The organism is Tenacibaculum soleae, assembly GCF_030549005.1.
Lineage (GTDB): Bacteria > Bacteroidota > Bacteroidia > Flavobacteriales > Flavobacteriaceae > Polaribacter > Polaribacter soleae.
Genome location: NZ_JAUOSW010000004.1, coordinates 173,015 through 288,357, shown reverse-complemented (window position 1 = coordinate 288,357; position 115,343 = coordinate 173,015). Strand labels below are relative to the sequence as shown.

At 30.1% G+C, this 115,343-nt stretch carries 114 protein-coding genes and 1 tRNA gene (2 of these 115 running past the window's edge); 45 read left to right on the top strand and 70 right to left on the bottom strand.

Going from position 1 to position 115,343, the window contains the following annotated elements; genetic code table 11:
- The 6 genes from Q4586_RS07825 to Q4586_RS07800 all read right to left on the bottom strand — a co-directional run.
- On the bottom strand, positions 1-1,223 hold the 5' portion of the coding sequence (locus Q4586_RS07825) for a B12-binding domain-containing radical SAM protein (RefSeq protein WP_303528104.1). The gene continues 169 nt to the left of window position 1, outside the view; the window shows 1,223 of its 1,392 coding nt (coding positions 1-1,223); the start codon lies at positions 1,221-1,223; the stop codon falls past the left edge of the window.
- On the bottom strand, positions 1,220-2,002 hold the full coding sequence (locus tag Q4586_RS07820; protein ID WP_303528103.1) for a class I SAM-dependent methyltransferase: 783 nt from the start codon (positions 2,000-2,002) through the stop codon (positions 1,220-1,222). Before Q4586_RS07820 ends, Q4586_RS07825 begins: the two co-directional genes overlap by 4 nt.
- Positions 1,995-3,461 (bottom strand): B12-binding domain-containing radical SAM protein, encoded by a 1,467-nt coding sequence (locus tag Q4586_RS07815; protein WP_303528101.1) that lies wholly within the window; start codon positions 3,459-3,461, stop codon positions 1,995-1,997. The genes Q4586_RS07820 and Q4586_RS07815 overlap by 8 nt, the downstream gene beginning before the upstream one ends.
- A complete protein-coding gene (locus Q4586_RS07810; RefSeq protein ID WP_303528099.1) occupies positions 3,454-4,356 on the bottom strand; it encodes a nucleotidyltransferase domain-containing protein in 903 nt (300 codons plus the stop codon). Before Q4586_RS07810 ends, Q4586_RS07815 begins: the two co-directional genes overlap by 8 nt.
- Complete coding sequence (locus Q4586_RS07805) at positions 4,353-5,174, bottom strand: glycosyltransferase (RefSeq protein WP_068702888.1); 822 nt, start codon at positions 5,172-5,174, stop codon at positions 4,353-4,355. The genes Q4586_RS07810 and Q4586_RS07805 overlap by 4 nt, the downstream gene beginning before the upstream one ends.
- Before the next feature lie 114 nt (positions 5,175-5,288).
- Positions 5,289-5,361 (bottom strand) — tRNA-Met (locus tag Q4586_RS07800).
- Positions 5,362-5,499: 138 nt separating this feature from the next.
- On the opposite strand from Q4586_RS07800, the gene era reads away from it, so the two are divergent.
- On the top strand, positions 5,500-6,381 hold the full coding sequence (era, locus tag Q4586_RS07795) for a GTPase Era (protein ID WP_068702886.1): 882 nt from the start codon (positions 5,500-5,502) through the stop codon (positions 6,379-6,381).
- Here the strand turns inward: era and Q4586_RS07790 are convergent.
- Complete coding sequence (locus tag Q4586_RS07790; RefSeq protein WP_068702884.1) at positions 6,378-6,884, bottom strand: hypothetical protein; 507 nt, start codon at positions 6,882-6,884, stop codon at positions 6,378-6,380. The two genes, era and Q4586_RS07790, sit on opposite strands and share 4 nt — an antisense overlap.
- Before the next feature lie 102 nt (positions 6,885-6,986).
- Between Q4586_RS07790 and der the strand changes: the two genes are divergently transcribed.
- The 3 genes from der to Q4586_RS07775 all read left to right on the top strand — a co-directional run bounded on the left by der (position 6,987) and on the right by Q4586_RS07775 (position 13,679).
- Positions 6,987-8,291 carry a ribosome biogenesis GTPase Der gene (gene der / locus Q4586_RS07785; RefSeq protein ID WP_068702882.1) on the top strand — a complete coding sequence of 435 codons (1,305 nt, stop codon included), beginning with the start codon at positions 6,987-6,989 and terminating at the stop codon, positions 8,289-8,291.
- Positions 8,292-8,374: 83 nt separating this feature from the next.
- Positions 8,375-11,146 carry an outer membrane beta-barrel protein gene (locus Q4586_RS07780; protein ID WP_068702880.1) on the top strand — a complete coding sequence of 924 codons (2,772 nt, stop codon included), beginning with the start codon at positions 8,375-8,377 and terminating at the stop codon, positions 11,144-11,146.
- A gap of 139 nt (positions 11,147-11,285) precedes the next feature.
- Positions 11,286-13,679 (top strand): GAF domain-containing protein, encoded by a 2,394-nt coding sequence (locus Q4586_RS07775; protein ID WP_303528089.1) that lies wholly within the window; start codon positions 11,286-11,288, stop codon positions 13,677-13,679.
- A 42-nt stretch (positions 13,680-13,721) separates the two neighbouring features.
- Here Q4586_RS07775 and Q4586_RS07770 read toward each other — a convergent pair whose 3' ends face one another.
- Positions 13,722-14,927 carry a Pycsar system effector family protein gene (locus tag Q4586_RS07770; protein ID WP_303528086.1) on the bottom strand — a complete coding sequence of 402 codons (1,206 nt, stop codon included), beginning with the start codon at positions 14,925-14,927 and terminating at the stop codon, positions 13,722-13,724.
- A 156-nt stretch (positions 14,928-15,083) separates the two neighbouring features.
- Between Q4586_RS07770 and msrB the strand changes: the two genes are divergently transcribed.
- From msrB to Q4586_RS07735, 7 genes are all read left to right on the top strand, one after another.
- Positions 15,084-15,530 carry a peptide-methionine (R)-S-oxide reductase MsrB gene (msrB, locus tag Q4586_RS07765; protein ID WP_303528084.1) on the top strand — a complete coding sequence of 149 codons (447 nt, stop codon included), beginning with the start codon at positions 15,084-15,086 and terminating at the stop codon, positions 15,528-15,530.
- Positions 15,531-15,532: 2 nt separating this feature from the next.
- Positions 15,533-16,069, top strand: a complete 537-nt coding sequence (msrA, locus tag Q4586_RS07760) for a peptide-methionine (S)-S-oxide reductase MsrA (RefSeq protein WP_303528081.1) — start codon at positions 15,533-15,535, stop codon at positions 16,067-16,069.
- A 19-nt stretch (positions 16,070-16,088) separates the two neighbouring features.
- Complete coding sequence (locus tag Q4586_RS07755; protein ID WP_303528080.1) at positions 16,089-17,654, top strand: protein adenylyltransferase SelO; 1,566 nt, start codon at positions 16,089-16,091, stop codon at positions 17,652-17,654.
- Between the two features lie 38 nt (positions 17,655-17,692).
- Positions 17,693-18,712, top strand: coding sequence for an XdhC family protein (locus Q4586_RS07750; protein ID WP_068702872.1), 1,020 nt, complete (start codon positions 17,693-17,695; stop codon positions 18,710-18,712).
- Positions 18,713-18,716: 4 nt separating this feature from the next.
- A complete protein-coding gene (locus Q4586_RS07745; protein ID WP_303528076.1) occupies positions 18,717-19,295 on the top strand; it encodes a nucleotidyltransferase family protein in 579 nt (192 codons plus the stop codon).
- 72 nt (positions 19,296-19,367) lie between these two features.
- Positions 19,368-23,024 (top strand): metallophosphoesterase, encoded by a 3,657-nt coding sequence (locus Q4586_RS07740; protein ID WP_303528074.1) that lies wholly within the window; start codon positions 19,368-19,370, stop codon positions 23,022-23,024.
- Between the two features lie 87 nt (positions 23,025-23,111).
- Positions 23,112-23,495, top strand: coding sequence for a DUF423 domain-containing protein (locus Q4586_RS07735; protein ID WP_303528072.1), 384 nt, complete (start codon positions 23,112-23,114; stop codon positions 23,493-23,495).
- A gap of 49 nt (positions 23,496-23,544) precedes the next feature.
- Here the strand turns inward: Q4586_RS07735 and Q4586_RS07730 are convergent, their stop codons facing one another.
- The 7 genes from Q4586_RS07730 to Q4586_RS07700 all read right to left on the bottom strand — a co-directional run bounded on the left by Q4586_RS07730 (position 23,545) and on the right by Q4586_RS07700 (position 31,310).
- Complete coding sequence (locus Q4586_RS07730; RefSeq protein ID WP_064966625.1) at positions 23,545-25,041, bottom strand: M48 family metallopeptidase; 1,497 nt, start codon at positions 25,039-25,041, stop codon at positions 23,545-23,547.
- 46 nt (positions 25,042-25,087) lie between these two features.
- Positions 25,088-26,926 (bottom strand): leucine-rich repeat domain-containing protein, encoded by a 1,839-nt coding sequence (locus Q4586_RS07725; protein WP_303528067.1) that lies wholly within the window; start codon positions 26,924-26,926, stop codon positions 25,088-25,090.
- 117 nt (positions 26,927-27,043) lie between these two features.
- Positions 27,044-27,688 carry a hypothetical protein gene (locus Q4586_RS07720; protein ID WP_068702861.1) on the bottom strand — a complete coding sequence of 215 codons (645 nt, stop codon included), beginning with the start codon at positions 27,686-27,688 and terminating at the stop codon, positions 27,044-27,046.
- Positions 27,689-27,822: 134 nt separating this feature from the next.
- Positions 27,823-28,155, bottom strand: coding sequence for a hypothetical protein (locus Q4586_RS07715; protein ID WP_068702860.1), 333 nt, complete (start codon positions 28,153-28,155; stop codon positions 27,823-27,825).
- 55 nt (positions 28,156-28,210) lie between these two features.
- Positions 28,211-28,621, bottom strand: a complete 411-nt coding sequence (locus Q4586_RS07710; protein ID WP_028890295.1) for a hypothetical protein — start codon at positions 28,619-28,621, stop codon at positions 28,211-28,213.
- A gap of 82 nt (positions 28,622-28,703) precedes the next feature.
- Positions 28,704-29,459, bottom strand: a complete 756-nt coding sequence (locus Q4586_RS07705; RefSeq protein WP_068702859.1) for a LytR/AlgR family response regulator transcription factor — start codon at positions 29,457-29,459, stop codon at positions 28,704-28,706.
- Positions 29,460-31,310, bottom strand: a complete 1,851-nt coding sequence (locus Q4586_RS07700; protein ID WP_303528057.1) for a tetratricopeptide repeat-containing sensor histidine kinase — start codon at positions 31,308-31,310, stop codon at positions 29,460-29,462. It lies immediately after the preceding gene.
- 216 nt (positions 31,311-31,526) lie between these two features.
- On the opposite strand from Q4586_RS07700, the gene Q4586_RS07695 reads away from it, so the two are divergent.
- On the top strand, positions 31,527-32,339 hold the full coding sequence (locus Q4586_RS07695) for a hypothetical protein (RefSeq protein ID WP_303528055.1): 813 nt from the start codon (positions 31,527-31,529) through the stop codon (positions 32,337-32,339).
- Here Q4586_RS07695 and Q4586_RS07690 read toward each other — a convergent pair.
- The 6 genes from Q4586_RS07690 to Q4586_RS07665 form a co-directional block, all read right to left on the bottom strand.
- Positions 32,336-33,103: a hypothetical protein gene (locus Q4586_RS07690; protein WP_303528052.1), complete on the bottom strand. Its 768-nt coding sequence runs from the start codon at positions 33,101-33,103 to the stop codon at positions 32,336-32,338. The two genes, Q4586_RS07695 and Q4586_RS07690, sit on opposite strands and share 4 nt — an antisense overlap.
- A 96-nt stretch (positions 33,104-33,199) precedes the next feature.
- Positions 33,200-34,003: a TPM domain-containing protein gene (locus Q4586_RS07685; RefSeq protein ID WP_068702849.1), complete on the bottom strand. Its 804-nt coding sequence runs from the start codon at positions 34,001-34,003 to the stop codon at positions 33,200-33,202.
- 6 nt (positions 34,004-34,009) lie between these two features.
- A complete protein-coding gene (locus tag Q4586_RS07680) occupies positions 34,010-34,450 on the bottom strand; it encodes a TPM domain-containing protein (RefSeq protein ID WP_068702847.1) in 441 nt (146 codons plus the stop codon).
- 2 nt (positions 34,451-34,452) lie between these two features.
- Positions 34,453-35,061 (bottom strand): LemA family protein, encoded by a 609-nt coding sequence (locus Q4586_RS07675; protein WP_068702845.1) that lies wholly within the window; start codon positions 35,059-35,061, stop codon positions 34,453-34,455.
- Between the two features lie 13 nt (positions 35,062-35,074).
- A complete protein-coding gene (locus Q4586_RS07670) occupies positions 35,075-35,404 on the bottom strand; it encodes a MerR family transcriptional regulator (protein WP_068702843.1) in 330 nt (109 codons plus the stop codon).
- 15 nt (positions 35,405-35,419) lie between these two features.
- Complete coding sequence (locus Q4586_RS07665) at positions 35,420-36,388, bottom strand: M23 family metallopeptidase (RefSeq protein ID WP_068702841.1); 969 nt, start codon at positions 36,386-36,388, stop codon at positions 35,420-35,422.
- A 152-nt stretch (positions 36,389-36,540) separates the two neighbouring features.
- Between Q4586_RS07665 and alaS the strand changes: the two genes are divergently transcribed.
- The gene (alaS, locus tag Q4586_RS07660; protein ID WP_068702839.1) at positions 36,541-39,168 is read left to right on the top strand and encodes an alanine--tRNA ligase; all 2,628 of its coding nucleotides are present in this window, start codon (positions 36,541-36,543) and stop codon (positions 39,166-39,168) included.
- Positions 39,169-39,533: 365 nt separating this feature from the next.
- Here alaS and Q4586_RS07655 read toward each other — a convergent pair whose 3' ends face one another.
- The 26 genes from Q4586_RS07655 to Q4586_RS07530 form a co-directional block, all read right to left on the bottom strand.
- Positions 39,534-40,820, bottom strand: a complete 1,287-nt coding sequence (locus Q4586_RS07655) for a cryptochrome/photolyase family protein (RefSeq protein ID WP_303528046.1) — start codon at positions 40,818-40,820, stop codon at positions 39,534-39,536.
- Positions 40,810-41,295, bottom strand: coding sequence for an SRPBCC family protein (locus Q4586_RS07650; protein ID WP_303528043.1), 486 nt, complete (start codon positions 41,293-41,295; stop codon positions 40,810-40,812). The genes Q4586_RS07655 and Q4586_RS07650 overlap by 11 nt, the downstream gene beginning before the upstream one ends.
- Position 41,296: 1 nt before the next feature.
- Positions 41,297-41,695: a DUF2452 domain-containing protein gene (locus Q4586_RS07645; RefSeq protein WP_068702832.1), complete on the bottom strand. Its 399-nt coding sequence runs from the start codon at positions 41,693-41,695 to the stop codon at positions 41,297-41,299.
- The gene (locus Q4586_RS07640) at positions 41,696-42,211 is read right to left on the bottom strand and encodes a glutathione peroxidase (protein WP_438273385.1); all 516 of its coding nucleotides are present in this window, start codon (positions 42,209-42,211) and stop codon (positions 41,696-41,698) included.
- 27 nt (positions 42,212-42,238) lie between these two features.
- Positions 42,239-42,763, bottom strand: a complete 525-nt coding sequence (locus tag Q4586_RS07635; RefSeq protein ID WP_303528035.1) for a CIA30 family protein — start codon at positions 42,761-42,763, stop codon at positions 42,239-42,241.
- A gap of 11 nt (positions 42,764-42,774) precedes the next feature.
- Positions 42,775-43,452, bottom strand: coding sequence for an SDR family NAD(P)-dependent oxidoreductase (locus Q4586_RS07630; RefSeq protein ID WP_303528032.1), 678 nt, complete (start codon positions 43,450-43,452; stop codon positions 42,775-42,777).
- Positions 43,449-43,673, bottom strand: a complete 225-nt coding sequence (locus Q4586_RS07625) for a hypothetical protein (protein ID WP_068702828.1) — start codon at positions 43,671-43,673, stop codon at positions 43,449-43,451. The genes Q4586_RS07630 and Q4586_RS07625 overlap by 4 nt, the downstream gene beginning before the upstream one ends.
- Positions 43,670-44,365, bottom strand: coding sequence for a GTP cyclohydrolase I FolE (gene folE / locus Q4586_RS07620; RefSeq protein ID WP_303528028.1), 696 nt, complete (start codon positions 44,363-44,365; stop codon positions 43,670-43,672). Before folE ends, Q4586_RS07625 begins: the two co-directional genes overlap by 4 nt.
- A complete protein-coding gene (locus Q4586_RS07615) occupies positions 44,328-44,738 on the bottom strand; it encodes a 6-pyruvoyl trahydropterin synthase family protein (protein WP_303528026.1) in 411 nt (136 codons plus the stop codon). The genes folE and Q4586_RS07615 overlap by 38 nt, the downstream gene beginning before the upstream one ends.
- Positions 44,739-44,743: 5 nt before the next feature.
- Positions 44,744-45,010: a TIGR03643 family protein gene (locus Q4586_RS07610; protein ID WP_068702825.1), complete on the bottom strand. Its 267-nt coding sequence runs from the start codon at positions 45,008-45,010 to the stop codon at positions 44,744-44,746.
- A gap of 140 nt (positions 45,011-45,150) precedes the next feature.
- A complete protein-coding gene (locus tag Q4586_RS07605; RefSeq protein ID WP_303527991.1) occupies positions 45,151-46,617 on the bottom strand; it encodes a cryptochrome/deoxyribodipyrimidine photo-lyase family protein in 1,467 nt (488 codons plus the stop codon).
- Positions 46,618-46,687: 70 nt separating this feature from the next.
- Positions 46,688-48,223: a cryptochrome/photolyase family protein gene (locus Q4586_RS07600; protein ID WP_303527988.1), complete on the bottom strand. Its 1,536-nt coding sequence runs from the start codon at positions 48,221-48,223 to the stop codon at positions 46,688-46,690.
- On the bottom strand, positions 48,220-49,509 hold the full coding sequence (locus tag Q4586_RS07595) for a DASH family cryptochrome (RefSeq protein ID WP_068702816.1): 1,290 nt from the start codon (positions 49,507-49,509) through the stop codon (positions 48,220-48,222). Before Q4586_RS07595 ends, Q4586_RS07600 begins: the two co-directional genes overlap by 4 nt.
- Complete coding sequence (locus Q4586_RS07590; protein ID WP_084443058.1) at positions 49,482-49,619, bottom strand: DUF2256 domain-containing protein; 138 nt, start codon at positions 49,617-49,619, stop codon at positions 49,482-49,484. The genes Q4586_RS07595 and Q4586_RS07590 overlap by 28 nt, the downstream gene beginning before the upstream one ends.
- A gap of 6 nt (positions 49,620-49,625) precedes the next feature.
- Positions 49,626-51,041: an SDR family oxidoreductase gene (locus Q4586_RS07585; protein ID WP_068702814.1), complete on the bottom strand. Its 1,416-nt coding sequence runs from the start codon at positions 51,039-51,041 to the stop codon at positions 49,626-49,628.
- Entirely contained in the window at positions 51,042-51,653 is a 612-nt protein-coding gene (locus Q4586_RS07580; protein ID WP_068702812.1) for a flavin reductase family protein, read from the bottom strand. It lies immediately after the preceding gene.
- The gene (locus tag Q4586_RS07575) at positions 51,653-52,963 is read right to left on the bottom strand and encodes an ABC1 kinase family protein (protein WP_068702810.1); all 1,311 of its coding nucleotides are present in this window, start codon (positions 52,961-52,963) and stop codon (positions 51,653-51,655) included. The genes Q4586_RS07580 and Q4586_RS07575 overlap by 1 nt, the downstream gene beginning before the upstream one ends.
- A complete protein-coding gene (locus Q4586_RS07570; RefSeq protein WP_068702808.1) occupies positions 52,960-53,613 on the bottom strand; it encodes a TetR family transcriptional regulator C-terminal domain-containing protein in 654 nt (217 codons plus the stop codon). Before Q4586_RS07570 ends, Q4586_RS07575 begins: the two co-directional genes overlap by 4 nt.
- Before the next feature lie 4 nt (positions 53,614-53,617).
- Entirely contained in the window at positions 53,618-54,091 is a 474-nt protein-coding gene (locus Q4586_RS07565; RefSeq protein WP_303527977.1) for a TspO/MBR family protein, read from the bottom strand.
- The gene (locus tag Q4586_RS07560; RefSeq protein ID WP_303527975.1) at positions 54,078-54,779 is read right to left on the bottom strand and encodes a lycopene cyclase domain-containing protein; all 702 of its coding nucleotides are present in this window, start codon (positions 54,777-54,779) and stop codon (positions 54,078-54,080) included. Before Q4586_RS07560 ends, Q4586_RS07565 begins: the two co-directional genes overlap by 14 nt.
- Positions 54,776-55,231 carry a sterol desaturase family protein gene (locus tag Q4586_RS07555; protein ID WP_068702804.1) on the bottom strand — a complete coding sequence of 152 codons (456 nt, stop codon included), beginning with the start codon at positions 55,229-55,231 and terminating at the stop codon, positions 54,776-54,778. The genes Q4586_RS07560 and Q4586_RS07555 overlap by 4 nt, the downstream gene beginning before the upstream one ends.
- Complete coding sequence (locus Q4586_RS07550; protein WP_303527973.1) at positions 55,228-55,671, bottom strand: hypothetical protein; 444 nt, start codon at positions 55,669-55,671, stop codon at positions 55,228-55,230. The genes Q4586_RS07555 and Q4586_RS07550 overlap by 4 nt, the downstream gene beginning before the upstream one ends.
- Positions 55,671-56,516: a phytoene/squalene synthase family protein gene (locus Q4586_RS07545; RefSeq protein ID WP_303527971.1), complete on the bottom strand. Its 846-nt coding sequence runs from the start codon at positions 56,514-56,516 to the stop codon at positions 55,671-55,673. The genes Q4586_RS07550 and Q4586_RS07545 overlap by 1 nt, the downstream gene beginning before the upstream one ends.
- A 2-nt stretch (positions 56,517-56,518) precedes the next feature.
- A complete protein-coding gene (gene crtID, locus Q4586_RS07540; protein ID WP_303527968.1) occupies positions 56,519-57,985 on the bottom strand; it encodes a bifunctional phytoene desaturase/3,4-desaturase in 1,467 nt (488 codons plus the stop codon).
- Between the two features lie 65 nt (positions 57,986-58,050).
- On the bottom strand, positions 58,051-60,288 hold the full coding sequence (locus Q4586_RS07535; protein ID WP_303527965.1) for a fasciclin domain-containing protein: 2,238 nt from the start codon (positions 60,286-60,288) through the stop codon (positions 58,051-58,053).
- A 265-nt stretch (positions 60,289-60,553) separates the two neighbouring features.
- Positions 60,554-61,447, bottom strand: a complete 894-nt coding sequence (locus Q4586_RS07530) for a MerR family transcriptional regulator (RefSeq protein WP_303527963.1) — start codon at positions 61,445-61,447, stop codon at positions 60,554-60,556.
- 100 nt (positions 61,448-61,547) lie between these two features.
- Between Q4586_RS07530 and Q4586_RS07525 the strand changes: the two genes are divergently transcribed.
- Complete coding sequence (locus Q4586_RS07525) at positions 61,548-62,504, top strand: GSCFA domain-containing protein (protein ID WP_303527959.1); 957 nt, start codon at positions 61,548-61,550, stop codon at positions 62,502-62,504.
- 6 nt (positions 62,505-62,510) lie between these two features.
- Here the strand turns inward: Q4586_RS07525 and Q4586_RS07520 are convergent, their stop codons facing one another.
- Both Q4586_RS07520 and Q4586_RS07515 read right to left on the bottom strand, forming a co-directional pair.
- Positions 62,511-62,792, bottom strand: a complete 282-nt coding sequence (locus Q4586_RS07520) for a rhodanese-like domain-containing protein (protein ID WP_271406244.1) — start codon at positions 62,790-62,792, stop codon at positions 62,511-62,513.
- A gap of 47 nt (positions 62,793-62,839) precedes the next feature.
- Positions 62,840-64,582, bottom strand: coding sequence for an aromatic amino acid hydroxylase (locus Q4586_RS07515; RefSeq protein ID WP_303527955.1), 1,743 nt, complete (start codon positions 64,580-64,582; stop codon positions 62,840-62,842).
- 110 nt (positions 64,583-64,692) lie between these two features.
- On the opposite strand from Q4586_RS07515, the gene Q4586_RS07510 reads away from it, so the two are divergent.
- From Q4586_RS07510 to Q4586_RS07485, 6 genes are all read left to right on the top strand, one after another.
- Positions 64,693-65,466, top strand: a complete 774-nt coding sequence (locus Q4586_RS07510) for a M48 family metalloprotease (protein ID WP_303527952.1) — start codon at positions 64,693-64,695, stop codon at positions 65,464-65,466.
- A gap of 286 nt (positions 65,467-65,752) precedes the next feature.
- Positions 65,753-67,270: a 2,3-bisphosphoglycerate-independent phosphoglycerate mutase gene (gene gpmI / locus Q4586_RS07505; RefSeq protein WP_303527949.1), complete on the top strand. Its 1,518-nt coding sequence runs from the start codon at positions 65,753-65,755 to the stop codon at positions 67,268-67,270.
- 6 nt (positions 67,271-67,276) lie between these two features.
- Complete coding sequence (locus Q4586_RS07500) at positions 67,277-67,813, top strand: TlpA family protein disulfide reductase (RefSeq protein WP_245662314.1); 537 nt, start codon at positions 67,277-67,279, stop codon at positions 67,811-67,813.
- A 29-nt stretch (positions 67,814-67,842) separates the two neighbouring features.
- The gene (gene map, locus Q4586_RS07495; RefSeq protein WP_303527946.1) at positions 67,843-68,655 is read left to right on the top strand and encodes a type I methionyl aminopeptidase; all 813 of its coding nucleotides are present in this window, start codon (positions 67,843-67,845) and stop codon (positions 68,653-68,655) included.
- 17 nt (positions 68,656-68,672) lie between these two features.
- Positions 68,673-69,062, top strand: a complete 390-nt coding sequence (locus tag Q4586_RS07490) for a GxxExxY protein (RefSeq protein ID WP_068702788.1) — start codon at positions 68,673-68,675, stop codon at positions 69,060-69,062.
- A 13-nt stretch (positions 69,063-69,075) separates the two neighbouring features.
- Positions 69,076-69,846: a class I SAM-dependent methyltransferase gene (locus Q4586_RS07485; protein ID WP_303527941.1), complete on the top strand. Its 771-nt coding sequence runs from the start codon at positions 69,076-69,078 to the stop codon at positions 69,844-69,846.
- On the opposite strand, the gene Q4586_RS07480 is transcribed toward Q4586_RS07485, so the two are convergent.
- The gene (locus Q4586_RS07480) at positions 69,843-70,811 is read right to left on the bottom strand and encodes an FAD:protein FMN transferase (RefSeq protein ID WP_303527938.1); all 969 of its coding nucleotides are present in this window, start codon (positions 70,809-70,811) and stop codon (positions 69,843-69,845) included. The two genes, Q4586_RS07485 and Q4586_RS07480, sit on opposite strands and share 4 nt — an antisense overlap.
- 130 nt (positions 70,812-70,941) lie before the next feature.
- Here Q4586_RS07480 and Q4586_RS07475 point away from each other — a divergent pair, with 130 nt between their 5' ends.
- The 10 genes from Q4586_RS07475 (at position 70,942) to Q4586_RS07430 (ending at position 81,620) form a co-directional block, all read left to right on the top strand.
- Positions 70,942-71,790, top strand: coding sequence for an OmpA/MotB family protein (locus Q4586_RS07475; protein ID WP_303527936.1), 849 nt, complete (start codon positions 70,942-70,944; stop codon positions 71,788-71,790).
- A gap of 235 nt (positions 71,791-72,025) precedes the next feature.
- Positions 72,026-73,849: an LTA synthase family protein gene (locus tag Q4586_RS07470; RefSeq protein WP_303527934.1), complete on the top strand. Its 1,824-nt coding sequence runs from the start codon at positions 72,026-72,028 to the stop codon at positions 73,847-73,849.
- Positions 73,850-73,949: 100 nt separating this feature from the next.
- A complete protein-coding gene (gene rplM / locus Q4586_RS07465; protein WP_068702780.1) occupies positions 73,950-74,405 on the top strand; it encodes a 50S ribosomal protein L13 in 456 nt (151 codons plus the stop codon).
- Positions 74,405-74,791: a 30S ribosomal protein S9 gene (gene rpsI, locus Q4586_RS07460; protein WP_068702778.1), complete on the top strand. Its 387-nt coding sequence runs from the start codon at positions 74,405-74,407 to the stop codon at positions 74,789-74,791. Before rplM ends, rpsI begins: the two co-directional genes overlap by 1 nt.
- A 152-nt stretch (positions 74,792-74,943) precedes the next feature.
- On the top strand, positions 74,944-75,714 hold the full coding sequence (rpsB, locus tag Q4586_RS07455) for a 30S ribosomal protein S2 (protein WP_068702777.1): 771 nt from the start codon (positions 74,944-74,946) through the stop codon (positions 75,712-75,714).
- 82 nt (positions 75,715-75,796) lie between these two features.
- The gene (gene tsf, locus Q4586_RS07450; RefSeq protein ID WP_068702776.1) at positions 75,797-76,765 is read left to right on the top strand and encodes a translation elongation factor Ts; all 969 of its coding nucleotides are present in this window, start codon (positions 75,797-75,799) and stop codon (positions 76,763-76,765) included.
- Positions 76,766-76,876: 111 nt separating this feature from the next.
- On the top strand, positions 76,877-77,584 hold the full coding sequence (gene pyrH / locus Q4586_RS07445) for a UMP kinase (protein WP_068702775.1): 708 nt from the start codon (positions 76,877-76,879) through the stop codon (positions 77,582-77,584).
- Between the two features lie 46 nt (positions 77,585-77,630).
- Positions 77,631-78,185 carry a ribosome recycling factor gene (gene frr, locus Q4586_RS07440; protein ID WP_068702774.1) on the top strand — a complete coding sequence of 185 codons (555 nt, stop codon included), beginning with the start codon at positions 77,631-77,633 and terminating at the stop codon, positions 78,183-78,185.
- Between the two features lie 93 nt (positions 78,186-78,278).
- Positions 78,279-80,645: an efflux RND transporter permease subunit gene (locus Q4586_RS07435; protein WP_303527925.1), complete on the top strand. Its 2,367-nt coding sequence runs from the start codon at positions 78,279-78,281 to the stop codon at positions 80,643-80,645.
- A 237-nt stretch (positions 80,646-80,882) separates the two neighbouring features.
- A complete protein-coding gene (locus Q4586_RS07430) occupies positions 80,883-81,620 on the top strand; it encodes a LuxR C-terminal-related transcriptional regulator (RefSeq protein WP_068702771.1) in 738 nt (245 codons plus the stop codon).
- 4 nt (positions 81,621-81,624) lie between these two features.
- Here Q4586_RS07430 and Q4586_RS07425 read toward each other — a convergent pair whose 3' ends face one another.
- Positions 81,625-82,689, bottom strand: a complete 1,065-nt coding sequence (locus Q4586_RS07425; protein WP_068702770.1) for a hypothetical protein — start codon at positions 82,687-82,689, stop codon at positions 81,625-81,627.
- A 117-nt stretch (positions 82,690-82,806) separates the two neighbouring features.
- Between Q4586_RS07425 and asnS the strand changes: the two genes are divergently transcribed.
- The 3 genes from asnS (at position 82,807) to Q4586_RS07410 (ending at position 86,383) form a co-directional block, all read left to right on the top strand.
- Positions 82,807-84,240, top strand: coding sequence for an asparagine--tRNA ligase (gene asnS / locus Q4586_RS07420; RefSeq protein ID WP_068702769.1), 1,434 nt, complete (start codon positions 82,807-82,809; stop codon positions 84,238-84,240).
- 83 nt (positions 84,241-84,323) lie between these two features.
- Entirely contained in the window at positions 84,324-85,784 is a 1,461-nt protein-coding gene (gene rpoN, locus Q4586_RS07415; protein WP_068702766.1) for an RNA polymerase factor sigma-54, read from the top strand.
- Positions 85,784-86,383, top strand: coding sequence for a hypothetical protein (locus Q4586_RS07410; protein ID WP_068702764.1), 600 nt, complete (start codon positions 85,784-85,786; stop codon positions 86,381-86,383). The genes rpoN and Q4586_RS07410 overlap by 1 nt, the downstream gene beginning before the upstream one ends.
- Here Q4586_RS07410 and Q4586_RS07405 read toward each other — a convergent pair.
- The 6 genes from Q4586_RS07405 to Q4586_RS07380 all read right to left on the bottom strand — a co-directional run bounded on the left by Q4586_RS07405 (position 86,378) and on the right by Q4586_RS07380 (position 90,683).
- Positions 86,378-87,040: a porin family protein gene (locus Q4586_RS07405; protein WP_068702762.1), complete on the bottom strand. Its 663-nt coding sequence runs from the start codon at positions 87,038-87,040 to the stop codon at positions 86,378-86,380. The genes Q4586_RS07410 and Q4586_RS07405 overlap by 6 nt on opposite strands.
- A gap of 88 nt (positions 87,041-87,128) precedes the next feature.
- The gene (locus Q4586_RS07400) at positions 87,129-87,599 is read right to left on the bottom strand and encodes an ExbD/TolR family protein (RefSeq protein WP_068702761.1); all 471 of its coding nucleotides are present in this window, start codon (positions 87,597-87,599) and stop codon (positions 87,129-87,131) included.
- An 18-nt stretch (positions 87,600-87,617) separates the two neighbouring features.
- Complete coding sequence (locus tag Q4586_RS07395; RefSeq protein WP_068702760.1) at positions 87,618-88,244, bottom strand: ExbD/TolR family protein; 627 nt, start codon at positions 88,242-88,244, stop codon at positions 87,618-87,620.
- 6 nt (positions 88,245-88,250) lie between these two features.
- Entirely contained in the window at positions 88,251-88,688 is a 438-nt protein-coding gene (locus Q4586_RS07390; RefSeq protein WP_068702759.1) for a hypothetical protein, read from the bottom strand.
- An 8-nt stretch (positions 88,689-88,696) separates the two neighbouring features.
- On the bottom strand, positions 88,697-89,410 hold the full coding sequence (locus tag Q4586_RS07385) for a MotA/TolQ/ExbB proton channel family protein (RefSeq protein ID WP_068702757.1): 714 nt from the start codon (positions 89,408-89,410) through the stop codon (positions 88,697-88,699).
- Positions 89,411-89,651: 241 nt separating this feature from the next.
- Entirely contained in the window at positions 89,652-90,683 is a 1,032-nt protein-coding gene (locus Q4586_RS07380) for an asparaginase (protein ID WP_303527915.1), read from the bottom strand.
- A 96-nt stretch (positions 90,684-90,779) separates the two neighbouring features.
- On the opposite strand from Q4586_RS07380, the gene Q4586_RS07375 reads away from it, so the two are divergent.
- The 4 genes from Q4586_RS07375 (at position 90,780) to Q4586_RS07360 (ending at position 95,900) form a co-directional block, all read left to right on the top strand.
- Complete coding sequence (locus Q4586_RS07375) at positions 90,780-91,478, top strand: zinc metallopeptidase (RefSeq protein ID WP_068702754.1); 699 nt, start codon at positions 90,780-90,782, stop codon at positions 91,476-91,478.
- A gap of 188 nt (positions 91,479-91,666) precedes the next feature.
- Positions 91,667-94,039, top strand: a complete 2,373-nt coding sequence (locus Q4586_RS07370; protein WP_303527913.1) for a TonB-dependent receptor — start codon at positions 91,667-91,669, stop codon at positions 94,037-94,039.
- A gap of 78 nt (positions 94,040-94,117) precedes the next feature.
- On the top strand, positions 94,118-95,131 hold the full coding sequence (locus Q4586_RS07365; RefSeq protein WP_271406275.1) for a sensor histidine kinase: 1,014 nt from the start codon (positions 94,118-94,120) through the stop codon (positions 95,129-95,131).
- Between the two features lie 4 nt (positions 95,132-95,135).
- Positions 95,136-95,900: a LytR/AlgR family response regulator transcription factor gene (locus Q4586_RS07360; protein ID WP_084443054.1), complete on the top strand. Its 765-nt coding sequence runs from the start codon at positions 95,136-95,138 to the stop codon at positions 95,898-95,900.
- A gap of 222 nt (positions 95,901-96,122) precedes the next feature.
- On the opposite strand, the gene Q4586_RS07355 is transcribed toward Q4586_RS07360, so the two are convergent.
- Together Q4586_RS07355 and lepA are read right to left on the bottom strand one after the other, a co-directional pair.
- Positions 96,123-96,299, bottom strand: coding sequence for a hypothetical protein (locus tag Q4586_RS07355; protein ID WP_176714950.1), 177 nt, complete (start codon positions 96,297-96,299; stop codon positions 96,123-96,125).
- Positions 96,300-96,334: 35 nt separating this feature from the next.
- Positions 96,335-98,131: a translation elongation factor 4 gene (gene lepA / locus Q4586_RS07350; RefSeq protein ID WP_068702748.1), complete on the bottom strand. Its 1,797-nt coding sequence runs from the start codon at positions 98,129-98,131 to the stop codon at positions 96,335-96,337.
- Positions 98,132-98,233: 102 nt separating this feature from the next.
- On the opposite strand from lepA, the gene dusB reads away from it, so the two are divergent.
- Positions 98,234-99,235 (top strand): tRNA dihydrouridine synthase DusB, encoded by a 1,002-nt coding sequence (dusB, locus tag Q4586_RS07345; protein ID WP_068702746.1) that lies wholly within the window; start codon positions 98,234-98,236, stop codon positions 99,233-99,235.
- A gap of 2 nt (positions 99,236-99,237) precedes the next feature.
- Here the strand turns inward: dusB and Q4586_RS07340 are convergent, their stop codons facing one another.
- Genes Q4586_RS07340 through Q4586_RS07330 form a run of 3 tightly spaced genes read right to left on the bottom strand, consistent with a single transcriptional unit; the run spans position 99,238 to position 101,545 of the window.
- Entirely contained in the window at positions 99,238-100,440 is a 1,203-nt protein-coding gene (locus Q4586_RS07340; RefSeq protein WP_303527908.1) for an ABC transporter permease, read from the bottom strand.
- A gap of 40 nt (positions 100,441-100,480) precedes the next feature.
- Positions 100,481-100,876, bottom strand: a complete 396-nt coding sequence (rbfA, locus tag Q4586_RS07335) for a 30S ribosome-binding factor RbfA (RefSeq protein ID WP_068702742.1) — start codon at positions 100,874-100,876, stop codon at positions 100,481-100,483.
- A 21-nt stretch (positions 100,877-100,897) separates the two neighbouring features.
- Positions 100,898-101,545 carry a response regulator transcription factor gene (locus Q4586_RS07330; RefSeq protein ID WP_084443052.1) on the bottom strand — a complete coding sequence of 216 codons (648 nt, stop codon included), beginning with the start codon at positions 101,543-101,545 and terminating at the stop codon, positions 100,898-100,900.
- A gap of 351 nt (positions 101,546-101,896) precedes the next feature.
- Here Q4586_RS07330 and mce point away from each other — a divergent pair, with 351 nt between their 5' ends.
- From mce to Q4586_RS07300, 6 genes are all read left to right on the top strand, one after another.
- On the top strand, positions 101,897-102,298 hold the full coding sequence (gene mce / locus Q4586_RS07325) for a methylmalonyl-CoA epimerase (protein WP_303527905.1): 402 nt from the start codon (positions 101,897-101,899) through the stop codon (positions 102,296-102,298).
- Positions 102,299-102,359: 61 nt separating this feature from the next.
- On the top strand, positions 102,360-103,238 hold the full coding sequence (locus Q4586_RS07320) for a cell division protein FtsX (protein ID WP_303527903.1): 879 nt from the start codon (positions 102,360-102,362) through the stop codon (positions 103,236-103,238).
- 7 nt (positions 103,239-103,245) lie between these two features.
- A complete protein-coding gene (locus Q4586_RS07315) occupies positions 103,246-103,488 on the top strand; it encodes a DUF3098 domain-containing protein (protein WP_303527901.1) in 243 nt (80 codons plus the stop codon).
- Between the two features lie 2 nt (positions 103,489-103,490).
- Positions 103,491-104,285: an undecaprenyl-diphosphate phosphatase gene (locus Q4586_RS07310; protein WP_303527900.1), complete on the top strand. Its 795-nt coding sequence runs from the start codon at positions 103,491-103,493 to the stop codon at positions 104,283-104,285.
- A gap of 2 nt (positions 104,286-104,287) precedes the next feature.
- Positions 104,288-104,983, top strand: coding sequence for a tRNA pseudouridine(55) synthase TruB (gene truB / locus Q4586_RS07305; protein WP_303527899.1), 696 nt, complete (start codon positions 104,288-104,290; stop codon positions 104,981-104,983).
- Between the two features lie 35 nt (positions 104,984-105,018).
- Complete coding sequence (locus Q4586_RS07300; protein WP_303527898.1) at positions 105,019-105,555, top strand: hypothetical protein; 537 nt, start codon at positions 105,019-105,021, stop codon at positions 105,553-105,555.
- Here the strand turns inward: Q4586_RS07300 and Q4586_RS07295 are convergent.
- The 3 genes from Q4586_RS07295 to Q4586_RS07285 form a co-directional block, all read right to left on the bottom strand.
- On the bottom strand, positions 105,529-106,029 hold the full coding sequence (locus Q4586_RS07295) for an ABC transporter ATPase (RefSeq protein WP_068702725.1): 501 nt from the start codon (positions 106,027-106,029) through the stop codon (positions 105,529-105,531). The two genes, Q4586_RS07300 and Q4586_RS07295, sit on opposite strands and share 27 nt — an antisense overlap.
- 89 nt (positions 106,030-106,118) lie before the next feature.
- Positions 106,119-106,709: a thioredoxin family protein gene (locus Q4586_RS07290; protein ID WP_068702723.1), complete on the bottom strand. Its 591-nt coding sequence runs from the start codon at positions 106,707-106,709 to the stop codon at positions 106,119-106,121.
- Between the two features lie 111 nt (positions 106,710-106,820).
- Positions 106,821-107,783: an NAD-dependent epimerase/dehydratase family protein gene (locus Q4586_RS07285; protein WP_303527894.1), complete on the bottom strand. Its 963-nt coding sequence runs from the start codon at positions 107,781-107,783 to the stop codon at positions 106,821-106,823.
- Positions 107,784-107,966: 183 nt separating this feature from the next.
- Here Q4586_RS07285 and Q4586_RS07280 point away from each other — a divergent pair, with 183 nt between their 5' ends.
- A complete protein-coding gene (locus tag Q4586_RS07280) occupies positions 107,967-108,494 on the top strand; it encodes a hypothetical protein (protein WP_303527891.1) in 528 nt (175 codons plus the stop codon).
- On the opposite strand, the gene Q4586_RS07275 is transcribed toward Q4586_RS07280, so the two are convergent.
- The 5 genes from Q4586_RS07275 to Q4586_RS07255 form a co-directional block, all read right to left on the bottom strand.
- Entirely contained in the window at positions 108,487-108,951 is a 465-nt protein-coding gene (locus Q4586_RS07275) for a regulatory protein RecX (protein WP_303527888.1), read from the bottom strand. The two genes, Q4586_RS07280 and Q4586_RS07275, sit on opposite strands and share 8 nt — an antisense overlap.
- 75 nt (positions 108,952-109,026) lie before the next feature.
- The gene (locus tag Q4586_RS07270; protein ID WP_303527886.1) at positions 109,027-112,488 is read right to left on the bottom strand and encodes an efflux RND transporter permease subunit; all 3,462 of its coding nucleotides are present in this window, start codon (positions 112,486-112,488) and stop codon (positions 109,027-109,029) included.
- A 25-nt stretch (positions 112,489-112,513) separates the two neighbouring features.
- Positions 112,514-113,680, bottom strand: coding sequence for an efflux RND transporter periplasmic adaptor subunit (locus Q4586_RS07265; RefSeq protein WP_303527884.1), 1,167 nt, complete (start codon positions 113,678-113,680; stop codon positions 112,514-112,516).
- Positions 113,681-113,690: 10 nt separating this feature from the next.
- Complete coding sequence (locus Q4586_RS07260; protein WP_303527882.1) at positions 113,691-115,031, bottom strand: TolC family protein; 1,341 nt, start codon at positions 115,029-115,031, stop codon at positions 113,691-113,693.
- 2 nt (positions 115,032-115,033) lie between these two features.
- Positions 115,034-115,343, bottom strand: the 3' portion of a protein-coding gene (locus Q4586_RS07255) for a TetR/AcrR family transcriptional regulator (RefSeq protein ID WP_303527879.1). It continues 302 nt past the right edge of the window; only the last 310 of its 612 coding nucleotides appear in the window; its start codon lies beyond the right edge, outside the window — the gene reads right to left on this strand; its stop codon occupies positions 115,034-115,036.

Here is a 115,343-nt window from a genome sequence, read left to right as displayed (position 1 = left end):
CTTTTAAAATCTATATCTCTATCGGTTGTAGTTTTCCAATCAGGTTGTATCGTAATATTTTGTTCTATTTCATTATATAACGAAGTTCCTTTTATAGGATAAGCAACAGTAATTGTAAAATGTGTTGGATTTGCTGCTTTTAAATATTTAACCGTTTCGTAGATATCTTTTTCATCCTCTCCAGGATAACCAACCATAATAAAAGTACCTGTTTCTAGCCCTAAGGCGTTTGTTTTTTGAATTGCAGATTTTACTACGTTAATATCTACACGTCTATCCATAGCGTCAACAATTTTTTGCGAACCACTTTCTGCTCCAATCCAAATTCTAGAACACCCTGCTTCTTTTAAAAGTTGTAAAACCTCATCGGTTAATCTCTCTGCACGTGTAATACATTCAAAAGGAATAATAGCATCTTGTTTTATAACTTCTTCATGAAAACTTTTAATCCATTTATGGCTTACTGTAAAAACATCGTCAACAAACCAAATAGAATCCGGCTGATACTTATTTTTTAATAATTTTAATTCCTGAGCAACTAAGTTTGCAGACCTTCTACGATAACTTTGCCCATAAACGGCAGTACTACACCATTTACATGTATATGGGCAACCACGCTGTGTACTTACAGTCATAGAGCTTTGTCCATGGTGTTTTTTCCAAGTTTCTAAATACTTATAAACAGGTATTGCTTCTCTATTAGGCAATGGTAAATCAGTTAAATCTTTTATTTTTACTCTCGGGGCTGTTTTAATAACTTTTTCATCAAGTAAAAAAGCGATTCCTTGAATCGTGTTATAACTTTCATTATTAAAAATTGCTGAACATAAATCTAAAGTAGTTTGTTCTCCTTCTCCTATAACCAAAAAATCAGCGCCTGCCTTTAGGTAACTCTCACAATTATAGGTTACATCTGGCCCTCCAAGTATAATTTTAACACCTCTTAGCTTAACATTTGTTTTAAGTTTTTTCATCAACTTAATAACATTAATTTTTGTCATTAAATTAGTATAAATAGCTATCGCCTTAGGTTTTTTTTCCTCAATAAACTCTAACTGTTCTTTAAATGAATAAAAAGTACTATCATATACATCGTTTTCAATTTTATTTTTATTGAGATAACTCGATATATATAATAATCCTAAAGGAGCATAAGGCCGCATAATTTTTTGCTCCTTATCATCTTCATATAAATAATATGCATGGGTTAAAACTATATTCATTTTTTTATCAATTCAATTATAAAATGATCTGCATATTTCGATAAAAAACGATTTGACAATCTTTTTTCGATTGTTTTTAAAATATTCCAAATAGGCTTTTTAGTTAAAAACGACTTTTCTAAATAAGAAGGTGGAATTACGATTCCTACAGGAGAATAGTTAATTAATGTATAATTTACCTTAGACATTTCAATTATTTCTTTTGGGTTAAAATACCAAGTTGGCACTTGTACATCATCAACATTCACCAATAAAGCTTCATTTGTATTTCTTCTTTGAGCCTTTTTAAAACTTCCTTTAACTAAAAAATAAAGTTGTTCCCAAACACAGTTTTTAGGCATCAGTACCATTACTAATTTTCCTTTAGATACTAATAATTCTGAAGCCATTTTTAAAAACTCTCTCAACTCTTCATGACAGAGGCAATTCAATCCTCCAAAATTTGAAAAAACAACATCAAATTCTTTTTTAAAAGAATCTTTTGAAAGTTTTTTACAATCTAAAACTTCAAAAGTTAAATTATTATAGCTATTCTTTTTATTTGCTACTTTAATCATTTCTTCTGAAATATCTGTAGCTATTATATTATGTCCTTTTTTTGCAAGAGCAATTGCATCTACACCTGTCCCACAATTTAACTCTAAAACATTTACTTTTTTTTCTGATGAAAATATATGTTCAATATTTTTATAAACTTTTTTACGCTGTTCCCTACCTATTTTAGTGTTCGTAAAGGTATCATCATATGTTTTTGCTGCAATATCAAAAAAACTAGTCATTAATATTCTCTAATTTATTTAGTTGCAATTTATTTATCATTGAGGTAGTTATATAATATGGTAATAAAAAAACTAAACGCCACTCATACATTTTTAAACTAAAAGGGTTTCTAATCATTTTTTTAAAATTAAAAACTCCTTGAGCTTTCCTAAAAACCTTGTGAACATATCGCTGCAGTTTTTTATAAAATTTAGAATTAAATGATCCTTGAAACATCATTGCTAAATCATCAGAATCTGTCCAATTAGCTTTTAGCTTTAAATCATCTTTTACTTTTTCGTAAAATTCTGTCTCAGGTAATGGATAAGATACCGAAACACCTATATTATCAGGCAACAATTTTTGTATCATTTTAATTGTTAAATCGATATCTTCTTTAGTTTCGTTTAAATATCCAAACTGAATAAAAAAAGCAACTTTTATATTTTTTTCTTTTAGTAAATGAGTAGCTTTTTCTATTTGATCTATGGTAGTTCCTTTATCCATAGCGTCAAGAATTTTTTGAGACCCACTTTCAGCACCAATCCAAACTTCAGATAATCCACTTTCAGCTAATGCCTCTATATTTTCTTCTTTTAATAATAAATCTGCTCTACTTTGTATATAATAACTAATATTTAAGTTTTCTTTCTTCAATAAAGTATTAAACTCTTGTACCCATTGTGATTTTAAACCGAAAATATCATCGCACATCCAAAACTTTTTAACTCCAAAAGTTTTCTGTAAATAACTAATATGTGCAACAATATATTCTGGAGAATGTGAATTGTATCTATTTCCATAAATTGGTTTAGCACACCAATTACATTTAAACGGACATCCTCTAGTAGTAACCATATTTAAACTAAACTCTTTCCCTCCTTCTTCCCAAATCTTTTTGTAATCATTAATATTTATTAAATCCCAAGCAGGCATTGGAAAACTATCAAGGTCTTTATATACAGGTCTTTTGGGATTTTTAATAATTTCCCCTTTATCATTAACATAAACAACTCCATCAACTACTGTAGCATCTCTTTTATTCTGAAACTTATCTACCAATTCTTTTAACGTTACCTCTCCTTCCCCTTGAATTATAAAATCTGCTCCAGCATCCAAATATTTTTCATAATGATCAGTAGCGTCAGAACTACAAACTACTATTTTACAATTATTTCCTTTTGCTTTTAAAATCATTTCAAATGCTGCTTCTCTCATATTGGTTAAGCACATCTTAGTGAGGTAATTAAAACCATCATCATAAATTACAAAAACATCAGGCTTATTAATTTCTAAAAACGAATGTAAAGGATCAATATTTTTAAGTAAACATGTATCAAATAGACTAACAACATACCCTTTTTCTCTTAAAAAAGATGCAGCATACATAGTTCCAAGCGGTGGAAAAGGGGTTTTATTTTTCCACTGTTTTTCGTCAAACGGATAAAAATAAGAATGTGAAAAAGCAATGTTAAGCATGTTCTGGAGCAAGTTTTATATTATGTATTTCTTCGATTTCTTCGTATTTTTCATTTAATAAAGACAGTACCTTTTTTTGAAAATTACTCGGGTGATGTTTTGATACATTCTCTGAAGACTTAAAAGCTATTTCAAAATCTTCTTTAGGTAAATGATTAAATTTATCTCTCCATTTTTTTATAGTTATTTTCATAAAAATCTTTTCTATATAATCTCCTGCTTTATAATTCAATAGTTTTTCAACCGTTTTAGTAAAAGCACTTTTAGAGATTGTTTTAATATTTTTTTCTTTTCTAATTAAATTTGGAAAAAAACCATACACCCATTTATTTTCTTTAAGAAATTGTTTAAATGCAGTTTCTCCGTATAAAGGAATTAGCGTAGCGACTTCTGTAGCAGTAAATCTATTTTTTTCATCTACACATAAATAACCGCTGCTCATAAAGTAATTTACACAAAAATATTTTTTAGAATTTAGCAAAAATATTTTCTTATACAATATCAGTAAAGTTCTTGCAATCCAAATTCTATTTTTTCTGGTAATAATAAAAAAATCAATATCGCTTTTCTCATCAAAATATCCTTTTGATAATGATCCAGAAATACAAACACTATCTATGTATGGAAAATTGGATATAAACTTAGCTATCTTCCAAGCTTTAGGCATTATATTTTCAGCATTTTTATTTCCTTCTAGCCTTCTATCTAAAATGTTTTTATCATTAAGTATAGAATAGTACCCATTGTTATTATAGATAACCCCTCGTTGCTCTAAACTTAATATCTGTTTAACTACCTCCTCTTTTTTTTTAGAATCTGAGAAACGAAAAACCTCCTCTAGTGTTAAAGGATAATTAAAAATAGAAAAATATAATATGCTTTTTAAAATATTCATTTTTTAATATCTATTTGAAGAAGTGTTCTTTTATTTATTTCCTCTCTTTTTTCATCAAAAAACCATCCCCATTTATTAAAATATTTAATTGACGATACTAAATGATGTAAAAAAACTTTGTTTTTCTTATATGATTCTTTATTATAAACGTGATAAATAAATGCTTCGGAAAAAAAAACTGTTCTACATAGTTCATTTACTCTCCTCGTTAAATCTAGATCTTCAAAATAAAGAAAAAAACGCTCATCGAATCCATTCACTTTTTTTAATATACTTGTTCTAAAAAACATAAAACAACCCGATACATATGGTATATCTATATTACTATTGTAATTGAAGTTTCTTAATTCATACTTTTCATCCCTCTTTTTAACAATCTTTTTAACCCGTAAAAAGCGTCTAATAATTAAATCTTTTGGAGTAGGTATTAACTTACACAAAAATTGTAATTTACCTGATGGATATAATACTTTAGGAGCACTTAAACCAATTTCCTTATTCCTATCCATAAAAAGAATTAGCTGGGACACCAGGTTCTTACCTAATCTTATGTCTGGATTAACAACTGCATGATATTTAGAATTTAATTCAATTGCTTTTCTTATAGCTATATTATGTGCTTTTCCATACCCTAAATTTTCATTATTATAAATATATTCTAGGCTTTTATATTCTTTAAAAAAGTTATAATTGTTTTCATGCGAATTATCTATAATAAAAACATATAAATTAATAGTTGATGAAAAAAAATCAGAAAGTAATTTCTTAACTTCATTAATTTCATTATTAAATAAGACTATTGAAACCGTTAAAATCATTAAACCTTTTTTTGCTAAGTTATTCAATTATATTAAATAACTAAATCTTATTTTAATCATAGAACTTTTAAAACAAAAAAAGTCTTTCAAATAAATGAAAGACTTTTTTCTTAGTAGCGGGAACTGGACTCGAACCAGTGACCTTCGGGTTATGAGCCCGACGAGCTACCTACTGCTCTATCCCGCGATTTCGAGTGCAAATATACGCTCTTTTATTTCTTATAACCAAATAAAACATCTTTTAAAAACACTATTTTTTATAACTACATCAATAACAACCTAATAAAAAAAAATATTTTTAATTCAAACAGCTTATCTTTGCAGCATGACACATAAAGCAGGATTTGTAAACATCATCGGAAACCCAAATGTTGGGAAATCAACCTTAATGAATGCATTGGTTGGTGAAAAATTATCAATTATTACTTCAAAAGCTCAAACGACAAGACATCGTATTTTAGGGATTGTTAACGATGATAATTATCAAGTTGTTTTTTCTGATACACCCGGAATTATAAAACCCGCTTATGAATTACAATCTTCTATGATGGATTTTGTAAAATCGGCTTTTGATGATGCTGATGTATTAATATATATGGTTGAAGTTGGTGAAAAGGAGTTAAAAAACGAAGCTTTTTTTAATAAAATAATTCACAGTAAAATTCCAATTATTTTATTATTAAATAAGATAGATAAATCTACACAAGTAGAAGTTGAAGAAAAAGTTACTTACTGGACTAATAAAGTACCCAACGCATTTGTACATGTAATTTCAGCTTTAGAAAAATTTAACGTACAAGTAGTTTTTAATAAAATTGTAGAGTTATTGCCTGAAGGACCTGCTTTTTACCCAAAAGATCAATTAACCGATAAACCTGAACGTTTTTTTGTAAACGAAAAAATTCGTGAAAAAATTCTACAACACTACAAAAAAGAAATTCCGTATGCTGTTGAGGTAGAAACCGAAGAGTTTATTGAGGAAGAGGATATTATAAAAATTCGAGCTATTATTATGGTAGAACGTGACACCCAAAAAGGAATTATTATTGGGCATAAAGGAAGCGCTCTTAAACGTGTAGGTACCGAAGCTCGTAAGGACTTACAGCAGTTTTTTGATAAAAAGGTTTTTTTAGATTTATATGTAAAAGTAAATAAAAATTGGAGATCTAATGAACGTCAATTAAAACGTTTTGGTTACAAAGATTAATTTATTTTTTGTAAAAATGATTTTGTAAAATCTTTTAATTCATCCATTTGTTTTTGACCAGTAGATTTACCTATTGTTCCTACAAAATATAACGATACCCATACAATTGGTAAAACAACAAGCATTACAACTGGCAAAATTGACACTTTTTTTAAAGACCAATTACTATATGCTATAACTCCAAAAATTAAAAAGGCGGTGGCAACCACAAAATGCAAAAACATAAAAAAAGTCCAAACTTGTGGTTTAGGACCAAATAACCCTTTAATTTTAGATTTATTTGCTGATATTTTTTCTATCTCAATAGCTAGTTGAGGTGACCAAAAATGAGTTTCATTAACAGGCACATCAATAACAACATGATTATCAATAACTTTCATTTTATATACTGATGTATCCAATAAATGTGCTTTAACTTCATTTAATAAAACCTCAGCATCCATTTCAAAATCAATTTGAAATCTTGGTTTTAAAAAAATCTGATTATATAATTGATCCTCCATATTTTAAACTAATTATCCCACAATGTAGTAAAAATAGTATACTCTTTAAAATTCGGCTTAAAATCATAACGTAAGTTGTATCTTTGCACAAATTTTTACAAAATGAGTAGTATTGTAGCCATTGTAGGAAGACCTAATGTAGGTAAATCCACTTTATTTAACCGTTTAGTACAACGTCGTGAAGCTATTGTAGATTCTGTAAGTGGAGTTACAAGAGATAGACACTACGGAAAATCTGAGTGGAACGGGAAAGAGTTTTCTGTAATTGATACTGGTGGATATGTTGTCGGGTCGGATGATATTTTTGAAGGAGAAATACGTAAACAAGTTCAATTAGCTATTGATGAAGCTGATATTATTGTTTTTGTAGTTGATGTAGAGCAAGGAATTACCCCAATGGATAATGAGGTTGCTAAAATATTACGTCAAGTTAAAAAGCCACTTATCATGGCTGTAAATAAGGTAGATAACGCAATGCGTGATGCTGATGCGGTTGAATTTTACAACCTTGGCTTAGGTGAATACCATACTATTTCTTCAATAAATGGTAGTGGTACAGGTGAATTACTAGATGCAGTTGCAAAAGAAATACCTGAAGAAGATGAAGTTGAAGAAAATGAATTGCCTCGTTTTGCGATTGTTGGTCGCCCTAATGCCGGTAAATCATCATTTATCAATGCTTTAATTGGTGAAGACAGAAATATTGTTACCAATATTGCGGGTACTACTCGTGACTCTATCGACACAAAATACAATCGTTTTGGCTTTGAGTTTAACTTAGTAGACACTGCTGGAATTCGAAAAAAATCTAAAGTAAAAGAAGATTTAGAGTTCTATTCAGTAATGCGAGCTGTTCGTGCTATTGAACATTGTGATGTTGCTGTTTTAGTTATTGATGCAACTCGTGATTTTGAAGGTCAGGATGAAAAAATATTTTGGCTAGCTGAAAAAAACAAAAAAGGAGTCGTTATTCTTGTTAACAAATGGGATTTGATTGAAAAAGAAACCAATACTATGCGTGATTTTGAAGCGCAAATAAGAAGAAAAATAGCTCCATTTACAGATGTACCAATTATATTTACTTCTGTTTTAACAAAACAACGTATTTTTAAAGCTATTGAAACCGCTGTTGAAGTTTTTGAAAACAGAAAACGTCGTATTCAAACAAGTAAATTAAATGAAACGATGTTAGAGATTTTAGAACAAAATCCGCCTCCTGCAACCAAAGGGAAATACATCAAAATTAAATACTGTATGCAATTACCAACGCATACACCTCAATTTGCATTTTTTGCTAATTTACCTCAATATATTCGTGATCCGTACAGGCGTTATTTAGAAAATCAATTACGCCAGCATTATAATTTTAATGGAGTGCCAATTATTATTTACTTTAGACAAAAATAAATATAGCTTTAACATAAATTAACTCTTTTAAAGTAGTTTTTTCATTTTCTTTATGCGTTTATTAAACAACTCATAAAAAAGCAATGAAAAAACTACTTTTTGTTTTTACGTTATTACTTACTACAAGTACATTTGCTCAATCTTACCCATTTAAGATTACTGGTAAAATTAATAGCGGTAAAGAAAAAACACCCATTGAAGCTGCAACCATTCATTTAGAAAAAATAAAAGACAGCACAGTTGTTTCCTATACAATATCTGACAATAAAGGAAACTTCTCTTTAGAGGGTAAATCTTTTCACAAAAACTTAAAACTATTCATCTCTTACATAGGAATGGATAACTACACTAAAACAATTACTTTAGGAAAAAAAAGTAATTTTAACTTAAGTACTATTTCTTTAAAAGAAGAAAGTAATTTACTTAATGAAGTTGTTATAAAATCAAGAGCACCTATCACTATTAAAAAAGACACTTTAGAGTTCAATGTAAAATCCTTTAAAACAAAAAAAGATGCTAACGTTGAAGATCTACTAAAAAAATTACCAGGTGTAGAAGTAGACGAAGAAGGGAAAATTACCGTAAACGGTAAAGAAGTGAATAAAATACTAGTAAACGGAAAACCTTTTTTTGGTAACGACCCAAGTATTACAACCAAAAACTTAACAAAAGAAATTATTGAAAAAGTTCAAATTACCGATACCAAATCAAAATCAGAGGCGTTTTCAGGCGAAAAAGGAGACGCCAACAATAAAACAATTAACCTTACCATAAAAAAAGAAAACAATAAAGGTTGGTTTGGTAGAGTATCTGCTGGCGCAGGAACAGACAAACGTTTTGAAGGAGCTACAATGGTTAATCGTTTTGACAACGACCAACGATTTAGTATTCTGGCAAGCACCAACAACATAAACTCTCCTGGTTTTAGCTTTGGTGAAATTCAAAAAATGTTTGGCGGCGGTAACAATTGGGTTAGCAGCAATGGTAGTTTTAGCATTAATGGTAGACGTTTTGGCGGAGGAAGTGGAATTGTAAAATCTAAAACAGCTGGCGCAACTTATGCCGATCAATACGGCAAGGGTGTTGATGTAAATGCAAATTACTTTTATTCTGGCAGCAACTCTAATGATGAATCTAAAAGCAACAAAGAATACACGCTTCCAGACAGAAAATACTTCTCAAACTCTATTTCTAAATCTGATAATGAAAACCATAACCATAGCATTGGTGTTGAATTTGATATAAAAATTGACTCAACTTTTTTAATTAATATAAAACCTTCTTTTGTTTTTAATAAAAGAGACGGTAGTAACAGCAGACAAGAAGAATCTTTAGACGAAAACGGCACTTTAACAAACAATTACACCAGTAATTCTTATGTTAAATCTAAAGCTAATAATTTTCAAAACACTATTGATTTAACCAAAAAACTAGGTAATAAAGGGTCATTTATTAAAACATCTATTACAAATCAAATAGACAAAGCTGATACAGACGAATTAAATAAATCGACCATTGAAGTATTCGGCCCAAATGCTAGTACTGAAAATAGGGATCAAGAAAGCGCAATTTCAAATAATTTAAATAGCTTTAACACAAAGGTTACTTACCGTTTTCCTTTAATTGCTAAAAAATTATTTTTAGATGCAAAATACACGTATCAAAACGATGAAAGAGAAAACAAAGAAGACACGTATGATTTTAACAACACGACTCAACAATACAGTGATTTTAATCAAAGTTTAAGTTCAGATTTTACCTATAACGATATTGCTAAAACACCTGCGCTGGAGTTAATTTATAAAACGAAAAAATGGCGTTTTAATTTTGAGACTGGTTTTGTAAACAGAACATTAGAAAACAACGATAAACTACGTCCAAATTTAAGTTTAGAAAAAGAATTTAATAATTTAGCGCTAGATGCTGGTTTTAGATATAGATTCGATTCAAAAGCTTCAATTTATTTTGATTATCGTTTAACAAATCAAGTTCCTAACATTAATCAAATTCAACCATTTGCAAATGTTAGCAACCCATCTAACATTATTACAGGTAACCCAGAATTAAAACCTACACAAAACCACAGAGCTTACATTAACTTTAACAAATATAATTGGCAAGCTGGTACAGGTCTCTATTTATATATGAGTGGTAGTATTTTCAAAAATCAAATTATTTCAAATACTACGATCTCTGATGAGTTTATCAGAAATTCAACCTACGAAAACACTGATGAAGGCTACGATTTTTGGGGAGGTGGTAGTTATAGTAAAAAACTTAAGTTAGACTCTATTACCAATTTAAAACTTAGAGCAGGTTCTAATGTAAGTATCTACAAAAATTTTAACATAGTAAACACAGTAAAAGAAGGAGCTCAAACAACTTCTTTTAGACCAAACTTAGGAATAACTTTAGAGTGGAATAAGCTTATTTCAATTGAAACTCGCTACGATGTTTCATTCTCTAAAACTAAATACGACATTAACACGAATCAAAATCAAAACTTTACGAGTCAAACCTTACGTTTTAGAACAAAAACTAATTTTCCAAAAAAATTAGAATGGAGAAATGATATAAGGTACAACTACAATGCAAATGTAATTGGCTTTAACAAATCTTCTTGGTTCTGGAACGCAACTTTAGCTTATTCTGTATTAAAAGATCAAGGTACAATTAGTTTAAAAGCCTATGACTTATTAAACCAAAACACCAATGCACAACGTAGAGCAACTTCTAATTATATTGAAGACTCACAAAGTACAGTATTACAACAATACTTTATGTTAGGTTTTAGTTGGAAATTTAATAGCTTAGGAAAAAAAGGAAAAGTAAGAGATTATAAAATGTTTTTTTAACATAAAAATTATCAAAAAAAGTCATTAATTAAATTAATGTCTTTTTTTTTACGCTTTAGCCTATGAAAGCTTTATTAAGCAACAACGACTATATGCCTACAAATTTTGTAAATTTGTAATTAGGTTAAGAAAATATTTTATGAAGGTTAGAAAATTAAAAAAATTTCAAAACACAGAGTTACCACTACAACTAAATGTAAGTTTTAAGAAAATCTATAATATGCTTAAAGAGTATAAAAATAGTAACTCTAAAAACCATCCTTTCGATGCTTCAGTTAACATATTAATTAAAGAAATTGAAAACCACCCAGAACTTATCGAAGGATTTTCCGACCTTTCTCTACTAAAAAAACACGAAGAAACTATCGATGTTTTATTAGAAGCCTTATTCCCAGAAATATTAACCTTAAACGAAATAAAAGCAGCTACAATTCCTTTCTCTTTCGCTTCATTTAAATTTACTAAACGACTTGAAAACATTCTTAAAAATGCTGGAGAAGGATTTGAATTTAAAGTAAGAGATTTTGAAGAAGATAAAATGTACATCATGGCATGTACCTTTATTTTAAACATGTATTATAACCATCCTATCGACTTAAAACGTCCTTTTTTCTTTGACATTCCTGATAAGGAAAACAATATCATGAAACATTATCGTGTGGCATTTAATGGTGATTTTATGGAAGTAGCACCTTCTAGTAGTGCACCAAAAATTACTGAGGAAGATATTAAAATTCTTTTAGACAACTATGATAACATTGAAGTGTGGAAAGAAAAATTCCCTCCGAACAGCTATATTTTCAAAGGCTTCGGTTTAATGACGCTATTTGATGTTACTGCTGACGAAAACATCTCATCAATAAGAACAAGTTTACTACAAAAAGACGATGGGAATATTATTGAAAAACTGCGTAAAAACTTAAGCGAATTTTATAATATTAAAGACTTAAAAGTAGGTTTTTCTGTATTTGACACTACCGATTTGTCGTTACAATCCACTCGGATTAAAAAATCTGAAAGCATTATTTTATTAACAGAAGAAAAAGAAATAGCTTGTAATACTTTTTTTTGTGATCATGTTATCACTAAGCTTTTTAACAAACAAGAAACCGTTATTATTTCAAACACTGACAACTACGGAAAAAACACTAAAGGTAATCAGTTTTTTAACCGATTAAAAGATAAAAATATTGGAAGTATTTTATTAATTCCATTTAAAGCTAGTGAAAATAATGATTTGGCGCTGTTAGAAATAGCTTCTCCTAGACCTTATGAATTAAACTCGGTAAATCATCAAAAATTAACAGACATTGTTCCTGTTTTTAAAGCAGCTATTGACCGTTTTTCGGAGGAATATATAAACATTTTAGAAGCTACAATACAAGAACACTACACCTCTTTACACCCAACAGTAAAATGGAAATTTTACGAAGCAGCTGAGCAATATCAAACGGATGTTTTTACTAAAAAAGAAAATGTAAAAATCGAACAAATTGTTTTTAAAAATGTATACCCTTTATATGGTCAAACAGATATAAAAGGATCTTCTTTAGCAAGAAACGAAGCTATTAAAGAGGATTTAATTACACAACTTACCTTAGCTATATCTGTATTGAAACAAGCATGTAAATCTGAAAAACTACCTATTTACCAAGAGTTAACCTTTCGTGTAAACGAGTATCTAAATGCTGTTATTAACGGATTAAAAGCAGGTGATGAAGTTGGTATTTTAGATTTTTTAAGCAGAGAAATTTACCCAGTATTTAAACATATTAAATCGCTAAACAATAATTTAACTAGCGTTGTAAATACTTATATGAAGCGTTTAGACAGCAACCTACATGTAGTTTATGAAAAACGAAAAGCTTATGAACAAAGCGTTACGTTATTAAATGACAAACTCGCTAAATTTATTGACAAGAAACAAGGAAATGCACAAGTAATGTTTCCACATTACTTTGAACGTTATAAAACCGACGGTATAGAATACAACATGTATATCGGGCAATCTTTAACCAAGCAAAAAAAGTTTGATCAACTATATCTTTATAACTTACGCTTGTGGCAACTACAAACAATGTGTGAAATGGAAAACGTTGCTAATACTGCACGTAAAGCTATGGATCATGACTTACAAGTTGCTTCTTTAATATTAGTACACAGTAATCCTTTATCTATAAAATTTAGAATGGATGAAAAACAATTTGATGTTGATGGAGCTTATAATATTAGGTATGAAATTATAAAAAAACGAATAGATAAAGCCCATATTAAAAATACGCAAGAGCGCTTAACCGTTCCTGGAAAAATAGCCATTGTTTATTCGCAAGACAAAGATGCTAATGAGTATCTAAAATACATTAGTTATTTACAGTCAAAAAACTTGTTAGGTGGTATCGAAAAACTAGAGTTAGAAGACTTACAAGGGGTTTCTGGCCTAAAAGCGCTACGTATCGAAGTCATTTATCAAGAAGGTTTTGATAGTAAAAAAACTATTTCTATTGACGAATTAATAGAAGAATTTAAACACTAAAAAAGAAAATCCTTCGTGAATTACAAAGGATTTTCTTTTTTACTAAACTACGTTTGCTACTTCTTGCATTTGAAACGCTATGGCAAAAACAATTACACTTATAATTATACCTATCATAAAAACGGTATAAGTGGTTCTTAATAATTTATATTTCCTATTTAAAACCAATCCTAAAAAATATAAGTCTTTTGTAAGTGAACCATACAAATAATCACGATCTTTCATCATTTCATGCATTGCCCATTCAAAATCAGGCATACTCATTTGATGAAAATTCCCAAAAAACAATAAATTTACCTTTTTATTTGCAACATCTTCTTTGGTAAACTTACCTTCTGTTACATTAGGACGTGTTGCCATTATTGATAAGATAATAGAAGCTACCGTAAATAAAATAAAAACTATTGACGGAATAATTAAATAATGATTTGATGGGTTGTCTAACTTTGGGATTAGTGTAGACAGCGTCATCGAAATAATAATTGCGTTTACTGATAATAAAATATTTGCCTTTGTATCGGCAATATCACTTAATGTTATATGGTTTCTCAATGCAACACGAAACATTGTTTCAATTCCGCGTTCAGGTAATTCTACTTTATTCTTTTTAAAAGCCAACTCTTCCTTTTTTTGCTTTAACTTTCTGTTTTCTTGAGCTGTTTTTTTTTGGATCTTTAATAACTGCGCTAAGTTTTTACTTTTAGGTTTTTCCCAATTTTTAACAGCAAAACTAGTATAAAACCTATAATTTGTTAAAAAAATTATATTCTCTTCAATCCATTCAAAATCAGAAACAACATGATTTTTAGCCAATTCCCACTCTTTTCTTAATAAAGAATTATACTCGCTAAAATTTTTACTTCCTAAATGAGAACAATCTGCATCACAAATTATTTTTTCTAATTCAGTAACTGGTGTTGCATCCATTTTTGTTACTAAAATTAACTCCGAAACTTCTTTAATTATAGTTTCTGAAACATTTCTTTCTCTAAAAAACAACGCTGCTATTTTAACGCTTTCTTCCTCATGACCATCAATCTGTTTAATATAACCTGTATCATGAAACCAAGCCGCTAACAATAATTTATTTGCAGATGCCTCATCAATTTGCATCCCTTCAACCAACTCTTTTGCTTTTTCGACAACTCGTTGCGTATGAAATACATTGTGATAAACAAACGAAGATGTTAATTTTTCATTTAAAAGATGAATAACAAAATTTTCAGCTTCAATTAATAAATTTTTCATTAAAAAGGTTTTTGCTAAATTAAAAATAATATTTAACTATTAATTAGATGTAAGTTTGTCGGATTAAACACGACAAACTAACGTACAAAAAGTACCTAATTATTGTCATTTAAAATTAGTATATTTTTAATCCTAATTATTAAAACCAAAATTTGTATGCTAACTTGGGAAAAAATTATTCATTTTGCTGTAAAAGGAAACCCAACTCCCACAAAAAGAGTTGAAAAAACTGAAAATGAATGGAAAAAACTACTAACACCTGAACAGTTTAGAATTACACGTTTAAAAGGAACTGAGCGTCCTTTTTCAGGTGAATTATGTGCTAGTTATGATGAAGGGAAATATAATTGTGTTTGTTGCAATACTCCTTTATTTGATTCAACTATAAAATTCAATTCAAGTTCAGGATGGCCAAGTTTTACACAACCAATTACAGAAAATGCAATTCAATATCATAGAGACATAACTTTTGGTATGGTGCGCGTGGAGGTATTATGTAATACTTGCGATGCACATTTAGGACATGTTTTTCCTGATGGACCAGAACCAAGTGGGTTAAGATATTGTATCAATTCAGAAGCAATGCAATTAGATAAAGAATAATTATGACTAAAAATTTACAAATAGCCACTTTAGGTGGCGGGTGTTTTTGGTGTACCGAAGCTGTTTTTCAAAAAGTAAAAGGAGTTGAAAAAGTTGTTTCAGGTTATGCTGGAGGTACAGTTCCTGGGCACCCAACGTATCGCGAAGTATGTTCTGGATTAACTGGTCATGCAGAGGTTATTCAGATAACTTTTGACGCTGCTGTTATTTCTTATCAAGAAATTTTAATTATTTTTATGACAACTCATGACCCTACAACTTTAAATCAACAAGGTGCTGATCATGGAACAGCATATCGTTCTGTAATTTTTTATCATTCTGATATACAAAAAAAAATAGCACAGCATGTTTTAAAAGAAATTACACCTTACTATGAAGATGCAATAGTAACCGAAGTAACCAAATACGTTATTTTTTATAAAGCAACAGAAGAACACCAAAATTATTATCGAGAAAATACGCAACAAGGATATTGTAGTTTTGTAATTGAACCAAAACTAGCCAAATTGCGAAAATTACATACCGACAAATTAAAATAGCACTATTTTTAAAAAGACTATGAAACTTAACATTCAAGATACTTTTAATAAAGAATTACCTGCCGATAAAATTACAGGAAACACTCGCAGGCAAGTTTTAGATGCTTGTTTTTCGTTTGTTGAACCTACAAAAACTGCAAACCCGAAATTATTACATGTTTCTACAGAAATGTTAAACGAAATCGGACTATCAACTGAAGATGCAAATTCAGAAACGTTTTTAAAGGTTTTTACTGGAAATAAAATCATACAAAACACCCATCCTTTTGCCATGTGTTATGGTGGACATCAGTTTGGTAATTGGGCAGGACAATTGGGTGATGGTCGTGCTATAAACTTAACCGAAGTTGTTCACAACAACAAACGTTGGGCAATACAATTAAAAGGATCTGGCGAAACTCCATACTCAAGAACTGCCGATGGTTTAGCCGTTTTACGTTCATCCATCAGAGAATATTTGTGTAGCGAAGCCATGTTTCATTTAGGTGTTCCAACCACGCGCGCTTTGTCGTTAAGTTTATCAGGTGATAAAGTTTTAAGAGACATGCTTTACAACGGTAATTCGGCCTACGAAAAAGGAGCTATCGTTGCTCGTTTAGCGCCAAGTTTTATCCGTTTTGGGAATTTCGAAATTTTATCAGCAAGAAAAAATACACCTGCTCTAAAAGGATTAGCAGATTATACCATCAAATATTTTTATCCGGAAATCACATCCGAAGGAAAACAAAAATATCTCGATTTTTTATCAGAAATAAGAAATAAAACCATCGATATGATTGTGCATTGGCAACGCGTTGGCTTTGTACATGGCGTAATGAACACCGATAACATGTCTATTTTAGGATTAACGATAGATTACGGACCCTACGGTTGGCTAGAAGGCTATGATTTTGGTTGGACACCAAATACAACCGACAATCAACATAAAAGGTACCGATACGGAAACCAATCGCAGATTGGTTTATGGAATTTGTTTCAACTCGCAAACGCATTGTACCCTCTTATTGAAGAAGTAGCGCCAATACAAGCAATTTTAGACGACTATTCTGACATTTATAATGAAAAGAAACATCATATGATGAAAGCTAAAATCGGTTTATTTTCTGATGATGAAAACGACAAAGAGCTTATTGGTAGATTAGAAGAAACCTTACATTTAACAGAAACCGACATGACTATTTTCTTTAGAAATTTAGCAAATATTAGTTCGGAAGATACTTTTGAAGGTGCTTTTAAAAAAATTACAAATGCTTTTTATACTATTGATGAAGTAGAAGACGAAATAAAAACGCATTGGAAAGATTGGTTGCAACGTTATTTAAAAAGATTACAACAAGAAACTTTTTCAGATACCAAGAAAAAAGAAAAAATGGATTTAGTAAACCCTAAATATGTGCTGCGAAATTATATGGCACAATTGGCTATTGATGCTGCCAACGAAGGCGATTATTTATTAATTGAAGAATTATACCAATTGCTTAAAAAACCATATGCTGAGCAACCAAATTACCAAAAATGGTTTGCTAAACGACCTGAATGGGCTAGACATAAAGTAGGCTGCTCTGTATTGAGTTGTAGTTCATAAAAAATTGTATTTTTAAAAACAGAAACTTACATTATTAGATGACGCACGAATTTAAAGAAATTGTTCAGCAAATTATTTTAAATCAGCAAAAAGGCATACAAAATGTATTGGCAACCGTTGTTGATTTAGAAGGTTCTTCTTACAGAAAACCTGGTGTTAGAATGTTACTTTCTTCAGATAAAAAAATTACAGGAGCTGTAAGCGGTGGCTGTGTAGAAAAAGAAGTGCAACGCAGAGCGCAATCAGTTTTTAATGATGGAAAACCGAAAGTTATTACCTATGACGGTCGGTATCGCTTAGGCTGTGAAGGAGTGCTGTATATTTTATTGGAATCGGTTTATTTATCATCAGAATTTATAACTACTTTTTCTAACCATTTATCTGCTAGAAAACCTTTTATTATTACTTCTTATTACAAAAGAGAGGATGAAGTTTATGATAATTTTGGTTCGGTTATTCAATTTAATAACAATGTAACATTGCCTTTTTCTAAACCTTTTAATCCATCAGAAAAAAACAACAATTTGTTTTTTGAACAAAAACTACAACCTTTGTTTCGTTTATTAATTGTTGGTGGAGAGCATGATGCTGTTAAATTATCTAATCAAGCAACTTTATTGGGTTGGGAAGTTGATGTAATTACTTCCATTAAAGACCCAAAACAATTGGCTGACTTTCCTACTGCAAAATCAGTTATAGCTCAAACTCCAGAAGTTATTCAATTAACAAATATCAATGAAAACACCGCCGTTGTAATTATGAATCATAATTTCACCTATGATTTACGTTGGATTATTAAATTGCAAGAGCAAAACCCCGTGTATATAGGAATTTTAGGTGCAGCAAAACGACGCGAAAAACTACTAAACGAATTGTTTGACTTGGCTCCTGATGTTACTGATGATTTCTTAGAAAAAATTCACACTCCTGCTGGATTAAATATTGGTGCAGAAACTCCCGAAGAAATTGCACTTTCTATTCTTGCCGAAATACTGTCGGTAGTTCGTAAAAAAGAAGTGTTTTCTTTAAAAAAAATAACAGGTAAAATTCATACCTAAAAAGATGAAAAAAACAGCAATTTTAATTCTCGCTGCAGGAAAATCATCCCGAATGGGAAGCACAAAACAACTGCTTTCTTACAAAAAAACTACGTTATTGGGTTGGGCTATTGAACAAGCAAAACAATCAAAAGCAAATGCTGTTTTTTGTGTGCTAGGAGCTAATTCAGAAATTATTGAAAAATCAATTGAAAATTATTTAGTTGAAACTATTTATAATGTAGATTACAACAACGGACTAAGCACTAGTATTATTGCTGGAATTAATCACTTAAAAGATAAAAATTTCGATTCTGTTTTAATAATGTTAGCAGATCAACCCAATGTAACTACTGACTATTTAAACCAATTGATAATTACATCCGAAGAGAATAACAGTAAAATTGTTGTTTCTAATTATGGAAATAAAATGGGGGTTCCTGTCCTATTCCCAAGGCAATATTTTAATAAATTAATAAATTTAAAAGGAGATAATGGGGCAAAGGATTTTTTAAAAATGCATTTATCAGAAATCATAAAAATGTCCACTTTTAATTTAATTGATATTGACACGAGAGAAGATTATAAAAACCTTGTTAAGTAATTATATAAGCCCTATTAAAGAACATCCTTTTAAGGAATATAAATTACTTTTGCATTCAAATTAATTTGTTTTATGAATTTTAGAGTTTTTATTTATTTTATTGCTGTTATAATTTTAACAGGTTGTGCTTCTTACCAAGCAAAATACATTGATGAAAATTTATCAAAAAAAATTAATACTGATAAAGAACTCGTACACTCATTTTATTTAATTGGTGATGCTGGTAATGCCGAAGAAGGAAAAACGACTCCGTCGTTAGTCTATTTTGAAAAAGAATTACAACAAGCATCTAAAAATTCGACTGCCTTATTTTTAGGTGATAATGTATACCCTTATGGTATTCCTCCTGAAAAAAATGAGGCTTATACTTTAGCCAAACATCGAATACAAACACAAATTAATGCTGTTAAAGATCAAAAAGGGAGAAGTATTTTTATTCCAGGAAATCACGATTGGTACAATGGTGTTGATGGATTAAAGCGACAGGAAAAATTAGTTGAAAAAGCGTTAGGTAAAGGTTCATTTTTACCAGAAAATGGTTGCGGATTAAAAAAAGTTGATATCTCAGATGATATTACTTTAATCATTATTGATAGCCGTTGGTTTATTATGAACTGGGATAAAGAACCTAAAATTAATGATAATTGCACCATTAAAACTCGCGAACGTTTTATTGATGAAGTATCTAGTTTATTTAAAAAAAATAGGTATAAAAATGTAGTGGTAGCAATGCACCATCCTTTATACAGTAATGGCCCTCATGGAGGGAGTTTTTCTGTAAAAGATCACTTAAGCCCAGTTCCAGTATTAGGAACCCTTAAAAATGTAATTCGGTCGCATGTAGGTATTCAAACCGATAATTTCAATGAAAACTACAATAATTTTATAACCCAAATACAAAGTATTTCTGCTGATTTCAACCAAAATGTTGTTTTTGTTTCTGGGCATGAACATAATTTACAGTACATTGAAAAACATGGTTTTAAACAAGTAATCAGCGGATCTGGATCCAAACAATCTGCCGCCTTAGTTGGACACGGAGCTCAGTTTACGTATGGTAATCATGGGTACGCTAAATTAAATTATTATAAAGATGGTTCTGCTATAATTGAATATTATGCAGCCAATACAACTGATCAAAATAAGTTATTATTTAGCAAACAAATAGTACAACCAAAAAAACAAGAAAATCACATTCATTTTCCTGAATTTGACAAACACCAAAAATTTATAGAAACATCTATTTATAATCCAAAAACAACTAAAGTTAGTGGTTTTCATAAATTTATTTGGGGAGATTTACATCGTAAAAAATACGGCACTAAAATTAAAGTTCCTGTTCTTAACCTCGACAGTGTTTTTGGAGGTATAAAACCTATTAGACGAGGAGGTGGTAATCAAACAAACTCGTTACGATTACAAAATACCAATGGTAAACAATACGTTTTACGATCTATGGTAAAAGACGGTAGTCGTATTATGGGTGGTGTTTTAAAAGGTACTTTTGTGGTTGATGTTTTACATGATATTTTTACCATGTCGCACCCTTTTGGTGCATTTGTAATTCCTGATATGGCAAGTGCTGTAAATATTTATCACACAAACCCTAAATTGTATTACATGCCTAAACAACCTGCTTTAGGAACTTATAATGATATTTTTGGTGGCGAATTATATTTGCTAGAAGAACGCCCTGCTAAAGACGGAAGTGACCTCGATAATTTTGGTAACTCTAAAGATATTATTAGCACTTTTGATGTGTTAGAAAAAATTAGAAAAAACGGTAAACATAGTGTAGACCAAGAATGGGCTGTTCGTTCTAGACTGTTTGATATGGTGATTGGTGATTGGGATAGGCATGAAGATCAATGGCGTTGGGCTTCATTTAAAACCGATGAAGGTAAAACATTTTATCGCCCAATACCAAGAGATAGAGACCAACCATTTTCTAAATTTGATGGTATTATGATTCCTATTTTTAAACAATTTGCACCCTTAGTAAAAAATATGCAAACGTTTGATCATGACATCAAAAACATGAAATGGTACAACAATTATCCTCGGTTTTTTGACGCTGAATTTTTAAACGAACTGACAATAGAAGACTGGTACAAACAAGCCGATTATATTCAAAAACATCTAACAGATGCTGTAATCGAAAAAGCGATTAAACAACTACCCGAAGCTGTTTACAAATTAGATGGTGAAGAAACTATTGCTAAACTAAAATCACGTAGAAACAAGCTAAAAGAAATTGCTAAACGTTACTACAACAAATATGCTAACATAGTATACATTATCGGTACAGATAAAGACGATGTTTTTACCATAAAACGTATTAACGACAACGAAACAAATGTTACAGTTTTAAGAGGTAAAAATGAAATTTACAATCGCACTTTAAAAACCAAAGAAACCAAAGAAATTCAAATCTATGGATTAAATGGTGATGATGAATTTTTAATTTCTGGTGATGTTAATGACGGAATTTTAATTCGATTAATAGGCGGTCAAAATCATGATGTATATACCGATAAATCAACTGTTGCTGGCTGGAGTAAAAAAACAAAAATTTACGACTTTAAAGCCAAGAAAAACACCATAAATAAAAGTAGTGAAACGGCTGATTTACGCTCAAACAGTTATTTTAAAAACACCTATAACCACAGAGACATTAACAACAATACTACCGTTGTTACTCCTAGTTTAGGGAGCAATCCTGATGATGGTTTTTTCTTCGGAGCCTCTGTTAATTTTACCAACTACGGGTTTAAAAAACTTCCTTTTGCAAATCAACAAATAATTACTGCAAATTACTATTCTGCCACCAATGGTTATGATTTAGAATATAAAGGTGAATTTACCGAGTTTATTGGTAATTGGAACTTAGAATTACGTGCAAAAGTAACCAGTAACAATTATTCCTTTAATTTCTTCGGATGGGGGAATGAATCTGTTTACAATCAAACTTATGATTTAGATCATTATCGAGTAAAAAAAGAAGAAATTAGCTTTTCTCCTTCACTATTAAAACGATTGCGAGGAGGAAGTAAATTTAGACTTACAGGAATTTTTGAAGCTATTGAGATTGAAGATATTCCTACAAGAAACATTACTAATTTTAATGCACAACCAACATCAATATTCGATACCAATTATTTTTGGGGAGGAGAATTAAATTTTAACCATAATAGGGTTGACAACGCTAGTTTTCCTACCAAAGGAATGAATTTTGATCTTACTTTGGGGGCCAAAGCAAATTTTGATGATTTTAATAGACGTTTTGGGTATTTTAAAACTTCAATGGCTATCTATCAAAACTTAGTTCCTAACCGATCGATGGTTTATGCTTCAGAAGTTGGCACACATTTAAATATTGGAAATCGTTTTGAAATTTATCAAGCTGCCACTTTAGGTGGTGATCGTAATTTAAGAGGATTTAATAGAGATCGCTTTACAGGGACACAAAGTTTTTACCATAGTAACGATATTCGTTTACGCTTTGGACGTATAAAAAACAATATTATCCCTTTAAAATTTGGAATTACGGGTGGATTTGATTATGGTAAAATATGGTCACCTTATTCACCTGATTCTAAAAAATGGCATACTAGTTATGGTGGTTCTCTTTGGATTAGTGGAATTGACTTATTTACTGCAAATGTTTCTTATTTTAGAGGTGATTCATTAGAAGACAGAGTTGCTTTTAGCATCGGATTTAATTTTTAAATATTTTTTTCAATAAATAATAAATTATGATGAAAATCAAATCTAAAAACTATTATAAAACACAATTAAATTAATCATATATATTAAATGACACAACAAATTGTTTTAATTTCAGGAGCTGTTTTCGGCTTATTAGCAGTAATATTTGGTGCTTTTGGCGCGCACGCTTTAAAGAAAATTTTATCTGAAGACCAGCTAAAATCATTTGAAACTGGGGTAAAATATCAAATGTATCACGCAATTGTTTTATTATTTGTAGGAAGCTATTTTAAAGGCTCAAATCAATTAATGAACTACTCTTTTATTTTTGGCATCATTCTTTTTTCTTTTAGTATTTACGGATTGGTCTTATCTGACGCAAAAGGCAAAAAAATGAAATTCCTTGGTCCAATAACACCATTAGGAGGTTTATTATTAGTTACTGGATGGGCTACATTAGTATACCAAATAAGTCAAACTGTAAACTTTTAACAGTTTACAGTTTAACAGCAAAATAAGCCTCATGAGGATAAGGATATTTTTAATCTACATTTTGAGCATCACTAATCACTCTATCTATAAACTCTGTTTTTATATATAGTTGTTTTGCTAAATTATGTAGCACATTTACTTCTTCTGCATCTATTTGACCATCTGCATACGAGATTATAGATAAATCTCTAAGCATATTTAATTTTTGCATTACAGATAGTACAACATCTAATTCTTTTGCTAAATCAATTATCTCTGTAATAATATCATCTTCTGTTAATCCTTTAACTGTTAACATACATTCTGCAAAAATTGCAGGAGAAACAATACTACTTAAGGCTTGTATTTCAGAATCGTCTACGGTTCCATCAGCTTTAGAAATCATATACCCACCTAAAAACATAAAACGTTGTATTTTATCAGAATGCTCAGTTTCGTTTTCTAAATCTTCTGGTTCCATTAGAGATAAAATTCGTTTAATTTCTAACTCCATAGCTTCTTCTGTAATCTCTCCTTTTATAGATGGATTAAATAAACCATAGGTTTCACTTTTATTAAACAATTCTAGGGCTTTAATTCTAAGTGGACTAAACGGATGACTACTATACCAATCTGATGGGTCGTGTGTATCGTCTTTTAAAACTGCTTCTAAATCTGAAAACTGCTCTATGTATGCGTTTAGTTTAAAATCTAATGAATCTGTAGTTACTCCTGATGATAGTTTAAAAAATGTACGTCCTGCTGCTTCAAAGCTTTGACAACATAACAATCCTGCCCTATCTGCACTAATTTCGGCATTTCTATTCCATGCATATAATTTCATTGCATAGATTGGCGCTAATTCGTTTTCTCCTTCATCTAAAATGTGCTTAACTGGGTAGTTAAAATGCTCAAAAAGCACATGCCCAATTTCATGACCTACCACAAAGGCCAATTCATCCTTTTTAAAACGCTCTAAAAGACCAGAAGATAAAATAATGTATAATTTGTCTTCATCTGGCGGATAACAAGCTGCATTAAAAGTATCACTTTGATACACAAAAAATTCTATATCAGATTTCAACTTTAAAACCTCTTTACAATGCAAACCTATTTCATGTAAAACAGGTGCCAAAGTTTTTGTTAATCGTAAACTTGATTTTAATAAATGACGACGTGATTTAAAAACAGGGTTGTTATCTTTTATTTTGGTTAATATTTTTTGAATTAACTCATCTTCTTGAAAAGTTAAAACATAATCTCTATCACCATCATAAACCAACGCATTTAAATCAATATCTGCTCTAGAATTATCATAAACCTCAACGATATTTTCAGTAATATTCTTTAAGTTTAAGGCATTTATTGTTTCAATACCCTTTGTATATTGCTCTATTAATTGTTGTGCTGTATCCTGAAAAGCAGTGCTTACAGCTTGTAATTTTTCTGTATCACCATTTGCTTGTGCTTCAGCTAAATCTTCTAGCATCTTATTCTGAGCAATAGTAAGTGCTTCTTGATGCTCTTTTTCTAATTCAGTTAAACTTTTAGATTTATATTCGTTCATTTTTTTTATTTAAAATATTAGACTTACCTATTTACACGTAACCTTACTATACGTTTGTTGCTATTTTAGAATTAGATGCTTTTAATAAGCGATTTTTCAAGTCGAAAATCCCTAGAATCTGGTCGTTCCCTTTAGTAGCCAAAATATTATTACCAGACAATTCTACTTTATACCCTTTTTGATTTAAATAAGAGAACAAAGCATGTTTATGACTAAATTTCATTCTGGTGGTAACCTTTGCAAAATGTGAACAAATAAGAGCAGGTTCTGTAATTTCTTTCGCGTCTACTAACTCAGATGTTAGCAATACATAAACTTTTATTCCTTTAAAATTTAAAGGAGCATAACAACTCGATACAACGACACCATTAGCTACAAAAGAAAAATAATGCCCTGGATCATTTTCTGTTTCAATCTTTGGCATTGTTAAATCTTCAATACCATATTTTTCGCCTATTTTTTTTAAAGCTAAAGAAGCCTCTAAAAATTGCTCTGGAATTCCACTTTGCTTATTTGCCCATGCCCAAAGCCATGATTGTTCTTTTTCAGAATATGTTCCTAACACCTGCATTCTAAAAACATGCTCACCATATGTTACCGTTCCTTCTAACATATCACAAGACCAACCTAAATCTTCAACAACTTCTTGAAAATGATCTTGACGTTCAAAAGTTAATGCTACCGACTGGTTATGTAATTGTGATAAATTTACTTTGGGTTGTTCATTTTTAGCCCCCTCTTTTATTTGTTCTTCTTCCCTTTTATTAACTAAATCTGTACCTGGATATTCAAATGAAATATTATTAATTTCAGATCGAAAAAAAATGTTTTCAATCCTTTCTTTGAATATTATTGGCATTGATACTTTCTCTAATCTATTACTTTCAGAAAATGCTTGTGGTCCAATAGAATCTACACTTTCTGGAATACTCAAAAATGCTAAGTTATTCCCTGTAAAAGCAGATTCTCCTATTTTTTTAAGGTTTAATGGTAATTTTACTTCTGTAATACCACTATTAGAAAAACAGTAGTTTGGTATTTCTATCATACTTTCCGAAAGAGTCAATGTCGAAATAGTATTTCTAGAAAAGGCACCGTCTCCAATTACAACAAGACTATCAGGTAAAGTAAGCGTTTGTAGTTCGTTTCCATAAAAAGCATCTTCACCAACTTCAATTAAACCTTCTGGCAAATTAATATGAGTAAGTTTATTACTATCTAATGCTTGCTTTCCTATACTTAACAATGTTTTAGGAAGTACTACTTTCTCTAAATTCATTTCTTGAAATGAATACGGAGCTAATTTTGTTACCTTCTTATTATTAATCAGTTCAGGAATTACAATTGTTGTTTGGCCATCATTGTACTTAGTAATTGTTATTGCTCCATTAACTTCTTCGAATGAAAAAGCATTTTTATTTTTACTAAAATCAACAGAGGTGCCATTTAGGTTTTCATCTGCTTCTGAAAAACGCTCTAAATTATCCTCCAATAATGTAATAATGCGTTTAGTTCTACTTTCTATCGCATCAGCATTAATAACAGGGCTATGATCTATTTTTAAAACCCCTTCTTCGAAACTAATCGCATTCTCTGGGTTACTTTCATTTTTACTGTTTTCAATAACAATTTTTCTTAATCCTTTTCTTAATAATTCTCCCCCTAGTTCGTCTATATTAATAGCTTTTAGCCCGTCTATTAATGGCTGAAAGTAAACTTTAACAAAAGTATCGTTGTATAAATGTGAAAAACGATCTTCTTGTAAAGTATTCCATGCGATAGAAATTAGTACATCAAAATTTGCTGCTTTAAAAATCTGCTCTTCAATTTTTGGGTATAACTCATTTTGAAATGCTTTAATAATTCTTTTTTCTCTTAGTCCCATAGTAATATTATGTATGTTTTCTTATAATTTTCTTAATCCTTATTCAAATATAAAGTCTAATGATTAGCTCCCTTTTATTGCTTTTATATACGCGGTAATTCATTTTATAAGCGTATCTCACAAAACTGATTCAATTTTCTCTACTAGAATATTTTCTAATTTTTCTGGTAATGCTTTTTTAGTGTCAATAGAAATCTCTAAAACATTATCTACCTTCTTTACTTTAAAATTTGCTGCTTGAACAATAGTTATACTTGTTATAGTTTTCCATATATCTAATGCCATTGAGTCATTACACACCAATGTTACTGCTTGTAAAAGAGAGTTTACTATATCTTTACAATTCAACCGAACGTTTAACTCTTGTAATGCAACTTTATCTATACTTAGATTAATTGGTACATTTAATATTTCTTGTTGTTTATTAACCCATCTTTTTAACTCTAAACCACTTATTGTTTCATTAGAATTAATGGGTCTGCTCACACTACCGTCAGACAATGCTACAGCTATTTGTTTCGGATATTTAATACCTAATAAACAAACCTCTTGAACATTAAAAAAGAAAACTTCATTGTTTTGAGTTCTTAAACATACCGCTATTTGATATTCTTCTTTTAATACATCAACAATAAAACCCTCTAAATATGTTCCGTTTTTAAGCGTTAAAGTAATTGCTACTTCTTCTTTCTCTTTAAAAATAAGATCTATTATTGCAGCAGGTGACTTTGCCTTAAACTTATTTATATATGATGTATCCATTCTTTTTTATTTAATTATTGAGCGTAAATAAAACTTGACTAGTTTTATAATTTTAAAGAGACAGGTATTGCTCTTATTTAGAAAAAAACAAGGTGGAAGAAAGTGTTAAAATGAAATAGCCATAAAACGATTAATTAACAAACCTCTTTAATATTTTTTGAAGTTAAATAAGCTCTAGAATTTCCTTCTTTATAATAAGGCCTATGTAATTTTTTCAATTTAGGATCCCATTCAAATACTATTGAAACTGTTTTTATTTCTACCAATCTTAACGCTACTAGAAACAGGTTGAAATTTACATTCGTTGTATTAAAATTACGTTTGAACACAACAATTTCGTATTTTCCTTTATGATGTAACTCTAAATACTCCACTAAACTTTTTTTAGCAACTTTAGTTGCTATACCACATGAATAAAACGTACTGATAACTAGTAAAAATACTCCTAGGTATAGCCCTTTTAACATATCTTATTTTTTTTTTAAATCCTCCTTTTTTAAATTAAAAAAGGAGGATTTATTTTTATAAATTATTTTCTAATAAGCTAGTAAGTACCTTAGTTCTTGAACTTACATCATCCGCATTTAAAATCGGACTATGGTTTATTTGTAAAACTCCTTCTGAAAAAGTATATGCGTTTGTTGGGTTGTGATGATTGTCATTATTAACAATTACTACTTTTTTTAAGCTTTCTTTCAAAGCTTCTTTACCCATATCATCTGCCGTTATAGCTGAAAAGCTTTCAATTAATGGCTGAAAGTAAATTTTAGGATAGCTATCGCTATATAAATGTAAAAAACGATCTTCAAATAAAGTTTCCCACGCTGTTTCTAAAGTTATATCAAAACCAGCTGCTACATTAATTTGCTCTTTTAAAGCTGGGTATTGCTCTTCTTGAAACGTTTTTGTAAATCTCTTTTCTTTAAGTCCCATTTTAATTGTTTTAAGGTTATTTTTTATTTATACCTCAAAACTATATCGAAAAAATAGCTTTTAAAAAACGGTTTTATAATCGTTACTTCTTGTTTTGTATTTGCTGAAATTGACTTAGAAACTGCTTTAAATAACTCTTTTTTCTAGATGCCAATGGTATCTTCTCTCCTCCTGTTAACACAACTGTATTTGTTGTTACCGAAGCTATGTATTTTATATTTATTAAATGAGATTGATGTATTCTAACAAAAGTATGTTCGCTTAAAATATTTTCGTAATATTTTAAATTTCTTGCACTCATTATTTTTTTTCTTTTAGTGTGAAAGGTAGTATAGCTCCCATCTGATTGACAGCGTATAATTTCATCTACTTGCAAAAAATGTTGTTCATCCGTTGTTTTTATTAGCAGTGTTTTTTGCGCTTCTTTTTTATCTAATTCAACAACCTTGTCTACAATCTTTAAATAATGTTGTTCTTTTTCATAACCAACTCTAAAACGTTCTATGCATTTACTTAACTCATCTGAATCTATTGGTTTTAATAAATAATCAACAGTATCAAACTTTATAGCTTTTATAGCAAACTCATCAAAAGCAGTTGTAAATATTATTTTAAAATTAATAGTTTCTAGGGCTTCTAATATTTGAAAAGCAGAACCTCCTATTAATTCTATATCCATAAAAACCAAATCTGGTGTATTGTTTTTTAAGAATACAATAGCATCATTTACATTATCTATTGTTGCTATAACTTCAATATCTTTTTGGGTATATTGAATTAGTTTGGTTAACGTGTTTAAGGCATTAAACTCATCTTCTATTAATACTGTCTTTATCATTTATACGGTAAGTTTAAAAAACACTTTTGTTCCTATTGATTTTTTTTCATCATTATATAAATCTTCAATCTTAAAAGACTTTTCCTCTCCTTTGCCTCTTGTTTTTAATCGTTCTATAAAAACAGCTGTTGCATGCAATTTTTCTGATACTTTAACATCTTTTTGTTTTATAGTTCTTCCAACTCCATTATCCAGAATTTCAAAATATAAACCCTCTTTTTCTTTATCAATTTTTAAAGCTAAAACACCGTCTGTTTTTTTGCCTTTAAGACCATACTCAATCGCATTTTCTACAAAAGGTTGCAAAAGCATTGGAGGCATTTTAAGTTCTTTCATATTACAATTCTCTGATATATCTATTGTATACTTAAATGCATTATTAAAACGTAGTTGTTGTGTTTCAATATAATTAGAAATCATTTTTATTTCTTCTTCTAATGATATTTCTTCTTTTCTGACATAATCGAAATTCTGACGAATTAATTTAGAGAATTTAGCTATATAATTCGAAGATTTTAAAAAATCCCCTTCTAAAATGATGTTTTGAATTGCTGCCAGAGTATTAAATATAAAGTGAGGGTTCATTTGTACTCTTAACAAACGTTGCTCTAATTTCGATGCTTTATTTAAAGCTCTTAGTTTATTATTGTAATTAAAAAAAACAGCTATAATAAGTAGTAATACTAACGAAACAATAACACTTACACCTAAAAGCATGTTTTGCTTACTTGTTTCTTTTTGATGTTTTAAAGCGATCTCCTTTTCTTTTACTTTATAATTTACATTCGCAAAATGAAGTAGTTTTTCTTTCTCACTTTTATTCAATTGAATTTTAACACTATCACGTATCGTTTGATGAAATAAAGCTTCTTCAAAGTTTTTTTCTAAAAGAGCAACAGCAATTAATTTATCTCTAATATCTGTTTCTTCTTCTATGTTACCTTTATCTTTATAAATATTTAACGCCTTCTTATAATTTACTTTAGCAGAATCTAACCTATTCGTTACTAAAAACAAAGCTCCTAAACCTTTATAAGGTGCTGCATTTATAGCTTTAATATTTTTATTTAAAGTAATAGCTCCTCTTAAAAATTTTTCTGATTGTTTAAACTCCCTCGCTTCTAAATAAGTAAATCCTATATTATTTAAAACCCGTACAATAGTTTTAGGATCCTTAATTTTCTCACTTAATTTTAAAGCTTCTGAAAATTTTTGCAATGCTTTATTATATTCTTTTAACTGTAAGTGTATCGTTGCTATGTTTCCTTTTACAGCAATAATAGATGTAATGTCTTCAGAATTTAAAAATAGTTTTTCTGATTGATTTATATATGCTAATGCTTTTTTGTAGTCTTTTAGTCTAAAATGTAATTGAAATAATTGATTGTTTGCTTTTGCCTGTAGTCTATTATTATTTATAAGTTCACCAATATGCAAAGCCTCGATAGCGTATTCTTGTGCTTTTTCAAATTCTCTTAATTTAATACATGTGTTACTTAACGTTATTAAACTTCTTCCTTTATTATAGTTATCGTTAAATTTAGAAAATAGCGTGTATGTTTTTAAATGAATATTTTTCGCTTCTATAAACTCATCATTCAAATAATATATTTCTCCTTTTTCAAATAAAAGTAGCGCTTCTTCCGCAGTATTTAAGTCAGTAACATTTAATAGCAAACTATCAATTTTTTTTATTGCTTTTTCAGGTTGCTTTTGAGAGTCTTCTTGTAATGTTAACAATTGCTTTTCTAATACTGGTCTAATACTATTAGGCTTAGAACATCTTATTGCAAACACACAAAAAACAAACACAAAAACAACTTGTAAAAAACGCTTAAAAGTGGAATACATAAAAGGTTATTCTATTTTTTTATAACAGCTAAAATAACCATAATAATGGCAGATTTTAAAAAACACCACTTACTTTTATTCAAATATAAAATAGGCAATAGCACTTATAAAATCATTCTCTTAGCAAGAGAAAAACGCTATAATTTTACACTATAAAGTAAAAGAAATAACACTTTATTAGCTTTTGAAACACAAAAAAAACATATCTTATTAACAATGGATAAAGAACACTTAATAAAACAGCAAGAAAAACGTTACAACAACTTAAATTTCGCAGTAGCTATAAAGAAAGATAACAACGGCATCATTCAAAATTTTATTGATAGCGAAAAAGAAGCTCGTTTACATGATTTTCAGGGACAATTTTACCCTTCGTTTCATTATGAAATTAACAGAGTAATGAAAACGAAGATGACAAAAATATCGCAAAAAAATATTTACCTCGCCTATTATTACAGAATAAAATTAGGTGTTTGGGATGTACCTAGCAAACTAAATTTCCCTTTATTTTTGGCTGCTGTAGAAAAAAACATATTAGACAATGACATGGATAAAACCTATGTTAGCGCTTCTAAAATGTATTTACTTTGCGACTTTAAAAATAATAGTGATTTACCTAAAATAGCAACTCTTTCTTATGAGGATTATATAGCATCAATTAAATTCTTAAATTTAAGTAATAGTTATTCTTGCTACCCGAATCTACGTAAAAAAAGAATTCGTTTTACTCCTTTTTTATCAAACAAACTGCTTTTAACTCGTATTAAAAATGGTTTAGATTTTTATTTAGATAGTAATTTTGAAACTGCGGCTTCACTTGTTCTTTTGTTATTAGACGCTGATGAAACTTCTAAAAAAGCATTACTAAATTTACATAAAAAAGAACTAAAAAACACACAAGTTTGGTTATTAGGGAGTTTTTATAAAGATTTTCAATCTGAGGAGATAAATAAACCCGTTTTAATTGATTTGTATAACAAGTTTCCGAAAGAGTGGATAGATGAGTATCAAAAAACGAATTACGATTAATTTAAAGAAAACTCGTATAATTTTCCGCCTAACGATTTTGTTTTTTCATCGGCAATATAAAGTGTTGTATCGTCTATAAAACTGATACTTTCTTTCTGAGAAACATGCCCTAAAGGAAATTCTTTTACATCACCAGATAAAAAATCATCATCAACAAAATTGGAAAATATAAATACAGATTGATGATTTAACAAAGCTACTTTTTTTCCGTTAGGAGAAATTGATGCTCCTGTTATCGAACATTTTAAATCAGTGCAATTTTCGAAAGTTGAAATGCGTTTTGCTTCATAACTTCCTTTTTCTGCAGGAATTTTATACAAAATCGTTTTACCGTATTTACCTTTAACCCTACTCTTTGTAAAAATATATAAAAAACCGCTTTTATACACCAAGCTTTCGGCATCAAAAAAACGATCTTTCTTTTTCGGCGGAAATTTAATTTGATTCGGATATGAAAACTTAATTTTTTCAACCTCAACTTTATCTTTTATTAATAAATCTTGGTGCTTAATTTTAAGTATTCTTAAATTTTTTCGCTTATTATTATTGTTTCCAAAATCGGCTATATATAAGTTTCCTTCTTCATCTGATGTAATATCTTCCCAATCATTATTTTTAGCTTTTACAATAATCTCTCTAATTATTTTACCTTGGTTATCTACTCCATAAATAATTGGCTTATTACCACTATCATTCAACATCCAAAGCAAATCAGCGTTTTTTACTTTTTCAATTCCAGAAACTTCATGTAAAGAATTTGGCAAATTGGCTAGCACTTTTAATTGCCCAAAATTTTGACAACTAACAAAGCATAATAAAGAAAGATAAATGAGACTTTTTTTTACCATCTATATTTAATTTTACCAACTACCACCGGCACCACCACCGCTAAATCCGCCGCCGCCAAATCCACCACCGAATCCGCCGCCAAATCCTCCAGACGAGCCACCGAAACCACCACCGCTTCCAAATCCGCCACGACCTGAATTGCTTAAAATTATGGTTTCTAAAATATCTCTTGATGTTGAACGCTTGTAATTTCGTTTTCCTCCTCCTCTATTTCCTTTGTTTCCTCTGGAAATAACGATAAAAAAGATGATGACAATAATTATAAAAAAGATAAAACTTGGGTCAAAACCTTTCGTCTTTTTTTTACGTTCACCTTTATACTCACCATTTAAAACTTTAAAAATAGCATTCGAACCTGCGTCTAATCCAGCGTAGAAATCACCTCTTTTAAATTGCGGAATAATATAATTTCTGGTGATTTCACCTACAATTCCAGCTGTTAATTTATGTTCTACTCCGTATCCAGGAGAAATCCATATTTTTCGATCGTTCTTTGCTAAAAGTATAAAAACACCGTTATCTTCCTTTGCCTGACCAATTCCCCATTTATGTGCCCATCTGGGAGTTAAAATTCCGATACTTTCTCCGTTGGTTGTATCGATAATTCCTACCACAATTTGCGTAGAAGTAGTATCAGAATATTTAATTAATTTATTTTCTAAACTTGCTTTTTGGGTATCAGAAAGTAAACCAACGTAATCATAAACACTAGTTTGTTTTTTTGGTTTTTCAGGAATTTTATATCCTTGAGAAAATGTTGTTTGAATAAATAATAATCCAATTACAAAAAATAAAATGTGTGCTGATTTTTTCAAGATTATTTATCCTTTAGATATTTCGTTAGACAATTCATCTACATCATTAGTTTGCCAAGGAAAATGAGTTTTTAATTCTTCTCCTGCTTTTAAAATTCCTCCAACAATACCTTTTTTAAAAGCGCCTTTTTTAAAATGATTTTGCATTACATCTTTTGTAGTATCCCAAAAATTAGTTGGTACAACTTTATTAATACCTTCATCTCCGTAAATTACAAACTGATGATCTTCAACAGCAACATATATTAAAACAGCGTTCTTTTGTTTGGTTTCAAACATTTTTAGAGAATGAAATACCTCTAAAGTACGATTAAAAGCATCCTCATTATTTGAGGATGCTTCTATATGTACTCGTATTTCGCCAGAAGTATTTAACTCAGCTGTTCTAATAGCTGCAACAATTTCTTGCTCTTCTTTTTGGGTAAGAAAATCTTCTACTTTAGACATTGTTATTTTTTAGTACCAAAATCAAAGTTAACATCTGGTGCTTTTTCGGCTCCTGCTTCTGCTTCAAAATAAGGTTTTCCTTCAAAACCAAACCATCCTGCTAAGATTGAGTTCGGAAATACTTTTACGTGATTATTATAAGGTTTTATAGCCTCGTTATAACGAGTTCTAACTGTAAGAATCTGATTTTCTGTACTTGCTAATTCGTCTTGTAATTTTAAGAAATTCTGATTCGTTTTTAAATCAGGATAACGCTCTACTGTTACCAGTAAACTTTTTAAAGCACCACTTAAACCTCCTTGAACTTTATTAAATTCGGCTAATTGTTGTGGTGTTATTTTTGAAGGGTCAATATTCATTGAGGTTGCTTTGGCTCTTGCATTAATAACTTCAGTAAGTGTTGATTTTTCAAAATCAGCAGCTCCTTGTACGGTTTTTACTAAGTTACCTATTAAATCACTTCTTCGTTGGTAAGCTGTTTCTACATTACCCCAAGCTTCTGCAATATTTTCATTTAATCTTACTGCTGTATTATTAAATCCAACTACCCATTTAAAGATTGCAAATACAATGATTCCAACAATAACTAAAGGCACTAACCATTTTTTCATAATTTCTGTTTTTTTATAATTGATTTTTGATTTTTTGTAATTCGGCTTTTACTTTTTCTAATCTACTAATAACTTCATGTTTATTAATAACATCTTCAGGATTTCTTTTTAATTTTTGTTTTGCCCCTTCTAAAGTAAACCCTCTTTCTTTTACTAAGTTAAAAATTAATTTAAAATTATCAACATCTTCTTTAGTAAATAAACGATTTCCTTTGGCATTTTTTTTTGGTTTAATTACCTCAAACTCTTGTTCCCAAAAACGAATTAAAGATACATTTACGCCAAATGCTTTAGATACTTCACCTATTTTATAATATCTCTTTTCAGGTAATTCTACATACATCTTAACAAATTCAAATTAATCGTATGATTGTCCTTTTTGTTGTGACGCTTTTTGCATCGCTATAAACTCTTCTGGAGTTAAATCGCCGTAATAATAATAAATAGGATTTACAGGCCTTCCGTTTTTATGCACTTCATAATGTAAATGCGCAGCTGCTGAACGTCCAGTATTACCTACGTAACCAATAATATCACCACGTTTAACTTTTTGCCCTTTTGTTACTGCCATTTTACTCATGTGTGCGTAAATAGTTTGATACCCGTAACCATGCTCTATGTATACTACTTTTCCAAAAGTTGCGCTTCGATGTGCTTTTTTTATGACGCCATTTCCTGAAGCAAAAATCGGAGTTCCTTTTGGTGCGGTAAAATCCATTCCGTTATGCATTTTCCACGATTTTAAAATCGGATGTAATCGCATACCATAACCAGAAGCCATTCTTTTTAAATCTTCATTTTTAACAGGCTGAATTGCAGGTATTGAAGCCAACATTTTTTCCTTTTCTTTTGCTAAAGAAACAATTTCATCTAATGATTTTGATTGCACCACCATTTGTTTTGATAAAATTTCAATATCTCTGGTTACCTTAGTAATCATTGCGCTATTCTTAAATCCCTCTAAATGCTTATACCTATTTACTCCTCCAAAACCTGCTTTACGTTGCTCGTCAGGTATTGGGCTTGCCTCAAAATAAGTTCTATATATATTGTCGTCTCTTTCTTGTAATTCAGCTAACCTTTCAGATAACACGCCTAATTCTTTAGACATTAACTCTGTATGCAACTTAAAGTTTTCTAATTCTCTTTTTTGCGCTCGCTCATTCGGCGACATTAAAAATTGGCTAAACCCAATAAATCCAAAAAAGGCTATTAACAAAGTTCCAGCAATTCCTAAGAAAGACTTTTTAAATGTTTCGCTTTTTTTTGACTCTATTTTTCGATACGACAACGTCTCGGGATCGTAATAATATTTTACTTTCGCCATAATGCTAAATGTACTATTTTTGTGCTCGTTAAACAAGCAACTTTATTTAAGGGGTTATGTTTGGAAACACACAAATTTACAAAATGTTTTAAAACTACTTTTCTTTAGTTGTTTTTTAATGATTATTTAACAAAATTTCGAGCTCAAATCGTATGAAATCTCAAGAAATAAGATCAAAATTTTTAGAATTTTATAAATCTAAAAACCATAATATAGTTCCGTCTGCACCAATGGTATTAAAAAATGACCCTACTTTAATGTTTGTTAATGCAGGGATGGTACCTTTTAAAGAATATTTTTTAGGACAAAAAAAAGTTGTAAGTAGTAGGGTTGCCGATTCTCAAAAATGCTTGCGTGTTTCTGGAAAACATAATGATTTAGAAGAGGTTGGTAAAGATACGTATCATCATACATTATTTGAAATGCTTGGAAATTGGTCTTTTGGTGATTATTTTAAAAAAGAAGCCATTGCTTGGGCTTGGGAGTTACTTACTGAAGTATATAAAATAGATAAAGACATTTTATATGTTACTATTTTTGAAGGCGACGAAAAAGAAGGATTAAAAAAAGATACTGAAGCTTATGATATTTGGAAACAATACATCGCTGAAGATCGTATCTTATTAGGTAATAAAAAAGATAATTTCTGGGAGATGGGAGCGCAAGGACCTTGTGGACCTTGTTCAGAAATTCATATAGATATCCGCTCTGCGGAAGAAAAAGCAAAAGTATCGGGTGCATCACTGGTTAATTTAGATCACCCACATGTTGTTGAAGTATGGAACTTAGTTTTTATGCAGTACAACCGTAAAGCAAACGGAAGTTTAGAAAACTTACCATCAACACATATTGATACCGGTATGGGATTTGAACGTTTATGTATGGCATTGCAAGGTGTGCAATCTAATTACGATACGGATGTATTTACACCGATTATTAGAGAAATCGAAACCATTACAGGTGTAAAATATGAAGATACTACCGTTTCTGGAGACGAAACTGACATTGCAATTCGTGTTATTGCCGATCATGTTCGTGCTGTAGCATTTTCTATTGCCGATGGTCAGTTACCAAGTAATACTGGGGCTGGTTATGTTATTAGAAGAATATTAAGAAGAGCTATTCGTTATGGTTTTACTTTTTTAAACCAAAAAGAGCCTTTTATCTACAAATTAGTAGAAACGTTAAGTGCACAAATGGGAGATGCTTTCCCTGAAATAAAAGCACAGGAACAGTTAGCGCATAATGTTATTAAAGAAGAAGAGCATTCTTTCTTAAAAACATTAGAACAAGGTTTGCTTTTATTAGATACGATAACTGCTAATGCTGCTGATAAATTAATTTCTGGAAAAAAGGTATTTGAACTAAAAGATACTTATGGTTTTCCTGAAGATTTAACGGCTTTAGTTTTATCTGAAAAAGGATTTAGCTACAATGAAGAAGAATATAAAACAGCTTTAAAAGAGCAACAAGATAGAGGAAGAGCTGCAACTGCGATTGAAACTGACGATTGGAATGTTTTAATAGAAGATGATGAGGAAGAGTTTATAGGTTACGACACTTTAACTGCCGATGTTAAGTTAACACGTTACAGAAAAGTAACTACAAAAAAAGATGGCGAGCAATACCAATTGGTATTTAATATGACACCTTTTTATCCTGAAGGTGGAGGGCAAGTTGGTGATGTAGGTTACATAGAAACAGCTAACGGTGATGTTATATATGTAGTTAACACTAAAAAGGAAAACAACCTTATTATTCACTACACTAAAAACTTACCTAGTAATTTATCTGAAAAATTTAAAGCTGTTGTAAACAAAGAAGCTAGAAATTTATCTGCTAGTAATCATACTGCAACGCATTTATTACATCAAGCATTACGTACTATTTTAGGAACACATGTTGAACAAAAAGGATCATTAGTAAGTCCAAAACACTTACGTTTTGATTTTTCTCATTTTTCTAAAGTAGATGCTAATCAATTACAAGAAATAGAAAACTTTGTAAATGCTCGTATTCGTGAAAATCTTTCTTTAGTTGAAAGAAGAAACATACCAATGCAACAAGCTATTGACGAAGGTGCTATTGCTTTATTTGGAGAAAAATACGGAGATTCTGTAAGAGCTATTAAGTTTGGGCAATCTATGGAGTTATGTGGAGGTACTCACGTAGCACAAACTGGTGATATTTGGTATTTTAAAATTAAATCTGAAGGAGCTGTTGCTTCTGGAATCAGAAGAATTGAAGCGATTACAAATGTTGCTGTTGGAAATTATTTTGAGGATGTTGAACGTAACTTTTCTGCGGTAAAACAATTATTAAAAAATCCTAAAGATGTTGCCAAATCTGTAAATAGTTTACAAGATGAAAATGCAGCTTTAAAAAAGCAAGTAGAGCAATTATTAAAAGAAAAAGCTCAAAACTTATCTGGTGAATTAAGAAATCAATTACAAGAAGTAAATGGAGTACAGTTTTTAGCAACTAAAGTAGATTTAGATGCTAACGGAATTAAAAACTTAGCTTTTGCTTTAGGTAAAGAGTTTCAAAACTTATTTTTATTCTTTGCTTCATCAGAAAAAGCTGACAAAGCAATGTTAACATGTTATATTTCTAAAGAATTAGCTGCAGAACGTGGTTATGATGCTGGAAAAGTAGTTAGAGAACTAGGAAAACTGATTCACGGTGGTGGTGGTGGACAAAATTTCTTTGCTACTGCTGGTGGTAAAAACCCAGGCGGAATTCCGAAAGCTTTAGAAAAAGCGAAAGACTATATTGTTTAATCATAATACAAACAATACTTTATAGCAGCTAAAAAATTATAAATAAGTTTAGCCCCGATTGAAGCGTTTGTTTGAGCTCTTTTTTGATTTTTCTTCAAAAAAAGCGAGTGCGTAAAGCGGGAAATTGCTTCAAATAAAAATAATATTAAAAAGGTTCAAAGATTTAATTCTTTGAACCTTTTTATTTTCCACTTAAGCCTGTTTAAATTTGATTTAAAAAATGTTTTGTAGCTAAAAAAAAGAATCGTCAAACTGAATTTATTTCTGTTTCACCCCCTAATTTGCTTTAGTTATTATCTTTATGCGATGCTGAATTAAATTCAGCATGACGAGAACTTAGTCTATATTTAATATTAAATAGGCTCTTAATTTAATGCTTTTTTATAAGTTGCAATCGCTCTTTCTCTTGCTAGTTTATGTTCAACCATTGGTTGTGGGTATGTTAGTTCATCAAAATCTTCAACCCATTTTCTAATATATTGTAAATCTTTATCAAACTTTTTTAACTGTGCTTCTGGATTAAAAACTCTAAAATACGGTGCCGCATCGCAGCCTGTACCTGCTGCCCACTGCCAATTTCCATTATTTGCAGATAGCTCATAGTCTAATAACTTCTCAGCAAAATATGCTTCTCCCCAACGCCAATCAATTAACAAATGTTTACACAAAAAACCTGCTGTAATCATTCGTACACGATTGTGCATATAGCCTGTTTTATTTAGTTGTCGCATACCTGCATCAACCATTGGATATCCTGTTTCTCCTTTGCACCATTTCTTAAACTCTTCTTCATTATTTCTCCAAGGAACAACATCATATTTTTGACGAAAATTATTAGTTACCACTTTTGGAAAATGAAATAGAATTTGCATGAAGAACTCTCTCCAAATCAACTCACTTAAAAAAGTAGCATTAGTGTTTAAAGCAAAACGCACCATTTTACGTACACTTACCAAACCAAAACGAAAATACGGTGATAAGTAAGATGTTTTATCTTGCGATGGAAAATCTCTTACAGTATCATACTCATCTAAATTTGATAAATTATATGGTTTTACTTTGATAGAACTTTCTTGAAAACCTATTGTTGCTAAACTTGGAAAATCGGCATTGAATTGATGAAAATTATGAAACTCAATTTTATATTCTTCTGTGTCTTTTTGTTCTGAAAAATGCTGCAACCATTTGTTTTTATAAGGAGTAAAAACAGTGTAAGGCAAACCATCGTTTTTTACAATTTCAGTTTCTTCAAAAATTACTTGGTCTTTAAAAGTTTTAAACTGAATATTTTTAGACGCTAAAACCTCATCAACTTTCGTGTCCCTTTTAATAGCATAAGGTTCGTAATCTTTATTTGTATAAACAGCTTCAATTTGATAAACATTAGATAACTTTTCCCAAACCTCAATAGGACTTCCTTTTTCAATTAATAACGAAGATTTTTGTAATTTTAATTTTTCATCAATCGTATTTAAAGCTCTGTAAATAAATGAGATTCGTGCATCATCTTTAGGCAGTTTATCTAAAATTTCTTCATCAAAAATAAATACAGGAATTACTTTACTTCCAGCTTTTAAAGCTTCTGATAAACCTTTGTTGTCTTCTAATCGTAAATCTCTACGAAACCAAAAAAAAGATATTTTACTTTCCATTAAATAGTTTTTCTAAAGTTACAAAACGATGCTCAAAAATCCCTTTTAATTGTTTTTTTATAAATATTGCTTGCGCTATATGTCCTAAAAAACCAAACGGAATTTTATATGAAATTTTATCTTCCATTAAGGTTTTTCCGTTTGGCAATTCTTTAAACCAATGTTCATGATGCCACATTTTGTATGGCCCAAAACGTTGCTCATCTATAAAAAATTCTTTGTCTTTTACTTGAGTGATTTCTGTTACCCAACTCAATTTAACCCCTGGTAAAATTCCAACTTTATAAGTGATTATTTGGCCAGCATATGCTCTTTTATCAACTTTGGTTGTTATTTTAAACCCCATGTGAGGTGGCGTTATTTTTTCTAAATTTTCTGGCGAACTAAAAAAGCCCCATGCCTTTTCTAAAGAAACATCTATAGTTTGTTTGGCTGTTAGTGTATAAATACCAGAGTGTTTTTTAAAATGAATCATTTTATTGTTTTTTCATCCAGATTTGATCTGAGTTTAATTGAAAGCTTCCTACGAAATTAAAATTACATTCTTCAGGAGCTAATATCGAAAGAAAGAACTCTTGATTTTTCCTTTTGTACAAATGATATAGCTCTCCAACAATTGGTTGAAAATTAAACTTAGCATTATAAATAATCTCGTTGTATTGATGCTGCTTTTGTAAAGCGTTATACTGCTCTTTTATTTCATTAAAAATCGTATAAAATTGAGAATTTGCTTTTTTAATTTGTTGATTTTTCCAGTTTACAGCATTTCCTGCTTTTATTGCCGGAGCTGTAAAACTAGTTGCATACGGTTTTAAAAACGCATCATAAGTATTAGTATCACTGTTAAAAACTACATTGTCTGGTTTTTTTTCCATTTATAATAGTTTTGTAATTTTTGAACTCATAGGCTTTGTGGCTGAATAGAAAACGTCAATAAATCTTCCCTCTTCATTTACTAAATACTTTTGAAAATTCCATTTTACTGAAGAATTCATTTTACCGTTCTTACTTTTTTGTGTTAACCATTGGTATAATGAATGTTGCTTATCTCCTTTAACATCAATTTTTTCGGTCAGAGGAAAATCTACGCCGTAATTTAAACGACAAAATGATTGTATCTCTGACTCTTTCCCTGGTTCTTGACCACCAAATTGGTTACATGGCAAACCTATAACTACTAATTTATCTTTGTGCTTAGCATACAACTCTTGTAAACCATCATATTGCTTTGTAAATCCGCATTTAGAAGCTACATTAACGAATAATATTTTTTTTCCTTTGTATTGGTTAAGATCTAATTGTTTCCCATCAATTCCTTCAATCTTTATATCATACAAAGACTCTTTAGATGCTACAGTTTGTGCGTTTCCTAAAAAACTAAATAATGCCATAAGTATAGTTATTTTTAATGTTTTCATTTATTTAAGTGCTATTTTTTCTATTGATAGTTTAAAATTTTCATTCTTTTTATTCCCTATCAGAATAGCTATTTCGGTTATTGTAGTTGCCGAAAAATTGTCAACATTTAATTTATAACCTCTAAAAGAAGCATGAAATTTATTTAATGGCAACTCTATTTCTTCTGTACTTTTTGATGTTTGAAAAGATTGGATGTACCAAAAGCGCTGATTATTTTTAGCTTTAATTCTAAACTGATATTTTTTACCGTCTCCTTTTAGCTTGAGAACAACTTTAGTTTTTTTCGTATTAAAATTAATATTTAGAGGTAATCGAGTCATTGCAAATCCACCATTATTATCTAAAGAAACATTACCAGAAAAAATCATCTTTTTTTCTTCATCAAGCTTCATTGAAGAGTTAGATACTCCTCCCATAACGTCATCATTAGTTATGTACCAATTTTGGTTACTACTATTTTTATCAAAAATTATAATTTCATCATTCATACATAAAAAAACACTAAGTATTACCAACCATTTCATTTGCTATTATTTTACATTTTAACACTTACAATTCCTGCATCTAAAGGAATAATTTGACCTGTAATTGAACCCGCATCGTCTGACAATAAGTAACAGGCTAAACTTGCTACTTCTTCTGGTTTTAAATACTTTTTTAACGGATGCCTATCTTGCATACTTTCTTGCTGTTTTTCATTTCTTAATAAACGAGCTGCTAACGGTGTGTCTGTTACTGTTGGCGCAATTGCGTTAAAGCGGATTTTTGTTGCATATTCTGCAGCTAATGATTTTGTTAACCCTTCTACCGCTGATTTACTTGTAGCGACACTTGCATGAAATGGCATTCCTAAAGATGTTGCTACAGTACTAAACAACACCACACTACCATTATTTTTCGATAAATTACTTTCGTATGCTTTTAGCGTTTTAATAGCTCCAATAACATTAATTTCAAAATCTTGTTTAAAATCAGCTTCTTTAAGTCGAGTAAATGATTTTAAATTAATACTCCCAGGACAATACACAAGGCCATGAACCTCGTCTACAGCAGGTAATTCATCTTCCAAAACATCACATGAGTAATGTTTTACATTTACGTGTTCTTCAGGTACGGTCCTACTAATATTTATAATTTTATGAGTCTCTTTTAATTTGCTCACAACTGCTTTTCCTATACCAGAACTACCTCCTACTAAAACTATAGTCTTCATAATCTCCCTTTTAATCTTTTCTCAACTTTCTGTTTAATTAATGTAATACGTTTCATTATATCCATTAATTTTTTGTCGCTACTATTCTTGTAAATTTCATTTATCGCTAAAACTATTTCTTTGGCTTTTCTTGAGGCTAATATTTTTTCATTTCTTGTTCTAAAAGATTTGTAATTTTTTTCAAAATCTAATGCTTGTTCTACTAAATTTACTGTACTCATTTTAAATAATTTTGAAGTTCTACAATTTTCTCTGAAGTATTAAAAACACCTCCATAATAACAGGTTAGCGTAGATGATGCATTATCTTCTACCCCTCTGGATGAGACACATAAATGTTTCGCATCTATTATTACTGCAACATTTTCAGTATTTAATATTTCTTTTAATTCTTTTGCAATTTGATTTGTTAAACGCTCTTGTACTTGTGGGCGTTTTGCAAAATACTGTACTATTCTATTCAGTTTAGAAAGTCCTATTACTTTACCCGATGAAATATAAGCTATATGCGCTTTTCCTATTATTGGAACGAAATGATGTTCGCAATTAGAGTAAAAAGTAATGTCTTTTTCTACCAACATTTGATTATATTGATACTTGTTGTCAAACAATGCTATTTTAGGCTTATTTTTAGGATTTAATCCTGAAAAAATCTCATCTATATACATTTTTGCAAATCGATTTGGTGTGCCTTTTAAAGAATCATCATCTAGGTCTAAACCCATTGTTTTCATAATTTCTTTAAAATGCATTGCTATTTTTTGCTTCTTTTCTTCATCTGAAACTAAAAATGCATCTGGTGTCATTGGAGTATCTATACCAACAGATAAGTGATTGTCTCCTATCTCATCTGCAGACAAACCTTTATAACCATTTTTAGTAGGGATATTCAACAAAGTTTCTAGGTGTTTCATAAAGTTTAATTTTTATTTCTAAATGGTTACTAATTACTTTTCTTAACTTATTATAAATCACTACTGCTATATTTTCTACAGTTGGATTTAAATATTCAAACTCCTTGGTATCAAGATTTAAATTTCTATGATCAAAAGGCTCTAGTACCTCTCTTTTAATATGATTTGAAAGTATTTTGGTATCAATTACATAACCTGTTTCTGGATTAATTGCACCTATAATACTTACTTCTAAATCATAATTATGGCCATGGTAATTTTCGTTATTACATTTACCAAATACTTCTTTATTTTTCTCTATTGACCAGTTAGAATTATGAAGTCTATGGGCTGAGTTAAAATGCTCTCTTCTTGTAATAGCTATTTTTTTCATTTATTTTATCGCTTGGAAATCTTGTTATTACTTATATTTGTTTGTCTACTACACTTAAATCTACCTTTATTAAATATTCTTTTAGCTTGATGTTTTGTAGCCCTACCTTGTACTCTTTTTCTCCAAAGCTTAAAGCTTGAAAGCTTCAGTTCTTTTCTCATTAAAGCAATTACTTCTTGCTCTTTTAATCCGAATTGAAACTTAATAGCATCAAAAGTAGTTCTGTCTTCCCAAGCCATTTCAATAATTCTATCTATCTCTATTACTGTCATAAAAATGATTTTGAGTTGTTTTTCATTTTAAATTCACACATACACTATCAATAACTATTATTTCAGAATCTTCTACTCCTAATTTTAAAAATCTAGAAAGTACTAATAAAACTTATCTAAGCATACTTAATTAAATTACGCTATTGCCTTACAATATGTTTTTTTAAGATTCTATAACTTTCATTTATAACCTCTGGATCAGTTCTCATACCATAAATTAAATCAGATGCTTTTTTTCTCGAAATTTTCATATCAACAATAGGATTTGGATACTTATCACCTAATTCGAAATCATATAATTTTTGTTCTAAGAAAGTCATTTTAAAAGGCTCATGTTTAAAAGCTAATGGTAAATTTTTTAACTCAGGTACCCATTTTGTTATAAACAAAGCGTCTGAATCATGAGTTAAGCCATTTTTTATAGGACTATATATTCTTATTGCATTAATACCTGTTTCACCCGCTTGCATTTGTAATTGAGGAAAATGAATACCTGGTTCAAAATCTAAAAACAATCTAGATAAATGTTTAGATGCTTCTTGCCAAGGTTGCCATAAATTATGCGTAAGAAAAGAAACTAACATTGCGCGCATTCTAAAATTTAAATATCCAGTAGCTACTAAACACCTCATGCATGCATCTATAAAAGGAATACCTGTATTACCTTCTTCCCAGGCTTTTATATAACTATCTGAAATATTTTTTTTGAGTTTCTTATAACCTTTATTTAAACTTTCGGTTTCCATAACACATTCCATTTCAAATTTTTGAATAAAATGAGCTTGCCAGCATAACCTTGATATAAACCCGTCTATAGCACGTTTGTTTGTAGCCGTAGCTTTTACTTGTTTTGCTTTCTGATAAATTTCTCTAATTGAAACATTACCCCAAGCAATATAAGGAGACAACCTACTACAACTTTCTCTTGCTTCGGTTGGTTTAGAAATATATTTAGCATAGTTTTTATATCTAGTATTAAAAAAACTATTTGCATATTTTAGCGCAAAATTTCTACCTCCTTTTTGAAAAAGAGTCTTATTATCGGTTAATAAACTTACCGTTGTTAACTCTTTAAAGAGCTCATCTATTTCTTGTGAACTTATAAAAACTGATGGTTCTGGATTAAAATCAAATTGCTTAGAATTCATATAAGTCTCCCAATCTTCTTGCCAATTATCTCGATTTTCTCTTCCTCTAAAAACACCATTATGTACATTCTCTACCCAATTGATAGTGTTATTTCGGCAAAACCTTTTTACTACTTTATCTCTCTCGTAAGTTTTTAAAATACCTGTTTCTATGTGTGAAAAAATTTCTGTGATATTTAATTTTAACAACGCATACCTAAAGAAAGATAAAACCTCAGATTGAACGGTTAAAACTTTTGTCTTGTACTGCTTTAAGTTAGTATTAAGATCTACTAAAGACTGTTTTATAAAGTTCCAATGTCGCTCAGAATAATGTAAATCTTCTTGTAAACTATCTTCAAAAATATAAACAAACAAAACTCTATTTTTTGAGCTTATAGCATTAAAAATAGCTTCATTATCGTTTAAACGAAGATCTCTTTTTAACCATACTACAGATATTTGCTCTTTATTTTTCAATTCAATATTTTAAGTTGAATCAAATATACGAAATTTTGTTTAATGTTTTACTTAAAAAAATAAACAAAATTTAATAATCACTGATATTCAACTTAATAGCAGCTGATTTTTCTAAAATCTTAGTAAAATCTTGAGTTTTTAATTGCATCTTGTTAAGCAAGCTATACATCATGCGCATTCTATGATTTTTTTCTAATAACGGTTTATTAGCATCTAAAAAGTTCCAATATAAAGTATTAAACGGGCAAGAATCGTTATCTGTTTTTGTTTTATAATTGTAACTGCATGATTTACAGTAATTACTCATTTTATTAATATAACTAGCACTAGAAACGTAAGGTTTTGTTGCTATAGAGCCACCATCTGCAAACTGACTCATTCCCCTAGTATTTGGTAGCTGCACCCACTCTACAGCATCTACATACACACCCAAATACCATGCATCTACTTCATCAGGATTAACACCTAACAATAACGCAAAATTACCTAGAATCATTAAACGCTGGATATGGTGTGCATATGAATTTTCTAACGAGTTTTTTAAAGATTGCTTTAAACAATTCATTTTGGTATTACCTGTCCAATAAAACTTAGGTAATTTTGCTGTATTATTAAAGAAATTTTTTGTTTTAAAACCCTCTCCTAATTGCCAATACATACCGCGCATATATTCTCTCCATCCTAAAATTTGTCTAACAAATCCTTCAACTTGTGAAACATGAATTGCTTCATTCTCATAAAATGCTGTTTCTACAGCTTCAACAACTTCTTTAGGACTAATTAATTTTATATTTAAAGCAAATGATAATTTTGAGTGAAATAAAAAATCTTGAGAAGTGTGCATTGCGTCTTGATAATCACCAAAAAAAGGCAACAAATAAGTACAGAAATAATCTAATTGAATTAAAGCTTGCTCCCTTGAAATTGGGTAATTAAATACTTTATTAACTTTTCCAAAGGTTTCAATTTCAGCATTGGTTATCTCCTTTATAATATCAGCACAATTATTATTAGGCTCATAAGGCAACGGAATTAATTCATCTTCGTTCCATTTTTTTCTATTTAAAGCATCATAATTCCACTTACCTCCAATTGGCTTTTGATTTTCTATTAAGACATTGTGTTTTTTACGCATGTATCGATAAAAATCTTCCATTACCGTTTTTTTTCTACCTTCTGAAAAACTAACTAATTCTTCTCTTGATGTGTAAAAATGCTCTGTATCAAAAACCTCAATTGATATAGACAATTTTGCGAACTCTTTTTTTAAATAACTATCCAAACGATGCTCATCGGGCAACTGATACTGCACCTTAGTAATTTGATGTTTATTAATTAAAAAGATAATATTATCAATGAAATTTTGTGAATTATGAGTATCCGATATTTTAAAATACTCAACATTAAACCCTTTAGAGGTTAGCTGATTTGCAAAATTTCTCATTGCTAACAAAAAGCCAACCAACTTTTGGATATGATGTTTAACATAGTTCGCTTCTTGTTTTAATTCAAACATTGCATATACAACATGCTCTTCACGCTCTTTAAACCAACTATGATTTTCATTTAATTGATCTCCTAAAATAATTCGTAATACTTTATTCATCTAAAATTTATCCATTTATTCGTAAACTCTCTGTTAACATCATATGTATTTGCTTGCCAAACCACATCAAACTTTTTTTGTTGAGCACTATTTCCTACACCAGCGATATACATCCAATTTCCATAATTACTATGAGGGTCATAATCAAGTAATATAGATTCAAAATAAGCTGCTCCAACTCGCCAGTCTTGATTTAATTCATGTATAAAATAAGACGCTGTATTTTGCCTTCCTCTATTACTCATAAAACCTGTATATTTTAGCTCAATCATATTGGCATTTACAAAATCACTAGCTGTTTTTCCATCAATCCAACTCTGAATTAATAAAGCATCTTTTGTAGAATTTAAAATTTCTTTATCCTGAATTCCGCCGAGAGTAAATATTTTAATCCCTTGATAACGTGCCGTGTGCTTAAAAAAATCTCTCCAAAGCAGTTCTAAATAAACCCAATAAGTTGAATCATTTTTACCTACACTTTCTTCAAACCCCTTCAACTCCCAATAAATAGTCTTAGCACTTACAGAGCCATTAGCTAACCAGCTTGATAATTTGGTACTATAATTTGCACCTAATAATTGATTTCTGGTTTGCTTATAATTTAAAACCGCTTCTGTTTTAAAAAAATAAGATTTTACACGTTTTATGGCTTCATTTTCTCCGCCTTTAAAAGGAAATGCAGAAAAAGATGGCGTTTTAAAATGTGTGGTTTTTGGGAATTTTAAATTCGACACACATAGTCTTTTTTGCTCTGGAATCTGGTATACCACATTTTTTTCAACCTTTAATTTCTTTTCAACTATTTTTCTAAAAGAGGAAAATGATTTTGGAATTCCGTTTTTAAAAACAGCATCAATTTGTGATGGATTATACAAATACTGGTTTGAAACTTTTAATACTTGTGTTTCTTCAGAAAATTCTTTTAAAACTTTTTTTTCAGTTTTTCGCTCATCAAAAGTAGAATCTTCTTGAAGTACTATATTCTTAACCAAAAACCTACTTTTTAGTTTTTTTAACTCACAAATTATTGATTTAAAAAAAACTAATAACGGAATATTATAAATTGCTAAGTTTTCTTCAAGCTCAATTAATGTTTCTATTAAAAAAGAAGTTCTAAACTTTCCAGTTCTAACAAAGGAATATTGCTTTTCAAAAAGCACATCATCAAAAATATAAATAGCTATAATATTTTTTTGAGTAGCAATTGCTTTTTTAAGTAGTTCATTATTATTTATCCGTAAATCATTACGAAACCAAACTAAAGTACATTCTTGCTTTTCCTGCATCTCTTACTACAATACTTAACATATTCCCAATTTTTTTCCCATTTTTTTCTCCAAAAAAAAGGTAACTCACATACTTTACATATTTTAGATGGCAAATGTTGTTTTTTCAAAAAAAATTATTTGGATAAAAAACGTATAAGTTCTTTAAAAATTAAACCATGAAAAGGAAGTACAGCATACCAATACACTCTACCAAGTATACCTTTAGGTCTAAACACTGCTTTCTGGTATAAAATATCATTTTCAATTTTAAACTCTAACCAAGCCTCACCTGGAAGTTTCATTTCTGCAAAAAGAAGCAACCTTTTACTTTTTTTATCAGCTAACAATACTCTCCAAAAGTCTAAAGCATCTCCTGGTTCTAATTCTGTTGGATGCCTACGCCCTCTTCGTAAACCTACACCTCCAAATATCTTATCTATATACCCTCTTATTTTCCACAAGCCATTAAAGCTATACCATCCATTTTTACCTCCGATAGACCAAATTTTGCTTATTGTAAGGTCTTCGTCTGTGATTTTTACAGAACGAATGTCTTTAAAACAACCATACTGTGGCATTTGAATATGATCAGACAATTGGTCTTTAAAAATACCGCTACTAATTGCATCTTTCCAACTTGATACAACAGCGTTTTGTTCTATTCTTTGAAATGCTAATTTTACTGCTTCTTTATAACAAATAGGCTTTATATCTAAAAGTTGATTAATATTACTCGCTTTAGCAATTACTTCAACCTTCATACTATCCACTAATGCTTGTGCCAAATTAAATGATGTTGATGTAACGAAATACAACCAATACGATGATAATTTTGGAGTTAACAACGGTAATGTAAAAATGTATCTTTTAAAACCTCTTACTTCTGCAAACTGCAAAAGCATTTGCTTATAAGTAAGTATTTCTGTGCCACATATATCAAAAGACTTATTGTATAATTCTTTATTTCCAACCGCACGTTCTAAAAAAGCTAACACATCTCTAATTGCAATTGGCTGTGATTTAGTATTTAACCATTTTGGAGTAACCATTAATGGTAATTTCTCTACAATATCTCTAATAATTTCAAAAGATGCACTACCACTACCTACAATAATACCAGCTCTAAATGTTGTAAGTGCGTATTTTTTTGATTGCAAGTTCTCCTCAACCTGAAAACGAGAAGCTAAGTGTTTAGATAAAGAACTATCATTAACAATACCACTTAAATATACAACTTGCTTACAGTTCGTTTTTTCAACTAAGTTTTTAAAATTTTTAGCGCAACGTTGTTCTAAATCCTCAAAATTAATAGCATCAGTTGCCATTGAATGTATTAAATAATAGGCAACATCTATATCTGAAGGAAAAACAACATCCTCGGTGTTTAAAAAATCTACTTTTATAAACTCAATGTTTTTTTTATATTCTATTTCATCAGGAACTCGATTTAAATCACGCACACAACACACCAATTGATGTCCTGCTTCTTGCAATTTTAACACCAATCTTTTAGCTATATAACCTGTGGTTCCTGTGATTAGAATTTTCATTTATTTTGGTCTTTGATATGATAATCGTTTATATTTCTCTGCAACCATATAGGTATCTAAACCATTTACTGCTGCAATTTTCTCTTTTGATAGATTTAAAAAACCATCTTCTGAAAGCATTGAATCTTTAAAATACAAATCGGTTACTTCTCCTAAAACCAAAATAGTTCCGTTTGCTTTTATATGATATTCTTCTAGAAATTTCATTCCTATTTGCAAAGGTGACTCTGTTACGTATGGAGCGTGAAAATTATCTTTATATTCTGGTGATAAATCAGTTTTATCAAATTCTGATATTCCTGATTCATATTTCGCTGATGTATGGTGCGCATCTTCAATTATACTTTCACAAATTGCATTTATAGTGTAAAAACCTGTTTTTTTTATATTGTCGTATGTGTTACGAACTACTGTGGTAGGACGTAATACAAATCCTAAAATTGCAGGACTAGAACCATAATGAACCACTGAACTAAAAACTGCCAAATTTGTTACTCCATCTTCAGATTTCGTAGCAATAAGGTTTGCTGGTTTATAACCAGAAATACTGTTCATTAAATTAATTTTGTATAGATGCCCCATCTCATCTATTGCCGCTCTAGATAAATGCATTATATATTTTTATAATTATTAATTTTAATATTTGTAGCTTTTAAATCGTGCATTAAATTATACAGCCCAAAGAATGTTCTGTTAATGTAAATAAAATGCTTTGAGCCTCTATTTCCATTCATTTTTTTCAACTCTGTACTTTTAGAATATTTCTCGCCTAACGCTGCTATTTTACCGAAGAAATTTTCATCAGAAAAATCAAATTCTTCTTGTTGAAACGGCTGCGTAAATAAAGATAGCATCTCATAAAACAATTCTTTAAAAAAGATTATTTCTTCCTCAGTATCATCCTTTCTTAAAATTTCTAATTCATATAACTTGCTTTCAAAAAAAGCTGGATTATCGATATTATCTCGCACTGCTAATTCGAAATATGGTACATAAAAACTTTGAGGAACCTCTTTCATACACCCAAAATCAATAACAATTAGATCGTTTTCTGGTGAAACCAAAAAATTACCAGGATGAGGGTCGGCATGTACTTTTTTTAAGACATGTAATTGGTACATGTAAAAATCCCATAATGCTTGTCCTAACTTGTTTGACGTTTCTTGATTCAATCCTTTTTGGGTAAACTCAGAAAGGTGAACGCCATCCATCCAATCCATCGTTAAAATTCGATCAGAAGAGAATTCTTCGTAATACTTCGGAAATTTTAAGTTTGGTATCTTATTACATGCATTTGCTATCTCATTACTTTGAGCTAATTCTAGTATATAATTAGTTTCTTCTAATAATTTATTTTCAACCTCTTTAAAATACTCATCAGAACCTTCACCCTTTATATTAAACATTTTCATTGCAATTGGTTTTACCATTGCTAAATCGGTAGAGATACTATTCGCAACACCTGGGTATTGAATTTTAACTGCCAATGTTTTATTGTTTACTGTAGCTCTATGCACTTGACCGATACTTGCCGCATTTACAGATGCTACTGTAAACGTATCAAAAACCTCTTCAGGTGTTTTCTTAAAATATTTTTGAAATGTTTTTACAACTAAAGGACCAGAAAGAGGCGGAACTGAAAATTGCGATAATGAAAACTTTTCTACATAAGCGTTTGGCAACAAGCTTTTTTCCATGCTTAGCATTTGCGCTACTTTTAATGCCGATCCTTTCAATTCTTTTAAACCGTCGTAAATATCAGTTGCATTGTCTTCATTTAATTGATTTCGTGCTTCTTCTTCACTTTTTGTTATTTTATTTCCATAGTATTTAGCATAGTTTACTCCTACTTTAATTCCTGTAGTAACTAATTTGGTTGCTCTTTCTATTTTAGATGTGGGTATTTTGTCTAGCCTTTTCATACAGATGCTCCTTTTTCTTTCCACAAAAACTTTGCTAAATCTATTACACTCTTTACAGGTGCAATTTGCTGAATATCAAAACTCGCTTTAACCGATTTTTCTATAAAGACATCCGTTTTCTCAAAGTTTGATGACTCATCATCAATCCAAAATTTCAGCACCATTAATAACTGAATCCAATAACCTTCTGAGATTGTTTTATCTTGAATTTCGTTTACTTTATCATTCTTAAAATCTATTTTCTCTAAACTAATACCACTTACAAAATGTACAAACTCTGTTCGTAATTTTTTTAACATTGATAATTTTGAAAAGTTTGATTTTACATCTTTAAACTGAAACAAAACGTAAGATCTGTTTGCTGTTAACAATTCAAAGAAAGTATAATAGAAGCTTAGTAATTTATCTTTTGATGAATACTCTTTGTAAGCTTCGGTCTTATGCAATAAATGAATTGTTTCTTTTGCAAAAATTGCGAAAATTGATTTTTCTAAACTTTCAAAACTTGAATAGTGCTTGTAAAACTCTGACTCTTCAAAATTATTATCTTCTGCAAATGAATAAATAGAAGATGGTTTTCCTGATATTAAAACTGAGTTCATATACCATTCTACTATTTTCTCTTGGGTAATATTCTTTTTTTTTGCCATAATCTTAATTATTAAATACGATATACGCGTTTAAACTTGTTGCAATAGTCATCCATATTAAGTACGGAAGTATTAGTAATGTGAATAATTTTAATCTTTTTAAGTGTTCAAACGTAAAATAGCCGATTAACAACCATAATAAGGTGATTGAAATTAGGGCAACAATTGTTAATTGCTGGTTGAAAAAAAAGTAATTCCAACTTACATTTAAAATCCACTGAGTTGTATATAGTAGAAGTAATTTTTTATCTAAAATTTTATACTCGAAACTTAATTTGGTCATATAAAATGAAAACAATAACATTATCGTTGTCCAAGCCGCTCCGAAAACCCAACCTTCGGGTGTCCATGGTGCTTTATTTAAAGAAAGATACCAATCTTTTTGAGGGCCATTTTCCATTAACAATGTTCCTATGCCTAATGCTAAAAAATTAACTACTAGAAATAATAAAAACCGTATATATTTATTTTTGTTCAAACTTTTTAATTTTTAAATAATTGAATATCAATTGTGCTGAAAACAACATGCTAAATGCGTAAAAAACATCTTCAAACGGAATTGTAAACAATCTAAAATTTAAATTCTCAGCATTGTTATACCAAACAACTGGTTCATCTATAAAGCTTCCTGTTAAAATTCCGTTTACGATTAAAAATGGAATTAAGATGACTAAAAAACTAGGAAAATACTCTTGTAATGTTGTTAAATGATATCTTAATCCGTAAAAAATTAATACTAAAAAGAGTATAAAGTTTATCGTTGTATATAGTTTTCCGAAATTAAAAATCAATAAAACTAATGCTGTAAGAATCAATAAAAAACTGATAATTATTGCCGCCCCTTTAGATAATTTGAATTTGGGTACTAAATATTTCAATACTTCATGAGTAAACAAACAAGCGTAGGGAATACAAAAGAAAAACAACCATTCTTCAATAGGCATTTTAAAAATTTCTATTGATAAATGATAATTTGAATTAAATCCCCAAACTCCGTATTTTGTAAACAATCCGTCCCAAATTAAAAAAGGAATTGCAACCAATAATATACTTATAAAAGCTTGTTTAAAGTATTGAATAAAATGGAATTTTTTTTCAATTATACTATACAATAACGGAATACTTAAACTACCTAATGTTAATATGAGATATAAATATTGACTCATTGTCTTTTTTTAAAATATTTAAAAGGTACAAATAACATTCCGAAACATTCACCATCTGGTTTACCTAAATGTTTATGGTGAATTTTGTGTGCTTTTCTTAATCCTTTTAAGTATTGATTATTGGTGTTTTTAAACCATTTAAATCGTCTATGAATTAAAACATCATGTACTAAAAAATAGGCTAATCCATATAATAAGATACCCAACCCTATGAAAAACATGTAATTTAGTTCCGGTCTAATTCCAAAATAAAAAAGCATAATACTGGGCGTTGCAAATACTACAAAAAAGGCGTCATTTTTTTCAAAAACATGTGGATATCCTGGCTGATGATGATCTTCGTGTAAAAACCAACCGAAGCCATGCATTATGTATTTATGGGTACACCAAGTAACTCCTTCCATTATTATAAACACAGCTAGTGTAATTAACATGTAGTAAAACAAAATCATAGTGAAGTATTTTTAATGATAAATTTATCTAAATAATCAGAGCTATCTTTCTTTTTAAGCATTATTTTTAAGAATGATTTATCTTCTTGTATTTTTTTATTATATCCTAAAATTTTAGGAGTTTTTTCTTGTATAACTAATCTAACATATCTTAAATGGATATTGTTAGGATGAGTTTTAATCAACTCATCTAACCTCTTCTTTTCTTTGTTAAAAATACTTAATTTACTCCAAGGAAAAGTTTTATACTTTGCTCGTTTCATTTGTAGTGAAATTACATATGCTTGTATATTTATGTTTTTTTTTTCTTGATATGTTTCAATATACCTCAACTCATCTTTTTTAGATAAGACACTATGATATTTAACAACATAATCTGGGGTGACATCTTGATAATTAACTAAAAAAAAACATAACAGTAATAAAAAATTTAAATTCATTAAATTAAATTTAGTTTATACTTTACATAACTTCTGGCTAGTAAATTTAGCTTCATTGAATTTGAAATACGCACTCTTGTTTCCATAATTTCGGTATGATGTACGGCTTTTAATTTTTTTAACAATCTATTATAATATCGGTAAGCCATATATACACCAAACTTTGCTTCAACAGGTAATTTTAAAATTCCGTTTTTAAAGGCATATTCAAAATCTGCTTCAATATCTTTTATAATTTCTTCTTTTGATTGCTGGTCAAAATCACCAAAATTCACATTTGGAAAATATGAACGATTTAACTCTTCAAAATCATCTTTTAAATCACGTAAAAAATTCACTTTTTGAAACGCAGATCCTAACCGCTGTGCTGCATCTTTAAGCTCATCATATTTTTGTTGATTTCCATTAACAAAAACCTTTAAACACATTAAACCAACAACATCTGCTGAGCCATAAATATAGTCCTTATACTCATCTTCTGTTTGATATTCTGTCTTATACAAATCTGCCTTCATGCTTTTTAAGAAAGCCTCAACCATACTATTTGGTATATTATATTTATTAACGGTATGGATAAAAGAGTTTACAATAGGGTTTAAACTAATACCACTTTTTTTAGCTGAGTAGTAATCGTTTTCAAACGCTAATAATAGCGTCGCTTTATCAAATTCATGAAAAGAGTCTACAATTTCATCAGCAAACCGAACAAAGCCATAAATATTATAAATTGCTCCTCTAATACTTGGTGCTAGCATTCTTGTAGCCAACGAAAAAGATGTACTATAACTTTTTGTCACAAGCTTACTACTTGCATAAGAAACTTCATCAAACAGTTGTTTTTTCATAATTAATGGTGGTTTTTAATAATTAAATCTGAAGCAATTTTTCCTGAAATTAATGACGGAGGCACTCCTGGTCCTGGCACTGTTAACTGCCCTGTAAAAAATAAATTATCTACTTTTTTACTCTTAATTTTTGGTCGTAAAAAGGCTGTTTGTGTCAAGATATTTGCCAACCCATAAGCGTTACCTTTGTATGAATTATAATCTTTTACAAAATCATTTACACAAAAACTTTCTTTGAAAATTAAGTGTTCTTTTACAGATTGACCCGTTAACTTTTCTAACCTTTCGATAATTAAATTAAAATATTTTTCTCTAATCTGAGGTGTGTCTTCTATTCCTGGTGCAAGTGGAATTAAAAATGTTGCAGCTTCTTTACCGCTTGGCGCGAAAAAATCATCTGTAATTGATGGGAAACTAGCATAAAACAATGGTTTTTTTGGCCAACTCGGATTATCATAAATTGTTCTTGCATGCTCATCGAAATCTGTATCAAAAAACAACGTATGATGACATACGTTTTCTAGTTTTTTATCAAAGCCAACATAAAACAACAATGAAGAAGGTGCAAATATTTTTTTATCCCAATACGATTCAGAATACTGCCTAAATTCTTTTGGCAATAATGTTTCAGTGTGATGATAATCTGCACCACTTAAAACTATATCTGAGTCTACAAATTCATTATTTACAATTAAACCAATTGACTCGCCTATTTCATTTACTACAATTTCCTGAACGTTTGCGTTAGTTTTAAATACTACACCTAAACTTTTTGCTAAAGTTTCCATAGCATCAATAACCTCATACATACCTCCTTTGGGATGCCAGGTACCTAATCCAAAATCAGCCCAATTCATAAAATTATAAAAAGCTGGTGTATTACTCGGTTTTGCACCTAAAAATAAAACCGGAAATTCTAAAATTTGAATTAATCTTTTACTTTTAATTTTTTTTCTGACTTGCGTTCTTATACTTGAAAAAAACTGTGTTATTTTACCAATAGTTACAGGAGTTACTAATTCTAAAGGTGAAACTCCTGGTTTATAAACTAAATCATTTATTGAAACATCATAATTATACTTTGCTGATTTTAAAAAAGACTTTAAATGCTTTGAACTACCTTTTTCTTCAGTTTCGAATATTTGATAAATTTCTTCTAAGGTACTAGGAACTGTTACTGAATCTTGTTTATCAAAATATACTTGATAAGCAGGTGTTAATTTTTCTAATTTATAATAATCTGAAGGCTTTTTTCCAAAATCAGCAAAAAATTTCTCAAAAACATCTGGCATCCAATACCAAGTAGGCCCAATATCAAAAGTAAAACCTTCTTTTTTTAACTGTCTAGCTCGACCTCCAATTGTATTATTTTTTTCTAATACAACTACATCAAACCCTGCTTTTGCAAGATAACATGAAGCTGATAAAGAAGAAAAACCCGAACCTATTATATATACTTTTTTTTTCAATTTTGAAGTTTTTTAAATATAGTAAAAAAACACAAGCAATATTACACTTGTGTTTTTTTTATTTTTTATGGTAGTAAAACAGTATCTACTGCATGGATAACCCCGTTAGTTCCTTGTACATCTACTACAGAAATCATTACCGATTGCCCTGACGCAGTATCTAACTTAGCACCACTAGAAAGATCTACTGTTAGCATGTTTCCATCAAACATAGTTATCTCTTGGTCATCCGTTAATTGTGATGATTGCACATTACCACCAGCGAAAACATGATACCTTAACACTGCATCTAAAGTTGCTATAGGAATATCTCCCAAACCATTCCAAGTATCATTTGAATCTAACAAAGCTTGAAAAGCATCATTTGTTGGTGCAAATACTGTGTATGGACCATCGGCGCGTAATAAAGCAACAAAATCTGTTGTATGTCTGTCATCTGTTAAAGCTGCAACTAAAGTTGAAAAACCTGCATTATTTAACGCAACAGTTACAATATCAGCTGGTAGCATTACTTTATCAATCACATGAACAACACCATTTGTTGCCATTATATCTATTGCTACAGGCTTAGCGTCTCCGTTAAACTCAACCCCTCCAGTTACCTCTACTTGAAGTGATAAGTTTTTAGTATCTGGTCCGGTTGCCAACGTATTTACATAAGTATCTGATAAATCACTAGACATTACTTTACTCCCTAAAACATGATATAACAATACTGATTTCAAAGTTTCAACAGGAATATCATCTAATGAATTCCAAGAGCTATTCGAATCTAATAAAGCTTGAAAAGCATCATTTGTTGGCGCAAATACTGTAAAAGGCCCATCTGCTTGTAAAGCCGATACTAAATCTGCTTTTTGTAAAGCAGCTACAAGTGTTGACAAATTTGAATTTGTAATTGCTAACTCTGTAATATCTTGAATTACCATTGGTAACATAACAGCATCTACAACATGAACAACTCCATTTGTTGCTTGTAAATCTGCAGTTGTAACAGCTACTGACTGGCCTGCTTCTGTAATTAATTCTACTCCGTTTGATAAATCAATAGTTACATTAACATCTGCTAAAGTTGATATTTCTTGTCCATCTGACAAATCACTTGAAAAAGCTTCAGCTCCTACCACATGATACAATAAAACTGACTTTAATGTTTCTACTGGAATATCGTCTAATGAGTTCCATTCTGGTTTAGAATCTAACAATGCTTGAAAAGCATCATTTGTTGGTGCAAATACTGTAAAAGGCCCATCTGCTTGTAAAGCTGATACTAAATCTGCTTTTTGCAGAGCCGCAACTAATGTTGTAAAGTTATCATTTCCTGATGCTATTTCCACAATACTATCAAATAAAGGTGACATTAACATCACATCATCAATTATATGTATAACACCATTAGAAGCTTGAATATCTGCTGTTGTAACAGCTACTGATTGCCCTGCTGCTGTAGTTAATTTTACTCCGTTGCTTAAATCAACAGTTACAACACTTGTTTCTACTGTTGTTATTTCCTGTCCATTTGATAAATCACCAGAAAAAGCTTGTGCGCCTACTACATGATACAACAACACTGATTTTAAAGTTTCTACTGGAATATCTTCTAATGAATTCCAAGAGTTATTAGAATCTAAAAGCTTCTGAAAAGCATCATTCGTTGGTGCAAAAACAGTAAATGGACCATCACCTTGCAATATTGAAACTAAATCTGCTCTTTGCAAAGCCGCAACTAATGTTGAAAAGCTATTGTTAGCAGATGCTATCTCTACAATACTCATGAATAATTGATTTGGCAACATTACTTCATCAACTACATGTACAACACCGTTATCTGCTAACACATCAGCTTGAACTACTGATACTGACTGACCTGAACCAGTATTAATCATAACACCTGAAGATAAATCTATTGTAATATTAGCCCCATTTAAAGTTGTTATTTCTTGATTGTTTGATAAGTCAGTTGAAAGTGCTTGCGCTGAAACCACATGGTATAAAAGCACTGCTTTTAATGTAGCATCTGGAATATCTTCTAACGAATTCCATGAATTATTTGAATCTAATAACCCTTGAAATGCCTCATTTGTCGGTGCAAAAACGGTAAAAGGACCATCGGTATCTATTGCTGAAACTAGATCTGCTTTTTGCAGAGCTGCTACTAAAATACTTAAATCTGTATTTTTTGACGCTATCTCAACAATACTCTCTCTTTTCGGTATAGAATCATTATCGTCATCACACGATGTAAACGTTGTTAAACCTACAAAAAGGCTTAGAAACAAGACTGATAAACTTTTGAATTTCATAATTTTAAAAATTAAATTAATGCTTACTCTTTAGTTTTTTATAGTTTGCTTTTCAGCTACCGCAAACACTTTTTGTTTATTGTTTTATCTAAAAAGATAAACAGTTTGATGTTTGATCAAAAAAAATGATTGTTAGAAAATAAATTCAAAAACAATCAAGAAATTAACTTTGTATCCATTAATACCAAACCGTGTACAAATATAACAAGTTTTGTTTAACAAAAAACAAATAAAAGTTAAACATTTTTTAAAAAACAAAAAAAAATTACATCACTTTAAGCAAATCAATCACTGATTCATAAGTTTTTATATCTGAGACAAATGAATCATTTTCAACCTCTAAAACCTTTTTACCAATGGCAATTAATTCATGTTGAGTATCCTTTAATGCTTCATCCAATTTTTTAAAATAATCGGACACTTTATCTGCCTGAGGCATAACAGTTAAAGATGTTACAAAACATATTTTAGCGTCGCTTTCAAAAAAATAATTTAAATTATTAATTGGCAAACTTTGCCCTAAATACACCGTATTAAACCCCCTTAAAACTAACTCATAATTTAAATACAATAATCCTAATTCATGAATTTCATTTTCAGGTAAAAACAACACGTAAGTTTTGGCTGAATCTGTTATAGTATATGCCAAGTTTTCAATATTTATTTGGATTTTCTGAGAAATCAAATTAGATATAAAATGCTCATGAGCAGGCATTAAAGTACTTGTTTGCCATAAAAGACCTATGTGATTCAAAAAAGGCATAAAAATATTTTTAAAAATTTCTCGAAATGTTTTTTGATGTAATAGTTTATTATATGTTTTATTAAACAAGACTTTATCAAACTGAAACATTGCTAATTTAAAAGCATTTATCGCCTCATCATTAACTGCTTTTTTAAAAGCTATTTCTCTCGCATTAACAATAATTTGTTCATCAGACATTAACGCTATTTTAGAAATCTTTATATTATTAGTATTTAGCAACACTATATTTAACAATTTTTGCAAACTAGATGAAGAGTAGTACCTAATATTAGTATCTGTCCTTTGTGGTTGTAATAAATTATAGCGTTTTTCCCAAATACGAATAGTATGAGCTTTTATACCTGAAATATTTTCGAGATCCTTTATCGTAAATACACTTTTTATATTGTTCAATTTTTTTGTTTTTTTATTCAACAAATATATAAACTTTAATAAAAATTATCTAATTAATAGAATCTAATTATTTTTGAAAAAACTTTATTTTACTTTTAGTATGATTTTTCAAACACAAATTCCTTTAAAAAAACAGCAACATGACCAAATTGATTATAACTCAAAGCTACTATTACTAGGATCTTGTTTTTCTGAAAATATCGGCAATAAATTAGCGTATTATAAATTTCAATCGAATCAAAATCCTTTCGGAATTTTATTTCATCCAAAAGCCATTGAAAAACTAATTACAAATGCTATAAATCAAAAAAAATATAGTGAGGAAGATATCTTTTTTCATAACGAACGTTGGCATTGTTTTGATGCACATTCTAGTTTAAGTTCTTCTAATAAAAACGAATTATTAAGTAATTTAAACAATGCGATACAACAAACATATCAGCAATTAAACGAAGCGTCGCATATTATTATTACACTAGGTACTTCTTGGGTTTATAGAGGAATTTCATCAGATAACATTGTAGCTAATTGTCATAAAATACCGCAGAAACAATTTTTAAAAGAAATTTTACCCGTTGATAAAGTTTATGAAAGTTTAGAAGCGATAACAACCTTAGTTAAATCAATCAATAATAATGCTATAATTACTTTTACTGTTTCTCCAGTTCGCCACATAAAAGATGGTTTTATCGAAAATAAGCGTAGTAAATCTCATTTATTATCTGCAATTCATGAAATTACCTCCTTTACACAAAGCAACAAAATCACATACTTTCCTGCTTATGAAATTATGATGGATGAATTGCGCGATTATCGTTTTTACGCAGAAGATATGATTCATCCAAACCAAACTGCTATTAATTATATTTGGAAAAAATATACCGAGGTTTGGTTTTCTCAAGAAACTCAACAAACTATGGAAAAAGTAAATACTATTCAAAAGGGAATTACGCATCGTTCTTTTAACCCTACTTCTGAAGCACATTTAAAATTCTTAAAAAATATTGAACAAAAAAAGGAAACACTTGTTAAAGCATTTCCTTTTATGAAATTTTAAATTTTATTATTTTGTAAGGTACTGATCTACGTTTTGCCAAGGACCACCGTTAATTACATCAATTCCATGCCCCTGTAAAAACTGCATTGCTTGTCCACTTCTACCACCGCTTCTACAAACAGCAATTACTGGTTTATTCCACGATTTAATTTCTTCTACATTTAAAGGCACTACTGTTAAAACGATATGTTTTGCTCCTTCACTATGTCCTTCATTCCATTCTTCTAAAGTACGTACATCTAACACTACTGCATCTTTAGCTAAATATTCTTGTATTTCGTTTGTCATTTTTTTCTTTCTAAATAAATTAAATAACCCCATTTGTTTTATGCCTATTAAGACAACAAATGTAATCCGTTTTCAATTAAATTTTTGTAACTCTTGTTACTCTTTAAGTTTTCTAAATGTTCTTTAAGTACTGTTTGTATTGTAAAATTATTTTTTAAAGCTAATTCATACAATTCTAAAGACAACAACCAATCTTCATTAAAATTATTCTTTAATTTTTTAAAAATATCATCAAGTTTATTTTCAGAAACCTCATCAATATCTCTCATCTTTCTAACCTCTTCATATAAACTATACAGTTCTTTTTGCGAAGGAGTATATTCGATTTTATGTGTTTTTGTTTCAGATACTTTTCCTAAATCTTGAAAAGACTCAACATCTGCTGGCCCAGAGTAAGCCGATACTAATTCTTTCCCTATTGCCATATCATAAATTCCCCATTCAGGCTGAAACAACACTTGCTCTTTATAAGTTACGGTACAGTTTTTAAAGGAAATAATTAAAATTTTACCTCTTAAATCACGAGTTCCTGTAATTACTTTTCCTTTAACCACAACTCCGCTTTCAAACTCTAATGTTAATTCTTCACCTTCATAAATACCATAAGCTTTTAAGTCACGCGGGCTCATATCTTCAATAGGCAAATTAATTCCTTTTAGCCTTCCTACCGGACTACCAAAACCTTCTGCATGGTATCTAATTCCATGCCCTATTAACTCTTTGTCTCTATTTGCTAAAGCTGTTGGCCCTGTAGTTTGTATGTATGCTACTTTTCCTTTAGTATCTTCAATTACGTTTGTAAATATTCCTGAAACTTGAACTCCAGTACTTAATTCGACAGTTCCTAAATTTTTAGAATCGATTAATTTTTCAACACCTTTTAAGCCTCCTGTTCTAAGCGCCATGGTGTTTGCAAACTCATTTAACACCAGGCTTAAATAGGCAAAATCTGGTGTTACAAACAACTGTGGCTGTGGCTTAGTAATATCAAAACTTACATTTGCAGCTTCAATAGAATATGGCACTTTTTTAACTTCATTTTGCATACACCATTTACTTTCACCAATAGATGACAATAAACCAGCGCCGTATATTTTAGGATCATCAAGTGTTCCTATTAATCCATATTCAACCGTCCACCAATGTAAATTTCTTATTTGCGCCATTTCAGATAATTCACCCATATTATCTTGCAACCACTCTACCTTTTTTTGCGCTTCGTTTATTTCTTTTTCAGTTGAATTCGGATTTTCTTTTAAAATAGATAATAGTCGTATTGCTTCATACATTTCGTAATCTTTTGATGACGAAATTGCTTTTGATCCTATTTCACCAAAACGACGTAAATATTCAGAATACTCAGGATTAGCAATAATTGGTGCATGTCCTGCAGCTTCATGAATAATATCTGGTGCTGGAGTATATTCGATATGATTTATAGTTCGCATATCAGAAGCAATTACCAAAACATTATAGGCTTGAAACTCCATAAATGCATTTGGCGGAATAAAGCCATCAACTGAAACTGCTGCCCAACCGATTTCTTTTAAAATACGGTTCATCCCTTCCATATAAGGAATCGTTTCAACCGAAACTCCTGTTTTTTCTAAGCCTTTTAAATAGGAAGCGTGTGCAACTTTACTTAAATAATCAACATTCATACGCATTACATAACGCCAAACCGCTTGATTTTGCGCTGTGTATTCATGATACGGTTGTTTTACTACAAATTTATGTAAGTGTTTTGGTAATTTCTTTGTGATTTCATTTAGCTCAAAATGAGATTCCATATTGTTGTTTATTTTGCTTGGTAAATTTAAGTTTTTTATAGTTCACAAAAAATCGATATTCGTTAAATTATATATTTTGTACATTTACTTTATCGTCAAAATTAAAAACTATGAGAAATCGCGGAAATTTAAAAGTTAGACTTTTAATTGGTGCTGCCATTGCACTGTTTGCTTTATTTAAATACTGTGCTAGTTCTGAAACGAATCCGTATACTGGTAAAACACAACATATTTCTATATCGCCAAAGCAAGAAATTGCGATTGGTTTAAGTAGTGCGCCGCAAATGGCACAACAACATGGTGGCTTATATCCGAGTCAAAAATACCAAGACTTGGTAGATCGGGTTGGCGAAAAATTACTTAGAAACAGCATTGCCAAAAACTCTGGATATCCTTTTGACTTTCATTTATTAAAAGATGAACGAACCATTAATGCTTTTGCCCTACCTGGCGGACAAGTATTTATCACTTTTGCATTGTTTTCTAAATTAAAAAACGAAGATCAACTAGCTGGTGTTTTAGGGCATGAAATTGGGCATGTTATTGGTAGACATTCGGCAGCTCGTATGGCTAAGCAAGATTTAACGCAAGGAATACTCTCAGGCGCTGCTGTTGGTTTTGATCCTAACACAGCACAAGGCATGGCATCTATCGCCAATGTAATTAACATGAAGTATGGGAGAAGTGACGAATTGGAAAGTGATGATTTAGGCGTAAAATTAATGATTGATGCAGGCTACAACCCTGAAAGTTTAATTGGCGTAATGGAAATTTTAAAACAAGCCGCTGGGCCTAATAGAACTCCTGAATTTCAAAGCACACACCCCGATCCTGAAAATAGAATTGAAAAAATAAAAGAGGCTATTCGTAAATATAAAGGGTAGTTGCTGTAAATAATATAATGAAAATTTAGACCTCACAGGTTTTAAAAACCTGTGAGGTCTTTTTGATAAATTAAAAACACAAAATTCCTTAATTTAAAACTACAACCAACAAATAAGCCTAGCCCCGATTGAAGCATTTGTTTGAGCTCTTTTTTATTTTTCTTAAAAAAAGCGAGTACGGAAAGCGGGAAACAGCTTCACATCATTTACAACAAACAATCGATTTCGTTATTTTTTAAAAATCAAGAAAAAATCTTTCTTACTTTTGTTTTTTAACACACAACAAATGAACAAGAAAGTAATTTTAATGATATTAGATGGTTGGGGAATTACCCAAGACCCTAAAGTATCTGCCATATACAACGCCAAAACTCCTTTTATAAATTCGTTATACGATAAATTTCCGCATGCCGAGTTGCGAACCGACGGTGAACACGTTGGTTTACCTGAAGGACAAATGGGAAATTCGGAAGTTGGACACATGAATTTAGGTGCGGGTAGAATTGTATATCAAAATTTGGCTAAAATTAACAAAGCTGTTAAAAATGGCACCTTAGCACAAGAAACTGAATTATTAAACGCTTTTGAATACGCTAAAAAAAACAACAAAAACGTTCATTTTTTAGGATTGGTTTCTAATGGTGGTATTCACTCACACATCAATCATTTAAAAGGATTACTTAGCGCTGCTGATGATTTTGGTTTGTCGAATGTTTTTTTACATGCCTTTACTGATGGTAGAGATTGTGATCCGAAATCAGGAAAATATTTTATTAATAATATTCAGGAACACATGCAAAAAACGACTGGGGAATTGGCTTCAATTACAGGTCGTTATTATGCTATGGATCGTGATAATCGTTGGGAACGTGTGCAATTAGCCTACGATGCTTTGATAAATGGTAAAGGAACTTTTTCAACAGATGCTATAAAAAGTATTCAAGAAAACTATGATGCAACTGTTACCGATGAGTTTATTAAACCTATTATTATGGTTGATGAAAATGAGCACCCAAAAACAACAATTAAGGAAGATGATGTGGTTATTTTTTTTAATTTTAGAACCGATAGAGGCCGTGAATTAACAGAAGCTTTAAGTCAAAAAGACTTCCCTGAATTTAATATGAAAAAGGTTCCATTATATTTTGTTACCATGACAAATTATGATGAAACTTTTAAAAACATCAACGTAATTTACAACAGTAATAATATTGAAAATACCTTAGGCGAAGTTTTAGAAACGGCTGGAAAAACTCAAATTAGAATTGCCGAAACTGAAAAATATCCACATGTAACATTTTTCTTTTCTGGCGGAAGAGAACAAGAATTTAATGGTGAAAAAAGATTACTTTGTCCATCTCCAAAAGTTGCTACTTACGATTTAAAACCCGAAATGAGCGCTTATGAAATTCGCGATGCCATAGTTCCTGAATTAAAAGAAGGAGCGGTTGATTTTGTTTGCTTAAACTTTGCTAATGGCGATATGGTTGGTCATACTGGTGTTTTTGAAGCTGCCGTTAAAGCATGTGAAACTGTTGATAATTGTGTTAAAGATGTTGTAACAACCGCTTTAGAAAATGATTATACAACTATATTAATTGCCGATCATGGTAATTGTGAAACAATGATGAATCCTGACGGAACACCACATACCGCGCATACTACAAATCCGGTTCCTATGATTTTAATTGACAAAGAATTAAAATCGATAAAAAATGGTGTTTTAGGTGATATTGCTCCAACTATTTTACGACTAATGAATGTAGAGCAACCTAAAGAAATGACTCAAAACTCACTTATTTAAAAACAAATGATGAAAAAAATCACTTATATTTTAATTGCCATATTGATTACTTCTTGTGCAAAAATCCAACAAAAAAAGCCAGCAGTAAAAGACAAAGACGGTAATTTAGTTGGTATTGCTACAAAAAAAGATTTTCAGCAAGAACCTTATGCTTCTGAATGGTTTAATGATTTTTACAGCTATTATGAAACAGATAAAAATACTATTACTCAATTAAAATCCTATTTAAAAGAGGTAACTATTAAAGGTTTTATGGGAACTTGGTGTGGCGATAGCCAAAGAGAAATTCCTAATTTTTATAAATTATTAGATCAATCAAATTTTAATTACCGAAACCTTGAGTTGGTAACAGTTAATCGTAAAAAAAAGGCTAACGGGTTAGAAAAAGGATTTAATGTAGTTAGAGTTCCAACTTTTATCTTTTATAAAGACGGAAAAGAAATTGGTCGTTTTGTAGAACACCCTGTTGATGGAAGCTCAATTGAAGAAGATATTTTAAAAATAGTTTCTGGTAAACCATATACACATCCGTATCAAAAATAACCGTAAATTTGCGCCTCAATATTTTTAAGATGATCAAAGCAAAAACTAGAGAAGAAATAGAAATCATGCGCGAAAGTGCCTTAGTAGTATCAAAAACCTTAGGTATGCTTGCTAAAGAGGTAAAACCTGGAGTTAGTACTTTACAACTTGACAAGTTAGCTGAAGATTTTATTCGTGAACAAGGAGCTATTCCTGGTTTTTTAGGATTGTATGATTTTCCGAACACACTTTGTATGAGCCCGAACTCACAAGTAGTACACGGAATTCCTAACAAAACCCCTTTACAAGAAGGTGATATTATTTCTATTGATTGTGGTGCTATTAAAAATGATTTTTATGGCGATCATGCGTATACTTTTGCAGTAGGTGAAATTGCTACTGAAACACAGAAGTTACTAGACGTTACTAAACAAAGTTTATACGAAGGAATTCGTGAGCTTAAAGTTGGTAATCGCGTTGGTGATGTTGGTTTTGCTATTCAAAATTTCACCGAAAAACATGGTTACGGAGTTGTTCGTGAATTGGTTGGTCATGGTTTAGGACGCGTAATGCACGAAGATCCTGAAATGCCAAATTATGGACGCAGAGGTCGTGGTAAAAAGTTTATTGAAGGGATGGTTGTTGCCATTGAACCTATGACAAACCTAGGAACTCACAAAATACTACAACATAATGATGGTTGGACAATTACAACTTTAGACGGTAAACCTTCTGCTCATTTTGAGCACGATGTTGCTATTATTAACGGTAAACCTGAATTATTATCTACCTTTAAATATATTTATGATGCTTTAGGTATTGAAAGCAATGAAGAGGATGAGTTTAGACGCGAATTACTCTAATTAGCACAAATTAAACTATGAATAATAACCTTTTATACAAAGATGAAGCCTATAAGATTATTGGTTGTTGTATGGAAGTTCACAAAGTGTTAGGAAAAGGATTTAATGAGGTAGTATATGGAGATGCTTTAGAAATAGAGTTTACATCCCAAAATATTCCTTACAAAAGAGAGGTTAAGTTTAATATTACATATAAAGACAAAATAATTCCTCATTTTTATTTTGCTGATTTTGTAATATATGATAAAATCATCTTAGAGGTTAAAGCTATAAAAGAATTAAATTCTAGTCATATAAAACAAACATTAAATTATTTAGCTACCTCTAAATTAAACTTAGGGCTACTTATAAATTTTGGCGAAGATAGCCTTAAATATAAAAGGGTAATTTTAAATAAGTTAGTGTAAATTCGAGAAATCTGTGTCTTTTTTTAAATCCATATTAAACACCATTCCAAGACCTTTATTAATTAAAGCTAGCTATTGGGTTCGTCCAATAATTACATGGTGGTTAAAAGGTGATAATTTTACCGATCCTATTGATGGTAAATCATTTCGTAAATTTTTACCTTATGGTTATGGTATACAACGAGAAAATGCACTTTCTCCTTCTACACTATCATTAGAAAGACATCGTTTACTTTGGTTATACTTACAAAATGAAACCGATTTTTTTTCTTTGGATAAAAAATTAAAAGTTTTACATATTGCACCTGAACAATGCTTTCTAGACATTTTTAGGAAACAAAAAAACTTAAAGTATATTACTTCAGATTTAGAATCACCAATTGCTGATGTAAAGGCTGATATTTGCGACTTACCTTTTAAAGACAATGAGTTTGATGTTGTTTTTTGCAATCATGTGCTAGAACATATTCCTAATGACACCAAAGCAATGCAAGAACTCTATCGCGTATTAAATACTGGTGGCTTTGGTATTTTTCAAATTCCGCAAGACTTAAATAGAGAAATTTCTTTTGAAGATGACACTATCACCGATCGTAAAGAACGTGCCGAAATATTTGGCCAGTACGATCATGTTCGCGTATACGGACGTGATTATTTCGATAAACTTCGCTCTATTGGCTTTAAAGTTGATGAAGTTGACTTCACAAAAAAAATCGCCCCAGAAAAACTAGAACGATTTGCTTTAATGAAAGGCGAAATTTTGCCCGTGTGTTTTAAGAGTTAATTCACAAACTCCATTAATTCATTATTTTTATCATTATACAACAACACCACTTTTAACTCAGGATGTGTTACCAAAAATTGCTTTGTTCGCTCTAATCCCATTGCCAAAAAAGCAGTTGCGTAGGCATCTACATCAGCACAATCTCCTTTTAACTTAACTGATACACTTAGTAAATTACTTTCTTCGGCCAACCCTGTTTTTGCATTTACAGTATGTACTATTTTTTTCCCCTCGTCGCTTACCTTATACTTTCTATAATTTCCTGAAGTTGCCATAGATTGATTATCTAATTCAATTATTTTTTGAACCGATCTTGTTCCGTCAGTATTTGGCTCTTCAATAGCTACCCTCCATAACTTTCCTTGTTTTTTACCTCTTGCTCTAATTTCTCCACCAATCTCAACAAGATAATTTGATATGTTTTTACTTTCTAAAAACCGCCCAATAACATCAACTCCATATCCTTTAGCAAAAGCATTGACATTAAATTCAATATTCGGATTATCTCTATAAACCCTTCTATTTTCCAATCTCACCTTGTCAAAACCAACATCTTTCATTAATGAGTCAATTTCATCTTTAGATAGCTCTTTTTTTGATTTCCCTGAACCAAATCCATAAGCATCAATTAACCTACCAATCGTAGGATCAAAATATCCATCCGTTTCTTCATAAATTCTTTTTGCCTTGCTAAAAACTTCTATAAACATATCATCAACAACAATTGTTGAATCCCCTTTGTTTATTTTAGAAATATCAGAAGTAGGCATATAAGTTGAGAGCGATTTATTTACCAAAGTAAACAAGCTATCTATTGATTGTTGATAATCAACTTTATCTACATAAGTAATGTGATAGGTAGTTCCGAAAACAAAACCTTCTAATTTAGTTTCTGAAATTCTTGACTCATTTTTGCAAGAAAGAGACACAATTAAAACCGCAAAATAAAATATCTTTTTAATCATCTTTAAAAATTTATTGGCAAAAATAATTTATTATCACATCATAAAAGATTGTTAATTATCTTTTTTGTAGCTTCATTTTTATAACTTTGTTTTACAATTACATTAATAACATTGTAAAAAACAATATAAGATGAAAAAAATTTTCTTATTCCTTACAGCTTCTATCCTATTAGCATCTTGTGCTTCTACGAAAGAGTTAGATGCTTTAAAAACAAAACATGAAAAAACAAAAGAAGAATTATTAACTGTAAAAGCAAATTTAACTAAGTGCTTGGTTGAAAAAGAAAGTTGTGAAGATAAAGTTTCTACGCTACAAGCCTCGGTAGGTGATTTGAAAGCTGATAAAAAAAATACGCTACAACAGGTTGAAAACTTAACAGTTTTAACAAAAGGAGCCAATGACAACATTAAAGAAACACTAACTCAGTTAAGCAAAAAAGACAAATACATTAATAAAATTAGAGCTGCTGCATCTAAAAAAGATTCTTTAAACTTAGTAGTTGCTTTTCACTTAAAGAAAGAGTTACAAGATGGAATTAACGATGAAGATATCACTGTAAATGTTGAAAAAACAGTAGTTTTTATCTCTATTTCTGATAAATTATTATTTAAAAGTGGTAGTTATAATATCTCTGACAAAGCCTCTAAAGTGTTAGCTAAAGTTGCTACTGTTGTAAACGGACAGCCAGAAATGGATGTTATGATTGAAGGACATACAGACAACACTCCTGTTTCCAAAGGATCTGCCTTGAAAGACAATTGGGGATTAAGTGTTTTACGAGCAACATCAATCGTTCGCGAACTACAAAACAAACACAAAGTAGCGCCTAGTAGGTTAATTGCAGCTGGTAGAGGTAGCTTTTCTCCTTTGGTTGCCAATGATACTCCTGCTAATAAAGCAAAAAACAGAAGAACTAAAATTATTATTCTCCCTCGTTTAAATCAATTTTTTGAATTGTTAGAGCAAAAAGCAGAGTAACATCATTCTTAAAAACATTAAAAAAGACTACTTGTTTAAGTAGTCTTTTTTTTTTCAAAAAAAGGAACGTTCTTTGTTGTTTATAATCAAACATACTATGCAAAGCATTCTTTTACCTAAAAGATTTCAACTCTTAAAAACATTTAGTTTAACCGTATTACTTTTTGCTTTTATTATACGATGTGTTTTATACATTTTAGCAGTTAACTATTTTGATTTTTCGATAATCAATTTTTTGAAAATTTTTTTAGTTGGTTTATTTTTTGACCTCAATACTTTATTATATCTATTAAGCATTTATGCCATTTATTTATTAATAATCCCTGCAAGATTTCACGGAAGTATTATTGATAAAATTGTTACCAAATTTTCTTACGGACTCTTTTTATTCGTTTTTATTTTTTCATTTTTAGCCGAAATTCCTTTTTGGCAAGAATACCAAAGACGTTATAATTTTATTGCGGTTGATTATCTTTTATATACCTATGAAGTTGTTGAAAACATTCATCAATCTTTCCCATTACCTTTATTAATTGGTATTATTGTTTTTATACTTATTCTTAGTATTCGATACGCATCAAAAAAGAACGCATACAAAGATACTTTTAACAATTCTGACTCTTTTAATGCTAAATTAACACCTTGTTTACTTATTATAAGTAGTTTTTTATTATGCCACAACTACAACACTAATAACAAAGCTGAAATTTTTTCAAATATTAATGAAAATGAGTTAGCCAAATCAGGTCTGTATTCATTTTTTGCAGCTTATAAAAGTAATGAATTAAACTATAACGATTTTTATGCTACACTTCCTAAAGAAAAAACATACAAACTACTGGCTAAAAACATAAAAGCAATTAACGATAGTTTGTTATCAAAAAATAATATTTATCGACATACAAAAAATGATAGCACCGAATTAAAACCTAATGTAATTTTTATAGGTTTAGAAAGCGTTAATGCACGTTTTATGAAAAGCTTTACAAGTAAAAAAAACTGGACTCCAACATTAGATTCGCTTGCTAAAGCATCTATTTTTTTCACAAACTTATATGCAACTGGAACCAGAACTATTCGTGGAATTGAAGCCATCAGTTTAGCCATTCCACCAACACCAGGAAGAAGTATCGTAAAAAGAGAAAACAACGATAACCTAGCTACTATTGGCGAAATTTTTAAACAAAAAGGATATAGTAGAACTTTTTTTTATGGAGGTGACGGTCATTTTGACAATATGACAAACTACTTTAGTTACAACGGATTTGATATTGTTGATAGAAGAAAAAAACATCGATTACAAGAAGATTTACCTACAAAAAGAACACGTATTGAAGATGATGAAATGACTTTTGAAAATGCTTGGGCAGTTTGTGATCAAGATTTATTTAACAAAGTATTAAAGGTTACTGATGAAAAAGCAGAAAAAAAACAACCTTTTTTTAGTTTTGTTATGACAAGTTCTAACCACAAACCTTACACCTACCCAGACAATGTTGTTGACACCCCTTCAGGCACAAGTGTAGTAGGATCTATCAAATACCTAGACAAAAGCTTACGTGAATTTTTAGAAAAAGCAAAAACAAAATCATGGTATAAGAACACCGTATTTGTAATCATGTCTGACCATTGTGGCTTTAGTGCTGGTAGAACCGAAATAAATGTAGAAAACCACCATATACCTGCTTTCATTTTAAATTTGCAAAATCAAGAACCTAAAAAAGTAACCAAATTAAGTTCGCAAATAGACATTTTTCCAACACTTTTTGGATACTTAAATTGGTCATACAAAACAGCACTTTATGGTAAAGACATCAACAAAATGCAAATAAATGATGAACGTGCTTTTATAGGAAATCATAGAAAAGTAGGCTTATTAAAAAAAGGAAAACTACTCTTATTAGAAACCAACAAACAACATAAATCTTACCATTGGGATAAAGAGGAAAACGAAATAACAATAACCGAAACAGATTCGCTATTTTTAAACGAAACAATATCTTACTATCAATCTGCCTTTGACCTCTTTAAAAACGGAAAATTAAAAGCTACAAATTAAACTTATTAGCTATTTGTATACCAAATAATTAGTTGTACATTTGCAGACCTTTTTTAAGGATAAAATTTTTTATTAATAAACAAAAACTAATCGTGTAATTATGAACACATTAAGTTACAAAACGGTATCAGCAAACAAAAACACTGTTAACAAAGAGTGGGTTTTAGTTGATGCGGACGGGCAAACGTTGGGTCGTCTAGCTTCTAAAATAGCAATGCTAATTAGAGGTAAATACAAACCAAATTACACTCCTCACGTAGATTGTGGAGATAACGTGGTTGTGATCAACGCAGACAAAATTAACTTAACTGGTAAAAAGTGGACTGACAAGTCTTACATCCGTCACACAGGATATCCAGGAGGTCAAAGATCATTAACTGCTACAGAAATGTTCGAAAAAGATCCTACAAGATTAATCGAAAAAGCAGTAAAAGGAATGTTACCTAAAAATAAATTAGGTAGTGTATTATACAAAAACTTGTATGCATACGCAGGTACTGAGCACCAACAAACTGCTCAAAACCCTAAACTTATTAACCTTAACGATCTTAAATAATGGAAACTGTACACAAAATAGGTAGAAGAAAAACAGCTGTTGCACGTGTTTACGTTTCTCAAGGAAGTGGAAATATCACTGTTAACAAAAAAGATTTAAACAACTATTTAACAACACCTACTTTACAATATAAAGTAAAGCAACCTTTAATGTTAACTGAGAACTTAGAGTCTTATGACATTAAAGTAAATGTTTTTGGTGGTGGTGTTACTGGTCAAGCAGAAGCTATTCGTTTAGCAATTACTAGAGCATTAGTAGCTATTAACGAAGAGTACAAAGCAGTATTAAAACCAGAAGGTTTATTAACTCGTGATCCTAGAATGGTTGAACGTAAGAAATTCGGTCAGAAGAAAGCACGTAAGAAATTTCAGTTCTCTAAGCGTTAATATTTATCACTGCTTTACAAAAAGCTTTGGTTGTGTATTTTCAAAAAGAGACTGTTACAAATTAATTTTTAACAGTTTAGTATCTAAATATTTCAGACTTAATATAACTACTGAAATATTGTGAAAACAGAACGTAAACACATTTTATTAAAATGGCAAACATTCAAGAATTATTAGAAAGTGGAGTGCACTTCGGTCACTTAACTAGAAAATGGAACCCTAACATGGCTCCATACATTTATACTGAGCGTAATGGTGTTCACATCATCGATTTGTATAAAACATCAGCTAAAATTGATGAAGCAGCTTTAGCTTTACAAAAAATAGCAAACTCTGGACGTAAAATCTTATTCGTTGCAACTAAAAAGCAAGCTAAAGATATCGTTGCTGAAAGAGCTGAAAATGTAAACATGCCATACATTACTGAGCGTTGGCCAGGAGGTATGTTAACAAATTTCGTTACTATTCGTAAGGCTGTTAAAAAAATGGCTCACATTGATAGAATGAAGCAAGATGGTTCTTTTGATGCATTATCAAAAAGAGAAAAATTACAAATTAACCGTCAGAGAGCAAAATTAGAAAAGAATTTAGGTTCTATTTCTGATATGACTCGTTTACCTGCCGCTTTATTTGTAATTGATGTAAAAAAAGAGCATATTGCTATTGCAGAAGCTCAAAAATTAAACATTCCAATTTTTGCAATGGTTGATACGAACTCTGATCCTAGACCAGTAGATTACGTAATCCCTGCAAATGATGATGCTTCAAAATCTATCGATAAAGTATTATCATACATCACAGATGCAATCAATGAAGGCTTAACTGAAAGAAAAGCTGACAAAGAAAAAGCAAAAGTTGAAAAAGCTCCTGCTAAATCAGAAGCAGCTACTACTGAAGCACCAGCTAAAGAAGAAGCAAAATAATTTACCTTTAAAGGCTTCAATATAACTTGAAGCCTTTAAATTTTATTAAAAAAAATATTTACAACTTAAAATAACGATAGAAATGTCAGTAAAAATTAGCGCTGCAGACGTAAAAAAATTAAGAGAAAGTACCGGAGCTGGTATGATGGATTGTAAAAATGCATTAGTAGAAGCAGAAGGAAATTTTGATAAAGCTGTTGAAGTTTTACGTAAAAAAGGACAGAAAATCGCTGCTAAAAGAGCAGATAGAGAATCTACTGAAGGTGTAGCTATTACTAAAATTAGTGATGACAACACTTACGGTGTTGCTATTGTATTAGCATGTGAAACAGATTTCGTATCTAAAAACGATTCTTTTAAAGAATTAGCTGCTCAATTTGTTGCTATTGCTTTTAATACTAAAACTAAAGAAGAATTTTTAGCTGCCGATTTTGGTGGTGTTACTGTTGCTGAAAAACTAATCGAACAAACAGGAGTTATCGGTGAAAAAATCGATATTACTTCTTTCGAAAGACTTGAAGCTCCTTACGTAGGTTCTTATACACACGTTGGTAAAATTGCTGCTATGGTTGGTTTATCTGCTTCAATAGATAAAGCTGCTGAATTAACAAAAGATTTAGCTATGCAAGCTGCCTCTATGGGTGCAACTTCTTTATCTTACAAAGGTTTTGATCCTGCTTATGTAGCATCTGAAACTGAAGCAAGAATTGCTGCAATCGTAAAAGATAATGAAGAATTAGTTCGTTTAGGTAAAACGTTAAAAAACGTTCCTCAATACGTATCTAGATTACAATTAACTGACGATGCTTTAGCTAAAGCTGAAGAAGCTGCTAAAGAGCAATTAAAAGCAGAAGGAAAACCAGAGCAAATTTGGGATAAAATCTTACCAGGAAAAATGGAAAGATTTATTTCTGATAACACAACTTTAGATCAAGAACAATGTTTATTAGATCAAAAGTTTATTAAAGACGAAAAGAAAACTGTTGAAGAATATGTTTCTTCATTTGGTGATGTAGAAGTTAAAAACTTCGTAAGAGTTACTTTAGGATAATTCAAAACAGTCTTATATATTTAAAACCATCCATATTTTGGATGGTTTTTTATTTTATCAAAATTCAAACTCAAAAAAAATACGTAGTTTTGCATAACTTTCAAAAAAATTATGCAATACAAGAGAATCCTTTTAAAATTAAGTGGAGAAGCGTTAATGGGAAATCGCCAATATGGTATCGATCCTAAAAGACTTAAAGAATACGCACAAGAAATTAAACAAGTAATTGACAAAGGTATTCAAGTTGCCATTGTTATTGGTGGTGGTAATATTTTTAGAGGTGTTGCTGGTGCTAGTAATGGTATGGATCGTGTACAGGGAGACCATATGGGAATGTTAGCAACCTGTATCAATGGTTTAGCTTTACAAAGCGCTTTGGAAGATGAAGGAATTCATACTCGCTTACAAACTGCTATCGAAATTAAAGAAATTGCAGAACCATATATTAAACGTCGTGCAAATCGTCATTTAGAAAAAGGACGTGTTGTTATTTTTGGTGGAGGAACAGGAAACCCTTATTTTACAACAGATACTGCTGCTGTACTAAGAGCCATTGAAGTAAATGCAGATGCAATCTTAAAAGGAACTAGAGTCGATGGTATTTACAATGTAGATCCTGAAAAAGATGAAAACGCTATAAAATACGAAACAATTACTTTTAAAGATGTTATTGATAAAGGTTTAAAAGTAATGGACATGACTGCTTTTACTTTAAGTGAAGAAAACAAACTTCCTATTATCGTTTTTGACATGAACAAAGGAGGTAACCTACTAAAGTTGGTTTCTGGAGAACAAATAGGTACCATAGTTGATAAATAACAAAAAATAACTTCTACCATTATTAGAAGTAATAAATACGAACAAAATGAACGAAGAAATTGATTTTATTTTAGATTCGGCCAAAGAGGCAATGAATAACGCAATAGAGCATTTAATAAAAGAATTACGTGCAATTAGAGCTGGTAAGGCATCACCAGCAATGTTAGCGAATGTACAAGTAGATTATTATGGAGCTGCAACTCCATTAGGTCAGGTTGCTAACGTAAGTACTGCTGATGCTCGAACAATAACAGTTCAGCCATGGGAAAAAAACATGTTGCAAGAAATTGAAAAAGCTATTATGCTTGCTAATTTAGGATTTAACCCAATGAATAATGGTGATAATATTATTATTAATGTACCTGCTTTAACTGAAGAGCGTCGTAAAGAATTAGCAAAACAAGCAAAAGGTGAAGCTGAACATGCTAAAGTAGGTATTCGTAACGCTCGTAAAGATGCTAATAACGAAATAAAAAAAACAGATCTTTCTGATGATTTGAAAAAAAATGCTGAAGCTGATGTTCAAAAATTAACTGATACATTTATTAAAAACATTGACGAAAAACTTTCTGTAAAAGAAAAAGAAATAATGACTGTTTAAGTATATTTCAAAAACATAAAAAAGAGTGTTTTACGACACTCTTTTTTTTCGTTTAATTGTTTCATTTACCATAACTTTACAAAAAATATTTGAATGACTTTTTGGACTAAAATCGCAGGATTTATATTAAGAAATAGATATTTAGTTTTAATAGCTATAGCTGTTATTACAGGACTTTTAGTTACTCAAATGAAGTATATGCGTTTTTCATATACTGAAGCCAATTTACTGCCCAAAGACCATGAAGCTAACATACAATATGATAAGTTTTTAGAAATTTTTGGAGAAGAAGGCAATCTAGTAATTCTAGGAGTTAAAGACTCAACAATTTTCACTCCATCAAAATTTAATGCTTGGAACAAACTTGTAAAAAAAATTGATAGTGTAAAACAAGTAGATTTCACCTTATCAATTGCAGATGTTAAACAATTAAAAGCTGATAGAAAGGAACGTAAATTTGTGCTTGAACCTTTATTTAATAAAGCACCTGTTACAAATGAAGAAGTAACAAAAATCAAAAAACAATTATTTGAAAAATTACCTTTTTACGACAATTTGCTTTATAATGGAGAAGGAACCATACAAACAGCAATATATATAGATAAAGATATTGTAAACACCCCTGAACGAAGAGATTTTGTTGCAGATGTGCTACTTCCTAATGTAGAAGAGTTTGAAAAAGAATATCAAATTGATGTTCGCATTTCTGGAATGCCTTATATACGAACTATAAATTCTCAAAACATTATTGATGAAATGAGTCTTTTCGTATTTGGTGCCTTAGGAATTACTGCCATTATCTTCTTTTTCTTTTTCCGTTCATTCCGAGCAACCTTTATTACATTATTAGTTGTTGGTATTGGAGTTATTTGGGCTTTTGGTTTTATTGGGCTATTTAGATATGAAATTACAGTTTTATCCGCCTTAATTCCGCCTTTAATTATTGTTATTGGAGTACCTAATGCTGTGTTTTTAATTAATAAATATCAACAGGAAATAAAAAAACATGGTAATCAAGCAAAATCTTTACAACGTGTAATTTCAAAAATTGGTAACGCCACTTTGATGACAAATATTACCACTGCATCTGGTTTTGCAACCTTTGTTTTTGTTAAAAGTCAATTACTTAGAGAGTTTGGTGTTTTAGCATCTGTAAACATTGTAAGCATATTTATTTTAGCCTTATTAATAATTCCGATTATTTATAGTTTCATGCCATTACCTGAAAAAAAGCATCTAAATCACTTAGAAAAAAAGTGGATGGGAAATGTAGTTTCATGGATGGAACGTATGGTAAAAAACCAACGAATTTCAGTTTATATTACTACCGTAGTTGTAATTATATTAAGTATGATTGGCCTTTTTCAAATTCGAGTATCTGGTAGCTTGATAGAAGATATGCCTAAGGGAATGCAGTTTTATAAAGATATTAAGTTTTTTGAAACTGAATTTGGTGGAATAATGCCTCTAGAAATATTGATTGACACCAAAAAAGAGAAAGGTGTTATGAAACTTTCTACTTTAAAAAAGATGGAAAAACTTAATGAAACAATTGAAACTTTTCCTGAATTATCAAAGCCTATTTCTATTACAAACTTAGTTAAATACTCTAAACAGGCTTATTACAAAGGTAATCCTAAGTATTACCAATTACCTACAAGTCAAGAAAAAGCACACATTTTTGCATACACTAAAAACTCGGACAGCAACTCTGGTATGTTAAAAAACTTTGTTGACAGCACGGGCCGTTATGCACGTATTACCACTTTTATGAAAGATGTGGGTACAGATAAAATGGATATTATTCAGGAGCGGTTAAATGCAGTTATTAAAAAACAATTTCCTGAAGAAAAATTTAAGGTTTCCATGACAGGTAAAGCTTTAGTGTTTTTAAAAGGAACCAATTATCTTATTAAAAATTTAGTTATTTCATTATCACTTGCTATTTTATTAATTTCAATTTTTATGGCATGGATGTTCCGTTCCTACAAAATGATTTTTATATCATTAATACCTAACATGCTACCTTTACTAATTACTGCAGGATTAATGGGCTTTTTTAGTATTCCTATAAAACCATCTACAATTTTAGTGTTTAGTATTGCTTTTGGTATTTCTGTTGATGATACAATTCATTTTTTAGCAAAATACAGACAAGAATTACTTGCCAATAATTGGAAAGTTAAACCCGCTGTTTATTCAGCTCTTCAAGAAACTGGTGTAAGCATGTTTTATACTTCAATTGTATTATTTTTTGGCTTTTTAGTATTTACACTTTCTAGCTTTGGGGGTACAATTGCTTTAGGAGGCTTAGTATCTGTAACCTTGTTATTAGCAATGGTATCTAATCTATTATTATTACCATCGCTTTTACTATCTTTTGAAAAGAAAATAGCAAATAAAAAAGTATTAAAAGAAACAAATTTTAAAATACTACCCCCAAAAGAAGAAGAATATTAAAGCTTATAAAAATATTCTTTAATTGATAAAATACAAAAAAGGGTTAGCAGTTGCTAACCCTTTTTACATTCTTTTTCATATACTTTAATATAGTTTTTCATAACTAATTTTTTATTTTCTAAAAATATACCTACTATTGTTGCATATTTTTACTTTTTAATCCCTTAAAGTACACTACAAATGTACATTCAATTTAATATTTAGACAACTGTGTTTTTACGCAGTTTATGTAATTTTATGAGTACAACACAAAATAATATTGGAAAATACACCAAGGAAAGAGTTTCTGATATTCCATTAGATATAACCACTGAAACTTATAATTTTTATAAAGCAACTATTCCTAAATTTGTTGGTGAAGCATTATATATTTATTCTTTTAAAGAAAACAAAATGTTATATGCGCATGGATGGGAGGAACTGTTAGGGTATAAAGATGAAGAAATAACTATGCTTAAAATAGTAAGTTGTACTTCACCAAGACACTTTCAATTTTCTAATGAACTTAACGACAAGGCACTTCAATTTTTGAAAACAAAAAACGAAGAATTAGAAAAATATAGCTTTACACTTGAACTTGAAAAAATAAATCAGAATGGAGAAATTATTCCTTTATTTTCAAGAGTTGGTGTTTTTAAATCGGCAAATGGTAACGTTGAAGAAATTATCGGAGTTTCTCAAGTTATAAAATCGCTCAAACATAGTAATGTTATGCAATATGCCGCTTATGGCCCCGACACTTCTGATTTTGAAGAAACATTAAATAAAGAATTATTTAATCATTTTGCTATTTCAAGAAAAGAAAAAGAGGCTCTTAGTTTAGCTGCTGAAGGATTGGCTTTTAAGGAAATTGCTTATAAATTAAACGTAAGTCAATCTGCAATTGAAAAACGAATTATTCCTTTATACAAACGATTTAAAGTAAAAAGTTTACCCCATTTAATAAGTTTTGCATACACAAATCATATTTTATAATAATTTAATGAACTAAATTTATTTTTTTAATCTTAAGAGCATCAACCCCTATTTTAACTAACATTTGTGTCCATTCATCGTCTTGATTCAAGTTATAGTCATTACCTAAAATCCAAATAACATTTTTATTTGCTATTATTTTACAGTACTCCTCATTCATTTTACCAGATGCTGTAGGATCTAAAAACTGCAATATTTTTTTAGGATTTACCAACTCTTCATCAATAGGTTTACCTGGGTTTACATCATCTATGACAAGATAATTACTTTCTTTCCACGACCATATTCTATGGATATCTAATTTTGTGTTTTCTTCAATAAAAAAAAGGCTAAATAATTTCATTGCACTGGTATACAAACATATTTTATGTTTAATCGATAATTCATTTAAAACACCAACCCCTAAACTTGTTTTTCCACAAAACTGTGAACCAAAAATTAACAAATGATTTCCTGAATCATTAGCTTCTATAAAATTAAAAACCTCTTTTTTTCCTTCATCATTTATAGTAAAATTCCATTGACTCAATCGAAATTGAAATGGATAATTTGCATAATGTTGATACATTTTAGTTAAATACCAATAACTAGAAGCTCTTAACAAGTATAAAAAAAGCAAAATTATTGCAACTATTGTAATTTTATCTTGTAATCCATTTATGTAAAAACTGTACAAAAAGGCTCCAAAACTAAAAAAAGCAACATCGGTAATTGTATCATAAGCTATATTTAACCATTTCGGATTAAAAACATACCTCTTGTTATTTGGAATAAAAAAATGATTATTTAATGATTTTTTTTTAGTTAATAATGGCCCTAAAAAATTATACAACTCAAATAAAAACCAAAAAAAAGTTACTATTGCACTAGCAACAACAGGATTTTGATAAGTTTTTATATGATTAATATTATCATGTAAAATAAAAGAAGGAACAAAACCCAGTGCAATATGCCCAAATTGATTTGCTAACCACGAATAAGTTAAGGTAACTCCTCTATGAGAATCTTTCCCTATTAAATCTTTTTTAAACTGATTAAAAATAGTTTTCTTATTAATTTTACGCATCATTATAAAGTATAACTGTAAAAATACATCACTTTTAAAAAAAACTTATTAAAAATCAATTATAATCTACATTGATTGTTTTAGTTCAAAAAAGTATCTTTGCTTCTCAATTTTTAAAAGATGAAAAGAAGTAGCGTTAAAGAATTATTACATTCTAATAAATTTTTACAAGAAGTACATGTTAAAGGATGGGTTAGAACTTTTAGAAGCAATCGTTTTATTGCCTTAAATGACGGTTCAACCATTAATAATATTCAATGTGTTGTAGATTTTGAAAACACCAATGAAGAACTTTTAAAAAGAATAACTACAAGTGCTGCTGTAAGCATTACCGGTACTTTAATTGAAAGTGAAGGTAAAGGACAAACTGTAGAGATTAAAGTTACAAAATTAGAAATATTAGGAGATTCTAATCCAGATGAATACCCTATTCAGCCTAAAAAACACAGTTTAGAATTTTTAAGAGAAAATGCACATTTACGTATTAGAACCAATACTTTTAGTGCGGTAATGAGAGTACGTTCTGCTTTATCTTTTGCAGTACATAAATACTTTCAAGAAAACGGATTTAACTACGTTAACACACCTATCATTACAGGTTCTGATGCTGAAGGAGCTGGAGAAATGTTTCATGTAACTAATTTTGATGCAAACAAAGCACCAGTAAACGAAGAAGGTAATATAGATTATACCCAAGATTTTTTTGGTAAAGAGACTAACTTAACTGTTTCTGGTCAATTAGAAGCCGAAACTTATGCAATGGCACTTGGTAAAGTATATACTTTTGGCCCTACTTTTAGAGCCGAAAACTCAAACACAACACGTCATTTAGCTGAATTTTGGATGATTGAACCTGAGGTTGCATTTAATGATTTAGATGCAAATATGGATTTATCCGAAGATTTTATCAAGTCTGTTTTAGGTTATGTTTTAGAAAACTGTAAAGACGATTTAGCATTTTTAGACAATCGTTTAACACAAGAAGAAAAATCAAAACCACAAGCGCAGCGTAGTGACATGAGTTTACTAGAAAAATTAAACTTTGTAGTAAACAATAATTTTAAACGTGTTTCATATACCGAGGCCATTGATATTTTACGTAATTCAAAACCTAACAAAAAGAAAAAATTCCAATTTCCAGTAAACGAATGGGGAGTAGATTTACAATCTGAACATGAACGTTATTTAGTAGAAAAGCACTTTAAATGTCCTGTTATTTTATTCGATTACCCAGCAACTATCAAGGCATTTTACATGCGTTTAAACGACGATGGTAAAACAGTACGCGCAATGGATGTTTTATTTCCAGGAATCGGTGAAATGGTTGGAGGAAGCCAAAGAGAAGAACGTTTAGATGTTTTAAAAACTAAAATGGCCGAACTTAATATTGAAGAAGAAGAATTATGGTGGTATTTAGATACCCGTAAATTTGGTACAGCAGTGCATTCTGGTTTCGGTTTAGGTTTTGAACGTTTGGTTTTATTTACGACAGGAATGGGAAATATACGTGATGTAATTCCGTTTCCAAGAACACCTCAAAACGCAGAGTTTTAAAAAAATCATAAAATTATATACTACAATCGTCATTCCTCACAGAATGGCGATTTCTTTTTAACCTATTTCATATATTTGTAAGTATGCTAAAACAAGGTTTACATTATAAATTACTTCAAAAATTATCTCCACAGCAAATTCAGCTGATGAAGTTAATTCAACTACCAACACAAGCTTTTGAAGAACGCTTAAAACAAGAAATTGAAGAAAATCCTGCGCTAGACACAGGCAAAGAAGAACCTGAAAACTTTGAAGATACCTTAACCAATGCTGACGATTATGATGAAGGAAATGAGAAAATAGACACTGAGGATATTAATATTGATGAGTATTTAAGTGACGACGAATATCCTAGTTATAAAACACAAGCAAATAATTACTCAGCTGATGATGAAGAAAAACAAGTTCCGTATGCAGCGGGTACTACTTTTCATCAATCCTTAAAAAATCAATTAAATACCTTTCGTATTGATGAAGAAGAGCGAGCAATTGCTGAGTTTTTAGTTGGTAGTATTGATGATAGCGGGTATATTCGTAGAGAAGTTATTGATCTTGTAGATGATTTAGCATTTACTCAAAACGTATTTACAACCGAAGAAAAGGTAGAAAATGTTTTGCTTAATGTTGTTCAAAAACTAGACCCTATAGGAGTTGGCGCTCGTAATTTAAAGGAATGCCTAATTATTCAGTTAAAATCCAAACCTGAAAAAGAAACAAGAGTTTTAGCTATAGATATTTTAGAAAATGCTTTTGATCATTTCGTAAAAAAACACTACAAAAAACTTCTTGAAAAGTTTAATATTAATGAAGAACTTTTAAAAGAAACTATTACAGAAATCGGTAGGTTAAACCCCAAACCAGGAAGCTCTTATGCAGGTAATAATAAAATAGCTGAGCAAATTGTTCCTGATTTTTCAATTCAAATTATTGATGGTGTTTTAGAACTTACCTTAAACTCTAGAAATGCTCCTGAATTACATGTATCAAGAGAATATAACAACATGTTAAAAGGATATAGTGACGCTAAAAATAAGAGTAAGAGTCAAAAAGACGCAGTAATGTTCATCAAACAAAAATTAGATGCAGCAAAATGGTTTATAGATGCTATAAAACAGCGTCAACAAACATTATTGGTTACGATGAACGCAATTATGCATCGTCAAGAAGCTTATTTTTTAACTGGTGATGAACGTAAGTTAAAACCAATGATTTTAAAAGATATTGCTGACGAAATTCAGATGGATGTTTCTACGGTATCTAGGGTTGCCAACAGTAAATATGTAGCTACGCCTTACGGAACAAAATTAATAAAAGTCTTTTTCTCTGAATCAATGAAAAATGATCAAGGAGAAGATGTTTCTACTCGTGAAATTAAAAAAATTCTTGAAACCGTAATTCAAGAAGAAGATAAAAGGAAGCCTTTGACTGATGAAAAATTATCTAAAATACTAAAAGAAAAAGGCTATCCTATTGCCAGAAGAACCGTTGCAAAATATCGTGAACAGTTAGATATTTCAGTGGCACGTTTACGAAAAGAAATATAATGCGCTGGCATAAATTCATATCAACCGCTTTACACCCAATTGTAATACCAACAATTGGTATATTACTATACTTTATTTTAACGCCAGTTAATTTAAGTCGACACCAACAATATACAATTTTGAGCGTTGTATTTATTAGCACTTATATTATCCCGTTACTTTTATTAATTTTATTAAAATCTATTGGTTACATAAGCTCATATCAAGTAAAGAGAATTAGCGAACGTAAGATTCCTATATTTTTTATGATGGCGCTATTTTTTATGCTCGGAAAGTTTTTTTACGAAACTACGATTATTAAAGATCTTAGCTATCTCTTTTTTGGAGTTGTATTAGGTCTTGGTTTAATTTATATATTATTTGTATTTAAAATTAAAACAAGCTTACATTTACTATCTATTGGGGCTGCTCTAGGTTATTTTTTATTGTTTCAACAACTACACAGCTTAGCTATTACTCCAATAACAATAATTTTCTTATTATTATCTGGTCTACTAGCAAGCTCAAGATTACATTTAAAAGCTCATACTAGCACGGAAGTATATCTTGGTTTTTTTATTGGCCTAGTCGCTCCTTTTTTTACTTTTTACATCTTATAATAAATAAAAACTCAGACCAAATCGAATAATATTAGTATCAACTGTATTATCATTAAGTGTTGCTCTCTTAAAAATAGGGTTCAAGCCATAATATATATGAAAATTAAAGGTTCCATAACCAGCTGAAACAATAAATCCTGTTTGAAACTTACGATACTCATCTAAATTAGAAATACTAATACTTGTACCTGAATCACTATATGTAAAGTGATTACTTATATTATAACTTAACTTAACACCAGTATAAAATCGCCAAAAAGAATAAGTATTTGCTGTTGATGATCTCCAACGAAATTGAATAGGCATTTCAATATTATGTACTTTAAATTTATTTTGAGTGATATTATTGTCTATCTGAAAACTATTCGGGCTTCCTTTAACAATCTTTAAATTATGATTAAAAGAATCAAAGCCATAACCTAAACCAATACCTAGTCCTAATTTACCACTTTTAACAAAAGGAATATCTTTTATATACCCACCAGAGATACCAAAAGAAAAACCACTTTTACTTACCCTTACAGGCTGGTTATTTAAAGTATTATACGATATATTTATATATAATTGATCATCCCAATAACGATCACCTATTTGTAAAGAATCTTTTTGTCCATAAACTATAGCTGAGATGAAAAATAAAATTATCGTTTTTTTCATAATTAAAATAATATATAAATCTAACTAATTTTAGATATAAAAAAAGAGCAATCGTGTGATTGCTCTTTTATGTGAATATAGTAAGTAATTATTTTGTAATATCACTTGCTTTATGAGTAGATAAGCTCAATTTAAGAGCATTAACATCTCTTAATTTCTCACGAATATCAGCTAATGTACCAACACTTGACTCTTTATCTGCTTTTATAGAAGTTGTCATAAATGGAACTTCAGCTTCAGATACATTCCCTCTTTCTAAAAAAATGAAAGAAGGTACGTCATCAGGCGTTGCAATCTTATCATTTAATTGAATTCTATTATAGCCTGTACCATATTTAGCGTCTTTGGCTTTTCCTACATAAATAGTACTAACTAAACTTTTACGTTCAAGTTTCTTAACTTCACTTGCACTTGGCAGACGAGGAGCTTCGATAGACAAATCGTTTTCTCTCATTACCGTAGTTACCATGAAAAAGAATAATAACATAAAAACAATATCAGGAAGTGAAGAAGTATTCACTGCAGGCATCTCTTTTTTCTTCTTTTTAAATTTAGACATACTTAAATTGTTTTAATACTATTGAACATTAGTTTGCTCGCTGTCTGATATAATTTGAGGATAACTCGATTTAATATCTTCAACTTTTCTTCTAAGTGCATCATCTTTTCTTGCACTTGCCTTAAAAGCTTTGTCTAATTCAGTAAAACTCATACCATATTTCTCTTGGCAAAGGTTATTACGTAATTCGGCATAAGCTTTTAATAACTCATTTTGAACAGAAACATAGGTTCCAAATTCAGTACCTCTATCACTTTCAACAGATATAATAGCTTTGTTTGGGTGGTCTGATGATTCTGGATCTTTTGCTCCTTTACAATAATTACAAGACGCTCCTGCATCTTTTCCTGGCATTGGGTTACCAACACCACCACCGTTATCTATAAATTTTATAGCAGCATCTTTTAAGTCTTTTAACTCCATAATTTCATCCTCTACGAATAATTCATTATTACGGTTAATACTAACTTGAAAAATATTTTTCTCTTTTACTATTGGTGGTTCAACATCTGTTTTTTCAGCTAACTTTTTAGGAATACCTGAATCAACATCCATTGTTGTTGTTACAAGGAAAAAGATAAGTAGCAAGAATGCAATATCTGCCATCGAACCTGCATTAATTTCTGGGTTTTCTCTTCTTGCCATAATAACTTACGATTTAACTATTCCTTTTAATAAATCTACTACAAAAAACACGCTTGCAACAGCACCTAAAGTCATGCTAAAGCTAATCCCTGTTCCTACCCATTTAGAAATACTTCCTTCTCCTACTAATTCTGCACCGTCTGCTCCAATTACATTTCCGTTAGAAGACAACATATAGCATACAGCAAAGATAACACCTAAAGCAGCAACACCTAATACTGTCTTTTTTAAGGCAGCTGGGTTTTTAAACATACTTAGTAATGAAATTACCACTGCAACAATTACTATTCCTATTAATAAATAATATGAATAAGTAACTAATGGAGAAACAGCATCAGAAACCGCCTCTACGTTTTCCTTATCTATTCTTACAACGTTTACAAACAATGCTGCACCAATAAGTGATATTGCAGCTGTAAGTAATGTTAATATTTTATTATTCATATGATTTATTATTTTTTATACTTAGCTAATAAGTCGATTAAAGAGATTGAAGCATCTTCCATATTATTTACAATACTATCGATTTTAGAAACGATGTAATTATAAAAAATTTGTAAAATAATTGCTACAACAAGACCAAATACAGTTGTTAAAAGTGCTATTTTAATACCTCCTGCTACTACTGCTGGTGAAATATCATTTGCTACTGCAATTTTATCAAAAGCTTCAATCATACCAATTACGGTTCCCATGAACCCTAACATTGGTGCTAAAGCAATAAATAAAGACAACCAAGAAACATTTTTCTCTAATAATCCCATTTGTACACCACCATAACCTACTACGGCTTTTTCAGCAGCTTCTAAACCTTCATCTGCTCTTTCTAAACCTTGGTAAAAGATAGAAGCAACAGGCCCTTTTGTATTTCTACAAACTTCTTTAGCAGCCTCAACACCACCTGAACTTAAAGCATCATCAACACTTGCTACTAATTTTTTAGTATTTGTTGTTGCCATGTTTAAATAAATGATTCTTTCAATTGCAATTGCTAAACCTAAAATTAAAGCTACCAATACAATCCCCATAAATTTAGGATCTCCTTCAATAAAACGTTGTTTTAACTCTTGGTGAAAAGTTTTTTCAGCTTCTTGAGCATAAGTTGACTGAATAGCCCCTAAAAACATAAATCCTGCAACAGTTAGGAAATTTACTACTTTCTTCATTTTGTTATAATTAATTTTAAATAGTTAACGGGTTAAAAATACAAATTTTGTTAAGAAAAACTGTTTTTTTTATTAAAAAGTAATTCTTTGCTTGTACTTATTACACTTTTAATTTTGAAAGTGGCAAGTAACAAAAAAATCTTGGTACATTAAAAAAAACTATGTTATTTGTTCTTTTTTTCTTCTTTCTCTTACTAATTCAAGCAGTTACAGTGATAAAAATAAATAGAAAAAACACGTTCTAACTGATTTCTCCCCTTAATGAAGTTTCAAAACAGTACTTAAATTGTTCTTTTGACAACTTTTCTCCTAACAAATACATCATTTTTGCAATGGCGCTTTCGGTTGTAATATCTTTTCCGTCTACAATTCCTATCCGTTTTAAATCTGAACTTGTTTCATAATGACCTAAAATAACACTCCCACCTTTACATTGCGTTACATTAACTATATAAATCCCTTTAGCTACCGCCTTTTCTAACAAATCTAAAAACCATTTTTCAGTTGGGGCATTTCCAGAGCCATACGTCTCTAAAACTACTCCTTTTAGGTTTGGTATGTTCATAAAACTTTTTACAACAGATGCTGTTATTCCTGGAAACAACTTTAAAATTGCAACATTATTGTCCAGTTTTTTCCTAAAAACAAGTTTTTCTTCCTGTTTGTCTGATTTTAATAACATTGACAGATTAAAATTTAAATGTACACCGCTTTCTGCTAAAGCAGGGTAATTCATCGAAGCAAAAGCTTCAAACTGCTCTGCATTTATTTTTGTTGTTCTATTAGCTCTGTATAATTTGTACTCAAAATACAACCCAACTTCTTGTATTACAGGTTTTCCGTTTTCATATGTTGATGCAACTTCTATTGATGTTATTAAATTTTCTTTGGCATCAGTACGTAAATCACCTATTGGCAATTGAGATCCTGTAAAAATCACAGGTTTTTGTAAGTTTTCAAACATAAAACTTATTGCTGATGATGTGTACGACATCGTATCAGACCCTGTCAAAACAACAAAACCATCATAATTATTGTAATTATCAGAAATAATTTGAGCTATTTCAATATAATAATCCACATTCATATTTGAAGAATCTATCAGATTACTAAATGAAATGGTTGTGATTTCACAATTTAAATGTTGTAATTCAGGAATTTTACTTGATATCTGACTAAAATCAAAAGCTTTTAAAGCTCCTGTATTATAATCTTTCACCATACCAATGGTTCCTCCTGTATAAACTATTAAAATTTTAGGTTTATTTGACATTATGACACTTTTGTTATAAGTAATTTAATTATGGAATAATTTATGTTGTAAATTTATCCAACAAAAATGACACAAATTTTTAAAACGAAATAAATTATGATAGGATTTTATATTTTAATTGGTATTATCTCTTTATTTAGCTGGTTAGTAAGTAACACACTAAAAAGAAAATTTGATAAATATTCAAAAGTTCATTTAAGAAACGGCATGAGTGGTGCTGAGATTGCTCAAAAAATGCTAAGCGACCACGGTATTAATGACGTACAAGTTATTTCGACCCCTGGTAGATTGACAGATCATTATAACCCACAAAATAAAACGGTAAATTTGAGTGAAGCTGTTTACAATCAGCGAAATGCTGCCTCTGCTGCTGTTGCTGCCCATGAAGTTGGACATGCTGTACAACATGCAAGAGCATATCAATATTTACAAATGCGATCTAAGTTAGTGCCTATGGTAAATATTTCTTCACGTTTTTCGCAATGGATGGTAATTGGAGGTATTGCTTTTGGTGCTGCTTCTGGAAATACAGGAATTGGTTTTTATATTGCCATTGCAGGATTAGCTTTTATGGCTATAGGTACCTTATTTAGCTTTATTACTTTACCTGTTGAGTATGATGCAAGTAATAGAGCTTTAGCTTGGTTAGAAAACAAACAGATTGTTACCCGTGAAGAATTAGCAGGATCTAAAGATGCTTTAAAATGGGCTGCTAGAACTTATTTAGTTGCTGCTTTAGGTTCTTTAGCAATGCTTTTATATTGGGGATTACAAATTTTAGGAAATAGAGATTAATCACTTTTCTCATTATATAACACCTACAAAAACTCTTAATAAAATTTAAGAGTTTTTTTTATTCTAATAACTACATTTTTTTGACAGCTAAGCAATAGCTGTTCATCGGAAAATTAGCCCAATTCATCAGATTTTAATTTCAAAAATTAGATTAACAACGCACTTTTGAGGTATTAAACTAAAAAAACATGAAATTTACAATCACTACTTTACTACTATTTTTTACAGTTACCTCTGTATTTTCTCAATACAATATTTCAGGAAAAATTACTGATTCTAACAAAAAAGCTTTGCCCTATACAAATATCATACTTTATAAAACTGGAGACGAAGCAAATCCTAAAGGAACAATTTCTAACGACGACGGAAGTTATTCGTTAAAAAATATCGCTCATGGTAACTATAAAATCACTGTATCTACATTAGGCTTCAAAACAACAAAAAGTAAAGAATTTAAATTATCAACAAATAAAACTTTAAACTTTACTTTAAATGAAGATAATTTAACCCTAAATGAGGTTGTTATAAACTCTAAAAGACCTGTTATTAAACAAACTGCCGAAAAGTTGGTTGTTGATTTAGAAAAATCTGAAATGTTAAATTCTAACTTACAAGACGTAATGCGAAAAGTTCCTGGTGTATTAGTTACAAATAACGGAATTTCAATTGCCGGAAAAAGAGGTGTCAGGATTCTAATTAATGGCAAAACTACTGAATATATGGATGTAGAAACACTTTTAAGAGATTTCCCTGCAGATAATATTGCTAAAATTGAAGTTATAGAACAACCCGGTGCTGAATATGACGCTACTGGATCTGGAGCAATTATTAATATTATTTTGAAGAAAAATGTACGTTTAGGTACTCACGGAAGCGTTACTGGTTGGATTGGTGAAGATGAAGGCTTTGAATACGGAACCAAAGTTGCCATAGCTAGCTACAAGAACAAACTAAATTGGCAAACTAGTTTAGGACACTCCAAACCAACCTGGAGAGATGACTTATTTTTAGTTAGAACCGTTGATAATCAAACTTATGATCAAACCACAAAATCACCATACAATCCAAATCGTTTTAACATAAACGGAAACGTAGATTATTATATTAATGATTATAACTCTATAGGTATTGGAGCACGTTTGAATACCAAAAAATCAGATAGAATTACAAGTAGTAAAACCATAATTTATGACACAAATTTAACAAATACTTTGTTTTCTGAAAACAGCTATGATAAGCATCGTGTTGACTTTAACATAAACCCTTATTACGAGTACAAATCTGATACCGATAAACTGATCTTTGATTTTAATTATATAAATTATAAAAATGACAACATTAATACTTTATATGATGTTGCAGGGAGCACACTTCCTTTTACAGATAGAAGATATAAGCAAGATGGAAAATATACTATAAAAACATCTAAAATAGACTATACTAAAACTTTTTCAGATAATTTAAAAGTAAGTATCGGTGGTAAATATGCAATTGTAAATACTAATAATGATTTGCAATCATTTCTTGAAAACAACTCAAACGAATTCGAATTAGACCAAGAGAGTAGTAGTCAATTTTTAGTTGACGAAACTATTTTTGCAATATATTCTAAAATCAATGCAACCTCTGGTAAATGGTCTTTTTCTGGTGGGTTACGTTATGAAGATAGTAAAACCAATGGAACCTCAAAATTTATAAAAAACGGAATCCCATCAACTGAAATTAAAAAAAGACCTATTCAAAAACTATTTCCAAGTGCATCTATTGGAAAAAAAATAACAGAAAAATTAGGCACAAGTTTATCTTATAGTTATAGAATAAGAAGACCTTCTTATGGTAGTTTAAATTCATTTGAAGAATATTTAGATCCGTTTTCTGCCGAACAAGGAAATCCTAATTTAAAACCAGCTTTCACTAACAATTATCAATTTAATTTAACATACGACGGACAACCTTTTTTTACGGTAGGCTATAGCGAAACGGATAATGTAATTTTTGATTTAATAAAACAAAATAACATCACAAAACAAATAAGACAACAAGCTGTTAATGTAAAAAATTACACTAACTGGAATTTTAGATTATTCGCTCCATTAAGTTTTATAAAAGGAGTTGAAGGTTACACTGGTTTTATCGTAAACAACAACAGTTACAACTCAGCAACTTATAATGTAGCTTTATCTAAATGGAATTTATTCTGGTTTATGCAAGCAAGCTATAAATTACCTTGGGATGTTAATTTTGAGATGAGTGGAAATTACGGAACAGGTGCATTAGAAGACCAAATACAAGTAAATTGGTTGGCTGGTTTAGATTTTTCTTTTGGAAAAAAATTTATGAACGATAAACTAAAAGTAAACCTTGGTTTTAATAAAATGTTAAACAGAGGATTTAACGGTAAAATTGATTATGGAAATGGATCTGCTAAAGTAGAAAGCAATGGTTCGCGTCAAAACATCCAACTACGCTTAGTGTATAGTTTTGGATCAAAATTTGGAAAGAAAAAATCAAAACGCAATGCTTCTTATGAGGAAGAAAATAGAATTCAAGATAATAATTAACTTTGTTTTTACTAAAAAACAATCTCTAAAATATTTTTCTTTGAACTTAGTTTAAATGAAATATAACTTAACAAAACTATGAATACCAAACTTAACCAATCAGATTATTTTTTACTACTTGTGTACTACGGTATTTCTATGTTATTGGAAATAGATGATTATACTGAAAGAAATAATGCTTTAATTGAGTATTTAATAGACATTCCAATTTTTATAATAATGTCAATTATTTTGGTATTAACATTTACCCTATGGTTAATCCCTAAATATATTGTAAACCATAAAAAATATTTTCACTTTGCTTTTTTTGGACTTTTAACTATAATAATTTGCGGAGGGCTTGAATACACTGCAGGATTTTGGAGCGGAAGTAATCCTTGGAACGAGTTTCCTAATTGGTGGGACTTCATCAAAAAAAGTATTAATTATGCATCAAATGCTATAAGCTTTCCTTTAGGTTTATTGCTGACTAAAAAGTTTTATGAAAGTCAAAGAGATTTATTAAAAATAGAGAAACAACAAAAAGAAAATGAGCTTAAATTATTACGTTCACAAATAGACCCTCATTTTTTATTTAACAATCTAAACACTTTAGACTCTTTAATTGATTTTAATCCAATGAAGGCTAAGGAATATATAAATCGACTATCATTAATTTATCGTTATTTAATTCAAACAAAAGATGCTGAAGTTATGGAGTTATCAGAAGAGTTAAAGTTTGCTGAAAACTATATTTTTTTAATAAAAACTCGCTTTGGTAATGACTACAACTTTACTATTAACGTAAAAACTTCAATAAAAGATAAATTTGTTCCAACAGGCGCTATCCAAACCCTATTAGAGAATGTTGTAAAACATAATAAATCAGAAAACAACATTGCTATAAACACCGATATTTGTATTAAAAAGAACACGCTAAAGGTAGTTAATCAAAAATCAAAATATGTATCTAAAAGCGACTCTCTTAACACTGGTTTAAACAACTTAAAAACTCGTTACAAACTACTTTCTGACAAAAAAGTTATTATTATTAATACCGATAAAGAATTTAGCGTATCTATTCCTACTATTAATTTAAGTGAAGAAAATTAAGCTTATGAAAATTTTAATTCTAGAAGACGAAATACCAGCTTACCAAAAGTTAGTTAATTATTTAAATCAATTTTTTGGTAAAGAAATACCGCACGATTTAGCACGCTCTAATAAAGATGGAAAAGAATTTCTTTCTAAAAATAAATATAATTTTATTTTATCTGACATTCAGTTATTAGACGGAATTTCTTTTGATTTGTTTGATGAAGTTACAATTGATTGCCCTATTATTTTTTGTTCAGCACACAACGAATATTTATTTAAAGCATTTAATACAAACGGAATTGCTTACATTTTAAAACCTTATTCAAAATCTGACTTTAACAAGGCTATTAAAAAATACCAATCTTTGTTTAACCAAGGTAGTTATAACGACTTAAACTCTGAAACATTATCTAATTTAAAATCAGCATTAAAAGAAGAAAACACATCGTATAAAAAACGATTTGTTATAAAAAAAACAAAAGGAATTAAATTATTAAGTGTTGTAGAAATTAGTTTGATTGAAGCGTCTGGAGATTTTTGCATTGCTACTGACAACTTTGGAAAACGACACAATATTTCTCAAACTTTAGGAAACATTTTTCAGCAATTAAACCCTTCTAAATTTTTTAAAATTAATAGAAGTCAAATTATTTGCATCGATTTTATTGATAATATAGAAAGTCATTTTAAAAACCGGTTGCTAATTACCATGAAAGGTGTAAAGGAAAAATCAATGACAAGCTCGGCTGTTACTTCTGATTTTAGAAAATGGCTTGAAAACTAAACAAAAGCCAACATTTACAATTAGTTACTCTTAAAATAGCCATATATTGTTAAACTAGTATAGCCCTGATTGAAATGACATCCTTTTTTGTTTTTTTCAAAAAAGATATAATGAAAAGCAGGAAATAGCTACAAAAAAACCTTCTTGATTTCTCAAAAAGGTTTTTTTCTACTCTTAATTTTTATCTTCGTGGGTTACTGCCTTCACTGGGGAACAAACATATTAGTTATCGTTTTGTTCTTTTCTTGGAAAAGTTCCTAAAATAAACAGAAGACCAATTATAAATAAGACCCCTACAATAAATGAAAACCAAAAACCTTGGTAATTAGTATTCTTTAAAAAAGAAGTAAGTATGATAATTATAAATATACCAATAATTTGATAATGTGATTTTTTCATTAATTCTCGTTTTGGCTTTTAATTCCTAAAAAAACTTAATCATTTAGTTTTAAAACTGCCATAAATGCTTCTTGCGGAATTTCTACATTACCAACCTGACGCATTCTCTTTTTACCTTTTTTCTGCTTTTCTAATAACTTACGTTTACGCGAAATATCACCTCCATAACATTTTGCTGTTACATCTTTACGCAATGCTTTGGTAGTTTCACGCGCAATAATTTTTGCTCCAATCGCAGCTTGAATAGGAATATCAAACTGTTGTCTTGGTATTAACGTTTTTAATTTTTCTACTATTTTTTTACCTATCGTGTAGGCGTTATCTGCATGTAATAATGCCGAAAGTGCATCTACAGGTTGCCCATTTAATAAAATATCTACACGTACTAATTTTGAGGTACGCATTCCTATGGGAGCATAATCAAATGATGCGTATCCTTTAGATACTGTTTTTAATCGATCATAAAAATCGAAAACAATTTCTGCCAACGGCATATCAAATGTTAATTCAACTCTTTCGGTTGTTAAATACGTTTGATTTACGATTTCTCCTCTTTTTTCAATACAAAGTGACATTACTTGCCCTACAAAATCTGACTTTGTAATGATAGATGCTTTAATAAAAGGCTCTTCTACTCGATCTAACCTTGATGGATCTGGTAAATCTGTTGGATTGTTTAATAAAACAATTTCCTCTGGATTTTTCTTTGTATAAGCATGATATGATACGTTAGGAACCGTAGTAATTACGGTCATATTAAACTCACGCTCTAAACGTTCTTGAATAATTTCCATGTGTAACATTCCTAAAAACCCACATCGAAATCCAAAACCTAAAGCTGCTGAACTTTCTGGTTGAAACACTAAAGAAGCATCATTTAATTGTAATTTTTCCATTGAGTTACGAAGCTCTTCGTAATCTTCTGTATCAACAGGGTAAATACCCGCAAATACCATTGGTTTTACATCCTCAAAACCATCAATTGTATCGGTTGTAGGGTTTTCAAAATCGGTAATTGTATCTCCTACTTTTACTTCTTTTGCGGCTTTAATACCTGTAATTAAATACCCTACATCTCCTGTTTTTACTTCTTTTTTTACTTCTTGTTCTAACTTTAAAGTACCAACCTCATCAGCTCCATACTCTTTACCTGTTGCCATGAATTTAATTCGTTGATTCTTTTTGATAGAACCATCAATTACTCTAAAATAAGTTTCAATTCCACGGTAAGAGTTATATACCGAATCAAAAATTAAGGCTTTTAACGGCGCATCAGGATTACCTTGAGGCGCAGGAACTTTATTTATAATTGCTGCTAAAATATTATCTACTCCGAAACCAGTTTTTCCACTTGCGTGAATTACATCTTCGGCGTCACATCCTAATAAATCAACAATATCATCGGTAACTTCTTCTGGATTTGCACTTGGTAAATCCACTTTATTTAATACCGGAATAATTTCTAAATCATTATCTAACGCTAAATATAAATTAGAAATTGTTTGTGCCTGTATACTTTGTGCTGCATCAACAATTAACAAAGCACCTTCACAAGCAGCAATTGAACGAGAAACTTCATACGAGAAATCTACGTGTCCTGGAGTATCAATTAAATTTAGTACATATTCTTCTCCTTCATACGTATATTCCATTTGAATTGCGTGTGACTTAATGGTAATACCACGCTCACGCTCTAAATCCATATTATCTAAAAGCTGACTTTGTTTTTCACGCTCGGTAACCGAACCTGTATAGTCTAATAATCTATCAGCAAGTGTGCTTTTACCGTGATCAATATGCGCAATAATGCAAAAGTTTCTTATTTTTTTCATGCTTCGTGTTCTAACTTCTTATGACCGACAAAGATACTTTTTTGAAAAACGTTGTACAATTAAAAATTTACTCAATAAAAAAATAAAAAGTAACTTTGCAACATGGTAAAAATTGGCAATATTGAACTTCCTGATTTTCCGCTATTATTAGCGCCGATGGAAGATGTGAGTGACCCACCGTTTAGAGCTTTATGCAAAGAAAATGGTGCTGACGTGGTATATACTGAATTTATTTCATCAGAAGGACTGATTCGTGATGCTGCAAAAAGCGTTATGAAATTAGATATTTACGAAAAAGAACGTCCTGTTGGGATTCAGATTTTTGGTGCAAACTTAGATTCAATGCTAAAAACGGTAGAAATTGTTGAAAAATCGAACCCAGATATTATTGACATTAACTTTGGATGCCCTGTTAAAAAAGTGGTTTCTAAAGGTGCTGGTGCTGGTATTTTAAAAGATATTGATTTGATGGTTTCTTTAACTGAAGCCATGGTAAAACACACTAATTTACCCGTTACAGTAAAAACACGTTTAGGCTGGGATCATGATTCGATAAGAATTGTTGAAGTTGCCGAGCGCTTGCAGGATGTTGGTTGCGCTGCCATTGCTATTCACGGACGTACACGTGCACAAATGTACAAAGGTGATGCAGATTGGGCGCCAATTGCACAAGTAAAGAACAATCAACGAATGCACATTCCTGTATTTGGTAATGGTGATGTTACTTCGCCAGAAAAAGCAATGGAAATGCGTGATAAATATGGTTTAGATGGCTGTATGATTGGTAGAGCCGCAATTGGGTATCCTTGGTTTTTTAACGAAGTAAAACATTATTTTAAAACAGGTAAATATTTAGCTAAACCTACGATTGCACAACGTGTAGAAATGGCACGTAGGCATTTACAAATGGCTATTGATTGGAAAGGGCCTGTGTTAGGTGTTTTTGAAACTAGAAGACATTACACCAATTATTTTAAGGGAATTCCTCATTTTAAAGAATACCGTATGAAAATGGTTACTTCAGATGATGCAAAAGATGTTTTTGCTGCTTTTGATGAAGTAGAAGCTACCTTTGGTAATATGATTATTCCTGAAATAGGGTAATCTTATTTTTCAATAAATTTAACAGATATTCTTGAACTTGCAACTTTGGCTGCAATAAAACCTAATGTGGCAATTGTTAACAGTACAACCAATAAGTTTAACCATCTAAATTCAACTGGATAAGCTAATGTTTCTGTTATCATAAATAGTTCATATCGTTGCTGAATTAACACTAAAACAACCCCTAAAACAACTCCTGCAAACATCCCTACAAGGGTTAATAAAAATCCTTGTAGGATAAATATTTTTTTAATTTCATCAACACTTGCTCCTAAATTGTATAAGGTTTTAAGGTTTTTACGTTTATCAATAATCATCATAATTATAGATCCAATTACATTAAACAAAGCAATGGCTATTATCAAAGTAAATATTAAATAAGAAATAAAATTTTCAGTATTAATTACTTTGTAATACAAACTGTTTAACTGGGCTCTTGTTTTAACCTTAAAACCTTCACCTAATTTTTGTTGTAGTTTTTGTTGAAAATCATCTAAATCAACTGCTTTATTTAATTTTAGCTCAACCCCCGATATTTGATTTTTACGATACTTCAAAAGCTCTTGCGCTAAAGACAGTTCGGTAAAAACATACTTATTTTGAAACTCTTCGGTTCCTTCATAAGCACCCACTATTTGTGTTGAAACCGAATAAAAAGCATTGTTTACGTTTACAAACCCTTTGCCTGGTTTTGGCACCATAATTTGTAATGGCTCTCCAAAATTCAAGATACCTAATGATAAATTATATGAAATTCCGTAACCAATTACGGCTGTATTTTTAAACTCAGGATCAATCCACGTTCCTACAGTTAATAAAGAATCTACTGGGATAATGGTATTATAATGTTCATCAACCCCTTTTATAAAAGCAACTTGATTTTTATCTTTATATTTTAGATAAACTCGCTCTTCAATAGTTTTAGAAACTGCTTTTATTTCTTTTTGACCAATTAATTTTTGATGTATTTCATCGGTATATTCAAAAGTTTTTCCAACTGATGTTGTTATTTTTATATCAGGATCAGAATCACTTAATAACGATTCACTAAAAGTTCTTAACCCTGAAAAACCAGATAAAATAACAAACAATGCTAAAGTTCCGATAACAACACCAAAAACGGCAATAAATGTAATTATATTTATTGCATTTGTGCTTGTTTTTGAAAACAGGTATCTTTTAGCGATGTATAGTGAAAATTTCAATTAGCTATAAATTTTATATTAGTATTCTAAATAAAATTCATTAACGTTTTTGACGGCGAGGTAAAACATCTGGGTTTTTTATAGGATCTACATCTTCACCTTTTAAAGATTTATCAATATCTTCAATATAATCTAAACTATCATCACCAAAAAACAACAATTCAGGCATTCTTCTTAACTGATGTCTTGTTCTTTTCGCCATTTCATGACGAATTAAAGGTGTATTAGATATTACTCCCTCAACAATTTCATCTCTTTTATCAGAAGGAAAAACGCTTAAATACACTTTTGCAACTCCTAAATCGGCAGTAACCGACACTTTTGAAACAGATATTATAATCCCTTTCATTCCATCTTGCGCAGCTCGCTGTAGAACATCTACTAAATCTTCTTGTAATACTCCTGCAATTTTTCGTTGTCTGTTCGTTTCTTCCATCTTGCAAAAATAAGGATAAAATTACGGAGTGTAAATTTTATTTTTCACGGCATATATTACCAACCCTACCCTATTTCTAATATTCAATTTAGTAAACAAACTATCGCGATAACCATCAATCGTTTTGGGACTTAAAAACATTTTTTCTGCTATTTCTTTATAAGTTAGTTCAGAGCAGGCTAGCTTCATGAACTTCATTTCATTATCTTTAAAAGACACATTATGCTTTCCATTTTTGCTTGATACTGAATCTAACAATAAGTTTGTCACATTTTTGCTATGATAAAAACCATTATCCATCATTTCTAACAAGGCTTTTTCTAAAACTTCTTTCTTTGTATCTTTCAACAAGTAACCTACAGCTCCTGCTTTTAGCATTTTTAATATAGTATTATCTGCATCCTCTACCGATAATGCCATTACATTTACGCTTGGATGGTTATTAACTATCCATTCAGTTGTTTCAATACCATTCATTATTGGCATATTAACATCTAACAATACAATATCTGGTATATTTTTAGGCGAAGCAGAAAACTTTGCGGTTAGTTCTTTTCCATTTTTACTGGTATATAATACTTTAAATTTTTCAAAAGTATTTACCATCCCCTCAATAGCTTGTGACAATAATGTATGATCATCTACAACTACAACTGAATATTTCATAATTACGTAGGTTTGGTTACTATTATCTTATAAGGGGGATTATACTATGCCTTTAAATATAGCAATTTATTATTAAACTTGTTACTTTTCGGGGTGCTTATCTAAAAAATACAATTTTATATTATTTGATCAATCCCTTTCTCCTCTATACTTTTTGTAAAATCTCCTTTCACAATTTAAGATGCAACGCACTATAATTAAAGCCCCAAGTATAACAAGGTTAAAAAACCACCAACCTATAAAAACCAAAATAAACATCTTATATAAATCAATGATTAAACTAATTATTTCTCATAGCAAACACTTTGGTTTTTACTATTCTTAGTTACCGATAGAATTTATTATTTTTACCAAATGAATAATATAGAACATATTGGTATTGCTGTAAAAGATTTAGAAAAATCTAATGAGCTGTTTGCTTCACTTTTTGGCAAACCTCATTATAAAATTGAAGAAGTTGCTAGTGAAGGTGTAAAAACTTCTTTTTTTAAATCTGGTGTAAACAAAGTCGAACTATTAGAGGCTACAAAACCCGATAGTCCAATAGCTAAGTTTATTGATAAAAAAGGAGAAGGAATTCATCACATAGCTTTTGCTGTTAACGATATTAATGCCGAAATAAAACGTTTACAAAATGAAGGTTTTACGGTATTAAATGAAACCCCTAAAAAAGGTGCTGACAATAAATTAGTTGCTTTTTTACATCCAAAAACCACTAATGGTGTTTTAATTGAATTATGCCAAGAAATCGAATAATTGATTCGCTAAAAAATTATTAAATATTTGTATCTTGCAAAGTCTAAACTCATATTAAACAATGACAAACTCTTTTGATTCTTTTCAAAAAAGACGCCTACAATCCTCTTATGTTTCTGTAGTAGTTAGTATTGCTTTGGTACTTTTTATGATGGGAGTTTTAGGCTTGGTATTATTAAAATCAACTAAAGTTGCCAACCATTTCAAAGAAAAAGTTGTAATGACCCTCTTTTTAAAAGATACCATGACTGACATCCAGTTAAAAAAATTTAAGCAAACTCTTCAAAAGAAAACATACACTAAAAAAGTTGTTTATATTAGTAAAAATGAAGCTGCAAAAACTTACAAAAGAGATTTAGGTGAAGATTTTATAAAATTTTTAGGAGACAATCCGCTTAAAAATGGAATTGATATTTACTTAAAAGCTGATTTTGTTACTCCTAAAAAGATGAACGAAATAAAAAAAGGTTTTATTAAAAATGATTTTGTTGCTGAGATAAACTATGATAAACCTTTAGTGGAATTACTAACTAAAAACATTCAAAAAATTAGCTTTTGGTTATTAGTTTTAAGTGGTTTTTTTGGTTTAGTAGCCATTATTTTAATAAACAGTTCTATTAGATTATCTATTTATTCTAAAAGATTTAACATTAAAACCATGCAAATGGTGGGCGCTACCAAAAGTTTTATTCGTAAACCTTTTATTTGGCAAAGTATTAAGCTAGGAGTTTTAGGAGCCGTTATTTCTTTAATTGGTTTAGCTATTGTAATTTATTATCTTAACAAATACATTCCTACTCTAGAATTATTAACCGATTACGTATCATTAGCATACGTAACAGGCGGGGTTTTATTTACTGCTTTTTTTATTACTTGGATAAGCACCTTTTTTGCCACACAACGTTTTTTAAACCTACAAACTAACGATTTGTATTATTAAGATTTTTATGAAAAAAGACAATCAACCAAAACAAGAATTCTTGTTCGGTAAACGAAATTATATCATTATGCTAATTGGCTTAGCCATAATTGGTTTAGGGTTTATTTTAATGGCCGGTGGCGGAAGTGAAAACCCTAATGTTTTTAATGAAGAAATTTATAGCTGGCGCAGAATCCGTTTAGCACCAACCTTAGTAATTATTGGACTAGGTATTGAAATTTATGCTATTTTTGCCAACCCTAAAAAATAGGCATGGATTTACTAGAAGCTATTATTCTTGGAATTATTCAAGGACTTACCGAATTTTTACCTGTATCATCAAGTGGGCATCTTGAATTAGCCAAAGCTATTTTAGGAGACACTTCTATTCCTGAAGAAAGTTTAACTTTTACTGTAGTACTACACTTTGCAACCGCATTAAGCACACTGGTTGTTTTTAGAAAAGAAATTGCGGAGATTTTTAAAGGTTTATTCCAATTTAAATGGAATGAAAAAACAAAATTTTCTTTAAAAATTATCATTTCTATGATTCCAGCAGTAATTATTGGACTATTGTTTGAAGAACAATTAGAATCATTTTTTGGAGGAAAAATATTATTAGTTGGTGCAATGCTTTTAATTACCTCGGTATTATTATTATTAGCCGACAAAGCTAAAAATACCAACAAAAAAGTTTCTTTTAGTAGCGCTGTAATTATCGGTATTTCGCAAGCTATTGCCATGTTACCAGGTATCTCAAGATCTGGAGCAACCATATCAACGTCTGTTTTATTAGGTATAGATCGTAGTAAAGCAGCTCGTTTTTCTTTTTTAATGGTGGTACCTCTTATCTTCGGAAAAATAGCAAAAGATCTTTTGAGTGGAGATATTAATTTTGAATCTTCTGAGATTGCACCTATATCTGCAGGATTTATTGCTGCTTTCTTAGCAGGATTAGTTGCCTGTAACTGGATGATTGCCTTGGTTAAAAAAAGCAAATTATCTTACTTTTCAATTTACTGTGCCGTTGTAGGACTTATTGCAATAGCATACGCATTATTTAACTAATTATGAAAACCGAAGAAGATTACAAAAACGGACAAGTTTTATTGATTGATAAACCACTTGAATGGACATCGTTTCAAGTAGTAAATAAACTCCGCTGGCATATTCGTAAACGTTTTGACATTAAAAAGATTAAAGTAGGGCATGCAGGTACTTTAGACCCGCTAGCAACTGGTTTATTGGTTATATGTACAGGAAAAAAAACCAAAACAATTAACGAATATCAAGGACAAGTAAAGGAATATACAGGTACTATAACAATTGGAGCAACCACACCTAGTTACGATTTAGAAACCGAAATAAATGAAACCTTTGCCACAAATCATATTACTGACCAACTAATTCATGAAACTACGAAACAGTTTACAGGAATAATTCAACAAAAACCACCTATTTTTTCGGCTATAAAAAAGGAAGGAAAACGACTGTATGAATTAGCCAGAAAAGGAGAAACCACCGAAATAAAATCAAGAGAAATTACAATTTCTACCTTTGAAATTACTAGTATTAATAACAATAAACTAGACTTTAGAGTAGTTTGTAGCAAAGGAACTTACATTCGTTCTTTAGCCTATGATTTTGGAATTGCCTTAAAATCAGGTGCTCATTTATCAGCCTTAAGAAGAACAAAAATTGGTGATTTTCACGTTGATAATGCAGTAAGTATAGAAAAATTTATAAATTCTTTAGAAGTGGAATAATTTTTGAATTAATATGCTAAAATTATTTTACTACTATGAAAAAACTATTACTACTAATTGCAGTAATATCATTAGTTAATTTATCACTAAACGCTCAAGAAAAACGCCCATTTTTTACAGGTAGTTTAAATTTTACTTTTGCTCTCAATAAAAATTATGTTTTATTTGAACCAGACGACGATAACGAACTTATAGAGTTTTCTGCATTAATGACTCGTTTTGGTGTAGGGTATCAGTTTGATAAAAAATGGGCTGGTATTATTAATATAGGATACGACTATCATACTAGATTCGGTATAAACACAATACCTATGTTTGGTACATTACGCTATAATATCTCTGAAGATAGTTATGATAGCTTTTTTACACAAGTTAGTTATGGTAATTTATGGCGACCTTCTAATAAATATGAAAACGGAAAATACTATGCTTTTGGTATAGGAACACAGATTGGAGGCTCAAAAAGATGGCATTCTGTTATTCATCTAGATTTTCACAGAAAAAAAATCAGTAATTTTAAAAATGGTAATCTAGATAGTGTGTCGTTAGGTATTGGATTTAGTTTTTTTTAAAAACCGATGATACCAACTTTCTGAAATTGGCACTTCCCAGTAATTATCTAACTCATGTTTTGTTTCAATTAAATTATCAAAAACTATTGTTTTTTCTGTTACTGCTTTATTTTTAATTAACTTCTTAAAATCTTTTAAATCTTTGTATTGAGTATACTCTCCTTGTTTAAAACAAACGTTCATCCTATCTAACAATTCAACTTCATATTGTTGTTGTAATTGTAAAATAAACCCTACTTGAGCATCAACATCTATATTTGATAAAATTGAATTTTCTTCAGCTAAAAAAATAATAAATCGATTATGCCTTAGCTCAAAAGAAGCTTTAAAGTTTTCGTCTTCTGTTTTCCAACCTTCAATAAATGTTTTTAGTTGTTCTTTTACACCTTCAATTTCTTGTGGATAAAATTTCCTACTGCAAGGATAAATCCAAACTTTTGCCGCTTCAGACAACGTATTAAAATCTACTAACATAATTATTTTTTCTTATTGGCAAATATACAGAAAACAAAATCTCCTTTTTGCTATTCAAAAAGGAGATTTATTTTATATAAAAACTATTTTTATTTTAATAACGCAATAAGGTTTTCTTGAACATTTAGTCCTTTATTTTTGTTATACCAAACTTGTAAATCTTTTTTAAAATCAGCATCTAAAGCGCCTTTTTCGGCTTTATAATCTGTCACCATTTTTGTAGCAATATCTGGTCTTGGCCCCCAAGTATTAATTACTTCGTTATTTTTATCTAATGCAATTAATTTAGGTATTGCCCTACCTCCGTTTGTTAAAAAATTATCCATTAACTCAAGGTTTTCATCTCTTAAAACCACCTGTAACTTAATATTATTATTTTCTTCAGCTATTTTATTAATTACTGGTAAATTTTGAGCAGCATCACCACACCACCCTTCTGATATAACTAACCATGTTTGCGGCTCGCTTATATCTTTTAGTTTTGCTATTGTTTCTTCTGAAATTTTTATAGTTTTATCTAAACGTTGCATGCGTTTATCATTTAATAAACTATAATTTAATAAATCGTCAGATTGATTTGAGCCTGTTGATTTTCCTTTAACTAATAAATCTTTTACAAGATTTCTATACGCTGAATATGAAATTGCTTTCTGCAAACTATTTTCTATAACTTTTTTCATCTTAATCACTTTATGATACAAATATATTTCTCTCCTTTTAAACACTCAGCAACTAAAGTTACAGTATTTAAAAGAGTTATTATAGACGTAGTTTTAATTAAAAACTTACACTTAGGTTAATTGCTCTTTTTTTAAAGTTTTTAAATTGGTTATAATATCATTTGTCATGGATGCTAAATCAAACTTATGTTGCCATCCCCAATCATTTCGAGCATGAGAATCGTCAATAATTTGCGGCCAACTATCTGCAATTGCTTGCCTAAAATCTGGTTTATAAGTGATTGTAAATTCTGGGATGTATTTTTTAATCTCGGATGCAATTTCTTTAGGTGTAAAGCTAATTGCTGCTAAATTATACGAAGTTCTTGTTTTAATCTTATCTGCGTCAGCTTGCATTATTTGGATTGTAGCGTTGATAGCGTCATCCATATACATCATTGGCAAACGTGTATTTTCAGACAAAAAACACTCAAAAGTTCCTTTTTTCAAAGCGTCAAAATAAATATCAACCGCATAATCTGTAGTACCACCTCCTGGTAATGTTTTCCAACTAATTATACCTGGATAACGAACACTACGTACATCTACTCCATATTTTTCATGATAATAATTACACCAATGTTCTCCAGCAACTTTACTAATTCCGTAAACTGTTGACGGTTCCATTATAGTTTGTTGAGGTGTGTTTATTTTTGGTGAAGTCGGCCCAAAAGAAGCCATAGAGCTTGGCCAATAAACTTTTTGAATATGCTTCTCTTTTGCTATTTCAAGAACAGCTAATAAAGAAGTCATGTTTAAATCCCAGCCTTTTAATGGATATTTTTCTGCTGTTGCAGATAACATTGCTGCCATTAAATACACCTCCGTAACTTTATATTTTTTAATTACCTCTAAAATTTGCTCTTTACTTGTAGCATCAATAATTTCAAAAGGCCCTGAGTTCATCATTTCTTCTCCACCTTCTCTAATATCAGAAGCTATAACTTGTTCATTTCCGTATAAAGAACGGAGTTTTTGAGTTAGTTCTATTCCAATTTGCCCACAAGCACCTAAAATTAATATAGTATCATTCATTCTTAAAAGTTCAAAAATATAGGATTGCAAAGTTATTAAATTTCATAATTCGTAAAAAGTATTTCTACTTTTTTAATTATCAACAAAATAGCACTGTAAACAACTGATTACAAACTTATAATTTTCGTACCCCTTAAAAACCAAGTAAAATATGTACTTTTATCTCTTTAATATCATTGATTAATGAGACCTTATTTTTTTATTTTCTTTTCTGTTTTTTTGATAAATTTTTCTTGTCAAAAAGAAACCTCTAAAAAAAACATTCCTGTTCAAAAAACTGGTATGAACACTGTTGTTGAACATGCTAATTACACTAAAATAGATGCTGCTGCTAGCAAAGAAATTAAACAATGGAAAGAGTATTTTACTGTTGAAGATTTTATGCAACAATTAAGAAAAACCAGCCCTACTGAAGCACTAAACAATGCTTTAGAATTAAAAACATTAACCAAACAACTAAAAGACAGCTTAACAATTAAAGCTCTTAAAACACCTGCCTTTAAAGCTCGTGAAAATGTGTTTGAAAACGAGATTTTGCGGTTAGCTGATATGACTTACATACCGTCAATTACATCAAAAGAGGTTAACAATCAAGTAGATAAAATATTTTCTCTTTTTAGCAGCATGAATCATAAAATAAATGCTGTTTATGCTAAAAAAAGTTTTGACAAGGCAAATAAAATAGATAGCTTATTTAGTGGTTTTAAATAGTATTAATTGCTTCGTACACCAGGCTACTTTCAAAACCTTTATATAATAAATAATCTGCTATTTTCTTTTTTCTCTTAAATTGATTTGTTTCTATTGTTAGTTTATTCTTTTTTTCTAATAAACTATACATAGTACTAATATACTCTTCTTCATCAATTTCTTTTAGCGCTATTGTTATATTGTATTTTGAAATATTACGAAATTTCAATTCTCTAACTATTCGTTGTTTTCCCCATTTTTTAATTCGAAATTTACCTCTTGCAAAACTTTTAGAAAATCGCTCTTCATTTAAAAAGTTATCTTGTAATAAACTTAAAAGAATTAGTTCTCTAGCTTCAGGAATTAAATTATAATCCTTTATTTTTTGCTCTATTTCTTTATGACAACGATCTTGATACACGCAATACTGCTCTAATTTTCTCTTAACCTCATCAACCGTAAAAACCTTCTTATTCATAAATCAAAAATAAAAAAAGAGTTGAAAACTTTTATGTTTCCAACTCTTTTTCACTAACAAAAATTAAGAAATATATTATACATTCCTTTTTAACCACATTTTAAACTTTGTAATTAAGAAAAATAAAATTGGCACTGCAATTAGTGTTAAAAAAGTAGCTATTAATAACCCGTAAATCACGGTCCAAGCTAATGGCCCCCAAAACACTACGTTATCACCTCCCATGTATATTTTAGGATCAAAATCAGCAAATAATGTAAAGAAATTAATATTAAATCCGGTTGCTAACGGAATTAATCCAAGAATGGTTGTAATTGCTGTTAACAATACCGGTCGTAAACGTGCTTTACCAGCTTTTACAATTGCTTCAAATAAATCATTTGTCTCTAAATAAGCTGATTCTTTTAAACCTAAATCATGCTTTTTTCTGTCTATTAATAACTGTGCATAATCTAACAAAACTACTCCGTTATTTACCACAATACCTGCTAAAGAAATAATTCCCATCATTGTCATCATAATTACAAACGATGAACCTGTTATTACCATTCCACCAAACACACCAATAAGACTCAATAATATTGAAATCATTATAATAGTTGGTTTTGAAATAGAATTAAATTGAAAAATTAAAATGAAAAAGATAAGTCCTAAACCAGTTAACAGTGCTCCCATTAAAAATGCCATTTGCTTATTTTGTTCTTCAATTTGCCCTGTATAATCTATCTTTATGTTTTTAGGCATATCTTTAAACGATGCCATTTCACTTTGCACTTGATTTACAATTGCTCCTGCATCTGTAAAACCAGGTGATAATTGCGAATAAACAGTAACTACCCGCTTAACATCTTTATGCTTAATAGCACTAAAACCTGAATTATTAGTATGTTCGGCTACTGCTGAAATAGGAATTTCTTTTAAACTACCTGTATTATCTCTAAAAGTTATTTTTTGATTAAAAATTGCACTTGAATTATACCTGTTTTTTTTATTAAAACGCACATAAATATCATAATCTTCACCATCTTCTTTATAAATACCTGCTTTTGCTCCAAAAATAGAATTCCGAATTTGTTGCCCTACTTGTGATGCATTAACACCTAACTCTCCTGCTTTTTTACGATCAACCAATACTTGCATTCCTGGTTTATCTTTATTTACATCGATTTTAATTTCATCTACTCCTGGAATATTCTTAGAGTTAATAAAATCACGCATTCTTTCGGCAGTTACAATTAGTTCATTATAATCACTACCTTCTATTTCAATATTAATCGGCGCTCCTGCAGGTGGTCCATTAGCATCTTTTTCAACAGATATTAAAACTCCAGGATAAATACCCACTAAAGCTTTTTGTACCTTTTGCCTTAACAATTCACTATCTTCTCCACGACGATATTTATACTCACGCATTGAGGCGGTAATTTTACCTTTATGTGGCAGTTCTCCTCCTGAGCCAGCATCAGCAGTTGGGTTACCAGCCCCTTCACCTACTTGCGACACAGCACTTTCTACCAAAAAGTTATAATCTCCATCTGTATATTGAGCACCATTTAATACTGTAAATACTCTTTTTTCAATCTCTTTGGTAATTACATTTGTTTTTTCGATATCTGTTCCTTGCGGATACTCGATGTAAACAATAATTTGATTTGGTTTATTATCTGGAAAAAATTCAATTTTTGTACGTTGGCTAGCTACAGATGCTCCAAAAGCGATAAAAGAAATAATAAGCAAGGCGAATGTGCCTCCAATTAACCAATAAGGTGCTGATTTTGATAATGCTCTACGTAGTTGACGCTCATACCAATTTTCTAAACGTGGTAATACTTTTGTTTGAAAGCTATTAGCCCATTTACGTAAAAATAATCTATAAATCCATAGCATTATTGTGGTAAACATCATTAAACTTCCTAACGATCTATACACCCCTCCTGTAAGGTAAACTAATATTCCTATTACAATCATAATTGCAGTCATAATAATGATACGCTTTATTGGCATATTTTTATCTTCAGTACTCATAAAGTTAGATACTAAAACTGAATTAAAAAAGATAGCTACCACTAATGATGAACTTAATACAATAGCTAAAGTAATAGGTAAAAGTTTCATAAACTCTCCCATAACCCCTGGCCATAAACCTAACGGAATAAATGCAGCTACTGTTGTTGCTGTTGAAATAATAATTGGAAATGCTATTTCTCCAATTCCTTTTTTAGCAGCATCTACTTTATTCATTCCCTCTTCATCCATTAAACGGTATACGTTTTCTACCACTACAATACCGTTATCTACCAACATTCCTAATCCCATAATTAATCCGAAAAGGATCATGGTATTTAAAGTATACCCTAACATGTTTAAAATCATAAGCGACATAAACATCGACATAGGAATAGCAAAACCTACAAATATCGCATTTTTAAAACCTAGGAAAAACATTAGAACCGTTACTACTAAAATAACTCCAAAAATAATGTTATTTACCAAATCATCAACTGCTGATATTGTAACTGATGATTGGTCATTAGCAACAGTAACCGTTAAATCAGCAGGAAAAACAGTTGTTTTAGCATTTGTTACTATTTCTCTAATTTGCTCGGCAGCAGCTACCATGTTAGACCCTGCTCTTTTTTTAACATCTAGCATAACTACTTGCTTTCCTTTCTCTCTAGCATAAGTAGTTATATCTTTTTCTTTAAAAAATACTTCAGCAACATCTTTTAAATAAATAGAATTTCCTTTTTCTGATTTTACAACAAAGTTTTCTAACTCTGACGGCTTTTTAATTTCACCTAAAATACGAATCGTACGACGCTGACCACTAGCAATTAAATTACCAGCAGACATGGTTGAATTACCTCCATTAATAGCATTTATGATATCACCAAAGCTAACTTTTGCCGCTTGCATCTTATAAATATCTACAGCAACCTCAACTTCTTTATCTTGTACCCCGCGAATATCTACTTGTTTAATTTCTTGTAATCCTTCAATTTCATCTTGAAGATATTCACCAAACTCTTTTAACTTTCCTACGGTATAATCACCCGAAATATTAATATTAAGTATTGGCATTTCTTCACTCATACTTAATGCAAAAACATTAGGCTCTACTTTTGCACCATTAAAAGTTGGCCAATCTTCACCTGATGTTTCTGATTCAATTTCGTCTTTTACTTTTTGTTTTGCATCTTTTACTTCAATATTTTCATCGAACTCTACAATTACCATCGAGTAATCTTCTTGCGATGTTGAGGTAATTTCTACTACATTACTTACCGTTTTTAACTTTTCTTCTAACGGATCAGTAATTAGCTTCTCAATATCTTCGGCTGTGTTTCCAAAAAACGGTGTACTTATATAAATTTTGGTTTCTTTAATTTCTGGAAAACTCTCACGAGGCATTTCAAAAAAAGCTGAAACACCTAAATAAAAGATCAACAACATTACCACATACATGGTAGTTTTGTTATTAATTGCCCATGTTGACAAGCCAAATTCTTTATCTACCTGTTTATTTTTTTCAGACATATTTAATGATTTTTTAACTTATCTATTAATTTAAAATTTGCACTTGTTGTCCATTTTGAACACTACGCGCACCTTCCATAATTACCTGACTTCCTATAACGATACCCTCTAAAACCTCTACAACATCCCCTTGAGTTTTACCGGTAGTTATAATTTTTTGTTTTGCAATACCTTTTTTATTTTTCACATCTGCAACCACATACACGTACTGCTCTCCTTTTGAGTTTTCAGAAATAATACTTAACGGAATTAACAATGCTTCTTTATTGGTATAATCGTTAATTTTTAACTTTGCTGTTAAATTTGGCTTAATACTTTTATCCTTATTATTTACAGCTACTTCTACCTTAAAAGTACGATTTGCTGGATTGATAAAGTTACCTGCTTGACGAATTTCAGAATCGATAGTCTGTCCTAGAACTGGAAACTCAACTTTTACGCTTTTTCCTTTTTTTATTGATGTAATATACCCTTCTGGCACAGAAGTTTCAATATACATGTTTTGTAAGTTTACGATTCTAAAAACTTCTGATCCTGGCCCTGGAGCAACTACTGTTCCTTGGTCTTTAATTACATCATCAATAACCCCCGAAAACGGTGCTGTTATTACTGATTTTGATAATTGTCTTTTTAATTGACTTACGGCACTTTTTTGTGATTCATATGTTGTTTTTGCTTGTAAAAACTGTATTTCAGAACCAATTTTTTGCTCCCATAAACGCTTTTGACGTTCAAAAGTAGTTGATGCTAACGCTGCTTGTGCTTCAATTTGAGCTAATTGACTAGACAATCCTCCGTCATCTATTCTTGCTAAAATTTGACCTTTTTTTACATACTGACCCTCTTTTACATAAATTTTGTACAATTGCCCAGCCATTTCAGGATACACCAAAACATTTTGTTTTGTTTTTACATCTCCTTGCAATTCTAAATAATGATTAAACACTGTTTGTTTTGCGTCTATAACCGTTATTAAAGGTATTCTTTTAGTAGTATCTAACTCCGATATTTTATCATTTAATATCTTAATATCTCCTGATAAAGCTTGTACTTGCGCATCTAAAGCTGCCTTTTTTGTTCTAATTTTTGTTAAATCATTAGAAGCTAACACTTCTTCAACTGATTGCTTTTTACTTCCTCCACAGGAAGTTAATAACAGTGCGATTGCTATTACTGGATATATTTTTCTCATTATAGTTATTTTATTTTAGTGGTATGTTTAATGCGTTTTCTAGTTGTGCTTTTTTAGCTATTACGTTTAACATTGATTGTACGTAACTATTTTGCTGGCTATATAATTGGTTTTGTGCCTGTAACAAATCAAAACTTGATGAAATCCCTTCAAAAAATTTTATCTGTTGTTTTTTCTCAATTCTTTCAGATAGCTCTAAATTTTTCTTAGCTATTTGATAACTTTCAATACTTAATTGATATTCACTTTTTGCTGATGCTGCTTTTAACAATAATTGTTGTTTAACGTTTTCTCTTTGAATTTCAGCATTTTCAAATTCAATTCTTGCTATTGCTGTTCTTGAACTTCTTCCGAAACTACTAAAAATAGGCACATTTAAAGTAACACCCAATAAAGAGCTTGAAAACCATTTTTGCGAACCGTTTAAAAACGTAAAATCATTTGAATTTGCTGACGCTCCATAATTTACAAAGGCTGATAATCTAGGTAATGCTTTGCTTTGCTCTAAGCGCATTAACAATCTTTTACTTTCTTTATCATTCTCAACCATTCGGTAATCAATATGATTGTTTACCTCAAAAACCTTTGTTAATAAACTAAAATCAGTATTAGAAAGTACTAAGTTATCTAGCGTATCAGTTAATCTAATTTTCTTATCTATTGAGTTTCCTAAAGAAATATTTAACATTTTGTAAGCAATTACTTTCATTCTAACAGTATTGCTTAAATTGTTTTCAATATTACCAAGTGTTATTTGTAATTGCTCAACATTTTCTAATTCTGTTAACCCATTTTTATATATTTTTTGGGTTTCGACTAAGTTTTTCTGAACAACCTCTTTATTTTTTTCTAAAATAGCAATTGTTTTTTCGGTAACTAAAACATTTCCATAAGCATTAATAACAGCTTCTCTTGTTGCTAGTGCTGTTTTTTCTTTTGATTGTTCAGATATTTTTAAATACGTTTTTGCCGATTGTAGTCCAACTATATAAGAGCCATCAAAAATTAATTGTCGTAAAGTAACTGTTGCATTCATGGTTTGTTTTGTTCCAAACTTTACAGGCACAAACGTACCAGGTGCACCCCCAGCTATTTCTCCCGGCAATAAAGACACTTGCTGTCTTAACCAGTTTTGATAATCTATCGTACCATCAATTTGCGGCAAACCGATGGTTGTTGTTTCCCACTTTTTTTTATGAGCAGCTGCGATATTGTTAACCGCTATTTTATTATCATAATTATTTTTTATTGCATATTCAATTGCATCTTGCATTGATAAATTAAGTTCTTCTTGTGCAAACAAAATGCTCGTACAAAAGAATATAAATACACTATATATGTATTTTTTCATTGTTATAAATTTTTATTTATCGTTTTTAATTGTTTTTCTAATTCTTGTATTCCTTTAGGAGTCGCAATCGCTCTTATGTGGTATTCTAAAATTTCATATTCAATTTTTATTAATTCTTGCATTTCATTACCGTACATTTCGCTTTCAAAAACTCCGAAAATCAATGTAAAATAAAACTTTACAGCTAACTCAATTTTTAAATTTTCTCTGTAGAACCCTTGTTCAATACCTCTCGTTAAATTATCAATATTACAATCTCTAAACAAGCACTCTTCACGCTCCATTAACTTTGTGTACGTTTCTGGATAATAT

Bases quoted from the DNA above. Each gene is read 5' to 3' on its own strand.
- Q4586_RS07435 (WP_303527925.1), top strand. From the start codon at position 78,279: ATGACTTTTTGGACTAAAATCGCAGGATTTATATTAAGAAATAGATAT.
- Q4586_RS07740 (WP_303528074.1), top strand. From the start codon at position 19,368: ATGAATTTTAGAGTTTTTATTTATTTTATTGCTGTTATAATTTTAACA.
- gpmI (WP_303527949.1), top strand. From the start codon at position 65,753: ATGAACAAGAAAGTAATTTTAATGATATTAGATGGTTGGGGAATTACC.
- Q4586_RS07770 (WP_303528086.1), bottom strand. From the start codon at position 14,927: ATGAAAAATTTATTAATTGAAGCTGAAAATTTTGTTATTCATCTTTTA.
- Q4586_RS07695 (WP_303528055.1), top strand. From the start codon at position 31,527: ATGGATAAAGAACACTTAATAAAACAGCAAGAAAAACGTTACAACAAC.
- Q4586_RS07260 (WP_303527882.1), bottom strand. From the start codon at position 115,031: ATGAAAAAATACATATATAGTGTATTTATATTCTTTTGTACGAGCATT.
- Q4586_RS07750 (WP_068702872.1), top strand. From the start codon at position 17,693: ATGACGCACGAATTTAAAGAAATTGTTCAGCAAATTATTTTAAATCAG.
- rpsI (WP_068702778.1), top strand. From the start codon at position 74,405: ATGGAAACTGTACACAAAATAGGTAGAAGAAAAACAGCTGTTGCACGT.
- Q4586_RS07755 (WP_303528080.1), top strand. From the start codon at position 16,089: ATGAAACTTAACATTCAAGATACTTTTAATAAAGAATTACCTGCCGAT.
- Q4586_RS07290 (WP_068702723.1), bottom strand. From the start codon at position 106,709: ATGAAAAAAGTTATAGAAAATAGTTTGCAGAAAGCAATTTCATATTCA.
- Q4586_RS07490 (WP_068702788.1), top strand. From the start codon at position 68,673: ATGAATAATAACCTTTTATACAAAGATGAAGCCTATAAGATTATTGGT.
- Q4586_RS07545 (WP_303527971.1), bottom strand. From the start codon at position 56,516: ATGAAAAAACAACTGTTTGATGAAGTTTCTTATGCAAGTAGTAAGCTT.
- Q4586_RS07810 (WP_303528099.1), bottom strand. From the start codon at position 4,356: ATGAATATTTTAAAAAGCATATTATATTTTTCTATTTTTAATTATCCT.
- pyrH (WP_068702775.1), top strand. From the start codon at position 76,877: ATGCAATACAAGAGAATCCTTTTAAAATTAAGTGGAGAAGCGTTAATG.
- Q4586_RS07480 (WP_303527938.1), bottom strand. From the start codon at position 70,811: ATGATTAAAAAGATATTTTATTTTGCGGTTTTAATTGTGTCTCTTTCT.
- Q4586_RS07700 (WP_303528057.1), bottom strand. From the start codon at position 31,310: ATGTATTCCACTTTTAAGCGTTTTTTACAAGTTGTTTTTGTGTTTGTT.
- msrA (WP_303528081.1), top strand. From the start codon at position 15,533: ATGACTAAAAATTTACAAATAGCCACTTTAGGTGGCGGGTGTTTTTGG.
- Q4586_RS07280 (WP_303527891.1), top strand. From the start codon at position 107,967: ATGAGACCTTATTTTTTTATTTTCTTTTCTGTTTTTTTGATAAATTTT.
- Q4586_RS07675 (WP_068702845.1), bottom strand. From the start codon at position 35,061: ATGAAAAAATGGTTAGTGCCTTTAGTTATTGTTGGAATCATTGTATTT.
- Q4586_RS07710 (WP_028890295.1), bottom strand. From the start codon at position 28,621: ATGGGACTTAAAGAAAAGAGATTTACAAAAACGTTTCAAGAAGAGCAA.
- rpsB (WP_068702777.1), top strand. From the start codon at position 74,944: ATGGCAAACATTCAAGAATTATTAGAAAGTGGAGTGCACTTCGGTCAC.
- Q4586_RS07585 (WP_068702814.1), bottom strand. From the start codon at position 51,041: ATGAAAATTCTAATCACAGGAACCACAGGTTATATAGCTAAAAGATTG.
- Q4586_RS07555 (WP_068702804.1), bottom strand. From the start codon at position 55,231: ATGATTTTGTTTTACTACATGTTAATTACACTAGCTGTGTTTATAATA.
- Q4586_RS07780 (WP_068702880.1), top strand. From the start codon at position 8,375: ATGAAAAAACTACTTTTTGTTTTTACGTTATTACTTACTACAAGTACA.
- lepA (WP_068702748.1), bottom strand. From the start codon at position 98,131: ATGAAAAAAATAAGAAACTTTTGCATTATTGCGCATATTGATCACGGT.
- Q4586_RS07790 (WP_068702884.1), bottom strand. From the start codon at position 6,884: ATGGAGGATCAATTATATAATCAGATTTTTTTAAAACCAAGATTTCAA.
- Q4586_RS07510 (WP_303527952.1), top strand. From the start codon at position 64,693: ATGAGAAATCGCGGAAATTTAAAAGTTAGACTTTTAATTGGTGCTGCC.
- Q4586_RS07310 (WP_303527900.1), top strand. From the start codon at position 103,491: ATGGATTTACTAGAAGCTATTATTCTTGGAATTATTCAAGGACTTACC.
- Q4586_RS07595 (WP_068702816.1), bottom strand. From the start codon at position 49,509: ATGCAGGAAAAGCAAGAATGTACTTTAGTTTGGTTTCGTAATGATTTA.
- Q4586_RS07635 (WP_303528035.1), bottom strand. From the start codon at position 42,763: ATGAAATGGTTGGTAATACTTAGTGTTTTTTTATGTATGAATGATGAA.
- Q4586_RS07410 (WP_068702764.1), top strand. From the start codon at position 85,784: ATGCGCTGGCATAAATTCATATCAACCGCTTTACACCCAATTGTAATA.
- Q4586_RS07570 (WP_068702808.1), bottom strand. From the start codon at position 53,613: ATGGCAAAAAAAAAGAATATTACCCAAGAGAAAATAGTAGAATGGTAT.
- Q4586_RS07515 (WP_303527955.1), bottom strand. From the start codon at position 64,582: ATGGAATCTCATTTTGAGCTAAATGAAATCACAAAGAAATTACCAAAA.
- Q4586_RS07520 (WP_271406244.1), bottom strand. From the start codon at position 62,792: ATGACAAACGAAATACAAGAATATTTAGCTAAAGATGCAGTAGTGTTA.
- Q4586_RS07390 (WP_068702759.1), bottom strand. From the start codon at position 88,688: ATGAATAATAAAATATTAACATTACTTACAGCTGCAATATCACTTATT.
- Q4586_RS07430 (WP_068702771.1), top strand. From the start codon at position 80,883: ATGAGTACAACACAAAATAATATTGGAAAATACACCAAGGAAAGAGTT.
- Q4586_RS07365 (WP_271406275.1), top strand. From the start codon at position 94,118: ATGAATACCAAACTTAACCAATCAGATTATTTTTTACTACTTGTGTAC.
- Q4586_RS07295 (WP_068702725.1), bottom strand. From the start codon at position 106,029: ATGTTAGTAGATTTTAATACGTTGTCTGAAGCGGCAAAAGTTTGGATT.
- Q4586_RS07360 (WP_084443054.1), top strand. From the start codon at position 95,136: ATGAAAATTTTAATTCTAGAAGACGAAATACCAGCTTACCAAAAGTTA.
- Q4586_RS07720 (WP_068702861.1), bottom strand. From the start codon at position 27,688: ATGGATACATCATATATAAATAAGTTTAAGGCAAAGTCACCTGCTGCA.
- Q4586_RS07610 (WP_068702825.1), bottom strand. From the start codon at position 45,010: ATGACAGTAATAGAGATAGATAGAATTATTGAAATGGCTTGGGAAGAC.
- map (WP_303527946.1), top strand. From the start codon at position 67,843: ATGATCAAAGCAAAAACTAGAGAAGAAATAGAAATCATGCGCGAAAGT.
- Q4586_RS07600 (WP_303527988.1), bottom strand. From the start codon at position 48,223: ATGAATAAAGTATTACGAATTATTTTAGGAGATCAATTAAATGAAAAT.
- Q4586_RS07370 (WP_303527913.1), top strand. From the start codon at position 91,667: ATGAAATTTACAATCACTACTTTACTACTATTTTTTACAGTTACCTCT.
- Q4586_RS07535 (WP_303527965.1), bottom strand. From the start codon at position 60,288: ATGAAATTCAAAAGTTTATCAGTCTTGTTTCTAAGCCTTTTTGTAGGT.
- Q4586_RS07650 (WP_303528043.1), bottom strand. From the start codon at position 41,295: ATGATTCATTTTAAAAAACACTCTGGTATTTATACACTAACAGCCAAA.
- Q4586_RS07385 (WP_068702757.1), bottom strand. From the start codon at position 89,410: ATGAAGAAAGTAGTAAATTTCCTAACTGTTGCAGGATTTATGTTTTTA.
- rplM (WP_068702780.1), top strand. From the start codon at position 73,950: ATGAACACATTAAGTTACAAAACGGTATCAGCAAACAAAAACACTGTT.
- Q4586_RS07630 (WP_303528032.1), bottom strand. From the start codon at position 43,452: ATGAAGACTATAGTTTTAGTAGGAGGTAGTTCTGGTATAGGAAAAGCA.
- msrB (WP_303528084.1), top strand. From the start codon at position 15,084: ATGCTAACTTGGGAAAAAATTATTCATTTTGCTGTAAAAGGAAACCCA.
- Q4586_RS07395 (WP_068702760.1), bottom strand. From the start codon at position 88,244: ATGGCAAGAAGAGAAAACCCAGAAATTAATGCAGGTTCGATGGCAGAT.
- Q4586_RS07375 (WP_068702754.1), top strand. From the start codon at position 90,780: ATGATAGGATTTTATATTTTAATTGGTATTATCTCTTTATTTAGCTGG.
- Q4586_RS07735 (WP_303528072.1), top strand. From the start codon at position 23,112: ATGACACAACAAATTGTTTTAATTTCAGGAGCTGTTTTCGGCTTATTA.
- Q4586_RS07815 (WP_303528101.1), bottom strand. From the start codon at position 3,461: ATGCTTAACATTGCTTTTTCACATTCTTATTTTTATCCGTTTGACGAA.
- alaS (WP_068702839.1), top strand. From the start codon at position 36,541: ATGAAATCTCAAGAAATAAGATCAAAATTTTTAGAATTTTATAAATCT.
- Q4586_RS07730 (WP_064966625.1), bottom strand. From the start codon at position 25,041: ATGAACGAATATAAATCTAAAAGTTTAACTGAATTAGAAAAAGAGCAT.
- Q4586_RS07405 (WP_068702762.1), bottom strand. From the start codon at position 87,040: ATGAAAAAAACGATAATTTTATTTTTCATCTCAGCTATAGTTTATGGA.
- Q4586_RS07270 (WP_303527886.1), bottom strand. From the start codon at position 112,488: ATGTCTGAAAAAAATAAACAGGTAGATAAAGAATTTGGCTTGTCAACA.
- frr (WP_068702774.1), top strand. From the start codon at position 77,631: ATGAACGAAGAAATTGATTTTATTTTAGATTCGGCCAAAGAGGCAATG.
- Q4586_RS07355 (WP_176714950.1), bottom strand. From the start codon at position 96,299: ATGAAAAAATCACATTATCAAATTATTGGTATATTTATAATTATCATA.
- Q4586_RS07550 (WP_303527973.1), bottom strand. From the start codon at position 55,671: ATGAATTTAAATTTTTTATTACTGTTATGTTTTTTTTTAGTTAATTAT.
- Q4586_RS07285 (WP_303527894.1), bottom strand. From the start codon at position 107,783: ATGAATGATACTATATTAATTTTAGGTGCTTGTGGGCAAATTGGAATA.
- Q4586_RS07400 (WP_068702761.1), bottom strand. From the start codon at position 87,599: ATGTCTAAATTTAAAAAGAAGAAAAAAGAGATGCCTGCAGTGAATACT.
- Q4586_RS07665 (WP_068702841.1), bottom strand. From the start codon at position 36,388: ATGGCGAAAGTAAAATATTATTACGATCCCGAGACGTTGTCGTATCGA.
- mce (WP_303527905.1), top strand. From the start codon at position 101,897: ATGAATAATATAGAACATATTGGTATTGCTGTAAAAGATTTAGAAAAA.
- Q4586_RS07820 (WP_303528103.1), bottom strand. From the start codon at position 2,002: ATGACTAGTTTTTTTGATATTGCAGCAAAAACATATGATGATACCTTT.
- Q4586_RS07575 (WP_068702810.1), bottom strand. From the start codon at position 52,963: ATGAAAAGGCTAGACAAAATACCCACATCTAAAATAGAAAGAGCAACC.
- Q4586_RS07645 (WP_068702832.1), bottom strand. From the start codon at position 41,695: ATGGAAAAAAAACCAGACAATGTAGTTTTTAACAGTGATACTAATACT.
- Q4586_RS07315 (WP_303527901.1), top strand. From the start codon at position 103,246: ATGAAAAAAGACAATCAACCAAAACAAGAATTCTTGTTCGGTAAACGA.
- Q4586_RS07680 (WP_068702847.1), bottom strand. From the start codon at position 34,450: ATGTCTAAAGTAGAAGATTTTCTTACCCAAAAAGAAGAGCAAGAAATT.
- Q4586_RS07300 (WP_303527898.1), top strand. From the start codon at position 105,019: ATGAAAAAACTATTACTACTAATTGCAGTAATATCATTAGTTAATTTA.
- Q4586_RS07805 (WP_068702888.1), bottom strand. From the start codon at position 5,174: ATGATTTTAACGGTTTCAATAGTCTTATTTAATAATGAAATTAATGAA.
- Q4586_RS07560 (WP_303527975.1), bottom strand. From the start codon at position 54,779: ATGAGTCAATATTTATATCTCATATTAACATTAGGTAGTTTAAGTATT.
- Q4586_RS07745 (WP_303528076.1), top strand. From the start codon at position 18,717: ATGAAAAAAACAGCAATTTTAATTCTCGCTGCAGGAAAATCATCCCGA.
- Q4586_RS07425 (WP_068702770.1), bottom strand. From the start codon at position 82,689: ATGATGCGTAAAATTAATAAGAAAACTATTTTTAATCAGTTTAAAAAA.
- der (WP_068702882.1), top strand. From the start codon at position 6,987: ATGAGTAGTATTGTAGCCATTGTAGGAAGACCTAATGTAGGTAAATCC.
- Q4586_RS07275 (WP_303527888.1), bottom strand. From the start codon at position 108,951: ATGAATAAGAAGGTTTTTACGGTTGATGAGGTTAAGAGAAAATTAGAG.
- Q4586_RS07525 (WP_303527959.1), top strand. From the start codon at position 61,548: ATGATTTTTCAAACACAAATTCCTTTAAAAAAACAGCAACATGACCAA.
- Q4586_RS07265 (WP_303527884.1), bottom strand. From the start codon at position 113,680: ATGAGAAAAATATATCCAGTAATAGCAATCGCACTGTTATTAACTTCC.
- Q4586_RS07725 (WP_303528067.1), bottom strand. From the start codon at position 26,926: ATGGGACTAAGAGAAAAAAGAATTATTAAAGCATTTCAAAATGAGTTA.
- Q4586_RS07320 (WP_303527903.1), top strand. From the start codon at position 102,360: ATGACAAACTCTTTTGATTCTTTTCAAAAAAGACGCCTACAATCCTCT.
- Q4586_RS07580 (WP_068702812.1), bottom strand. From the start codon at position 51,653: ATGCATTTATCTAGAGCGGCAATAGATGAGATGGGGCATCTATACAAA.
- Q4586_RS07655 (WP_303528046.1), bottom strand. From the start codon at position 40,820: ATGGAAAGTAAAATATCTTTTTTTTGGTTTCGTAGAGATTTACGATTA.
- Q4586_RS07715 (WP_068702860.1), bottom strand. From the start codon at position 28,155: ATGTTAAAAGGGCTATACCTAGGAGTATTTTTACTAGTTATCAGTACG.
- Q4586_RS07475 (WP_303527936.1), top strand. From the start codon at position 70,942: ATGAAAAAAATTTTCTTATTCCTTACAGCTTCTATCCTATTAGCATCT.
- truB (WP_303527899.1), top strand. From the start codon at position 104,288: ATGAAAACCGAAGAAGATTACAAAAACGGACAAGTTTTATTGATTGAT.
- Q4586_RS07775 (WP_303528089.1), top strand. From the start codon at position 11,286: ATGAAGGTTAGAAAATTAAAAAAATTTCAAAACACAGAGTTACCACTA.
- Q4586_RS07615 (WP_303528026.1), bottom strand. From the start codon at position 44,738: ATGAAAAAAATAGCTATTACAAGAAGAGAGCATTTTAACTCAGCCCAT.
- asnS (WP_068702769.1), top strand. From the start codon at position 82,807: ATGAAAAGAAGTAGCGTTAAAGAATTATTACATTCTAATAAATTTTTA.
- folE (WP_303528028.1), bottom strand. From the start codon at position 44,365: ATGAAACACCTAGAAACTTTGTTGAATATCCCTACTAAAAATGGTTAT.
- era (WP_068702886.1), top strand. From the start codon at position 5,500: ATGACACATAAAGCAGGATTTGTAAACATCATCGGAAACCCAAATGTT.
- Q4586_RS07380 (WP_303527915.1), bottom strand. From the start codon at position 90,683: ATGTCAAATAAACCTAAAATTTTAATAGTTTATACAGGAGGAACCATT.
- dusB (WP_068702746.1), top strand. From the start codon at position 98,234: ATGGTAAAAATTGGCAATATTGAACTTCCTGATTTTCCGCTATTATTA.
- rpoN (WP_068702766.1), top strand. From the start codon at position 84,324: ATGCTAAAACAAGGTTTACATTATAAATTACTTCAAAAATTATCTCCA.
- Q4586_RS07670 (WP_068702843.1), bottom strand. From the start codon at position 35,404: ATGTATGTAGAATTACCTGAAAAGAGATATTATAAAATAGGTGAAGTA.
- Q4586_RS07500 (WP_245662314.1), top strand. From the start codon at position 67,277: ATGATGAAAAAAATCACTTATATTTTAATTGCCATATTGATTACTTCT.
- Q4586_RS07625 (WP_068702828.1), bottom strand. From the start codon at position 43,673: ATGAGTACAGTAAATTTAGTAGAACAAGCATTAGATTTTGAAAAAAAT.
- tsf (WP_068702776.1), top strand. From the start codon at position 75,797: ATGTCAGTAAAAATTAGCGCTGCAGACGTAAAAAAATTAAGAGAAAGT.
- Q4586_RS07640 (WP_438273385.1), bottom strand. From the start codon at position 42,211: ATGGCATTATTTAGTTTTTTAGGAAACGCACAAACTGTAGCATCTAAA.
- Q4586_RS07705 (WP_068702859.1), bottom strand. From the start codon at position 29,459: ATGATAAAGACAGTATTAATAGAAGATGAGTTTAATGCCTTAAACACG.
- rbfA (WP_068702742.1), bottom strand. From the start codon at position 100,876: ATGGAAGAAACGAACAGACAACGAAAAATTGCAGGAGTATTACAAGAA.